This window comes from Curtobacterium sp. SORGH_AS_0776 (assembly GCF_031453355.1).
Classification (GTDB): Bacteria; Actinomycetota; Actinomycetes; order Actinomycetales; family Microbacteriaceae; genus Curtobacterium.
Genome location: NZ_JAVIYU010000001.1, coordinates 2,037,268 through 2,150,762, shown reverse-complemented (window position 1 = coordinate 2,150,762; position 113,495 = coordinate 2,037,268). Strand labels below are relative to the sequence as shown.

Genomic DNA, 113,495 nt, shown 5'->3' with positions numbered 1-113,495 from the left:
CGTCGGCCTCGGGGCCTGCACGCTGACGGCCGTGGTCGACCCGACCCTCGACGCCGACGAGGACGGCGGGGTGCCCGTCGTCCTCGACGTCGCCGCAGCCCGCGCGATCGGCCCGATCGACGTCGTCGTGGTCGCGGCCCCGATCGCCGCGCACCTCCCCCTCGCCCTCGCCGCCCTCGAGAGCGGCGCCGACGTCCTCCTCGAGAAGCCGCCGGTCACGACCCGCGCGGACCTGGCGACCCTGCTCGACGCCGAACGACGCAGCGGGCGCGTGGTCCAGGTGGGGTTCCAGAGCCTCGGGTCGCACGCGCTGCCCGCACTCCGTGACGGGTCGCTCGTCGGGACCGTCCGGTCCGCCGCGGCCGTCGGCACCTGGACGCGCGACCAGGCGTACTGGGACCGCTCCGCCTGGGCCGGCCGCCGCCGGGTGGACGGGGTCGACGTCCTCGACGGCGTCGTCACGAACCCGCTCGCCCACGCCGTGGCGACCGCCCTCGCGCTCGTCGGCTGCCGTCGAGCCGACGAGGTGGCGCGCGTCGAGGTCGAGCTGTACCGGGCGAACGCGATCGAGGGCGACGACACCTCGGCCGTCCGGGTCACGACGACCGCCGGACGCGAGGCGACCGCGGCGCTCACCCTGTGCGGGCCGACCGAGGTCCTCCCGAGCGTGCGGGTCCGCGGCACGACCGGGAGCGCGGTCCTCGGGTACACGACCGACGAGGTCACGATCGACGGGGTGACCCACGGCCTCGGGCGCACCGACCTGCTCGAGAACCTGCTCGCCCACCGGTCCCGCGGCGACGCACTGCTCGTGCCGCTCGTGTCGACCGGCGCGTTCGTCGAGGTGCTCGAAGCCGTGCGGGCGACCGAACCGGTGCAGATCGACCACCCGTGGGTGACGTGGGACGGCGAGGGGCCCACGCGTCGGCCGCTCGTCACGGGCGTCGAGGCGGTCGTCGACCGCGCGGCGGACCAGCGCGCGCTGTTCTCCGAGGTCGGCGCGCCCTGGGCGCACGCGGACCGCGACGAGGCGCTGGACGAGCTCGTCGTCGACGGCGTCCCGGTCGCGTCGGTCCTCGACGGCGCGGGGACGATCCCGACGTCGTCGCCCCGCCCGTACCTGCACCCGGTGCGGACCCTCGGCGGCACGGTCGTGAGCGCCCACCACCCGCCGGACCACGACTGGCACTGCGGCGTCGGGTTCGCGATCCCCGACCTCGACGGCGTGAACTGCTGGGGCGGACGGACGTACGTCCACGGCGAGGGCTACGTCTGGCGCGACGACCACGGCAGCGCCACGGTCGTGCACGCCGAGCACCACGGCCCCTCCCTGCGGCAGGAGGTCGTCTGGCGCGGTCCCGACGGCCACGTCGCCCTGCACGAGGACCGGGCCCTCGCCTGGCGGGCGGTCGACACCGGGTGGGAGCTCACGTGGTCGTCGTCGTTCCGCGTGCCCGGGGACGCGGTCGTCCGGCTCGGCGGCCCGGGCAGCAACGGTCGGGTCGGGGCCGGGTACGGCGGCTTCACCTGGCGCTTCCCGCCGTGCGCCGACATCGCGGTCCGGACGGCGACGGCCAGCGGCGAGGACGCGGTGCACGGATCGGTCGCGCCGTGGGTCGAGTGGTCGGCGACGTTCGAGGGCGTCGGCGCCACGGTCCGGTTCGAGGCCCTCGACCACGACGACCCGTGGTTCGTCCGCGCCGCCGAGTACCCCGCGATCGGCTCGGCGCTCGCCTGGCGCACCCCGACGCTCGTGCACCCGGGGGTGCCTGTCGTCCGGTCGTTCCGGGCGACGGTCTCGGACGGCCCGGTCGAGCACGACCCGGGCGAGCACGGCCCGGGCGAGCACGGCCCGGACCGGTCCGCCAATACGCTGGTGGGATGAGCACCGAGGACTGGGAAGCCCGCGTCGCCGCACTCTGGGCCGACGACACCATCGACGACCAGGAGCGCATCGACCGCATGCGGGTCCTGGCCGACGCCGCACCCCACCCGGCGCTGGGCGCGTTCGAGCTCGGCGGGGCGAACGACTCCGGCGGCCACGAAGCCGAGGCCGACGTCCACTACACGGCCGCGACGGCAGCCGGGCTCGACACCGTGGACCCCACGAGGGCGGCGCGGATGGTCGTCCAGCACGCCTCGACGCTCCGCAACCTCGGCCGGGTCGACGAGGCGATCACGATGCTCCGCGACGCCCCCGAGCACCCGGCGACCGGCGCAGCGCCGAAGGTGTTCCTCGCACTCGCGCTGCACAGTGCCGGTCGCCACGACGAGGCGCTCCGGGTCGCGATCGAGGCGGTGGAGCCGACGCTCCCCCGGTACCACCGGTCGGTCCGGGCCTACGCGGCAGCCCTCACCGAATCCTGACCGCGACCACCCGTCAGGGTGCCAGCGGCAGCGCGTCGCTCGTCGTGCGGAGCGACTCCTGACGGATCTCGAGCTGGGTGACGGCGAGCGCGGCGAGGTCGTGCAGGTTCGCGAGGTCCGCCCCGGTCGTCTGGCGCGGCTTCGTGTCGAGCACCGCGAGCGTGCCGATCGGGGTGCCGTCGTGCTTCACCAGCGGGACGCTGACGTAGAACCGGATGCCCAGCGGGCCGGTGACGAGCGGGCTGTGCTGCATCTCGGGGTGCGTCTGGCCGTCCGGGATCACGACGGGCACCGGCACCGGGGCGAACCCGTTGCGGAAGTTGATGTGGCGCGCCGCGTCGTCGACACCGGGAGCGATGTACGACTGCGACCAGGCACGGTCCTCGTCGAGCACCTCGACCAGGGCGATCGGGGCGTCGAACAGTCGCGCGGCCATCGCCGTCGTCCGCTGCAGCGCCTGTTCGGGCAGGCTGTCGAGCGTCGCCGGGCGGGCCCGGTCGGCGTCGCCGGTCGTCTGGGCCGCGGACGTCGTCTCGACGACGTGGTCGGCGGCGGTGGTCTCCGCGATGACGACGTCGCGGAGCATGGTCACGAGATCGGCACCGGCCGGGCGCGCTGCCGGGTCCTGCGCGGTCATCGCCCGGAGCAGGACCTTCCAGTGCTCGGGCAGCGGCTCGGGCAGCACCGGGTCGCGGGACAACCGCGCGACGGCGGACTCGACGAGCGACCCCGGGAACTCCCGACGGCGGGTGAAGCACTGCAGCAGCACGAGCCCGAGCGAGTAGACGTCGCTCGGCGGACCGACCTCGCCGCCCCGCGCCTGCTCGGGGCTGAGGTAGGCGGCGGTCCCGGTGGTCACGCCGTCGGCCGTCAGCCGCTCGACACCGGCGGCGAGCGCGATGCCGAAGTCGGTCAACCGGGCGCGTGCACGGTCGGAGTCGTTGCCGTAGTCGACGAGCAGGATGTTCGACGGCTTGATGTCGCGGTGCACGACGCCGTGGCTGTGGATGTAGTGCAGCGCCTCGGCCATGTCGTAGCCGATCTCGGCGATGTGGCGGGAGGCGAGCGGGCCGACGGAGAGCCGGTCCTCGAGGTCCTGCCCGGCGACCAGCGCCATCACGAGGTACCGCTGGCGGGTGCCGTCGCGGCCGGTGACGACGCCGGTGTCGAGCAGGCTCACGAGGTTGTGGTGCTCGAGGGACGCCAGGACGCCGAGCTCGGCCTCCTGCCGGGCGACGTCGACGGTGCCGGCGTGGAACACCTTCACGGCGACGGGCCGGTGGAGGCTCTCGTCGACCCCGCGGTACACGACGGACATGCCGCCCTGACCGATGGCGTGTTCGAGCCGGTACCGCCCGTCGAGCAGTGGGGCCGTGGACGCGGTGTCCTCGGTCGGACTCATCTGACCCTCGTTCTCGGTTCCGGCAGGCAACGATGCATCTTCGCATCCCGGCGGGGATCGTGTTCGCTCGGCGCGCTCAGCGGCCCGTCGCCACCGTGCTCACCCGCAGGTCGTCGAAGGTGCTCGTGAAGCCCGCACCGCCGAGCGAGATCAGCCCGATCCGCGGCTCGGCCCCGAGGTCCGCCGTCCACGTCCCGCCGCGCACGAAGTGCCGTCCGTCGACGCTGGTGTACGCGGTGTAGCGGTGCTCCCCGGCCACGAACCGGTGCACGATCCGCAGCGTGGTGGTGTCCCCGACCGGCCCGACGACCATGTTCCCGTAGGTCGGGGCGCCGGCCGGTTGCCCGGAGACCTGCTTGCCGAACTCGGTCTGCCGGGTGTCGAAGATCGAGTTCGAGGTCAGGCGGACGTAGTCGCTGTCGCTCCCGTACACGATGAGCCCGCCCTGCACGTAGTTCACGCCGTCGCCGGTCGCCGGGGTGTCGACCGCGACGGTGGTCTCGGCCACCCAGTCGCCCCGAGGCGCCGGTTCGGACAGGACCGACGCGAGCGGGGTCTGCGGCGGGTGGATGTCGGCGTCCTGCGTCCGCCACCGGAAGGCGCCCCCGGCGACCGTCCACGTGGAGGCATCGGGCTCACGGGTCCAGCGGAGCGCCGGCGGCAGGGTCCTCCCGTCGAAGTCGGTGGACAGCGCACGGATCGTCCGACCGGGCACGTCGACCGGTGCGGCGGTGGCGCGGTACGTCGGCCGTTGACCGGGCTGCGCCACCGGCCCCGGTTGCACGCCGTCCGAGGGGCCGGCTCCGCCGCGGACCACGGGCCAGCCGTGCACCCAGTCGAGCGGGTCGATGAGCACGGGCCGCTTCGTGTAGGTGCCCTGGCCCGCGTAGTACGGGTCGTCCCGGTCGACGGCGTGGTAGACGATCCAGTCCTGTCCGGCGAGGTCGGTGACGACCGTGTTGTGCCCGGTGCCGACCCAGCGGTTGCCGTTCTGGGCGAGCAGGGGCGTGCCACCCACCCGGGTGCTCGTGATCCGCACACCGTCCTGGTCGGTGAACGGGCCGAGCGGGCTGCGCGACCGGGCGACGAACACGCCGTACCCGGTCAGGGCGCCGTTGCAGCAGTTCGTCGCGGCCCCCATGAAGTACCACCAGCCGTCGTGCCGCATCAGGTAGGTGCCCTCGTAGCGGTTGTCGATCGCGATCTGCCGCTCGGTCGAAGGGATCGACTGCAGGCCGTCGGTGCTCAGCCGGCGGACGTTCACCCCGCCGAAGTAGCTGCCGAAGTACAGGTACGTGCTGCCGTGGTCGGTGATGACCTCGGGGTCGAACTCCCACCGCTGCCCGGTGCCGTTCGGTGCCGCCTGCGGTGCCACGACGGGTCCGCCGGAGTCCGTCCACGGTCCGGTCGGGCTCGGGCTCGTCGCGACGCCCACGGCCGACCCGCCGCCGGTCGGTGCCGTGCCGCTGGGGGTGTCCGACGCCGCGTAGTAGAGGTACCAGGTGCCCGGGCGCCCGTGCGTCCCGGCGCGGTACACGACGTCCGGCGCCCAGATGCCGTTCGCGTCGCCCACCCAGGCAGGCTTCGTGGGGAAGGCGTCGTCGACGTACGTCCAGTGCGTCAGGTCGGTGGACCGGTACGTCGGGACGCCGTGCTGCACGAGCGACCCGTCCGGGTTCTGCTCCGTCGCCGTGAGGGCGTCGGTCGTGCAGTAGAGGTACCAGTTCCGGTCGCGTCCCACCCCGCGCACGACGGTCGGGTCGGCGCAGCTCGCCGCGGTCTGGCCGTCCGGCAGTGCGAGTGTCATCGGGTTCTGGTGGGTCGGCGCGGCACCGCCCCGTGCGGACGTGGTCTCCGCGGCGACGGCGGGCGCACTGCCGGCACCGACCTGGAGGAACGTGGTCGCGAGTCCCGCGACCGTCGCGATCGCGAGGACTGCTCTGAGTGACCGGCGCACGGTGGACCTGCTCTCGTCGTCGAGGAGCGTGCGGACGAGCGCGAGCGTACGCTCACGCCCACTGGCCCGTCCGACGAAGGAGTCGCGAGATGCCCGCACGGTTCGTGTACTGGATCAACGCCTCGCTCGACGGCTTCGTCGAGACCGAGGCCGGTGAGCACAGCGGCGTCGAGGGACCGGAGTGGATCCGGATCGACGAGACCGTGCACCGCGAGTTCAACCGCCGAGCCCGGGCGATGACGCTGTCCGTCGAGGGCCGCATCGTCCACGACATGATGGACCCGTTCTGGCCCGACGCCCGCACGGACGAGTCCCTGCCCGCGTACATGCGCGAGTACGGCGAGATCTGGACCGAGCAGCCGAAGGTCCTGGTCTCCCGGTCGCGGACGGCGGCGGACCACAACACGCGGATCATCGGCCGCGACGAGGACGCGATCGACGCACTCGCCCGCATCCGCGCCGAGTCCGAGGGCGACGTCGGTGTCGGCGGTCCGAGCATCGCGACGCAGCTGCTCGACGCCGGACTCCTCGACGAGCTGATGGTCTTCACGCACCCGGCCGTCCTCGGGCGTGGGCGTCCACTGTTCGACCCGCCGCCGTCGGGTGCGCGAGCGCCGTTGGTCCTCGACCTGCTCGAGCAGCAGCGGTGGGACAACGGGGTGACGCTGCACCGGTACGACCTCCGGCGCTGATCAGCCGGCGGACGGTGCCGTCCCGACGATGACCAGCCGCCACGCGCTCGACCGGTCGCTGTCGAAGCCGTTGAACGCGACGGAGTCGACGTCCGTGCTCGCGAGCCGTGTCAGACGGATCGGGTTCGGGCTGTCCCGGCAGGCCACGGGGTCGACGGTGAAGTCGCCGGATCCGCCCCGGGACTCGATGCGGACGATCCCGCGCATGTGCCCGTTGCCGAAGCACGAGAACTCGAGGTGGTCGATCGCCTTCGCGGCCGGGAACCGCAGCGTGACGCCGGTCCCGACCTCGGACGGGTCCTCGTCACCGGGCTGGATGTCCGCGGTCAGCACGCCGAGGACGTCCGGGTCGGTCTCCGTCACCGCCTCCTGCGCGCTCCGCCAGTCGGCGAGCGCCTCCTCGTCGACCGTCGGCGTCGCCGTGCAGCCGGCCAGCAGGAGCAGGACGGCGAGCGGCGGGACGAGGAGGTGGGGGCGGTGCACGGTGCGAGCCTACGGAACTGGAGGCGCGGCGCCAGCTGGCACCGCGCCTCCAGTCCGGGGGATGGTGGCGTCAGACGTCGCGTCGGCGTGCGACCACGAGTGCGAGTGCGCCCACCACGGCCACCTCGGCCGCGAGCACGCCGAAGCCGCCCCAGCCGTTCAGGACGATGCCCTCCTGCGGCGCGGCGTCGCCGGCCGAGTAGGTGAACAGCTGCATCCCGGCCTGGTCGGGCAGGAACTTCGTGACGTCGAGGAGCCACTGCGCCTGCAGCACGCTCGCGATGAGCGACAGCACGATCGGGACGACGAGCAGGAGCCCGAGGGTGATCGCGATCCCGCCGGCGCTCGACCGGACGAGGAGTCCGATGCCGTACGCGAGCAGGGCGAGGAGCGTGACGTACACCGAGGCGCCGAGCAGCGGCATGAACACCGACGGGTCGGCGAGGTCGGCGTGCACGCCCTTGCCCGCCTGCAGAGCGGCCGAGGCGAACACCCCGATCCAGATCGACACCGCGCTGACGACGAAGGTGGTGACTGCGAGGACCGAAGCCTTCGCGAGGATCACACCCGTCCGACGGGGGTCGGCGGTGAAGGTCGAGCGGACCTGACCGGTGCCGTACTCCCCCGTGATGATGAGCACGCCGAGCACCGCGACGACGAGTGCCGTCAGGGAGACGCTCGCGGTGTTGATCGTGACGAGGGTGCCGTTCGCGGAGTCCTGGGCGACGGGCGTGCCGACGTCGAGGGCGTTGCCGATGAGGACTGCCATGGCGATCGTGACCACGACGAGGATCGCCAGGCACCAGATCGTGGAGCGGATGCTGCGGAGCTTGATCCACTCGCTGCGGACGAGCCGGCCGAAGCCGAGCCCGATCGTGGGCGGCAGGTCCGTGGGCGGCAGGGTCGTGGCGGTCATCGGGTGCCCTCCGATCGGTACTCGACGTCGTCGCGTGTGAGCGCCATGTAAGCCTCTTCCAGGCTGGCGCCCACGGGCGTGAGCTCGTGCAGCGGGACGCCGACCTGGGCGGCGATGTTCCCGACCGTGGTGGCGTCCGGGCCGACCACCATGAAGGTGCCGTCCTCGCGCGGGGTCACGGACGCGTTCGGGCCGATCGCCTGGAACAGCTGGTCGGGAGCCGGCGTCCGGACGACGACGCGGCTGCCGCCGGTGCCGCCGCCCGCGGCGACGAACTCCTGGATGGGGGCGTCGGCGAGGACCCGGCCGCGGCCGAGGACGACGACGCGGTCGGCGGTCTGCGCCATTTCGCTCATGAGGTGGCTGGACAGGAACACGGTGCGACCGTCGGCGGCCATGCGGCGGGCGAGTTGCCGCACCCAGAGCACGCCGTCCGGGTCGAGGCCGTTGACCGGCTCGTCGAGGATGAGCGTCTTCGGGTCGCCGAGCAGTGCCGCGGCGATGCCGAGTCGCTGCCCCATGCCGAGCGAGAACCCGCCGACGCGCTTCTTCGCGACGGAGTCGAGGCCGGTCATGTCGATGACCTCGTGCACGCGGGACTTCGGGATCCCGTGGGTCGCCGCGAGCGAGAGGAGGTGGTTGTAGGCGCTGCGGCCCTGGTGGACGGCCTTGGCCTCGAGGAGCGCCCCGACCTGCCGGAGTGGGTCGCGGAAGGACGTGTACGGCTGCCCGTTCACGATCGCCCGCCCGGCCGTGGGGCGGTCGAGCCCCATGATCATGCGCATCGTGGTGGACTTCCCGGCGCCGTTCGGCCCGAGGAAGCCGGTCACGCTGCCCGGCCGCACGACGAACGAGACGTCGTCGACGGCGGTCTTCGGACCGTACTGTTTGGTGAGGTGCTCGACTTCGATCACGGCGGCCACGCTACGGGGACCTGGGAGTCGGCCGCGTCCACCCTGAGGGGGAGATGGGGTGGACCGCTCGGGGGACCCCGTCTCGACCTCGGCTCGGCGCTCGACCCCCAAAGACCCGTTTGACGGTCGCGCCGGGTCCGACAACGATGGCCTCCGTGTCCACCATCGAGAGCCTCCGAGCGACCGCGCACCCCGTCCGCCTGCGACTGCTGTCGCTCGTCACGGGTGCGGCGATGAGCGCTGCCGAGGCCGGGCGCGAGCTCGGCGTCTCCCAGGCCGCGGCGAGCTACCACCTGCGAGTGCTCGAACGCGCTGGACTCGTGCGGGTCGTCGAGACCGTGCGGCTCCGGGGCGGCGACGCGAAGCGGTACCGGCACGAGTCGTCGGCACGGCGGTTCCGCCTCGACGACGGCGACGGGAGTGCCGCTCCGGAGGTCGTCCCCGCGGACGACCAGCGTGTCTACGTCGAGGCCCTGGTCCAGGAGCTCCTCCGGCGCACCGACGACCGTACGACCGGTCCGTCGACCTCGACCGACGCCGAGCTCTGGGTCGGACCGGAGACGTGGCGCCGCGTGGTGCAGCACGTCGGCGACGCGGCGGCGCTCCTGCACGCCGCGGCCCGACCACCGCGGACGCCGGGAACGGTGCCGGTCTCGATGACGGTCTCGATGTTCCCGCTGCGGCGACCGTGAGGACGCCGAGGGGCACCGGGCCGCTCCGCCACGCCCCGTTCCGGTGGCTCGTCACCGCCCGGACGGTGAGCATCGTCGGAAACGCGGTCGCACCCATCGCCCTCGCGTTCGCGGTCCTCGACCTGACCGGCTCCCCCGTCGACCTCGGTCTCGTGGTGGCGGCGCGATCGGTGGCGAACGTCGCCGTCCTGCTCTTCGGCGGCGTGCTGGCCGACCGACTGCCCCGTGACGTGCTGCTCGTCGTCACGTCGCTCGCGGCCGCGGCCACCCAGGCGACGATCGCCGTACTCGTCCTGACCGGGAGCGCCACCGTCCCGCTGCTCGTCCTGTTGAGCATCCTGAACGGCGCGGTCGCCGCGGTGAGCCTGCCGACGACCGCGGCGATGGTGCCCGAGACCGTCCCGGCGACGGAACTCCGTCCCGCCAACGCGGTGATCCGGCTCGCGCTGAACGGCGGCACCATCGTCGGGGCGTCGGCGGGTGCTGCGGTCGTCGCCGTCGTCGGTGCCGGCTGGGGGCTGGCGATCGACGCGGCGGGGTTCGCGCTCGCCGCGCTGCTCTTCACGCGGATCCGGCTGCCGAGACGCGTGCGGGACGTCGACGCCGAGCCGACGTCCGTGCTCGCCGACCTCCGGGACGGCTGGGCGGAGTTCACCCGCCGCCGGTGGGTCTGGACCGTGGTGGCGCAGTTCACCGTCCTGAACGCCGCCTTCGTCGGTGCGACGACCGTGCTCGGCCCGGTGGTGGCCGACGGGTCCTTCGGTCGGGCTGCCTGGGGACTGGTGGTGTCCGCGCAGACCGTCGGGCTCGCGCTCGGCGCGGTCGTGGCACTGCGGTGGCGCCCCCGGCGAGCGCTGGGCATCGGCGTCGCGACGATGGCGGTGACCGCGCTGCCCGCAGCCGCGCTCGGACTCGTGCCGACCCTCCCCGTGCTCCTCGTCGCGTTCCTGCTCGGCGGCGCGGCCCTCGAACTGTTCTCCATCGCCTGGGACCACGCGCTGCAGACGAACGTGCCGCGGGAGCTGCTCTCGCGGGTGTACTCGTACGACATGGTCGGGTCGTTCGTCGCCGTGCCGCTCGGCGAGGCGCTCGTCGGACCCCTCGCGGGGGTGGTCGGCACCCCTGCGACGCTCGTCGGGTGCGCAGTCGTGATCGTGCTCGCCACCGCCGTCGCCGCGTCGACCCGGAGCGTCCGGCGCGTCGAGGTCACCGCTGCCTGACGTGCCGCCGCAGCCGGCGCCGGGGCTACCCTGACGCCGTGAGTGACGCACTGGACGACGGGCCGTTCTTCCACGGGACCAAGGCGGACCTGCACGTCGGCGACCTGCTGACCGCCGGGTTCCGCTCGAACTACCGGCCCGAGGTCGTGATGAACCACGTGTACTTCACCGCACTCCGGGACGGCGCCGGGCTCGCGGCCGAGCTCGCGGCGGGCGACGGACTCCCCCGGGTGTACGAGGTCGAGCCGACCGGAGCGTTCGAGGACGACCCGAACGTGACGGACAAGAAGTTCCCGGGCAACCCGACGCGCTCCTACCGCAGCACGGCGCCGCTCCGGATCACCGGCGAGGTGACGGACTGGCCGCGGTTGACGCCGGAGGCGCTGCAGGCGTGGCGCGATCGGCTGGCGGCGCTGCGCGCGGACGAGCGGGGCGAGATCATCAACTGACCGCCGCGCGCGACGGAGGGCGTCAGCGCGACCGCGCCCGGTACTCCCCCGGCGGCCCACCGCACGCCCGGGCGAAGTGCGCGTAGAAGCTCGACTGCGACCCGAACCCCGCTGCGTGCGCGATCTCCGACGTCGTCATCGAGGTCGTCGCGAGCAACCGCTGCGCCTCGGCCACCCGGCACCGGGTGAGGTACTCGAGGATGGTCGTCCCGGACGTCCTGCCGGAACACCGACATCGCGTAGTGCGGGTGCAGGTGCGCCGCCGCGGCCACGTCGGCCACCTCGATCGGCTCACGGAACCGGTCGACCACGAACCGCACCATGTCGATCACCCGGTGCATGGCGTCCGCGGTGCCGTGCCCGCCGCCCGGGCGGAGGTCGACGGCGTCCCGGTGATGCCGCAGCAGCCGTCGGACGAGCGCCTGGGCCTCGAGGTTCGCGATGGTCTCAGCGCCCTCGTCCGCGAAGTCCCGCTGCCACGAGCCGAGCATCGACTCGACGTCACGGCCGGCGGCCTCGGTCGGCACGACGACCGGCCGGTTGAGCAGCATCGCGCCGAGGTCGTGGTCGGGCAGCCCCCACGCGAGCACCTCCCCGAGCGGGATGTGCACCCACCGGAACTCCCCCGTCCCCGTCCCGTCGCCGACGAGCTGGTGCGGGGTCCAGCCCCAGAAGAGCGCGATCTCGCCGGCGTGCACGCTGACCGGGGCACCGCCGAAGCGGTAGTCGAGGTGCCCGTCGAGCACGAGGTTGATCTCGAGGTCGTCGTGCCGGTGCGACGACGGCATGAGCGGCGCCGGGCCACGGTGGCTCCAGTACGCCGCTTCCATCGTCTCCACGTCGAGCACACCGCGAGCCTACGACAGCGACCCGCCGGCCCGACAGCGATCCGAGCGCGCCCATCCGAGGATCCTGGAACCCCGCCGTCCGAAGCCGGAGGCCCGCACCCGCCCCCGCTTCCTACCGTCGTTGCATGACCAAGATCACCATCATCGGCGCCGGCGGCTTCGTCTTCCCGTTCCGCCTCATCGGCGACCTCGTCTCTTTCCCCGCGCTGCAGGGCGCGACGCTGCACCTCATGGACCTCGACGCGGGCAGGGTCGCCCGCACCGCGAGCGCTGCCCGCGACCTCGTCGCCCACCACGGCCTCGGCACCGAGGTCCTCGAGACCACCGACCGCCGCGAGGCCCTCGCCGGCGCGGACGTCGTCATCATCACGTTCCAGGTCGGCGGCGTGGAGTCGTACAAGTGGGACGTGGAGATCCCCCGGAAGTACGGCATCGACCAGGCCGTCGGCGACACCGTGGGGCCCGGCGGCGTGTTCCGCTTCCTGCGCTCCGTGCGCGCCTACGAGGACATCGCCCGCGACGCGCTCGAGCTCTGCCCGGACGCGCAGTTCATCAACTACGCGAACCCGATGGCGATGGCCACGGCGTTCCTCAACGCGAAGGGCCTGCGCACGGTCGGCCTCTGCCACAGCGTGCAGGGCACCACGCGCATGCTCGCCCGGACCCTGGACGTGCCGTACGACGAGGTCGAGTACGTCAGCGCCGGCATCAACCACCAGGCCTGGATCCTGGAGTTCAAGCGGCGGAACGGCGAGGACCTGTACCCGCGCCTCCGCGAGGTGATGACCGCGAAGCACCGGCGCGGCGTCGCGGCGGCCGACCTGCACGACGACGACGGCGACCACAGCGAGGCGGCTGCGGCGGCGAGCAACTACGAGGGCGGCAACGAGCAGGTCCGCACGCAGCTGATGCGGTCGTTCGGGTACTTCGAGACCGAGTCGAGCCACCACGCGAGCGAGTACGTGCCGTACTTCCGCAAGGACCCGGAGACGGTGCTCGAGTACATCCCGGAGCGCTGGGACTACTACGAGATCTGTCTCGCCCACGACGAGCAGGGCGACGTCGACCAGCAGCTCGAGAAGCTCAAGGCGGACCTGTCCCCGTCGGTCGAGTACGGCGCGAGCATCGTCAACGCGATCGTCACCGGCGTCCCCGCGGTGGTCTACGGCAACGTCCCGAACCGCACCGGCGTGATCGCCAACCTGCCGTCGGACGCCTGCGTCGAGGTCGCCTGCCTGGCCGACGGCAACGGCGTCACCCCGATCTCGTTCGGCGAACTCCCCCCGCAGCTCGCGGCGATCAACCGGACGAACACGAACGTGCAGACGCTGGCCGTCCACGCGGCGCTGACCGGCAGCGTCGAGCACGTCCACCACGCGGTCGCGCTCGACCCCCTCACCGCGGCGCACCTCACGCTCGACCGGATCGCCGAGATGACCGACGAGCTGCTGCACGCGCACGCCGCGCTGCTCCCGGAGTCGCTGCGTCCGGCGACCGCGACACCGGCCGAGCAGGGTGCCGTCCAGGAGGCGCGACCCGCCCTCGTCTGACCGCCCCGTCCGCCGACGGGGCCGGGTCCACCGCGCGACCCGGCCCCGTCACGGACGCACCCGGACCCCGGGACGTGCACCGCGCCTCCTGGACCACCACGGCACCACGACCTCGAAGGAGAGGACCATGCCGACCCGACCACCCACCCAGCTGGCCCGACGCGGGTTCCTCGCGCTGGCCGGCATCTCGATGGCCGGCGCACTCGCCGCCTGCGCCGGCCAGGGCACCGCTGCCCACGGCGGCACGAAGCACATCCGCCTGTCGACCTGGAACATCCCGACCGACATCACGAGCTACCAGCAGATCGCCGACGAGTTCGTCGCGGCGCACCCCGGCACCAGCGTCGCCGTCGAGGTCACCACGGGCCAGTTCCACCAGTGGTTCATCACCCGGCTCGCCGCGGACCTCGCGCCCGACGTCATCCGGATCACCCCGCAGCAGATCGGCCGGTACGCGGCGAACGGCAGCCTCGTCGACATCTCCGGCTCGATCCCGAAGGACTACCAGCAGGACTACAGCACGCCGTTCTGGGCGATCGGTGCCCGGGACGACGGTGTGTACGGCGTCTTCCAGCACACCGACAACTTCATCACCTACTACAACCGCGAGGTCATGGACCGGATCGGGGTCACTCCGCCGGAGAGCCTCGCGGACGCGTGGACGTGGGACGAGTTCCTCGACGTCGCGAAGGAGGTCAAGCAGGTCACCGGCAAGTACGCGTTCGGGTACGGCTGGTCCGCGCCGGAGACCGCCTACCGGTGGCTGCCGTTCGTCTACCAGAACGGGGGCGCGTTCCTCGGCGAGGACGGTGCCACCCCCTCGATGGACACCCCCGAGGCGATCGACGCCCTGGCGTTCGGACGCAAGTGGTACGCCGACGGCCTCGCCACCACCGGCAACCTGTCGAAGAGCGGCGGCGGGGACGTCTCCCGCAACCTGTTCCTGACGGGGCAGATCGGCATGATGCTCAACAACCCGGAGTCCATCGTGCAGCTCGACACCGACATGCGGGACAACTGGGGCACGGCGCCGATGATCCGCAACGTGGGTGAGGCGAGTGACCTCGGCGGCAACGCCCTCGCCGTCACGAAGTCGAGCAAGCACCCCGAGCTCGCGGCCGAACTCGTCGCGATGATCACCTCGCGGCCGAAGATGCAGCAGTTCTGCCACGACGGCAACTGGCTGCCCGCCCGCGAGTCCCTCGACGCGGCGGACATCGGGTACGCCGCGAACTCGGACACCATGCAGCGGTTCATCGACCAGGGGTCGACCATCCCGCTGTCGATGGTGAAGGCCGAGAGCGGGCAGTACTTCTCGTCGCTCAACGCGGTGTTCGCCGACTACCTCGACCTGTGCCTGCTCGGGCAGCTCAGCCCGAAGGAGGCCTCGAGCCAGATGATGGAGGCGATGCGCAGTGTCACTGCGAACTGAGACCGCGCCGGTCCGGACCACGGCGTCGACCGCACCGCCCACCGGTGGGCTCCCCGCCGGCGGTGCCGCACGACGACGCCAGGGCCGGTTCGTCCCCTGGGTGTTCGTCGGCCCCGCGGCGCTGCTGTTCCTCGGCTTCTCGCTCATCCCGATCGTGACCGCGATCGCCCTGAGCTTCCAGGACTCGAGCACCTCGCTCGGCGACGGCACCTGGGTCGGCGGGAAGAACTTCGTCGACATGGGCTCCGACCCGCTGATCGGGACGGCGCTGCGGAACACGCTCGTCTTCACGATCGGGACCGTCCCGACCGCGATGGCGATCGGCCTCGCCCTGGCGGTGGCGCTGAACCGACCGCTGCCCGGGCGTTCGGTGTTCCGTGCGCTCTTCTTCGTGCCGATGGTCGCCGCCGGCGTCGTGGTCGGGGTCATCATGTCGTGGATCTTCAACGGTGACTACGGCGTCGTGAACAACCTGCTCGAGGCGCTCGGTCTCGGCCGCGTGCCCTGGCTGACCGCGCCCGGCTGGGCGATGGCGACCCTGGTGATCGTCGTCGTGTGGACCCGGATCGGGTTCTGCATGGTGATCTACCTCGGCGCGCTGCAGTCCGTGCCCGCCGAGCTCAAGGAGGCAGCCGCGATCGACGGTGCCTCGCGGTGGGTGCGGTTCCGGACGATCACGTGGCCGCTCCTGCGACCGACGACGTCGATCCTGCTCATCCTCAACGTGGTGTTCTCGCTGCAGGCGTTCGACGTCATCTACGTGATGACCGGCGGCGGCCCCGGCTTCTCCACCACGGTGCTCATCCAGTACGTGTTCCGGTCCGCGTTCATCGACGCGCGGATGGGGTACGCCGCGGCGCTCGGGCTGGTGCTCGTCGCGATCCTGCTCGTGTTCACGCTGCTCCGGCAGCGGGCCAACAAGAAGGCTGAGGAGGCCATCTGATGGCACTGTCCGTTGCGGGGTCGACCCGCGCCTCCCGTCCGACCGCCGCGCCGCGGAAGCCGCGCCCGGGCCGCTGGGTGCTCGTCGCCGGACTCACCGCGCTGGCGATCCTGATGGTCTTCCCGCTGTACTGGATGGTCGTCTCCGCGCTCACCCCTGGCGGCCAGTCGCAGAGCGGCACGTTCTCGCTCTTCCCGACCCGGCCCACCTTCGAGAACTACACGCAGGTGTTCAGCACGCAGCCGGTCTGGCGGTGGCTCGGGAACTCCGCGCTCATCACCAGCGTCGGCACCGCGCTGAGCGTCGTCGTCTCGCTGATGGCCGGGTACGCCCTGGCGAAGTTCCGGTTCGTCGGGCGGGGGCTGCTCTACTCGGCGTTCCTCGTCACGATCATGATCCCGATCCAGGTCACCCTCGTGCCGAGCTTCCTCGTCGTCGCGAAGATCGGGCTCGTCGACTCCCCCTGGGCGGTCATCCTGCCGACGGTGTTCGACGTGGTCGGGATCTTCATCGCCCGGCAGTTCATGCTCGGGGTGCCGGACGCCCTGATGGAGGCCGCGCGGCTCGACGGCGCCGGCGAGTTCCAGACCTTCTTCCGGGTCGTGCTGCCGACCTGCGGTCCCCTCGTCGGGGTACTCGTGATCCTCGGGTTCATGACCCGGTGGAACGACTTCCTCTGGCCGCTCGTCGTGCTGCAGGGCAACGAGAACCTCACGGTGCCGGTCGCGCTGTCCACGCTGACGAACAACCCGGCGTTCAGTTCGCCGTGGGGTGCCGTGATGGCGATCGCCACCGTGACGGTGCTGCCGCTGCTCGTGGTCTTCCTGGCGTTCCAGCGGCAGTTCGTGCAGGGCATCGCCTCGACCGGGATCAAGTAGGCCGCGGGCGCGCGAGCGTACCTGGTCGGAACGGGCGTACCTGGTCGATTCTTTCGACCAGGTACGCCCGTTTCGACATGCCAGCGCACCCGCGATGGGAAGGAACGACCGGGCAGCACGGTCAGACCGCGGCGCGGAGCACGGCCCCCACGACGCGCGCCGGCTCGGGCAGCCGCTCGTTCGTGGCCGACGCCCGGAAGGAGTCGAGTGCGAGCGCGGCGAACCGCCGCGCGGCACCGAGTCGCTCGGCCGGGTCGTCCCCGCCCAGCCCCCGCGCCGCGAGCAGCACGAGGAGCAGGTCGTCGACGACGAAGTCCGACCGCAACCGCCCCGCGGCCTTGGCTCGCAACGCCAGGTCCGCCATCGCGTGCAGGAGCTCGGCGCGGTGCCGGGCGAGCCGGTCGGACACCTGACCCGCGGCGACGAGCGCATCGACGAAGCCCTGGTTGCGGGCGTTCAACTCGACGGTCCGCTCGACGACGGAACGCAGGCCCAGCCAGGGGTCCGGGAGCGCTGCACCCTCGAGGACGATGCTCCGGCAGAGTTCGAGCTCGTCCTCGAACGCGGCGTCGACGAGGTCCTGCCGGGTCGGGAACCGCCGGTAGAGCGTCGCCGGCCCCACCCCCGCGTGCCGGGCCACGTCGCGCATCGTCACGTCGAGGCCGCGCGCGCCGAACAGCTCGCGCGCGGCCTGCAGCACGCGGTCGCGGTTCTCGCGTGCGTCGGATCGGAGGTGAGACGTCTCGTCGGTCATCGCTCCCATTTTAGCCAAGTGGACGCGGGCGTCCGTTAGCGTCGCGAGCATGCACGCAGTCACCATCCAGTCCTTCGGCCCGCCGGACGGCCTCGTCCCCACCGACCTCCCGGAACCCGTCGCCGCGCGCGGCCAGGTCCTCGTCGACGTCGAGGCGATCGGCGTCGGCGGCGTGGACGCCGTCATCCGGCGCGGGACCATCGCGCGCGCCGGCCTCGAGCCCGGGTACGTCCCGGGCAGCGAGGTCGCCGGGCGCGTCGTCGCCGTCGGGGACGAGCGGGACGCAGACTGGCTCGGCCGCCGGGTCTGGGCGTTCACGGGCGTCGGTGGCGCGTACGCCGAACGGGTCGTCGCCGGGACCGGGGACCTCACACCGCTCGAGGACGGGTTCGACGCCGTGGACGCCGTCGCCCTGGGCTCGGCCGCCCCGGTCGCCCGGTTCGCGCTGGCGACCGCGCACCTCGCCCCGGGCGAACGGGTGCTGGTACGCGGAGCCGCCGGCAGCATCGGGATCGCCGCCGTCGAGCTCGCCGCACAGGCCGGTGCCGCGGCGGTCGCGGTGACGACGGGTTCGGCCGAGCGAGGCGACCGGCTGCGCGGGTTCGGCGCCACCCACGTGCTCGACCGGCAGGGCGCGGGCGACGGGCCGGAGTCGTACGACGTGGTCATCGACGTCGTGGGCGGCCCTGCGATGCCCGCGTTCATCGACCGCCTGGCGCCGAACGGACGACTCGTCCTCGTCGGCGCCGTGGCCGGCATGCCCCCGGCGGACTTCGGTGCACACCTGCTCCGCGGCTTCCAGCAGTCGCGGTCGGTCGCGACCTTCAGCCTCGACTCCGTTCCGCGGGACGCGCTGGCCTCGGCGCGGGCAGAGCTGTTCCGCGCGGCGGCCGCGGGGACGCTGTCCCCGGTCGTCGACGCGGTGCTGCCGCTCGCAGACGCTGCGGAAGCGCACCGCCGCATGGACGACGGCGAGGTCTTCGGACGGATCGTCCTGACGCCCTGATCCCGGTCATGGACGGACGGGAGGAGCGGTGCCAGCTGGCACCGCGCCTCCCGTCCGTCACCTGGTGACGTCAGCCGCGGATCACGGAGATTTCGTCGGCCTGCGGACCCTTCTTGCCGGGGCCGACCACGTAGCGGACGTGGTCGGTGTCCTCGAGCGAGCGCAGGCCCGTCGACGCGACGATGCTGGAGAAGTGGGCGAACAGGTCGTCCGACCCGTCGTCCGGGGTGATGAAGCCGAACCCCTTGTTGTTGTCGAACCACTTGACGGTTCCGGTGGGCATCAGAGCCACCCCTCTCAGTGGATGCGCAGTTGCGCGACCATCGGGCAGGCGAACGGGTCACGGGCGGCGAGCCCGACCCGGTTGAGGTACCGGACGACGATGCCGTACGAGCGCAGCAGGGTGGTCTCGGTGTAGGGCACGTCGAGCGTGTCGCAGTGGTCGCGGACGAGCAGGCGGGCCTGCTTCAGCGCCGGACGCGGCATCGACGGGAACAGGTGGTGCTCCACCTGGTAGTTCAGGCCGCCCATGAGGAACGAGACCCACCAGCCACCGCGGATGTTGCGGGAGGTGCGGACCTGGCGCGAGAAGAAGTCGACCTTGGCGTCGTGCGCGATGGTCGGCATGCCCTTGTGGTTCGGGGCGAACGAGGCGCCCATCATCACGCCGAAGACGGCGAGCTGGACCCCGAGGAACGCGCAGGCCATGCCGAACGGCAGGAACCAGAACACGATGGTCAGGTAGATGCCGAAGCGGGCGACGAGCAGGCCGGCCTCGAGCCAGCGGTGCTTCACGTCGGCCTTCGTGCCGTTGCCCGTGACGATGCTCATCACGGCGTAGCGGTGCAGGTTCAGGCCCTCGAGCGTGAGGAGGGGGAAGAACAGCCAGCCCTGGAAGCGCATGAACGTCGTCATGAGCGGGCCCTTCACCGACGCGGCGTCCTCCGGCAGGAAGCGGATGCCGTCCGGCGCGATGTCCGGGTCCTTGCCGACGGTGTTCGGGTTGCCGTGGTGGCGGGTGTGCTTGTTCATCCACCACGAGTAGCTGAGGCCGACCATGAACGTGCCGAGCCAGCGGCCGGCGTGGTCGTTCCACTTCTGCGAGGCGAAGACCTGGCGGTGCGCGGCCTCGTGCGAGAGGAACGCGAACTGCGTGAAGAGAACGCCGAGGGCTCCGGCGACGATGAGCTGGAACCACGAGTCGCCGAGGAACGCGAACGCGACCCAGGCGAGGGCGAGGGTGCCGATGAGGGTTCCGAACAGGGACCAGTAGAAACCGGTGCGGCGGCGCAGGAGGCCGTCGTCCTTCACCTGCGCCAGCAGCGCGGAGTAGGTCGAGGTGCCCTTGCGGGGACCTGTTGCGGGACGGGTGCGGGTGTAACCCGGTGCGAGCGGAGTGGTGGTCATGAGGACCGACCTTCCGTTACGGATCGGTCCTTCAACCAATGCGAGTGAGTTCACGCGTTTGCGCTTGGCGCGACACTAGGGGCCGAACATGCGTGTTCGCCTGGGAGTCCGGTTTGCGTCGGATCGTCTGCCACGGCCGTCCGGCGGTTCGTCTGCCACGATCGACGCATGCCTCTCGACGGACGTCCCCTCGAACGCCTCGGCTTCCTCACCATCGGGTCGTTCGACCCCGCACGGCCCCGACTCGGTCACGAGGAGACGCTCCGGGTCATCGAGCGCGCCGAGGCACTGGGCTTCGACAGCGCGTGGTTGCGGCACCGGCACGTGCAGCACGGCATCTCCTCCCCCGTCGCACTGATGGCGGCCGCCTCGCAACGGACCTCCCGGATCGCGCTCGGGACGGCCGTCACACCGATCGGCGCCGAGAACCCGTTCCGGCTCGCCGAGGACCTGGCGACAGTCGACGTGCTCCTCGGCGGCCGTCTCAACCCCGGTTTCTCCTCAGGCACCCCGATGCACTACGACCTCTACCGGGACGCGCTGTACCCGGACACCGCCGAGCAGGAGGACTTCAGCGACGCCCGACTCCTGCGCTTCCGTGACCTCGTCCGGGGCGAGCCGGTCGTCGAAGTCGCCGAGCAGCGCGGCATCGAGGAGTTCGCCACGACCGTCCAGCCGCAGAGCCCCGGCCTCGCCGACCGCCTCTGGTACGGCACGGGCAGCACGCGGTCAGCGGTGTGGGCGGCGCAGAACGGCTTCCACCTGCTCACCTCGAGCGTGACGCGGAGCGAGATCGGCACGGACTTCGCGACGAACCAGCGCGCCCAGGTCGACGCCTACCTCGAGGCGCACCCGTCCCCGGGGACCGCCCGCGTGTCGCAGGGCCTCGTCGTGATCCCCACCGACACGGCGACACCCTCGCAGGCGGCTCGCTACCGCGCCTACGCCGAGGGTCGGTCGGGACGCGTCGGGGTGCCGATGGGGCCGGGGAAGCTGCTCTTCGCCGCCGATCTGGTCGGGACGTCGACCGAGATCGCCGATCGGCTGCGCGCGGACGCCGGGTACCAGGTGGCTACCGAGGTCGCGTTCGCGCTGCCGTTCTCGTTCGAGGCGGAGGACTACGCGCAGATCGTCACGGACATGGCGGAGCGGCTCGGGCCGGCGCTCGGGTGGGCGCCGGGGTCGGCCGGCGGGCGCTGAGGCGGTCGCTGACCGGCGATCGAGCCGGATCCGCATCGGTGCGCGGTTCGACCGATGCCGTTGACGGACGGGAGGCGCGGTGCGGGCCCGCACCGCGCCTCCCGTCCTCGGTGTGCGCGCGTTCGACGGCGGCACGGCCGACGCGGGGGCGTCGGCCCGACGGTGGAGGTCCCACACCCAGCGGGCCCCCACCGGGGTCGCGCTCCTAGGACCCGATGCCGAGGTGCGCACCACCGGCGACGTCCAGGGAGACCCCCGTGACGTACCGGTTCGCCCGGTCGGTGAGGAAGGTGATGGCGCTCGCGACCTCGTCGGGCTCGGCGAACCGCCGCATCGGCAGCTGGGCGGCGCGGGCGTCGCGAGCGGCCTGCGCGGACCCCGACTGGTCGGCGAGCTGCGACCAGAGCGGGGTGTTCACCGGTCCGGGGTTGACGGCGTTGACCGAGATGCCCGCCGGGCCGAGGATCTTCGCCATCGACCACATGATGTGGAGCACCGCGATCTTGCTGGCGTTGTAGGGCAGGTAGTCCACCCGCGCTTCCTTCGCGGCCACCGACGACAGCAGCAGGATGGTGCCGGCGGTCCCGGCGTCGCGCATCGTGTTCGCGACTTCGCGCGTGATGGTGAACGTCCCGGTGGCGTTGATGCGCATGATGCGCTCGAACTCCTCGGTCGTCGTCACGAGTGGGTCCGGGGTCCCGCCGAGCACGCCCGCGGCGTGCACGAGGACGTCGATGCGTCCGTGCTCGGCGACGACCTGTCGGACGACGTCCGCGGTGCGCTGCTCGTCGGTGACATCGAGCTCGAGGAACCCGTCGATCGGCTGGCCGTCGAGCGGGGCGCGGTCTGCTCCGACGACGAGGTCGCCGCGAGCACGGAGTGCGGTGACCACGGCGGCGCCGATCCCGCCGCTCGAGCCGGTGACGAGCGCGATCTGGCGATCCGCCGTCGCTGCTACTGCTTCGCTCTGCTGGACCATGTGCGTCCTTCCTGTTCCTCGGTCGGCAGCCCTGCCGCGGCGAGGATCCGATCGAGGAGTTGTTGGGTCTTCACTGCTTCCCACCCGGAGGTGAGGGGTTGCTGCCGGTCGCGGACGCGGTCGAGGAAGTGGCGGACGGCGTCGGCGAAGCCGAAGCTCTCGGTCGCCGTCGCCCAGCCGAACGCCTCGGGACTCATCGAACGCACCGTGCGGACGCCGTCGACGGTCACCGCGACGGAGTCCGGCGCGATGACCTCGGCGGAGCGCATCTGTCCGTACGCGTCGAGCTTCTCGCCCCAGGCGCCGGCGGCACGAGCCGCCACGAGGACGCCGGTGTTCCCGGTCGAGAACCGGACGAGTGCCGCGGTGCCGTCCTCCTCCCACTGGTCCGTCCCGGCGGCCGCCGCCGTCACGTCGACGACGTCCCCGCCGCAGAACCACCGGAGCAGGTCCACCATGTGGATGGCGTTCTCGAAGGTCGCCCGGTACTCCGAGCCGGCGCGGTTCTTCTGCGCGACGCAGAACGACGCGCCCGACTCCCCGAACGCCTCGCGCGCGGCGACGTAGACCGGGGCGAAGCGTCGGTTGAGCCCGACCATGAGGACCCGACCGTGCTCGTCGGCGAGTTCGGCGAGGCGGACCGAGTCGGCGGCGGAGGTGGCGAGGGGCTTCTCGCAGAACACGTCGACACCGGCACGGAGCGCGCTCTCGACCGCGGCGACGTGCTCGGAGCGCGGGGTGAGGACGAAGACCGCGTCGAGCGTCTCGGCCGCGAGCATCTCGTCGACACTGCGGTACACCGCGCCGAACCCCCACCGCCGCTGCAGGGCGCTCGGGTCGTCGCGCCGCGACACCAGCGCGCGCAGCTCGACGTCGCCACGCTGCACGAGGGTCGGCAGCTGCGCGATGCTGGCGATGTTGCCGGCACCGACCACGCCGATGCGGAGCGCGCTCACGAGCGGACCCCGGCGCCGTGGTCGGCCCCGTGCAGCTCGAGCTGGAGCAGGAGGTTCCGCAGGTGGTCGGCGCCACGCCGGAACCCGGTCTCCGGGTCGTCGAGGTCCTGCGGGTGCCACCGGTACTCGTACTCGAGGGAGAGCACGTCGTCGTAGCCGACCTCGAGCAGGCGTCGGAGGATCCGCGACCAGGCGAGCGAACCGTCGCCGACGACGCGCGACGTGACGGCGCGCTCCTCGGCGTGCACCCGGGCCGTCTCCGAGGCGACGAACGGAGCGTCCGGGTCCTTGAAGACGAGGTCCTTGACGTGCACGTGGCCGATGAGGTCCCCCTGCACGGCGAACGCCGCGTCGACGTCCTCGTCGTGGGTGAAGGTGAGGTTCGCCTGGTCGTAGAGGACCCGGACGGCGGGCGAGCCGACCGCGCGGACGAGGGCGGCCGTGTCCCGGGCGGTCTGGGTCATCGTGCCGAAGTGGTTCTCGGCGCAGAGCACGACACCGGCATCGGCCGCCGGGCCGGCGAGGTCCTCGAAGGAGCGGACGAGCTGCGACCAGTGCGCCGCGTGGTCCTGCTGGTCCGGCTGCCACGCTCCGGAGTACACGCGCACACGGTTCGCACCGATCGCCTGCGCGGTGTCGATCGCCGATCGCAGTTCGTCCACCGCGTCGCTGCGGACGCGCTCGTCGGTGGCGTTGATCGCGGTCGTGTACGGGGTGAGCCCGACGATCGGGATCCCCTCCCCGTCCGCGACCCGGGCCGCCTCGGCCGCGGCAGCCGCGTCACGGACCGGCAGGCCGCTCCGGTAGTCGTCCTGGTAGATGACCTCGGCGGCGTCCAGGCCGGCGCGGCGGAACAGTCGGAGTGCTTCGGGAACGGTCTGGTCGGGCGTGCCGAGCGTGTGGCCGGCGATCTTCATGGGAGGTCCTTCGTGGTCGTGGTGGTCGGCGTCGTCCAGTCGGCGGGTCCGACCAGGCGTGGAGGGTCCTGCACCCGTGAGCGGTCGACGAACTCGAGGATGAGTCCCCAGTCGGTCCGCGCGTACACCCAGCGGTTCCCGGCGACCGCGGGGCTGTCACCCCCGACCTCCTTGCGGTGCCCGAGCACCTCGACGCTCGGGTGCTCCGCGATGGCCTCGACGACGGCGTCGACGTCCTCGACCACGAAGCAGAGGTGGTGACCGCCGGCGTCGCTCGCACGGGGGAACACCGCGGACCGGTCGTCGCTCCACCACTGGAACAACTCGATGTTGAGGTTCGGCGGCAGACGCAGCATGGCCAGCTCGAGACGCGCGTCCGCGGGCACACCGAAGTGCAGCGGCATGAACGACGCGTCCGGTCCCCGGGTGGAACGGTAGAGCTCCTCGGCGCCGAGCACGCCGGTGAAGAAGGCGATCGCTGCCTCGAGGTCGGGGACGGTGAACGCGGTGTGGTCCACCCAGCGCAGGCCCGGCAGCGTCCGGGAGTCGGTCATGATCGGGGTCCTGAGGTCGAGGATCGGATGAGCAGGGACGGTGGGAGCACCTCGTGTCGGACGGGACCGCCGTCGAGGAGGCTCTCGCCGAGATCGACCGCGATGCGCCCGAGGTCCGCGATGGGCTGTCGGACACTGGTGAGCCGGGGCGCCACGTGCGCGCCGAGGTCGAGCCCGTCGAACCCGACGACGGACACCTCGTCCGGCACGCGGTGACCGCGCGCTTCGAGCTCGGCGATCACGGCGAACGCGATGACGTCGTTCGACGCGATGATCGCGGTGGCGCGGACCGGCTCGGCGAGCCAGTGATCGACGATGCCGCGGCCGAGTTCGACGCCGTCCGGTGCACCGAGCACGAGCGGCGCGACGCCGTGTCCTGCCGCGATCTCCTCGTACGCCTCGTGACGGTCCTGCGCCGTGTAGGTGCCGACGATGCCCGGGGCGTACGCGATGGCACGGTGCCCGAGCAGCGCGAGGTGCTCGAACGCGAGCTCGACACCCCGGCGGCTGTCCACCGTCACGGTCGGCACCGTCGGGTCGTCCTCCACCCGGTCGAGCACGACGACGCGGTTCCCCGAACCGTAGGTCCGCAACGCCTCGAGGTCGACGCGGGTGGACGGAGCGACGATGCCGAACGGTGAGTACATCGCCTGCATCGCGGTGACGTACCCGGCCGTGGAGCTGCCGTCGTTCTCGGTGACGCAGAGGACGAGCTGGTAGCCGCGCTGTTCCGCCGCCGCGGCCGTCGCCCGCGCGAGCTCGGCGAAGAAGGGGTTGGTGATGTCCGGGATGACCAGCGGCACGAGTGTGCTGGACCGGCGGCGGAGCGCTTGGGCGAGCGGGTTCGTGGAGTACCCGAGCTCTGCAGCGACCCGGAGCACGTGTTCGCGGGTCTGCGCCCGGACGGCGGTCGGGTTCGAGAACGCGCGGGAGACGGTCGAACGGTGCACACCCGCCGCCGCCGCGACGTCGTCGATGCTCGCGTCGGTCATCGCTGCACCCCCTCGGATCCGCCGCCGTGCCAGATGCGGGCCATCGTGTCCTCCAGGTCGTCGAGCGTGGGCATGCCACGGAACCCGTCGGCGAGCGCATCGGCGACCGCGTCGACGAACCGCGTGTAGAGCGGGTCGCTGTCGACGTCGATCACGGTCTGCTCGGTGACACCGTCGGTCCCGGTGAACCGCGCCGTCCCGTCCGTGTCGATCGAGACGAACCCGTCCGTGCCGGCGGCGGTGAAACTGCAGTAGCGCTTGGCTGGCGCGTCCGGGAAGGCGTAGCCGACCTCGATGACGGCCTCGGCGCCGGCGTCGGTCGTGAGCACCAGTGTGGCGTGGTCCTCGACGGTCTCGCCGTGCAGCGCGTGACTGCGCGATCGGAGGCTGACCGCCGCCGGACCGAGGTGCTGGAGCGCGAGGTCGACGAAGTGCGGCCCGAGGTTGACGAGCGCTCCGCCGCCGGCGCGCGCCGGGTCGAGCATCCAGGGGCTCCCGCCGTGGCGGTACCGGCTCGGCGGACCGGCGATGAACGACGCGCGCTCATAGCTGATCCGACCCGCTTTGCGGAGCCAGGCATCGACCGGCCCGCCGCGCTGCACCAGCGCGACCGTGGCCGGGACGTCGGCGGCGTGTGCGGCGGCGACGACGGAGCGGAGTTCCGCCAGGTCCACGCCGAGCGGCTTCTCCACGGCGAACGGGATCCCGCCGTCGACGAGCGTCCGGCAGACGGCCGCGACCTCGTCGTGCGGGCTGAGGACGTAGGCCAGATCGATGTCCGGGAACGCGAGCGCCTCGTCGACCGAGGCGACGATCGGGGCGTCCCAGGCGGCACCGTCGGCGACGGCGGCGGGCTGGGCGTCCTGGACGGCGAGCACGTCGTGCCGACGCAGCACGGCGTCGCGGTACAGCGGCGTGTGCCAGTGCGAAGCGCCCAGGACGACGACACGGGTGCGGCCGGGTTCGCTGGATGCGGGTTCGCTGGTCACGTGACTTCCTCGTCGTTGCGGAGCATTTCTGAGATCGATTGCTGAGATCGATTGCAGTGATGGTGCCACGCGGGTCGAAACCGTGTCAAGGCTGGGAGTCCGCTGAGTCGACGGCGTCCGAAAAGTGGTGTATCCACTTGACCCATGCCTCAGAAACTCGACGTCCTCAACACCATCCGCGACTCCGGCAACGTGCTCATCGTCCGCCTCGACACCGCCGACAAGGCCTTCGACGCCGCTTCGGCCGCGGTCGAGGGCGGCATCCGCGCCCTCGAGATCACGCTCTCGATCCCCGGAGCACTGCGGGTCATCGAACGGCTCTCCGAACGCTTCGCCGATCGCGACGTCGTGTTCGGCGCCGGCACCGTCCTGGACGAGCACGCGGCGTGGGCGAGTATCCAGGCCGGCGCACGGTTCCTCGTCAGCCCGAACCTCAACCCGGCCATGATCCGGGTCGCGAACCGCTACCAGGTCGCGACGATCAGCGGCGCCTACACGCCCACCGAGGTGCTCGACACGGCCGAAGCCGGTTCGGACATGGTGAAGATCTTCCCGACCGAGGCCGGGGGGATCCCGTACGTCAAGGCCATGCTCGCCCCGCTCGCGCAGATCCCGATGGTGCCGGCCGGCGGCGTGACGACCGCGAACGTCGGCGAGTGGTTCGCCGCCGGGGTCACTGCCGTCGGCGTCGGCAGTGCGATCACGAAGGCCGGCGGCCCCGAAGGCGACACCACGAAGATCACCGCGGCCGCTGCGGAGTTCGTCGAGGCGATCGAGCGGGCACGGAGGTGACGGGGGCGCTGCCCAGCGCGTTCATCACGCTCGGAGGCGCTGGGTCCGGCAAGAGCACCGTGTCGAAACAGCTCAGCCGGATGACCGGAGCCGTGTACCTCGACAAGGACACGATGTCCGGCGCCCTGGTCCAGGCGGCCCTCGAGGCACTCGGACACGACCCCACGGATCGCGAGTCGAACCCGACCTACGTCGAGCGGATCATGCCGCTCGAGTACCGGACGCTGTTCGCCGTGGCCGCGGACAACCTGGCGCTCGGCCACTCGGTGGTGCTCGACGCGCCGTTCGTCGCCTACCTCGACGATCCGGCGTTCCTGTCACGGTCGACGGTCGCTGCCGGCTGGCCCGCCACGAACGTCCACGTCGTCCACGTCCGCGCCTCGGCCGAGATCGTCCGGGCCCGGCTCCAGGAGCGGGGGCTCGATCGGGACCGCGCGAAGCTCGCGGACTGGGACGCGTACTGGGCGCGGTTCGGTGAACGCGCCTGCACCTGGGACGGGGCGCACCACGCCACGATCCGCAACGTCGACGCGGAGCAGGCCGCCGCCGACCTCGAGCGCTTCGTGATCCAGACGAGCGCTTGACAGGCCCCGGGGGCCGTGCGATGGTCTGTAACAGCGTTACCGAGTAACGCTGTTACAGACCCCGATGACGAGGAGAAGCAATGGCGCTCCAGGACGATGTCACCAACGGCATGAAGGTGCTGCACCTGCTCGCACCCGAAGCCGACGGCCTCGGCGTCAGCCAGGTCGCGACCAGCCTCGGTCTCAACAAGGCGATCGCGCACCGTCTGCTCGCCGCCCTCGTCGCGGCCGGCTACGTCGCCCAGAACCCGAAGACCTCGGCCTACTCGGCGACACACCGCCTCGGTGCCCTCGGACTCCTGCAACTCTCGGCGTCCGGCATCGACACGTGGGCACAGCGCGAACTCGACGCGCTCGCCACCACCAGCGAGGAGCTCGTCCGTCTCGCGGTCGCGTCCTCCGACTCGCTGCAGTGGATCGCGAAGGCGCAGGGGTCGAACTCCTCGCTCCGGCTCGACCCGGTCATGGGCCGGGACGCCGTGCCGCACGCGACCGCTTCCGGCAAGGCCTGGCTCGCCACGCTCACCCCGGACGAGGTGCAGCGCGTCATCGACCAGCACCACCTCACCCCGCAGACCCCGCGGACCGTCGTCGACCCCGAGGCACTCGCCGAGGAGCTCGCGTCGGTGCGACACCGCGGGTACGCCACCACCTACGAGGAGATGGACCCGGGCATCAGTGCCGTGGCCGCCCCCATCTTCGGCGCCGGGCGTGACCGTCCCGCCACGGGCACGATCAGCATCGCCGGCCCGTCCGTGCGCATGACCAGGGCCCGTCTGGCCGACCTCGCACCGGCCGTCATCGCGGCGGCCGACGAGATCGCCGCCACCTGGCCGTCCTACGCGTACCTCACCTCGGAATCCGTCAGCGCGTAGACCGAACCCGCACCGCACCTCCCGACCCCCGCGTCCTCCCGCCCGTGGAGGTCCCCTTCTCCGGCGCGCCCTCGCGTCGAACCTCGGCGTGCCCCGAACGCACGACGACCACTCGAACAGGAGAGTTCAATGACGACCTCGCACTCCACGCCGGACCCGTCCGCTCCGGACAGCACCGATCCCCTCGCGCACAAGGGCCGCACGAAGAACCTCGTCGCCGGCACCGTCGGCCACTTCGTCGAGTGGTACGACTGGTACGTCTACGGCCTGCTCGCCGCGATCTTCTCCGCGCAGATCTTCCCGTCGCACTCCGCCTTCGCGTCGCTCATCGCCGCGTTCCTGACCTACGCGATCGGCTTCGTCGTCCGCCCGCTCAGCGGCATCATCATCTCGCCGATCGCCGACCGGTACGGACGACGACGCATCATGGCGCTCGGCATCTCGGGGATGGCACTCGGCGCCCTGATCATCGGGCTGACGCCGCCGTACGCGACCGTGGGCGTCCTCGCCCCGATCATGTTCGTCGTCGCCAGGATCCTCCAGGGCATCTCCGCGGGCAGCGAGGGGCAGAGCGCCATCGCGTACCTCGTCGAGCACGCGCCGGCGAAGCGACGCGGCCTCTTCGGGTCCCTCACGAACCTCGCCAGCGGTCTCGCCACCCTCGCTGCGACCGGCGCCGCTGCGATCGTCACCTCGGCGTTCGCCCCCGACGCGCTCGCGTCGTACGGATGGCGGATTCCGTTCGTCTTCGGCGGGCTCATCGGCGTCATCGGTCTCATCATGCGAGCCCGGTCCGACGAATCCCCGGAGTTCGAGGCCAGTGCCGCGGTCGACCAGAAGTCCGCACCGAAGAAGCTGCTCGAGCTGCTGCGCAACCACCCCAAGGCGATCATCCAGACGGCCGCGCTGTCCGCCCCCGCTGTCGCCTACTACACGTGGGCGACGTTCCTGCCGACCTACGCCAACCTGACCTCCGGTCGGGACCTGTCGCAGACCCTCGCCGGCAGCGTCATCGGCCTGGTCCTGCTCGTGATCACCGTCCCGCTCACCGGCTACCTGTCGGACCGTCTCGGCCGCCGGAAGATCTTCCCCATCATCGGCGCGATCGGCATGGTCGTCCTCTTCTACCCGCTCCTGCTGCTCCTGAACCAGCCCGGCTTCGGCGTCTACATCCTGGTGGCCGCCTCCGGATGGGTGGTCCTCGGCATCTGGCAGGCCGTCTACCCCACCATCCAGGCCGAGCTCTTCCCGGCGGCCGTCCGCGTCTCCGGCATCGGGTTCGCGCACCAGATCGTCATCGCGGTCTTCGGCGGCACCGCACCGCTCATCGCGGCTGCGTTCGTCGGCTCCGGTCACCCGATGCTCGTCGCCGTCTACATGATCGTCATCGTCGCGATCTGCCTCGTCGTGTACTTCACCCTCCCCGAGACCGGCAGCCGGAACCCACAGGCAACCGTCTCCGTGACGGACAGCATCGCCGTCGTCGAGGACAAGTCCGCGAAGACGACCGCCGACACGACGGACGTGCAGAACGAGTCCTCGCAGGTCTAGCCCGACGAGGACCCGGAACGACAGCGGCACAGAACCGAACGGAAGTCCCACATGATCATCAACACCTTCTCCTACCTCTGGTCTGCGACGGCCACCGATGCGATCTCCGAACTGATCGACCACGGCTACACGACGTTCGAGATCCCGATCAGCTCTCCGCACTGCTGGCCGGAGGAGATCGACGCCGCCGAACGGACGTCGACGCGCGCTCGTCTCGACCAGGCGGGGGCGTCCATCCGGTCGCTCAACGCCGGCGGGTACGACCTGAACCTCGCGAGCCCCGCAGCGAGCATGCGGCGCAAGAGCATCGAGCACATCACCTCCGTGATCGATCTGGCCGCGGAGTGGGGTGCCCGGGACGTCGTCATCTCCCCGGGCACACGGCGGCCCATGATCTCGCCGACGGTCGACCAGGTCCACGGCTGGATGTACGAGAGTCTCGACGAACTCCTCCCGATCGCTCGCCGGAGCGGACAGCGGCTCCTCTTCGAGAACACGCCGTACTGCTTCGCCCCGACGATCGGCGACCTCGCCCGGATCGTGAGCACCGTCGACGACGATGCGCTCCGCATCGTGTACGACGCCGCGAACGCCGCGTTCATCGAGGAGGACCCGGTCGCCGGTCTCCTCGCGCACGCCGACTCCATCGCGCTGATGCACGTCTCGGACACCGGCCTGGAGACCTGGGGGCACGACCCCATCGGCACCGGGGTCATCGACTGGCGAGCGCTCGGCGCCGCGGTCGACTCGACGATCGGTACTGAGAACGTCGTGCTCGAGGTCATCCGCGAGGAGAACCCCGTGCTGGAGTTCGACAAGGCGATGACCGAACTGCGCACCACCGGCTGGGACGTCGCGGCCTGAACGCCGCCCACGGTCCCCGACACACACACCACTAAGGAGAACGGCAATGAGAGCACTGGTCACCGGCGGAAGCAGCGGCATCGGCGCAGCGGCGAGCGTGCGACTCGCAGAGGCTGCGTTGGCCCGGGGCGAGCAGGCGATGATCGCCGTCGCCGGGCACGAGGCCAACGATCGTCAGCAGGAGGTCGTCGGGACCATCCGCGGCATGGGCGGCACCGCCATCGCCCTGACCGGGAACCTCGGCGACCCTGCGGTCCCGAGCCGGCTCGTCGGCGACACCGTGGATGCGTTCGGTGGCCTGGACGCCCTCGTCGCGAACGCAGGCGTCGCGAACCCCGCACCCCTGAACGACGTCAGCCTCGAGGACTGGGACGAGATGTTCGCGGTCAACCTCCGCGGCGCGTGGCTCCTGGCGAAGGCGAGCTTCGCGCACCTGCAGGCCAGCGGTGGCTCCGCGTGCTTCACCTCGTCGATGTCCGGACAGCTCCCCCACGCCGGCTCCGGACCGTACAGCCCGACGAAGGCAGCATTGACCCTGATGGCGCAGACGTTCGCCCTCGAGTGGGCGCCCGACGGCGTCCGCGTGAACGTGGTGTCCCCGGGCATGACCCGGACCGCGATGACCGAGAAGATGTACCTGGACCCCGACGTGAAGGCCGCGCGCGAAGCGATCATCCCGCTGCACCGGATCGGTGATCCCCTCGACATCGCCAACGTCATCGAGTTCCTCGTGTCGCCGCTCGCCGGCTACGTCACGGGCCAGGACATCTGCGTCGACGGCGGGTTCTCGAAGTCGATCCTCAGCCACATTCCCGGCCGACCCAGCTCGAAGTGACGCGTCACCGCTCGGCGGCGCGTCCACCCGCGCCGCCGAGCGCGCCCCTGTACGACTGAAGCCCCGACGGAACCAGCGTTCCGTCGGGGCTTCCCGGTCGGGCTGACAGGATTTGAACCTGCGACCCCTTGACCCCCAGTCAAGTGCGCTACCAAGCTGCGCCACAGCCCGCGAGCCCCGAGGGACCCACGTCGCCCGCGTCCGACCGGAGCGCGGAGCAACCCGACCAGCATAGCGGACGCCGGACCCCTCCCGCGCCACGCGGTGTCGTCCCGCGCGAGTCGTCCAGCGCGTCGCGGCTCCACACGACACCCGTCGGATTCCCAGGGTCCCCGCCGCCCGGCTCGTAGGGTGGCCCGATGCGTTCCGGTCCCACCTCCCGTGTCCTCCTCGCACTCGCAGCAGCCGGCCTGCTGCTCGGAGCCGCCGGGTGCACCGGGTCACAGACCGAGACACCCCGGCCGACCCTCGCGAAGGCGACGGCGGGGTCCGTGTCGGTCGCGGCCCAGTCCGACGCCGTCGAGCGGTCCGTCCGCACGAGCCGCGCGCTGTTCGCGTCCGCTCCCGGAGCCGTCGTCGCGCCCGCCGACGACGCCGACGCCGTGCGGTCCGCGGCGAGCGCCGCCGAGGCGGCCCACGTCCCGGTCCTCCTCACCGGGAAGGACGAGTCGATGGCACAGGACGAGGCGCCGGGCAAGAACGAGTCGACGGCGAAGGACGGGTCACCGGCGGCGCACGAACTCGAGCGCCTCGGCGCCCGGTGGTACCAGGCCGAGGGTGACGTCGCGATCGACACCGACGTCCCCGAGCAGGACGCGCCGGACGGCGGGGACGCGCCGGAGCCGAGCCGCGCCTCCAGGCAGGCCACCGTCGTCGTGGCGGACGCGACCGCCGACGCCGCAGCCGTGGCGACCGCGAAAGCCGCGGGTGCCCGCGTCGTGACGATGCCGGACGGCGTGACGGACCCCGCGGCCGCGCCGGACGTCGTGACCGCCCTGCACGAGCGGAGCGACCACCCGACGGTGCTGGTGGGGGCGGCGTTCGCCGATCTGCCGGACCCGAAGTGGACCGTCCGTGCCGCCGAGAACGGGTGGCAGCTGCCGGACGGCGGGCAGCGGCCGTTCGACGGCCACCGCTACGTGGCGCTCTACGGTGCGCCGGGGGCGCCCGCGCTCGGCGTCCTCGGCGAGCAGGACCCGACGGCGACGGTACAGCGCGCGAAGTCCGTCGCGGCGTCGTACAAGGGGCTCGGCGACGTGCCGATCACACCCGCGATGGAGGTCATCGCGACCGTCGCCGCCGGGGACGCCGGCGCGGACGGGGACTACTCGACCGAGCTGCCCGTGTCGACGCTCGAGCCCTACGTCAATGCCGCGCACGACGCCGGGATGCCCGTGATCCTCGACCTCCAGCCGGGGCGCGCGGACTTCCTGTCGCAGGCGAAGCGGTACGAGTCGCTGCTGTCGAAGCCGGGCGTGTGGCTGGCGCTCGACCCCGAGTGGCGGCTCGGGCACGACCAGGTCCCGCTCGAGCAGATCGGGAGTGTGAAGGCCTCCGAGGTGAACGAGGTGTCCTCGTGGCTCGCGGACCTGGTCCGCTCGAAGGGGCTCCCCCCGAAGGCGTTCGTGCTCCACCAGTTCCGGCTGTCGATGATCCAGGACCGCGCGTCGCTCGAGCAGCACCCCGAGCTTGACATGCTCGTGCACGTCGACGGGCAGGGGTCGCAGCCGGACAAGCAGGCGACGTGGAAGGCGCTGCACGTCGGGGCGCCCGAGGGCATCCACTGGGGATGGAAGAACTTCTACGACGAGGACCAGCCGATGCTGACGCCGCAGCAGACCATGGCGGACGTGGCGCCGACACCGTCGCTGATTACGTACCAGTAGCGTTTTCCACAGACTGGAGGCGCGGGTCGGGTTTCGTCGGTCGGTGCTGACAGCATGGGGTCATGTCTGTTGCCCCACCACCTGCTCCGCCGTCCCCCGCGATCGCTGCGGAGGCGCAGGAGGCGCTGCACGCCCTGACCGGGCGGCCCGACGCGGTGTTCCACCCCGGGCAGCTCGAGGCGATCTCGGCGCTGGTCGAGCACCGGCAGCGCGCCCTCGTGGTGCAGCGCACCGGGTGGGGGAAGTCCGCCGTGTACTTCCTCGCGACCCTGCTGCTCCGGCGACGCGGGGGCGGCCCGACCGTGCTCGTGTCGCCGCTGCTCGCACTCATGCGCGACCAGGTCGCCGCGGCTGCCCGGGCCGGGGTGCGTGCGGTGTCGATCAACTCGGCGAACGCGCACGAGTGGGGTGAGACGCAGGCGGCGCTCGCACGCGACGAGGTGGACGTCCTGCTCGTCTCCCCCGAGCGGCTCAACAACCCGAGGTTCCGCGACGAACAGCTGCCGACGCTCATCGCCCGCATGGGCATGCTCGTCGTCGACGAGGCGCACTGCATCTCCGACTGGGGGCACGACTTCCGGCCGGACTACCGCCGGCTGGCCGAGCTCATCCGGTCGCTCCCCCACGGCGTGCCCGTGCTCGCCACCACCGCGACGGCGAACGAGCGCGTGGTCGAGGACGTCGCCGAGCAGCTGACCGCCGGCCCCGACGACCCCGTGTTCACCATCCGCGGGTCCCTCGCGCGGGCCTCGCTGCGGCTCGGCGTGCTGTCGCTCCCCGACGCCCGACAGCGGCTCGGCTGGTTGCTCGCGCACCTCGGCGACCTGCCGGGCAGCGGCATCATCTACACGCTCACCGTCTCGGCGGCCGAGGACATCGCCCGGCTCCTGCGCGACAACGGGTACGCGGTCCGCGCCTACACCGGGCGCACCGACACCGACGAGCGCGAGCAGCTCGAGCAGCAGCTCAAGGGCAACGAGCTGAAGGCCCTCGTCGCGACGAGTGCGCTCGGGATGGGGTTCGACAAGCCGGACCTGGGCTTCGTCGTCCACGTCGGGGCGCCGTCCTCCCCCGTGGCGTACTACCAGCAGATCGGTCGCGCCGGTCGCGCCACCGACAACGCCGACGTGCTCCTGCTGCCCGGGCGCGAAGACCAAGAGATCTGGCAGTACTTCGCGAGCGCCTCGATGCCGACCGAGTCCCGGGCGTCCGCGGTGCTGCACGCGCTGTCCCGTGACTCCGCGATGTCGACCGTCGCCCTCGAGGGACTGGTCGACATCAAGCGCTCCACCCTCGAACTCCTGCTCAAGGTGCTCGACGTCGACGGCGCCGTCCAGCGCGTCGCCGGCGGGTGGGTCGCCACCGGGCAGCCGTGGGAGTACGACGCGCCCCGCTACGAGCGGGTCGCCGCAGCCCGCGCTGCCGAGGCCGCCTCGATGCTCGACTACGAGTCCACGTCGCAGTGCCGCATGCAGCTCCTGCAGCAGGACCTCGACGACCCGTCCGCCGAACCGTGCGGTCGCTGCGACAACTGCACCGACGCTTGGTACCCGACGTCGGTGTCGTCGTCGGACGCCTCGGGTGCCGCCGCGGCGCTCGACAAGGTCGGGGTCGAGATCGCCCCGCGCGCCCAGTGGCCGTCGGGCATGTCGTCGCTCGGCGTCCCCGTGCGCGGCAAGATCAGCGCCGACGAGCTCGTCCAGCCCGGACGCGCCGTCGCCCGGCTCACCGACCTCGGGTGGGGTGGGCCGCTCCGTGCCCTCTTCGCACCGGGGGTCCCCGACGCCCCGATCTCGCGGGAGCTCGTCGACGGGTGCGTCCGTGCGCTCAAGGACTGGCCGTGGGAGACCCGTCCGACCGGGGTCGTCGCGATGTCGTCGCGGTCCCGGCCCGAACTCGTCGGGTCGCTCGCGCAGGCACTGTCCTCGATCGGGCGGTTGCAGTTCCTGGGCACCCTCGGTCGGAACGGTGGGACGCCGCGCGGCGACGGTGCGACGAACAGCGCTTACCGGTTGTCGGGGGTGTGGGACACGTTCGTGGTCGATCCGGCGCTCGGGGCCGCGCTGCAGTCGCACGAGGGGCCGGTGCTGCTCGTGGACGACCTCGTCGACAGTCGGTGGACGATGACCGTGGCGGGGCGCGAACTGCGGCGGGCGGGGGCGTCGGCCGTGCTCCCGTTCGCGTTGGCCACGGTCGCCTGACCCCGGCGTCAGCCGCTCGGGTTGCTCAGGCCGTCGGCAACCCACTGCAGGAAGACGACGACGGCCGCGTCGACCAGGAGCGTCCCGCCGGCCACGAACAACCCGGCCGCTGCGACGACGACCGCCGCCGGACGCGGCCCGGGCACCCGGAACAGGGCCACCACCGTGGCGAGGAGCGCGGCGAGCGAGACGATCCCCGTCACCACCCACCACGGTGGGAACCCCTCGGTGAACACGCGCGCCAGGCCGACCGCGTGTGCGACGCCGGCGATCAGTGCGGCGGCCCCGGGCGCGGCGAGCCACCAGCTGCTCGCGCCGACGGTGGTGCGGTCACCGGACGACCGTGCGGACATGTCGGACTCCCCCCCCGGACGCCGCGTCGGGCGCCGCCCCGGCGGTCATCGTCGCACACCGGAGGCGCGGTGCGGACCCGCACCGCGCCTCCAGTCCGCCCCGGCCCGCGGCTCAGGCGCCGATCGCGTCCAGCTCGGCGAGCGCGTCGGACGGCAGGGCGAAGCCTGCCGAGGCGACGTTGTCGCGCAGGTGCGCGACGGACGAGGTCCCGGGGATGAGGAGCATGTTCGGCGAGCGCTGGAGCAGCCACGACAGCGCCACGGTCAGCCGCGACACTCCGAGCCGCTCCGCGACGGCGTCGAGCGCACCGGACTGCAGCGGCGAGAAGCCGCCGAGCGGGAAGTACGGCACGTAGGCGATGCCCTGCGCGGCCGTGCTGTCGACCATCGCGTCGTCCTCGCGGCGGGCGACGTTGTAGAAGTTCTGCACGCAGACGACGGGGGCGATCGACTGCGCCTCGGCGAGCTGCTCGGCGTTCACGGTCGACAGCCCGAGGTGCTTGATGAGGCCCTGCTGCCGGAGTTCGGCGAGCGCTTCGAACTGCGGCGCGAGACTGCCCGGCTCAGGGGCGTCGAACCCGCCGACGCGGAGGTTCACCACGTCGAGCTGCTCGAGTCCGAGGTTGCGCAGGTTGTCGTGCACCTGCTCGACGAGCTCGTGCGGCTCGCGGGCGTGCGGCCATCCGCCGTCCGCATCGCGCCGGGCGCCGACCTTCGTCACGATGTGCAGGCCGTCGGCGTACGGGTGGAGGGCCTCACGGATGACCTCGTTCGTGACGTGCGGGCCGTAGAAGTCAGCTGTGTCGATGTGGGTGATCCCGAGCTCGACGACGGTGCGGAGGACGCGGATCGCCTCGTCGCGGTCGGTGGGCGGCCCGAAGACGCCGGGGCCCGCGAGCTGCATAGCGCCGTACCCGACGCGGGTGAGGTCGAGGTCGTCGGCGAGGCGGAAGGAACCGCCGGGGAGTGTGGTGTCGGTCATGTCCACCACGATGCTCCCGGTCCGCCGGGACGGACAGGTCCCCGTCGACCCTGGGACCACGGGGACCAGGATCGGACCGCGCCGGGTCCGTAGCATCGAGGTGTGAGCGACAACACCCTCGGAGAGTACCTCCGGGCGAGGCGTGCGCTCGTGCGCCCGGAGGACGCCGGGCTGCGCGTCACCGGTGTCCGACGCACGCCGGGGCTGCGCCGCGAGGAGGTGGCGACGCTCGCCGGGATCAGCGCGGACTACTACCTCCGTCTCGAACAGGGGCGTGACCGGAACCCGTCGGGGCAGGTGCTCGACGCGATCGCACGGGTGTTCGGCCTCGACGCCACGGCGACCGCGTACCTGCGGGGTCTGGCCAGCGCGTCCGGATCGGGTGCCGCTGCGCCCGACCGGGCCAGGGGATCCCGGGGAGGCCGGAGTGACCGGGTCCCGACCGGGACGCTGCAGTTGCTCGATGTCGTCGGGTTGCCCGCCTTCGTCGAGAACCGTGCGTTCGACGTGCTCGCCGCCAACCGGCTCGCGTCCGCATTGGCGCCGGGGATGCGTGCCGGCGAGAACCGACTGCGCACGATGTTCCTCGGCCACACCGAGCAGGGGCGCTACCCGGACTGGGAGCAGCAGATGGGCGGCATGGTGGCAGCGTTCCGGTCCTCCATCGGGACCCGTGTGGACGATCCGGCGATCACCTCGCTCGTCGGCGAGCTGTCGCTCGGCAGCGAGGACTTCCGTCGGCTGTGGGCGCGACACGACGTCCGGCCGCTCGCCGGGGGCACCGTGCGGATGTGGCACCCGGAGGTGGGCGAGCTCGAGCTCCGGCGGGAGAAGCTCGGCATCGGCGGGACGGACGGGCAGCTGCTCGTGCTGCACCACGCCGAACCGGGGTCGCCCTCGGCGGGGGCGTTGGCGCTGCTCGGGAGCCTGGCCGCGGGGGCTGCGGGCGGAGCGGCGGGCGGCGCGGGCGGGGCGGCGGGCTGACTCGGAACGACATCGTCGACGTCGTACGACCTCGACTGAGTCGTTCCCCCGCGCGTGCAACGGTGCGCGTCCGCAACGAGCGACATCACCGGTGTCGAACGACGTCGACGATGTCGCATCGGCTCGGCACCACCCAGCGCCAATACCGCGCGCCGCCACCGCCCCCTCAGCCCGCCGCAGGCCCCGAGCGCCGCGCCGGCTTCGGGAACGCGGCCCGCATGTGGTCGGTCGTCAGCACGTCCCCGATGCCGATCATCAGCAGCGAGAACACGATCTGCTCGATCACCATCCAGAACGGGTAGAGCCCCGGGATCGCCGCGATCACGAGCGTCACGACCGGGAAGATCCGGCTGAACAACCGCAGCCGCTGGTACGCCCAGTAGTACCCGAGCTGCGCCCGCCACGCGAACACGTAGAGCGTCAGCGTGATGAGCAAGACGACGGTCGCACGGAACCACACCGCCCAGGGGACCGTCTGCCCGGCGTTCGTCAGGAGGATCGCCACGACGATCGCCGTCAGGCCGACGACGGTCTCGGCGACGAGCAGCCACCGGATCCACCGGAAGGAGCGGACGGTCTCGGGGTGGTCGAGCATGTCCTCGCGGATGACGTAGTCCGCCTGGCGGCCGCCGGCCAGTCGATCGAGGTGCAGACGGCACCACAGGCGGTCGGCGAGGGCACCGAGCCCGGCGTTCTGCTGCGTCACCCTCCCATGGTGCCGTATCCGGCGGCGCGATCCGGCACCGCACCACCCTGCCGTGTCCCGCGGCACGAACCGGCACCGCGCCACCCTGCCGTGTCCCGCGGCGCGAACCGGCACCGCGCCTCCAGACCGGCGACGCCTCAGTCGGTCGGCAGGAGCGCAGCTCCCCCCAGGACCGCACCGGAGTCGGGGTCCAGCAGGACGAGCGAGCGGACCGGGTCCGGGATGCCGCGGGGTGCCTCGAGGTCGAAGGTGATCGTCCCCACGTCGGACGGGATCGTGCCGAGGTTGTCGTCGTCCTCGTGCCCCGTCCAGAGCCCGGGCCGCGCGCCGACGACCGTGCCCTCGGAGAGCACCACCCGGACCCCTGGCAGCTCCGTGTCCGAGGACGCCACCCGGAGGTCCGTGATCCTGACGAGCAGGTGCTCCCCGGCGCGCGCGATCCGGACGTGTCCCGAGGCGGACCGGTCGTGTCCCGAGGCGATCCCGTCGATCGGAGCGATCGGGACGAGGTCGCCGGCCACCGGCGGGACGCGCCGCCACCACGCGTCGATGGGCGATCCGTCGGCATGATCATCCGTGGCGGGCTCGGGGACCGGGGCGCCGAGCGTGTTCGACGGGGACACGAGCGTGCCGCCCTGCAGACCCTGTTCGGCGAGCGGAGTCGTCGTCGCGACCGGCTCCGCAGCGTCGAGGCCACGCTCGGTCTGGATGGCGCGCCAGGCGACCAGGACCGCGACGAGGGCGAGCAGAGCGACCGCTGCGAACAGCCATCGTCGACTCGCCCTCGTCATGTCGGATCTCCTGGTCGACCTCAGCGCTTGCGGCGCTCGCGCACCCGCATGTTGACGTTGATCGGCGTACCCGAGAAGCCCCAGACCTCGCGCAGTCGACGCGTGATGAAGCGTCGGTACTGCGGGTCGAGGAAGCCCGTCGTGAACAGCACGAACGTCGGCGGCTGGCTCGACGCCTGGGTCCCGAACAGGATGCGCGGCTGCTTGCCACCGCGGACCGGGTGCGGGTGCTCCTGCACGAGCTCGGCGATGAAGGCGTTGACCTTGCCCGTCGGGATGCGGGTGTCCCACGAGTCGAGGGCGGTCTCGAGTGCGGGTACGAGCTTCTCGAGGTGCCGACCGGTGCGTGCGGAGATGTTCACGCGCGGCGCCCACGCCACGTGCGCGAGGTCCTGCTCGATCTCGCGCTCGAGGTAGCGACGGCGGTCGTCGTCGAGCAGGTCCCACTTGTTGTAGGCCAGCACCAGCGCACGACCGGACTCGAGGACGAGGTCGATGATGCGGAGGTCCTGCACGGAGATCGGCTCGGTGACGTCGAGGACGACCACGGCGACCTCGGCCTTCTCGAGCGCCGCGGTCGTGCGGAGCGAGGCGTAGAAGTCGGCCCCCTGCTGCAGGTGCACGCGCTTGCGGATGCCGGCGGTGTCGACGAAGCGCCAGACACGGCCGCCGAGCTCGATCTGCTCGTCCACCGGGTCGCGGGTCGTCCCCGACAGCTCGTTGACGACGACGCGCTCTTCACCGGCGGCCTTGTTCAGGAGCGAGCTCTTGCCGACGTTCGGACGGCCGAGGATCGCGACGCGACGGGGTCCGCCGACCTCCTGCTTGGCGACGGCCGAGGTGTCGGGGAGCGTCTTGATGATGAGGTCGAGGAGATCGGCGACGCCACGGCCGTGCAGCGCCGACACCGGGTACGGCTGCCCCAGACCGAGGTTCCAGAGCTCGTAGGCGTCGAGGTCGCGCCGGTCGTCGTCCGACTTGTTCGCGACGACGATGACCGGACGGTCGGTGCCGCGGAGCATCTTCACGACGTGCTCGTCGGTGGCGGTGATGCCGACCGTGACGTCCACGACGAAGAGCACCGCGTCGGCGAGGTCGATCGCGACCTCGGCCTGGGCGGCGACGGAGGCGTTGATGCCCTTGGCGTCAGGCTCCCACCCGCCGGTGTCGACGAGGGTGAAGCGCTTGTCGTTCCACTCCGCCTTGTAGGCGACGCGGTCACGCGTGACACCGGGGGTGTCCTGCACGACGGCTTCGCGGCGACCGAGGATGCGGTTCACCAGCTGCGACTTGCCGACGTTCGGTCGCCCGACGATCGCGAGCACCGGGTAGGCCGGCAGGTACGTGATGCCGTCCTCGCCGAGCTGCCCGGCTTCGAGCAGGGCGACGTCCTCTTCGTCGAGCTCGTAGTCCTCGAGCCCGGCGCGGAGTGCGTTCGCCCGCTGCTCGGCCTCGGCTTCGTCGAGCCCGGCGATCCGCTCGCCGAGGGCGTCGTCGTACTCGGGGAAGTCGTCGTGTTCTGGGTTGTCCAGCTGCGCCATGTGGGTGTCCTTGCCGGCGACCCTTCGGCCGCGTGTTGTCAGTGCGTGGCCGCGCGTGGCCCTGGTGGTCAGTGCCCGGTCGCGCGGGCCAAGTCGACGACCGCTTGCACGGTCTGGTCGAAGTCGAGGTCGGTGGAGTCGAGCGTCGTGACGCCGTCGGCGGCGTTCATGAAGTCGACGACCTTCGCGTCCGCCGCGTCGCGACGAGCGAGTGCGGCGGAGGTCTCGGCGGCCGACTGGGTGGTGACCTCAGCCGAGCGCCGAGCCATTCTAACGGACTCGGCGGCCGTGAGGAGGATCCGGACTTCGGCGTCGGGCGCGACGACCGTGGTGATGTCACGCCCCTCGGTGATGATGCCCCGGCCCTCGGCCTTGCGCATCACGTTCCGGAAGAGCTGCACGAGCCGCTGGCGGACCTCGGGCAGCTTCGCGATGTGGGCGACCGCGGCGGTGACCTCGGGCGTGCGGATGGCGTCGGTGACGTCGGTGCCGTTCACCTGGACGAAGTAGGCGTCCGGGTCGGTGCCGATCTCGTAGTCGAAGGTGTCCCAGCTCGCCAGGACCGCGGCGGCGTCGTCGAGGTCGACCTGCTGCTGCAGTGCGTGCCAGGCGAGCGCACGGTAGGCAGCACCGGTGTCCTGGTAGCCGAAGCCGAGCACGCGCGCCGCGGCACGGGACACGCTCGACTTGCCGCTGCCCGCGGGACCGTCGACCGCGATCACGAACTTCGCGACGAAGGCGCCGTCCGGCAGTCCGGCCGGCAGGGGGTCGCGCGTCGAACCGGGCTCGCCGCCACCCTGCCCGTCGAGACCGCCACCCGCACCGCCGGCACCGCCGATCGGGCCGGGCTGGTCGCCGGGCGTGGGCAGCCCCGTGTCGGGTCCGTCCGGTCCACCGGTCACGCCGGAGTCATCGTTGTTCAGGCCCATGCTGCTGCGATCCTCCATCCGCGACCCTCGAGTTCGTCGACGAGTCGCTGTTCCTGCTCGGGCACGACCGACACCTCGACGATGCCGATCTGCGCGCCCGGTGAGTGCTCGAGGCGCATGTCCTCGAGGTTGATGCCGATCTCCCCGATGAACGTGAGGAGGGCAGCGATCTGGCCCGGGGTGTCGTCGACGAGGACGACCACCTGGGCGAAGCGCTTCGTGGTGCCGTGCTTGCCCGGCAGCCGTTCGACGCCGCGGTTGCCCGCAGCGATGGTCTCGGCGAGGGCGCGGGGCGAACCGGGGGCGGTCGGGTCGTCGAGTGCGGCGAGCACCCGGTCGAGGTCGTCGCGGAGGTCCGCGAGCACCGGCCGGATGCGCGACGCGTTCGCACCGATGATCTGCACCCACAACCCCGGGTCGCTCGCGGCGATGCGGGTCACGTCGCGGACGCCACCGCCCGCGAGGCCGAGCGAGCCGTCCGGGGCGTCCCGCAGCCGCGAGGCCATCAACGTGGACACCAGCTGCGGCGCGTGCGAGACGTAGGCCACCGCGAGGTCGTGCGACTCCGGTTCCATCGGGACCACGGTCGCGCCGACGTCGAGCGCCAGGTCCTCGACCACGGCGGCACGCTGGTACGTGATGTCGTCGTGCCCGGCGATCACCCACGGCTGCCCGAGGAAGAGGTCGGCGCGCGCGGCGGTCGGCCCGCTGCGTTCGCGGCCCGCCATGGGGTGCGAGCCGATGTAGCGCGAGATGTCGGCGCCGGCTGCCCGGAGCGAGGCGAGCGGCCCCGACTTCACGCTCGCCACGTCGGTGACGACGGCACCGGGGAACGCCGCGAGCTCGCGCTCGACCACCGTCGCGACGACGTCCGGCGGGACGGCCACCACGACGAGTTCCGGACGGTCACCGGGATCCGGTCGACGTCCGGCACCGTAGTCGACGGCGAGCGCCAGGGCTGCGGGCGAGACGTCGTCGAGGACGACCTCGACACCCTTCTCGCGCAGCGCCAGGCCGATCGACGCACCGAGCAGACCCGCGCCGACGATCCGTACGGGTCCGCGGAGCCGCCGGTCGATGGCCGGTTCGGCGAGCGGGGTGGTGGCGTCGGTCACCCCGCAAGCCTACCGATCGTCAGTCCGAGGACTCTTCGCCGTCCGAGGCCTGGGGAGAACCCTTCGCCTCACGGGCGATGCGGAGGAGCGAACCGAGCTCGACCGTCGACAGCTCCCGGGTCTTGCCGATCGGCAGGGACCCGAGGTGCAACGGCCCGAACGACCGCCGGACCAGTTCGAGGACGGGGTGGTCGACCTCGTCGAGCATGCGGCGCACGATCCGGTTGCGACCAGAGTGCAGCGTGATCTCGACGAGCGACTCCCCCCGCGACGACTCGAGCAGGCGGACCTTGTCGGCCGCGATCGGACCGTCCTCGAGCTCCACACCGTCGAGGAGCCGCTGCACCGTCGCGGGGTTCACGTTGCCGCGCACCTTCGCGATGTACGTCTTCGTCACCCCGAACGACGGGTGCGCCAGGACATGCGCGAGGTCCCCGTCGTTCGTCAGCACGAGCAGCCCGGACGTCTCGGTGTCGAGCCGCCCGACGTTGAACAGGCGCTCCTCGTACCGGTCGACGTACTCGGACAGGTCACGACGTCCACGCTCGTCCTGCAGGCTCGAAACCATGCCGGTCGGCTTGTTGAGCAGCACGTAGCGGCGCGAGCTGTCGATCTGCACCGGGACGCCGTCCACCGCGATCTGGTCGGTCTCGGGATCGACACGCCGGCCGAGCGCGTCGACGACCTCGCCGTTGACCGTCACGCGGCCCTCGACGATCAGGTTCTCCGCGACGCGGCGAGATGCCACGCCCGCAGCCGCGATCACCTTCTGCAGGCGCTCCCCCTCTGCCTGGAGGCGCGGCGCGGCCCCGGCGGTCGCCGTCCCGTCCGCCGCGTCCCAGTCCGGGATGATCGGGCGCTCGGGCGTGCCCTCGAGCGGCTGGCCCTGCTGGTCGCGGGCCCCCTCGGGCTGCGGGGTCGTGCGGCGGTCGGTGCCGCGCGGGCCGGTGTTCCGGGGCCGGTCGCCGTTGCGCGCCGTGGTGGTTCCGCCGACGTAGCGTCGGCCGTTGTGCCACACCGTGCTGGGTCGGCCGTCCGGGGCACGGCGGTCCTCGCGGGCCGGGTCGCGGCGGCGGTCGTCGTCGCGACGGGGAGCGTCACGACGGTCGTCACGCCGATCGTCACGGCCGCGGTACCCACCGGACGCGGGGCGCTCGTCACGACCCCGGTACCCGCCGCGGTCGTCGTCACGGCGGTTGAAGCCGCCGCGGTCGCTGCCGCGGCGGTCGTCCTCGCGGCCGACGAACCGACCCCGGTCTCCCCCGCGGTCGTCGCGACCCCGGTACCCGCCGCCGGACGCCGGACGCTCGTCGCGGCCGCGGTACCCACCACCCGAGGACGGACGCTCGTCACGCCCGCGGTAGCCACCGCGGTCATCGTCACGGCGCGGGGCATCACGGCGGTCGTCACGACCCCGGTACCCACCACCGGACGCCGGACGCTCGTCACGCCCGCGGTACCCACCGCCGGAGGCCGGACGCTCGTCACGCCCGCGGTACCCACCACCGGAGGCCGGACGCTCGTCGCGCCCGCGGTACCCGCCGCGGTCATCGTCACGGCGCGGGGCATCACGGCGGTCGTCACGACCCCGGTACCCACCAGCGGACGACGGACGCTCGTCACGGCCGCGGTATCCACCGCCGCTCGACGGACGGTCATCACGGCCGCGGTACCCGCCGCCGCTCGACGGACGCTCGTCACGGCCGCGGTATACACCACCGGACGCCGGACGCTCGTCACGGCCGCGGTACCCGCCGCCGCTCGACGGACGGTCATCACGACCGCGGTAGCCCCCGCGGTCGTCGTCACGCCGGCCGGACCCCGCACGGTCGTCACGACCCCGGTACCCACCGCCAGAGGACGGACGCTCGTCACGGCCCCGGTACCCACCGGAAGCAGGACGCTCGTCACGCCCGCGGTAGCCTCCGCGCTCGTCGCGACCAGCGCCCTCGGACCGGCCACCCGCACGGCCGGAGCCTGCGGTGCGGTCGCGTGACGCGCCTCCAGGACGACCCGCGCCGTCCCGGCCCGCGCCGCCTCGTGGGCCGCCTCGTCGTTCTTCCTCATACGCGGCCATCGGGGATCCCTTCGTTCTGCTCGAAGCCGCCGGCACCGTCGTCCAGGAGGGGCGAGATGAGCGGCAGCTCGTCGAGCGAGTTGATGCCGAGCTGCTGCAGGAGCAGGTCGGACGTGACGTAGTTGATGGCGCCGGTCTCGGCGTCGGTGAACGACTCCTCGATGAGGCCGCGCGCGACGAGCGTGCGGACGACGCCGTCGACGTTGACGGCGCGGATCGAGGCGATCTGCGAACGGGTGATCGGCTGCTTGTACGCGACGACCGCGAGGGTCTCGAGCGCCGCCTGCGACAGGCGGGAGGGGCGTTCGGCCTCGACGAACTGCTCGACCACGTCGTCGAGGTCCTGCCGGACGTAGAAGCGCCAGCCGCCACCGACCTCGCGGAGTTCGAACCCGCGGCGGATCGTGCCGTCGACCCCGTCGAAGTCCGCCACGAGACGCTCGATGGCCTGCCGGACGACGGGGACGGGAGCCCCAACGGCCGCGCCGAGGGACACGAGCGACTGGGGTTCGTCGGCGATCATCAGGATCGCCTCGAGCTGTCGGTCGACGGGGATCTCCGGCCGGGCGGCACGCTCGTGCGCCTCGTGGATCTCGCGCTCGATCGCGCGGGCGTCGGCCATCTCGTCGGCGCCGCCGGGTTCGGCACTGGACGTGTCGTGCACGTCATCCGTCATAGTCGGCTCCCAGGTTGGCGAGGCTCTCGTCGGACCAGTCCTCGGCGGTCCAGCGCAGCGTCAGCTCCCCGAGCGGTTCGAACTGTTCGAACGAGATGGACGCGTTCCGGTACAGCTCCAGGATCGCGAGGAAGCGAGCCACCACGATACCCGTCTCCGAGACGCCGGCGACCAGTTCGCGGAACGAGACGTCCTCGTCGGCACGCGTGCGGAGGATCGAGACGACGATCGCGGCCTGCTCCCGGATGCTGACGAGCGGGGCGTGCAGGTGGTCGAGTCCGACCGTGGGGAGCTCCCGCGGCGCGAACGCCAGGGTCGCCAGCGCGGCGAAGTCCTGCACCGACAGGGTCCAGACGAGCTCGGGGGTCCGGGCGCGGAACCGCTCCTCGAGCCGGACGCTCCGCACGTGGCGTCGGGACTCGGTCAGCCAGCGGGAGCCGAACCAGTCGGCGGCCTGCTTGAACGCCCGGTACTGCAGCAGTCGGGCGAACAGGAGGTCGCGGGCCTCGAGCAGGGCGACGTCCTCGGCGTCGATGAGCTCACCCTGCGGCAGGAGTCCGGCGATCTTGAGGTCGAGCAGCGTGGCGGCGACGACGAGGAACTCGCTGGCCTCGTCGAGTTCGTCCTGGGACTCGGCCTGGCGCACGTACTCGATGAACTCGCCCGTCACGGCGCCGAGGGAGACCTCGGTGATGTCGAGCTCGTGCTTCGTGATGAGCGAGAGGAGCAGGTCGAACGGGCCGTCGAAGTTGCGGAGCCGGACCCGGAAGCCGGCCGCGGTCTGCGTGCCGGCGGGTGCCGGCTGTCCGGCCGGTCCGGTCGCTGGCTGTACGGGTGCCGGCTGCCCGGCAGGTCCGGGTGCCGGCTGTCCGGCAGGTCCGGGGTCAGGCGACGGCGCCACGCTCGACGAGCTCCCTGGCGAGCTGCCGGTACGCGTGTGCGGCCGCGTGGTCCGGCGCGGTCTGCGTGATCGGCCGCGCCGAGACCGTGGCGTCCGGGAACTTCACGGTCCGGCCGATGACGGTGTCGAGCACGCGGTCGTCGAAGGTGTCCACGACACGCTCCATGACCTCGCGCGAGTGCAGCGTGCGCGAGTCGTACATCGTCGCGAGGATCCCGTCGAGCTGCAGCGCCGGGTTGAGGCGGTCGCGCACCTTGTCGATCGTCTCGATGAGCAGCGCCACACCACGCAGGGCGAAGAACTCGCACTCGAGCGGGATGAGGACGCCGTGCGCGGCCGTCAGGGCGTTCACGGTCAGCAGCCCGAGCGACGGCTGGCAGTCGACGAGGATCACGTCGTAGTCGTTGGCGACCTTCCGGAGCACGCTCGCGAGGATCTGCTCGCGCGCGACCTCGTTCACGAGGTGCACCTCGGCCGCGGAGAGGTCGATGTTCGCGGGGATCACATCGAGGTAGGGCGTGTTCGTCGGCTGGATGACCTGGTTCGGGTCCTTGATCGACCCCATCAGCAGGTCGTAGACGGTGGGGATGTCGTGGGTCCGCACGCCGAGGCCGGCCGACAGCGCGCCCTGCGGGTCGAAGTCCACCGCGAGGACCTTGCGCCCGTACTCCGCCAGCGCCGCGCCGAGGTTGATCGACGTCGTGGTCTTGCCGACGCCGCCCTTCTGGTTGCACAGCGCGATGATGCGAGCGGGACCGTGGCCGTCGAGCTCCTCGGGCACCGCGAACTGCCGGACGGGCCGTCCGGTCGGACCGTAGGTGGTCTCGCCGGTTCCGGGGGTGGTCGTCGGGTTCGTGCTCACCCCGTCATCGTACCGGCGACCGGCCGCCGGGCCGGGCCGCACCGCCGGGCCGGGCCGCACCGCCGCAGGTCGGGGCCAGGAGGCGCGACTCACGCTGGGCGCAGCGCCACCCGCATGCTGTCCACGCGTTCCGCGATGACGGCGTCCGCCGTCCAGCGCTGCTGCAGGCGCCCCACGAGCTCCTGCACCTGCGTCTGGTCGAGTCCGGGGTGGAGCGCCAGCCCCACCGTCAGTTCCGCACCGGCGAACCGTCCGAGCGGGTCCCCCGGGGCCAGCTCGACCCGCGCCACCGCACGCTCCCCCACGACGGAGTCGGCGAAGGCCCGCGCCACTTCCGGGTCCTCGAAGCAGGGTGTCCACGGCAGGTCCTGCCCGATCGCCCACACCGCGGGGCGACGGAGCACGAACTCGGTCGGCGCCGTCGGGTCGAGGACCACGAGCTGGGTCTCCTCGCTCGCCGCGGCCATCGCCACACGGCGGGAGTCCGCGGGGACCGGTCGGGCGTCCGCGTCCCAGGAGCGCATCGCCTCGACCGAGGTGAAGGCGGGCATGACGCTGCGACCGTCCGGGCCGGCGACCGTCACGATGGAGAGCTCCTGCGTCTTGTCGACGAGCTTGCCGGCGTCGGTGTGCCCGATGTCTCCGGCCTCGGCGATGAGCGGGATGAGCAGCCGTGCGGTGCGGAGCGCGTCGACGACCGCCCGCTGCGACCCCCCGTCCGGCAGCGCCGTGATCGCGGCGACGACGGCCGGGTCGGCCAGACCGTCGTCGTCGTCGAACGTCGTGTCGTGCTGGTCGAACGTGCGACCGGCCCAAGCGAAGCCCGCGGAGTCCGCCGCCCCACCGGGGGTGTGCGCGTCGTCCGGGTGCCCGTCGCCCGCGGGTCCGTCGGGTCCGGTGCCGCGACCGTTCGAGATGCCCGCCACGCGCCTACTCCGAGGCGATGTCGAGCGCGGCCGGGAGCGTGAACGCCCCCGAGTAGAGCGCCTTGCCGATGATCGCGCCCTCGAGCCCGTGCGGCACGAGCTCGCGCAGTGCCCGGAGGTCGTCGAGCGTCGAGATCCCGCCGGAGGCCACGACGGGCTGGTCGGTGCGGTCGCAGACCTCGCGGAGGAGGTCGACGTTCGGGCCCTGCAGCGTGCCGTCCTTCGTCACGTCGGTCACGACGTAGCGGGCGCAGCCGGCTTCCTCGAGGCGGTCGAGGACCTCCCACAGGTCGCCGGCGTCCTCCGTCCAACCCCGGCTGGCGAGGGTCGTGCCGCGCACGTCGAGCCCGACGGCGATCTGCTCGCCGTACGTCCGGATCACGCGGGCAGCCCACTCCGGGTCCTCGAGCGCGGCGGTGCCGAGGTTCACGCGTGCCGCACCGGTGGCGAGGGCTGCCTCGAGCGAGGCGTCGTCGCGGATGCCGCCGGAGAGCTCGACGGCGACGCCCTCGACCTCGCGGATGGCGTGCGCGATGACCTTGCGGTTGTCACCGCGGCCGAACGCCGCGTCGAGGTCGACGAGGTGGATCCACTCGGCACCCTGGTCACGCCACGTCCGGGCCGCCGTCACCGGGTCGCCGTAGGAGGTCTCGCTGCCGGCCTCGCCCTGGGTGAGGCGCACCGCCTGACCGTCGACGACGTCCACGGCGGGCAGCAGGACGAGGGGCGGGGTGGTGGAGAGCTCGGTCATGGTCCTGTCTTCGTTGCGGGGGTCGTCGGGGCGCGTCGTCGTTCGCGACGTGTCGCCGCGGGTCTCAGAGCGACTGCACCCAGTTGCGGAGCAGTCGGATGCCCGGCTCGCCGGACTTCTCGGGGGGTGGAACTGGGTGGCGGTGAGCGGACCGTTCTCGACCGCGGCGACGAACCGCTGCCCGTGCTCGGCCCAGGTCAGGCGCGGCGCCCGGAACGGCCCGTACGCCTCGAGCGGGAAGTCGGTCACGCCGTACGAGTGCACGAAGTAGAAGCGCTCGTCGTGGAGGCCCTCGAACAACACCGAGTCCGCAGGAGCGTCGACCGTGTTCCACCCCATGTGGGGCAGGACGTCGGCCTGGATCTGCTCGACCGTGCCCGGCCACTGACCGAGCCCCTCGACGTCGGCACCGCGCTCGATGCCGCGCGAGAAGAGCACCTGCATGCCGACGCAGATCCCGAGGACCGGACGTCCGCCGGCGAGACGGTGGTCGACGATCTCGCCGCCCCGGACGCCCTCGAGCTGCTCGACGACGGCTCCGAACGCCCCGACGCCGGGGACCAGCAGCCCGTCGGCCCGGAGCGCCGCCTGCTTGTCCGACGTCAGGGTGACGTCGGCGCCGGCGCGTTCGAGGGCCTTGGCGGCGGAGTGGACGTTGCCCGAACCGTAGTCGAGGACGACGACGTTCGGCTTCGCCCCGGCGGTCACAGCGTGCCCTTGGTGGACGGGATGCCGTCAACGCGGGGGTCGAGTTCGACCGCCGTGCGCATCGCCCGGGCGAATGCCTTGAACTCGGCTTCGGCGATGTGGTGCGGGTCGCGGCCCGCGAGCACGCGGACGTGCACCGTGATGCCGGCGTTGAAGGTGATCGCCTCGAACACATGGCGGACCATCGAGCCGGTGAAGTGGCCGCCGATCCGGTGGAACTCGAAGCCCGCGGGCTCGCCGGAGTGCACGAGGAACGGCCGGCCGGAGACGTCGACCACGGCCTGGGCGAGCGCTTCGTCGAGCGGCACGAGCGCGTCCCCGTACCGACCGATGCCGGCACGGTCACCGAGGGCCTGCTTGAGCGCCTGGCCGAGCACGATGCCGGTGTCCTCGACGGTGTGGTGGACGTCGATGTGGGTGTCGCCGGTCGACCGCACGCGGAGGTCGATGAGCGAGTGCTTGCTGAACGCCGTCAGCATGTGGTCGAAGAACGGCACGCTCGTCGAGATGTCGGACGTGCCGGTGCCGTCGAGGTCGAGTTCGAGTTCGATGCTCGACTCGCTCGTGCTCCGGCTGATCGTGGCAGTGCGCGCGGTCATGCTGCAACCCTAACCGGCGGCTGATCGGCGGCGACGCGGCGCATGGCGTCGAGGAACACGGTGGTCTCCTCTTCCGTGCCGGCGCTCACCCGCAGGTGGTTCGGGATGCCGAGGTCGCGCACGATGACGTCCTGCTCGAGCAGCGCTTCGAACGCGGCGCGCGGGTCGGCGACGCCGCCGAACAGGACGAAGTTCGACCACGTCTCGTACGTGCGGTAGCCCATCGCCCGGAGTTCGGTCACCATGCGGTCGCGCTGCTGCGTGATGTCGTCGACCATCGCGAGCATCGCGGGGGCGTGCCGGAGCGCCGCCACCGCCGCCGCCTGGGTCAGGGCGGAGAGGTGGTACGGCAGCCGGACGAGTCGGATCGCGTCGATGACGGCCGGGTGGGCGGCCATGTAGCCCACGCGGGCACCGGCGAACGCGAACGCCTTGCTCATCGTGCGGGACACGATGAGACGCTCCCGCCCGGGCAGCAGGGTGAGGGCACTCGGGGCGTCGGCGGGCATGAACTCGGCGTAGGCCTCGTCGACCATCACGATGCCGTCGGTCGCGGCGTAGGCGGCCTCGATCGTCTCGATCGGGAGCGGCGTCCCCGTGGGGTTGTTCGGCCCGCAGAGGAACACGATGTCCGGCTGGTGCTCGCGGATGGCGGCCACCACGGTCTCGGGCGCGATGCGGAACTCGTCGTCGCGCTGCGCGGGGATCCAGGTCGTGCCGGTGCCCGACGCGAGGATCGAGTGCATCGAGTAGGTCGGAGGGAACCCGAGCACGGTGCGGCCCGGCCCGCCGAAAGCCTGGAGCAGCTGCTGGAGCACCTCGTTCGAGCCGTTGGCCGCCCAGATCTGCTCCGGCCCGAGTGCCTGCCCCGGGGCGAGGTCGCGCTGGAGGTAGTCCGCGAGGGACTGCCGCAGCTCGGTGAACTCACGGTCGGGGTAGCGGTTCACGGTCGTCAGCGCCTGGCGGATCGACGACACGATGTCCTCGGCGACGTCGGCCGGCACCGGATGCGTGTTCTCGTTGACGTTGAGCTGCACGCGCACGTGCTTCTGCGGAGCGCCGTACGGGCTCTGCCCGCGCAGGTCGTCTCGGATCGGGAGGTCTTCGAGCGTGAATGCCACCGATCCATCGTAGGCCGCTCGAACGGCATGGTGACCGGCCGTCCGGACGGTGCTAGTGCGCGGCGGTGTACTGCGCCGGGATCGAGATCTCCTGCCCGGCCTGCAGCCCGGAGCCGTCGAGCGCGTTCAGGCTGACGACGTCCTGCACGAAGTCGCGCGGGTCGGCGTTCGGGGCGGTCTCTTCCGCCAGCTGCCAGAGCGTCTCGCCCGGCTGGATGGTCACGGTCTCGAAGTGGGCGTGCGACTCGGTGTTGCCGGCCGATGCCTGTCCGCCGTTCAGCACGGCGAGTGCCACACCGATCAGCAGTGGGATCGCAGCGAGCGTCGTCAGGACGACCCGGCCGCGACGCGTGAGGCGCAGGCGCGTACGCACGGCGGGCGCGGTGCGCTGGATGTCAGCGATGGCGATGGTGCTCATGTCGTTCTTGCCTTCCCGTTCGGGTGAACCGAAGTCCTGTACCGAACATAGTTTCGAATGACGAGCCGCACAAGTCCTGCGCGGAGATTTCTGGGGGGTTTTCTGCCGACACGCTCGAACAGGTGTTTGTCCGGCGATGACCGGTCGGATACTGTTTCGATCGACTGGGACGAGTCAAGCGGGCACCACCGACATTCCCGCGGGCACGGTCCCGGCACCGACGAAGGGCGAGACGACGTGGTGGACGAACTGCGGGGCCAGAAGCCGCTGACGGCGAAGCAGCAGGCGATCCTCGACGCGATCCGTGCGTCGATCGCCAGCCGGGGCTACCCGCCGAGCATGCGCGAGATCGGTGACGCCGCGGGCTTGTCCTCGCTGTCGAGCGTCTCGCACCAGCTCGGCCAGCTCGAGCTCGGCGGGTGGATCCGCCGCGACCCGAACCGCCCCCGCGCGCTCGAGGTCCTCGTCGACGAGCCGACCCCCGACGTCGAGGGCCCGGACGTCGACGCGACGACGCTCGTCCCGCTCGTCGGTCGGATCGCCGCCGGTGTGCCGATCACGGCCGAGCAGCACGTCGACGAGATCGTGCCGCTCCCCCGGCAGCTCGTCGGCACGGGTGACCTCTTCATGCTCAAGGTCGTGGGCGAGTCGATGATCGACGCCGCGATCTGCGACGGGGACTGGGTGGTCGTCCGGTCGCAGCAGACGGCCGAGAACGGTGACATCGTCGCCGCCATGCTCGACGAGGAAGCGACCGTGAAGGTCTTCCGCCAGCGGGACGGTCACACGTGGCTGCTCCCCCGCAACACCGCGTTCGAGCCGATCCTCGGCGACGCGGCCACCGTGCTCGGCAAGGTCGTGGCGGTCCTCCGCTCGATCTGACGGCGCAGGCACCGCGTGCCTCTGCGCCGGGCACGACCAAAGCCGGTTCGAACCACACGATCACGTGGTTCGAACCGGCTTTCGTTGTGCGGCGCCGAACGGAACCGCGCAGCCGCGGTGGGTGCGGGGCGGGCGTGCGCCGCGCCTCCTGGACCGCACCGCGCGCGACCGCACCGCGCGTGACCGCGCGACCGCACTCCTCACGCCGCGCGTCAGCGCAGGGCGCGCCTCAGGACGCGACGGGCGCGACCACGAACGGGTCGAGCTCGGCGACCTGCCGCTGGAACACGCGCACCCGCAGGCGCGTGCCGTCCTCGACGTAGTCGACGCTCTCGACCGCGCCCGCGTCGTGCAGCGACGACACCAGGTCACCGCGGTCGTACGGGACCACCACGGTGAGCTCGACGTCGGGTTCGGGGAGGCGGGCCTCGATCACGTCGAGGAGGTCCTGGATGCCCTCGCCCGTGCGCGCCGAGACGAACACCGCGTCCGGCACGAGGCCGACCAGGACGAGCCGCTGCGACTCGTCGATGAGGTCGGCCTTGTTGAAGGCGACGATCTCGGGGATCTCGCGGGCGCCGACGTCGCCGATGACCTCGCGCACGGTCGCCAGCTGGGCGGCCGGGTCGGGGTGCGAGCCGTCGACCACGTGCACGATGACGTCGGCCTCGCCGACCTCTTCGAGGGTAGAGCGGAACGCCTCGACGAGCTGGTGCGGCAGGTTGCGCACGAAGCCGACGGTGTCGACGAAGGTGAACTCGCGGCCCTTCGCGCTCTCGGTCCGGCGGACCGTGGCGTCCAGCGTCGCGAAGAGCTGGTTCTGGACGAGCACGCCCGCGCTCGTCAGCCGGTTCAGCAGCGAGGACTTGCCCGCGTTGGTGTACCCGGCGATCGCGACGCTCGGGACGTCGTTGCGGTGTCGGTCGGCCCGCTTCGCCTCGCGCGCGGGGCGGAACCCGGCGATCTGGCGACGGAGCTTCGACATCCGGGTGTGGATGCGACGACGGTCGAGCTCGATCTTCGTCTCACCGGGACCACGCGAACCCATGCCCGCACCGCCGGAGACCTGGCCACCGGCCTGGCGGGACATCGACTCACCCCAACCGCGGAGTCGCGGCAGGAGGTACTCGAGCTGGGCGAGTTCGACCTGCGCCTTGCCCTCGCGGCTCTTGGCGTGCTGGCTGAAGATGTCGAGGATCACGGCTGTCCGGTCGATCACCTTGACCTTCACCACGTCCTCGAGCGCGCGGCGCTGGGACGGGGCGAGTTCGGTGTCGGCGATGACCGTGTCGGCGCCGGTGGCCTTGACGACCATCGCGAGCTCTTCGGCCTTGCCCTTGCCGAGGTACGTGGAGGGGTCGGGGTTCGGCCGGCGCTGGAGGAGCCCGTCGAGCACCACGGCACCCGCGGTCTCGGCGAGCGCGGCGAGCTCACGCAGGGAGTTCTCGGCGTCCGAGGCGTCGCCGTGCGGGTACACACCGATCAGGACGACCTGCTCGAGCCGGAGCTGCCGGTACTCGACCTCGGTGACGTCCTCGAGCTCGGTGGAGAGGCCGCCGACGCGGCGGAGGGCAGCCCGGTCTTCGCGGTCGTACTGGTCGCCGTCGCCCGTCCAGGCGTGGTCGTCGACCGATCGGGTCTGGATCGCCTGCGCGGGGGCGAAGATCGAGGAGCTCGCGCGGGAGTCGGCGTTGCGCAGGACCCGCTCGACGACACCAGCAGCGCTGTCGTCGGTGGTCTCTGCGTCTCGGTTCGTGGTGTCCGTCATCTTCTCCACAGAGTACCGCTCGGGGCCTCGGGACACACGGGGTTGCCGGTACGGTTCATCCATGGCGAACGACCACTACTTCTCCGCGAACCCGTCGTCGGACACCCGCGAACGCCAGATCCACGTCACCCTCGCCGGTCGCCCGCTCACGCTGACCACCGCCGCGGGGGTCTTCAGCCCGGACGGGCTCGACCGTGGCACGCGGGTGCTGCTCGGCTCGGTGCCGCCGCCCGCGCACGAGGGAGCACTGCTCGACGTCGGCTGCGGCTGGGGTCCGATCGCCATCACCATGGCCCTCGACTCCCCGGCCGCCCAGGTGTGGGGCGTCGACGTGAACGAGCGGGTGCTCGGTCTCGCCCGTGCGAACGCTGCTGCTGCGGGGGTCGACAACGTCACCGTCGCACTGCCGGACGAGGTACCGGCCGATCTACGGTTCCGGACGATCTGGTCGAACCCGCCGATCCGGGTGGGGAAGGACGAGCTGCACCAGATCCTGCTGACGTGGCTGCCCCGGCTCGAGGTCGGTGGGGACGCGTGGTTGGTCGTGTCGAAGGACCTCGGGGGCGATTCGCTGCAGCGGTGGTTGCGGGAGTCGCTCGACGCGGGGTTCCACGTGTCGCGGGCGTCGACGGACAAGGGGTTCCGGGTGCTGCGGGTGCACCGCGCGGCCGAGTAGGCGCCGCGGGCGCGCGTGCCGCGTGCCGCCGGCGCGCGGGGCGTGCCACCGTCGCGCGTGCCGGTGGCGCGCGGGGCGCGCGGGGTGCGCGGGGCGCGCGGCCCGAGTCGAACCACGACATCGAACCAGCGCACGCGGGCAGTTCGATGTCGGGAACGTGGTTCGACACGTCACGCGACCGGGCAGCGCGGCCAGCGCCGCGACCGGCAGCGCGGCCAGCGCGCCGCGACCGGCTAGCGCGCCGACTGCAGCGCACAGCGCACAGCGCGCAGCAGTCGGCCAGCGCGACCAGCCGGCCCGTCCGCACCGCGGCAGTGGCCAGGAGGCGCGACCCGCGTGACGAGCGTCAGCCAGCCGAACCGCGCCTCCTGGCCGGAGCACCGCCCGGGTCAGACCGTCAGGTCACCCGAGAAGACGAGTTCCGCCGGCCCGGACAACGCGACGTGCTCGCCGTCCTCCGCCGCGAAGATGCGCACCGTGACGACCCCACCCGGCACGCGCACGCGCCACGTGTCCGGCGCCCCGTTGCCTGCCCAGTACCGCGTCGCGAGGGCCGCGGCGACGGCCCCGGTGCCGCACGACAGGGTCTCGCCGCTGCCGCGCTCGTGGACGCGCATCGTGATCTGACCAACGCCGTCCTGCACGAGCGGGTCGCCCGGCAGCACGAACTCGACGTTCGCGCCGGCCGCGGGTACCGGATCGAGCACCGGCACGTACGTGAGGTCGACCTCGGCGAGCTCGTCCTCGGTCGCGACGGCGACCACCACGTGGGGGTTGCCGACATCGATGCCGAGCCCGGGGCGTGCTCCGTCGAGGTTCTTCGCCCGCACGAGCACGTCGTCCGCGCCGCCGCCCTCGATGCCGAGTCCCCAGCGCCCGAGGTCGGCGGAGAAGCCGTTGGTCGTCCGCTGGATGTCGACGAGTCCCTTGCGGCTGCCGACCGTCAGGGTCTCGCCGGGCGTCAGGTCGACGAGCCCGGACTCCGTGAGGTAGCGCGCGAAGACGCGGATGCCGTTCCCGCACATCTCGGCGACCGTGCCGTCGGCGTTGTGGTAGTCCATGAACCAGGTCGCCGCGGGGTCCTCGGCGACGAGCGCCCGCCCTTCCGGCAGCGCATCGGACCGGACCGCCCGGATGACGCCGTCGCCGCCGACACCGAACCGGCGGTCGGCGATGGCGCGGATCCGCTCGGGGGTCAGGTCGACCGACGCGTCGGGGTCGGCGAACAGGACGAAGTCGTTGCCGGTCCCCTGGCCCTTGGTGAAGTGCAGCTCGGTCACGACACGATCCTACGGGCAGCCGCTGTCAGCGCAGCCCGGTCCGCGCCGGTGACGTCGAGGAGCTCCGCGTCGGCGTACCGCCGGAACCACGACACCTGCCGGCGGGCGTACTTGCGCGTCGCGATGCCCGTCGCCTCGACCGCCTCTTCGACGGTCGCGTCCCCGCGGAGCACCTCGAGCGCCTGCGAGTACCCGATCGCCGCCCGCGCGGTCCGCCCCGACTCGAGGCCTTGCTCGCGCAACCCACGGACCTCGTCCACGAGGCCGGCGTCGAACATGCGCGCCGCGCGCTCCTGCAGCGCGGCGACGAGCTGCGCTCGGTCGCGGTGCAGGTGCAGGATCCGAGCGGGTCGCCAGGCGCGGGGCGCGGACGGGAGGCTCGGCGTGACCACCTCGGATCGGCTCGCGATCTCGAGTGCACGGATCAACCTCCGCGGGTTGCGGGCGTCGATGGTCGCCGCGGCCGCCGGGTCCAGACCGCGGAGTCGTTCCAGCAGGACGCCCGGCCCGAGTTCCTCGTGCTCGCGCTCGAGGTGGGCGCGGAGTTCGGGGTCGGTCCCGGGGAACGCGAGGTCGAAGAGCACGGCCGAGACGTACAGCCCGCTGCCGCCGACGAGCAGGGCGACGTTCCCGCGGCCGTGGATGGCCTCGATCTCCGCCCGCGCATCACGCTGGTAGGCGGCGACACTGGCCTCGTCAGTGACGTCGAGCACGTCGAGCTGGTGGTGCGGGATGCCCCGGCGCTCCTCGACGCTGAGCTTCGCGGTGCCGATGTCCATGCCGCGGTAGAGCTGCATGGCGTCGGCGTTGACGATCTCGGCGGGGCGACCTGCGGCGCTGAGGCGTTCGGCGATCGCGATCCCGAGGTCGGACTTGCCGGTGCCGGTCGCCCCGACGACCGCGATCAGGTCGCCGTCGCCGGCGCGCTCCTCGTCAGCGGCCGACACGGATGCTGGGCAGACCGAGCGACACCGGCCGCGGGCCATCGGCGGCCCCGGCGGAGGCCGGCGTCGGGACGCCACAGCTCTCCGCCTGGGCACGGTCCCACGCGTCGCCGGCACGGGTGCGCCGGATCCGCAACGGTGCGTCCCCGTCGGCGATCAGGAAGTGCGGTGCCGAGCGGGTGACCTCGACGGTGACGACGTCCCCGGGGCGCGGCACGTCCGATCCGCCCGGCACCGAGAAGTGCACGAGCCGGGAGTCCTCGGCGCGGCCCGACAGCCGGTGCGTGGCGTCGTCCTTCTTGCCCTCGCCGGTGGCGACGAGGACCTGGACCGTACGCCCGACCTGCTTCGCGTTCTCCTCTGCCGTGATGTGCTCCTGCAGGGCGACGAGGCGCTCGTACCGTTCCTGCACGACGTGCTTCGGCAGCTGCTCGTCCATCGTCGCCGCGGGCGTCCCCGGCCGGATCGAGTACTGGAACGTGAACGCCGAGGCGAACCGCGACTGCTCCACGACGCGCAGGGTGTCCTCGAAGTCCGCGTCGGTCTCGCCGGGGAAGCCGACGATGATGTCCGTCGAGATCGCCGCGTGCGGGATCTTCGCCCGGACGCGGTCGAGGATGCCGAGGAACCGTTCGCTCCGGTAGCTACGGCGCATCGCCTTGAGGACGCGGTCCGACCCGGACTGGAGCGGCATGTGCAGCTGGGGCATCACGTTCGGCGTCTCGGCCATCGCGTCGATGACGTCGTCCGTGAAGGCGGCGGGGTGCGGGCTGGTGAACCGGACCCGCTCGAGGCCCTCGATCTGACCGGCGGCACGGAGCAGCTTGCCGAACGCCTGGCGATCCCCGAACTCGACGCCGTACGAGTTGACGTTCTGCCCGAGCAGGGTGACCTCGATCGCGCCGTCGTCGACGAGTGCCTGGATCTCGGCGAGCACGTCACCCGGGCGGCGGTCCTTCTCCTTGCCGCGCAGCGACGGCACGATGCAGAACGTGCAGGTGTTGTTGCAGCCGACCGAGATCGACACCCAGCCACTGTGCGTCGAGTCGCGCTTGGTCGGGAGGGTCGACGGGAAGACGTCGAGCGACTCGAGGATCTCGATCTGCGCTTCGTCGTTGTGCCGGGCACGCTCGAGCAGCGTCGGCAGCGACCCCATGTTGTGCGTCCCGAACACGACGTCCACCCATGGCGCCTTCTCGAGGATGACGTTCTTGTCCTTCTGCGCCAGGCACCCGCCGACCGCGATCTGCATGCCGGGGTGCTCGCGCTTGATGCCCGCGAGCTGCCCGAGGTTGCCGTACAGACGGTTGTCGGCGTTCTCGCGCACGGCGCACGTGTTGATGACGACCACGTCCGCCTGCTCGCCGTCGGCGGCGACGTACCCGGCGGCCTGGAGCGACCCGCTCAGTCGCTCGGAGTCATGCACGTTCATCTGGCACCCGTAGGTGCGGACTTGGTAGGTGCGGGGGCGCGCTGCGACGGTGGCCATGGTCGTCCCAGTGTAAAACCGTCGCGACGCTACTCGAAGCGGACGGAGCCGCGAGGTCCCGCCGGCGGACGCCCGCCGCCGTCGAGCGCACGCTCGACCGCGATCCGCACGATGCCGCCGTTGTAGCCCTTGCGCATCAGGAAGCCCGAGAGCCGTCGTTCCGCCGTCGCTCGGTCGAGCCCGCGGAGCTGCCCGGCACGCTTCTGCGCGAGGTCGATCGCACGGACGAACTCGTCGTCCTCCGTCGTCGGCGGCTGCCTCGAGCGCCGCGTCGATCGCGACCTGGTCGATGCCGCGGCGCCGCAGTTCGGCGACGACGCCCTGGCGCCCCAGACCCTTGCGGTCGTGGAGGCGGTCGACGAGGTCGGTCGCGAGCGCCACGTCGTCCACGAGTCCGACGCGGGTGAGCCGCTCGATCTCGTACTCGACGACGTCCGGGTCGAGGTCGTTCTTGGTCAGCATCGTGCGCAGCTCGGACTCGCTGACGCCCTTGCGACCCAGCGCACGCATGCTGAGCCGCTCGGCGTCGGCCCGCTGCTCGTCGATCGGCCGTGGGGCGTCCGCGGGGTCGAGTTCGGCACCGCCGTCGATCGCGAACACGGACGCCGTCGTGGCGTCTGCCGTCCGGTCGTCGTCGTAGCCGTCCTGCTCGGCACGGGCACTGCGGCCGCTGCCGTCACCGACGACGGGCGAGAGCCACTCCGCCTGTGCCCGAGCGCCCTGGATCGGCAGCGGGACCGGCGCGTCGGCGTCGGCTCCGCCGTGGTCCGTCACGGCATCCGTGTCGTCCGCCGTCGCCGGCCCAGCCGCGGATCGGCGACGGGACCGCGCACCGCGCGCACCGAACAGGTCGGTGACCGGTGCGAGGTCCTCGTCGCCGTCGTGGTCGGTCGTCACGCGCCCTTGCGCTCCGCGATCTTCGGCGCGATCGACTCGACGGGAGCCTCGACCGCCTCGGCCGACGCACCGCCGACACCGAGCTTGGCGAGGATCTTGCCCTCGATCTCAGCAGCGATCTCGGGGTTCTGGATCAGGAACGACCGCGAGTTCTCCTTGCCCTGCCCGAGCTGGTCGCCGTCGTACGTGTACCAGGCACCGGACTTCTTGACGATGCCGTGGTCGACGCCGAAGTCGAGCAACGAGCCCTCGCGCGAGATGCCCGTGCCGTACAGGATGTCGAACTCGGCCTGCTTGAAGGGCGGGGCCATCTTGTTCTTGACGACCTTGACGCGGGTGCGGTTGCCGACCGCGTCGGTGCCGCTCTTGAGCGTCTCGATGCGACGGATGTCGAGGCGGACCGACGCGTAGAACTTGAGCGCCTTACCGCCGGCGGTGGTCTCGGGGCTGCCGAAGAACACACCGATCTTCTCGCGCAGCTGGTTGATGAAGATCATCGTGGTCTGCGTCTGGTTCAGGCCACCGGCGAGCTTGCGGAGTGCCTGCGACATGAGGCGCGCCTGCAGACCGACGTGCGAGTCACCCATCTCGCCCTCGATCTCGGCGCGGGGCACGAGCGCGGCGACGGAGTCGATGACGACGAGGTCGATGGAGCCGGAACGGACGAGCATGTCGGCGATCTCGAGCGCCTGCTCACCGGTGTCCGGCTGGGAGACGAGCAGCGCGTCGATGTCGACGCCGAGCTTCTTCGCGTACTCGGGGTCGAGCGCGTGTTCCGCGTCGATGAAGGCCGCGATGCCGCCGGCGCGCTGGGCGTTGGCGATGGCGTGCAGCGTCAGGGTCGTCTTACCCGACGACTCCGGGCCGTAGATCTCGATGATGCGGCCACGCGGGAGCCCACCGATGCCGAGCGCGACGTCGAGGGCGACCGAACCGGTCGGGATGGTGGCGACGGGGGCGCGCTCGTCCGAGCCGAGGCGCATGACCGTGCCCTTGCCGAACTGACGGTCGATCTGGGCGAGAGCGGTCTCGAGGGCCTTCTCGCGGTCCTGGGGTGAGGGCATGGTGTGCTTCCTTCGTGCTCGGTGTCGGCCGCCTGTAGGCTGTCGCGTCCACCCGGCCGGTGGTGCAGGGCCGGTGCTTCAGCGACAAGGCTTCGGGCTGTTCCCGTTGACTCGAACCTAGGGCGGGCCACCGACATCACTGCCGACGACCGCGCGATCTGTGGACGAACTCTCCGGACAGCGCCGCTGTGGAGGAAGCTACCATCGATCGAACACCCGTTCGAGCAACACGCCGAACAGAGTTTCGGACGGAGACCGCGCGTCAGTCCCGCGGTTCCGCCAGCCCCTTGCCGTGCCGCTTCTCGAGCGGGACGTCCTGCGACTCGCACAGCGCCTCCCACACGCGGCGCGCATCGATGCCCGCGTCGAGCGCCTCGGCCGCGGAGCGTCCGCCGAGTTCCTCGAGCACCACGTCTCGACTGACGACGGCACCGTAGGCATCGCCGAACACCTGGTCGACGGCCCGCCAGAACTCACTCACACGCATCATCCCAGCGTAACCGCGCCGCCCCGCCGCCAGAGCACGGCCCCGGAACGCCGAACGCCCCCGCTGGCGGACCAGCGGGGGCGTTCGGGAAGCGGTGGCGTCAGCGCACCGCGAGGTCGTTGTCGAACTCGGCGACGAGGTCGTCCGGGAGCGTGTCGGGCACCGGGGTGAGCCCCTCCACCACCGCGAGACGGTCGCCGACCTCACGCATGATGGTCGAGATGGGGGTGTCCAGCGCGTCCGCGACGGACGCGAGGATCTCCGAGCTGGCTTCCTTCTGCCCACGCTCGACCTCGCTGAGGTACCCGAGAGCCACGCTGGCCTTGGACGCGACCTGACGGAGGGTCCGGCCCTTCTGCAAGCGGAAGTCCCGCAGAACGTCGCCGATTTCCTGACGAACGAGAACCATGAGAACTCCTCCTCTCTGTCGTCTCCGCGCCCGCTCGGTCCTGATGGCCGAGTTCGGGTTCAGCAACAGTAGCGTTGCCGGTTGCAGCATGCTAACCACGCCGGCTGCTCTACTGCTGGAGATTGCGTGAGATGTAACCCAGTGGAAACGGGACCTATTCCCGGGCCCGGATCGTGGACGACATCCGTGCCAGGAGTTCGGAGACGGTCGCCCAGCGGATTGCATCGCGGTCGCCGTCGAGGTGCAACTCGTACGCCTGGGCACCGTCGGCGTCCGCGATGCCGACGAAGACCGTCCCCACCGGCTGGCCGTCCTGCGGGTCGGGTCCGGCGACACCGGTCGTGCTGATGCCCCAGGTCGCGGGTGCTCCGTCAACCGCGAGTGCTGCTCGCACGCCCGAGGCCATCTGCCGAGCCACCTCGGGGTCGACCGCACCGTTGGACGCGAGCAGCGCCGACGAGACGCCGAGCACGGTGTGTTTCACGGGCGTCGCGTAGGCCACGACTCCCCCGCGCACCACGGCGCTGGCGCCCGGCACGCCGACGAGGGTCGCGACGACGAGTCCGCCGGTGAGCGACTCCGCCACGGCGACGGTGTCGCCCCGTTCGGTCAGGCGCGCGACGAGGTCGCGAGCGGCCGTCCGGACGTCGGGTCCGGTGTCGGGTCCTGGAGGCGCGGTGCCGGTGGCGTCGTCGGCCGGCGTCACGCGGTGGTCCGGTTGTGCTTCCACGCCTGGTACAGGTAGTCGATGCCGCTCAGGATGGTCGCCAGGAAGGCCGCGGCCATCAGGATGCCGTTCACCCAGTGCGCCCAGTCCCCCACGAGGTTCCACCACGGGAAGAGCGCGGCGGTCAACGCGACGGCCTGCAGCACGGTCTTGATCTTGCCGCCCCGGCTCGCCGGGATCACCCGGTCCGAGAGCACCGCGAACCGGAAGACCGTGATGCCGATCTCACGCACCATGATCAGCACGGTCACGTACCAGGGGAGCTCGCCGAGGATCGACAGCGCGACGAGGGCGCCGCCGATGAGGACCTTGTCGGCGATCGGGTCGACGAGCTTCCCGAAGTCCGTGACGAGGTTCTGCCGGCGGGCGATGATGCCGTCGGCGCTGTCCGTGACGATGGCGACCACGAACACGACGGCCGCCCAGATGCGCAGCGGCCCGTCGGTGCCGGCGTCCGTCAGGAGCAGCACGAAGAACAGCGGCGCCATGAGGATGCGCACGACCGTGATGATGTTCGCGACGTTCCCCGTCGACGCCGGGCCGGGGCCCTTGCGCAGGAGTCGTCCGCGCCACGGGAAGCGTGCGCCGTGCGTGGTCTCCGTGCTGTCCGAGGCGGTCATCGCACTCACTCCCTGCCCGTCAGTCCCCACGCGTCCTCATCGGGCTCGTCGTCTGCTTCATCGTACCCGCGCGTCATGTCCGCCACCGGGTCGGCACCGTAGCGGTCGCCGTCGTCGGTCGGGGCCGGCGCCGGCGCCGACGCCACGGGAGTGGGACCGGCGGCGGGGGCGGCCGGGGCAGCACCCGCTGGTGGCTCCTCGCCCCGGAGCTTCGCGAGCACGGCCGGCAGCTGGTCGGTCGTCACGAGGACGTCGCGCGCCTTCGAGCCCTCGGACGGCCCGACGATGTCGCGGGACTCCATGAGGTCCATCAGACGGCCGGCCTTGGCGAACCCGACACGGAGCTTGCGCTGGAGCATCGAGGTCGACCCGAACTGCGTCGACACGACCTGCTCGACCGCCGCGAGGAGCAGCTCGAGGTCGTCGCCGATGTCCGCGTCGATCTCCTTGCGCTCGACCACGGCCTGGACGTCCTGGCGGTACTCCGGACGGGCCTGGCGGGTGACGTGCTGGACGACCTCGGCGACCTCGCTCTCCTGCACCCAGGCACCCTGGACGCGGAGCGACTTCGACGACCCCATCGGCAGGAAGAGCGCGTCGCCCTGCCCGATGAGCTTGTCGGCGCCCGGCTGGTCGAGGATGACCCGGGAGTCGGTGACGCTGGTCACCGCGAAGGCGATCCGCGACGGCACGTTCGCCTTGATGAGCCCGGTGATGACGTCGACCGACGGACGCTGCGTCGCGAGCACCAGGTGGATGCCGGCGGCACGGGCGAGCTGGGTGATGCGGACGATCGACTCCTCGACGTCACGCGGTGCGACGAGCATGAGGTCGGCGAGCTCGTCGACGACGACGAGCAGGTACGGGTACGGCTTGAGCTTCCGCTCGCTGCCGGCCGGCAGGACGATCTCGTTGTTCGCGATCGCCTTGTTGAAGTCGTCGACGTGACGGAACCCGAACGACGCGAGGTCGTCGTACCGCATGTCCATCTCCTTCACGACCCACTGCAGCGCCTCGGCCGCCTTCTTCGGGTTCGTGATGATGGGCGTGATGAGGTGCGGGACGCCGGCGTAGATCGAGAGCTCGACGCGCTTCGGGTCGACGAGGACCATGCGGACCTCGGACGGCTTCGCGCGCATGAGCAGCGACGTGATCATCGAGTTGATGAACACCGACTTGCCGGACCCGGTGGAGCCGGCGACGAGCAGGTGCGGCATCTTCGCGAGGTTGGCCACGACGAAGCCGCCCTCGACGTCCTTGCCGACGCCGATCGTCATCGGGTGCTTGGACTTGCGAGCGGCGTTCGAGCGCAGGACGTCACCGAGGGAGACGGTCTCGCGGTCGGTGTTCGGGATCTCGACGCCGATCGCGCTCTTGCCCGGGATCGGCGACAAGATGCGGACCTCGTTCGAGGCGACCGCGTACGACAGGTTCTTCGACAGGGCGGTGACGCGCTCGACCTTCACGCCGGGGCCGAGCTCGATCTCGTACCGGGTCACCGTCGGCCCACGGGAGAACCCGGTGACCTTCGCGTCCACCTTGAACTCGGTGAGGACGCTCGTGATGGCGGCGACGATGTCGTCGTTCGCCTGGCTCCGGGCGACCGAGGGCGTGCCGGAGCTCAGCGTCGTGGCCGCGGGCAGCCGGTACGGCGCGGCCGGGTCCTCGTCGCCGGCGGTGACCGGGGGCAGCCCGTCCACGTCGTCGGCGGGGTCGACCATGACGTCGTCGGCCGGGAGCGACGGCGAGACCACCGGCGGCACCGAGGCGTCCGGACGGACGACCTCGGCCGGCGCGGGGCGTTCCGGCACCGGGGTCCCGAAGTCGCGCAGGGCCTGTTCGGCGATCTGCAGGTCCTGCTCGACCGAGTCGTTGAGGTTGACCGAACCGGGCTCGGCCGGCGTGTGGTCGACCAGACCGGCGGCGGCACCGGCGTTCGGGCCGGGTGCCGGCGCGGCTGCGGCGGCCGGGGGCACGGCCGACGTCGCACCGCTGATCACGGGGCTGTCGTACGCGGGGTCCTCTTCGCGACCGGACTTGTTCCGGCGCCACCAGGGGATGGTCCCGCCCTCGGCGTCGGACTCGGCGGCCTTGTCGTCCTCGAAGCCGAGGTCGTCGAACAGCTGGAAGTCGGTGTCGCCCTTCGCGCCGCGCTTCTTCGTCGGCTTGGTCCGTGCGGCGGGCGCCTCGGCGACGGGCTCGTCCGTCTCCGTCGCGGGGGCCGGCGCGCCGAACAGGTATGCGTAGAGCTCGTGCAGGCGCCGACCGATCTTGTTCGGCGGCGTCTTGGTGATGATGAAGAGCGAGAGCACGAGCAGCAGCACCGCGACCGGCACCGCGACCCACTCGGTGGCGACCGCGACGAGCCAGGCGATCACGACCCAGCCGATGACACCGCCGGCGGTCGCCAGCGCGGGCATGCCGTCCGAGGCGCTCGGCTGCCCGCCGAACACGTGGCAGAGCGCCGCGATGGACACGAGCAGCAGGCCGAGGCCGATCCCGATCCGGGTGTTGTCGTGCACGGACGCCGGGTGCCGGAAGAGCCATCCGGCGAAGACGACCATGATGACGGGCAACGCGAAGGCCAGTCGGCCGAACAGCCCGCCGAACGTGTACGCGTCGAGCGCCACCGAGACGGCGTTCGACGGGTTGAGCCACTCGACCACCGCGCCGGCGACGGCCAGCACGAAGAGCAGGAACGGGAACCCGTCGCGCCGCTGGTCCTTCTCGAGCGTCTCCGTGCCGAGCAGGCGGAAGACCGCGCCGACGCCGTGCGCCATCGCGAGCCAGAACGTCACGAGGGGGTTCTGTTCGCGGAAGACCGGGGTCGGTGCGGCCTGCGGCAGCTTCTTCGTCGTGGCCTGGGTGCGCGACGAGCCACGCGTCCCGCTTCCACGGGACGACGAGGACGCGCGCGAGCGCGTGGTCGACTTGGTGCCTCCGGCCATGGGCAGAACCCTAATCCCCCCTCAGGACAAACCGAGCGCGGCCCGCCGGTCAGCCGACAGGCCGGAACGTGCCAGGAGGCGCGGTGCACGTCCGTCAGGAACGTGCACCGCGCCTCCTGGACACGGCCACCGCGACCACCGCGACGTGCGCGGTGGTCGCGACGAGCGCTACGCCTCGATGACCACCGGCACGATCATCGGCCGACGACGGTGCTTCGTGTTCACCCATCGACCCACGGTCCGGCGGACGACCTGCCCGAAGGCGTGCCCGTCGCGCGTGCCGTTCGCGGCCGCCTCGGCGAGCGCCTTCGCGATCTGCGGACGGACGTCGTCGAAGACCGAGTCGTCCTCGGCGAAGCCGCGCGACTGGATCTCCGGGCCGACGACGCACTGGCCGGTGGTGAAGTCCACCGCGGCGAAGATCGAGATGAAGCCCTCTTCCGCGAGGACCCGGCGGTCCTTGAGGTCGGCGTCGGTGATCTCGCCCACGGTCGACCCGTCGACGTAGACGTACCCGATGTCGAGCTGGCCGGCGACCCGGACCTCGCCGTCCTTCAGGTCGACGACGATGCCGTCCTGGCCGAGGATGACGTTCCGCGGCGGCACACCGGTCTGGATCGCGAGGTCCGCGCTGGCGTACAGGTGGCGGTGCTCGCCGTGCACGGGCAGCACGTTCTTCGGCCGGAGGATGTTGTAGCAGTAGAGCAGTTCGCCGGCCGACGCGTGTCCGGAGACGTGCACCTTGGCGTTGCCCTTGTGCACGACCTTCGCACCGAGCTTGGTGAGCCCGTCGATGACGCGGTACACGGCGTTCTCGTTGCCCGGGATCAGCGACGAGGCGAGGATGACGGTGTCGCCCTCGCCGATCTCGATCTGGTGCTCGAGGTTGGCCATGCGCGCGAGCACGGCCATCGGCTCGCCCTGCGACCCGGTCGACATGTAGACGATCTGGTCGTCGGGGACGTTCTTCGCCTTCTTCGTGTCGATGAGCACGTTCTCGGGCACCCGGAGGTAGCCGAGGTCGGCGGCGATCGTCATGTTGCGGATCATCGAGCGGCCCATGAACGCGACCTTGCGGTTCGCGGCGGCAGCGGCGTCGAGGACCTGCTGCACGCGGTGCACCTGCGACGAGAAGCTCGCCACGACGACCTTCTTGCGGGCGCGCGTGATGATGTTCTCGAGCACGGGTCCGATGTCGCGCTCGGGTGCGGTGAAGCCCGGCACGTCGGCGTTGGTCGAGTCCGGCAGGAACAGGTCGACGCCCTGCTCCCCCAGGCGTGCGAAGGCACGGAGGTCGGTGATGCGGTCGTCCAGCGGGAGCTGGTCCATCTTGAAGTCGCCCGTGTGCAGGACACGACCGGCGGGGGTCGTGATCGCGACGGCGAGGGCGTCCGGGATGGAGTGGTTGACGGCCACGAACTCGAGGTGGAACGGGCCGAGCTGCTCGGTCTGGTCCTCGGCCACGACGAGCGTGTACGGCTTGATCCGGTGTTCCTTGAGCTTCGCCTCGACGAGGGCCAGTGTCAGCGTGGAGCCGATCAGCGGGATGTCGTCGCGGAGCTTCAGCAGGTACGGGACGGCACCGATGTGGTCCTCGTGGCCGTGCGTGAGCACGACGCCGAGGACGTCGTCGAGGCGGTCCCGGATCGGCGCGAAGTCCGGCAGGATCAGGTCGACCCCGGGCTGGTGCTCCTCGGGGAAGAGCACGCCGGCGTCGACGATGAGCAGCTTGCCCTCGTACTCGTACACGGTCATGTTGCGACCGATCTCGCCGAGTCCCCCGACGGGGATGACGCGGAGGGTGCCGGCTTCGAGCGGCTGCGGTTCGGAGATCTGTGTGGGCATTCGGTCCTACGGATTCGGGCGACGCGCGTCCTGCGCGCCGCGTGTTCGCTAGCGGGTGGTGCCTGGCACCTTCGGAAGAGCACCGCCGGCCGCTGCGTTGCGGTCGGGGCGGAAGTTGGAGAAGTCGGCGCCCGGGATGTCCCGGACGGCTTCGAGCGAGGTCTCGATGGCGTACGCCTCGGAGTCCTCGGGGCCGACGAGCGGCAGCCGGACGCGCGGGCTGCCGATGCGGCCGAGCCCGTGCAGGATGTACTTCGCCGCCACGGTACCCGGCACGTGCGTCATCACGGCGCGGACGAGGGGTTCGACGCGCTTGTGCTCGGCGGTCGCGGTGGCCAGGTCGCCCCGGTTCACGGCGTCGACGATGGTGCGGTACGGCGTCGACGTGATGTTCGCCGTGACGCCGATGAGCCCCGTCGCGCCGATCGACAGGTGCGGGAGCACGTTCGTGTCGTCGCCCGAGAAGTACATGAGGTCGGTGTTGTTGAGCACCCGGGACACCTCGGCGAAGTCGCCCTTGGCGTCCTTCACCGCGAGGATGTTCGGGTGGTGCGAGGCCCGCACGATCGTCTCGTACGTGATCGGGATGCCCGTGCGACCGGGGATGTCGTACAGGATCACCGGCAGGTCGGTCGCGTCGGCGATCATCCGGAAGTGGGTGAGCACACCGGACTGGGTCGGCTTGTTGTAGTACGGCGTGACGATCATCACACCGTCGGCGCCGGCCTTCTCGCTCTGCTTGTAGAGGTGGATCGCGTGTGCGGTCTCGTTCGACCCGCCACCCGTGATGATCTTCGCGCGGCCCGCGGCGACGGACTTGCCGACCTCGACCAGCCGGAGCTTCTCGGGGTCGGTCAGCGTGCTCGTCTCACCGGTCGTGCCGGTGACCACGATGCCGTCGGCGCCGGCGGTGATGCAGTCATCGATGTGCTGCTCGACGCCGGGCCAGTCGACCTCGCCGTCGGCCGTGAACGGGGTCACGAGGGCGACGAGGACCTGACCGAAGGGATTCTCACGCGGGGACACGGGCACCAGCGTACCGGGGATGCGCGCGAGGGCTGCCGTCCGCGTGGACGGTGCGGCCCAGGAGGCGCGGCTCGACCCCGCCCCGCGCGCTGCGGCCGCGCGGTGCGTGGCCGTCCGGCGCTGGCGCGGCGCGGCCGCTGCGTCCGCCGCGTTCGCACAACGGAAGTCACGGGGAACCGCGGAAAGGCGCGACGTGTCTTTGGTTGTGCGCCGCCCGCCGCGGCGGCGCACGCCGCGGCGGCGGCGCCCGCGGCTACGCGCGCCGGCGCCACTCGAGGAAGCGGTAGCGCGTCCCGTCGACGCGCGACTCCTGCCACGGCCCCTCGTCGACGAGCGACCATCCGGCCACCCCGGCGAGCGTCGGCGCCACGGTGTCCCCCGGCACCTCGGCGTCGATCACCGTCTCGGAGACCCGGTCGGCGAAGGGCACCCCCGCCGCGTACACCTGCCCGCCGCCCATGATCCACACGGGCTCGTCGGTGTCCAGCGCGGTCGCCAGGTCGTGCACGACCTCGGCCCCGTCGGCCGTCCACGAGGCGTCACGCGTCAGCACGACGTTCCGCCGCCCGGGCAGCGGCCGGAAGCGCTCCGGCAACGACTCCCACGTGCGGCGCCCCATCACGACGGTCGCGTCGCCGGTGACCTGCCGGAAGTGCGCGAGGTCCTCCGGCACGTGCCACGGCATCCCGCCGTCGGCCCCGATCACGCCGTTCGTCGACCGCGCCCAGACCATCCCGACGCCACGGACGGGTTCGGTCCACGATGACGACATCAGACGGCGACCGCGGCCGGGATCGCCGGGTGGTGGTGGTAGCCGACGACCGTGAAGTCCTCGTACTCGTAGTCGTCGATCGAGTCGCGCGGCGCGAGCTCGAGTGTGGGGAGCGCGTACGCGGTCCGGGACAGCTGCTCCTCCACCTGCTCGACGTGGTTGTCGTAGACGTGGCAGTCGCCGCCGGTCCACACGAACTCGCCGACCTCGAGCCCGGTCTGCGCCGCGATCATGTGGGTGAGCAGCGCGTACGAGGCGATGTTGAACGGGACGCCGAGGAACATGTCCGCGCTCCGCTGGTAGAGCTGGCACGAGAGCTTGCCGTCGTTCACGTAGAACTGGAAGAACGCGTGGCACGGGGCGAGCGCCATCTCGGGGATGTCGGCGACGTTCCACGCCGAGACGATCAGGCGGCGGCTGTCCGGGTTCGTCGTGATCTGCTCGATGACCTGGGCGATCTGGTCGACGTGCTCCCCCGACGGCGTCGGCCACGAGCGCCACTGCACGCCGTACACCGGGCCGAGGTCGCCGTTCTCGTCCGCCCACTCGTTCCAGATCCGGACGCCGTGCTCCTGCAGCCAGCGGGCGTTGCCGTCGCCGCGCAGGAACCAGAGCAGCTCGTAGGCGACGGACTTGAAGTGCACCCGCTTCGTCGTGACGAGCGGGAAGCCCTTCGACAGGTCGTACCGGAGCTGTGCGCCGAACAGGCTGCGGGTCCCCGTCCCGGTGCGGTCGCCCTTCGGAGTCCCTTCGGTGAGGACACGCCGCAGCAGGTCCTCGTAGGGGGTCGCGACGGTGGGGTCGGGCTGCACGGTCTCGCTGTCGGTCACGACCACGAGCCTACGACGAGCCGGAGACATCCACGGGCAGTTGAGTAGCGTGAGCGACATGACGACAGCGCCGCTCTCGATCCTGCTCGCCGGTGCGTCCGGCTTCATCGGTACGCCCCTCGTCCACGCCCTGCGCGAGGCCGGGCACCACGTCACCACCCTCGTCCGACGCGAGCCGCGCACGGCGAGCGAGTTCCGCTGGTCCCCGGGCACCCGGAAGCTCGACCCGGCGATCCTCGACGGCGCCGACGTCGTGATCAACCTCGCCGGCGCGAACATCGGCAAGCTCCCCTGGACCGAGACCTACAAGCGGGAGATCCTGCAGTCGCGGGTGTCCGCCACCGAGACCCTCGTCGAGGCCATGCGCCACGCGACGAACCCGCCGCCGCTGTTCCTCTCGGGCTCGGCCTCGGGGGTCTACGGCGACCGCCCCGCCGACGTCCTGCAGGACGACGCGGCCGCCGGCACCGGCTTCCTCGCCGAGGTCTGCACCGCGTGGGAGGCCGCCGCGAACGCCGCTCCCGAGGGCGTCCGCGTCGTGACGCTCCGCACCGGCATCGTCGTCGGGAAGGGCGGCGGCGCGCTCGCACCGCTCGTCCCGCTCACGAAGACCGGGCTCGGCGGCCGTCTCGGCACCGGTGGGCAGCACTGGCCGTGGATCGCCCTCGAGGACGAGGTGGGCGCGATCGTGCACCTCGCGACGAGCCCCGAGGCCTCGGACGTCGTCGGGCCGGTGAACCTCGCCGGCCCCGAGGCCGCCGTCGCCGACCGCATCACCAAGCGCGTCGCCGAGGACCTGCACCGGCCCTATCTCTTCCGGATCCCGGAGTTCGCGCTCCGGCTGCTCCTGCAGCAGGCGGCCGACGAGATGCTCCTGTCGAGCCAGCAGATGGTGCCGACGAAGCTGCTCGAGTCCGGCTACGCGTTCCGGTACCAGCGCGCCGAGGACGCGGTCGACGCCGCGTTCTGACGCGACCGGCTGTGGGCCCGGAGGCGCGGTGCGGGCCCGCACCGCGCCTCCTGTCAGGACGTGCGTGCCCTGGTGAGCGCTTCGCGCATCGCGGCCCGCGCCCGCTTGCGATCACCCGCGGCGTCGTAGACGACGCCGAGCCGGTACCACCCGCGCCAGTCGGCCGGGTCGGACTCGACGGCGGCCTTGTACTCGGGGAAGAGCTCGTCGGCGGCCTCGCGCGTGGGACGCCCCGAGGGACGGACCGGGACGACGTCCGCGGGAGCGCCGCCCTCCTGCTCGAGCCGGGCGCCGAGCCGCGTGATGCGCAGCCCGAAGCGGAACTCGAGCACGAGCAGCAGCGCACCGATCGCCGCGACGACGAAGAGCGCGACGCCGATGCCGATGCCGATCGGGATGCCCGTCGCGATGAACGCCACGGCACGCTGCCCGACGAGCACGATGTACAGCGCCAGCAGCACCGCCATGAGCGCCGCGCCCCAGAAGGGCGAACGGAGGGACCGGGTCAGGCGCACGACGGTCAGCCGATGCCGAGGACGCTGCCGAAACCGACCGTGAGGCCGCGCATCGACCCCACGGCGGACAGGGCCGCACGGATGCCGGCCACGTAGGCGACGTCGTCGTTCGTGTCGTGCCGGATGGTCAGGGTCTCGCCGGGGCCACTCAGCACCACGTCCTGCACGGCCTTGACGCCCGGCAGACGGAGCGAGTGGATCGGGACGCTCGCGACCTGCTGCCCCCGCGCGCGCTGGTCGACGTGGGGGGCGTCGACCGGACCGACCTCACGCCGGGCGTCGGCGATGAGCTCGGCCGTGCGGACCGCGGTGCCCGACGGGGAGTCGATCTTGCCGGCGTGGTGCGTCTCGACGATCTCGACCGAGGGGAACCACGGAGCGGCGATCGTCGCCAGGTGGGTGCCGAGCACGGACCCGATCGAGAAGTTCGGGACCACGAAGACGCCCTGCTCCGGACGCGACTCGAGCCCGGCGCGGAGCGTCGCGAGTCGGTCGCCGGACCACCCGGACGTGCCGACGAGCACGTTCGCGCCGCTCACGAGGGCGTTGTCGACGATCGCGGGGCTGAGCGCCGGGACGGTCACGTCCACCACGATCGCCGCGCCGCCGAACACGTCGGGACCGGCCTCGTGCGCGCCGTCCTTCGAGGACAGGCTCGCGACGAGCTCGAAGTCGGGCAGTTCCTCGACCACGGCGGCCACGAGGCCCCCGAGACGACCGGTGGCGCCGACGACGGCGACGGGAGTGACCATGTCCACCATCCTAGGATCGACGCATGACGCTCGAGGTCAGGACCGTGCCGGCAGACATCCCCGAGGTCGACGCCCTGCTCGACGCGTACCTCGACGAGCGCGAGGCCACGTTCCCGAGCGCGCAGGGGTCGTACTCGCGGAAGCGCACCCCGGCGGCCGAGTTCACGCCGCCGGTCGGCACCTTCGTCGTCGCGTACGACGGAGGTCGCGCGGTCGGGTGCGGCGGCCTCCGCCGGATCCCCGACGACGGCGACGACGTCCGGTTCGAGGTGAAGCACGTCTTCGTGACCCCGGAGGGACGAGGACGCGGTGTGGCGACGGCGGTCATGGACGCGCTCGAGGCACGCGGTGTCGAGCTCGGCGCGACGGCGATCGTGCTGGACACGAACGACTCCCTCGTCGCCGCCGGTGCGATGTACCGCGGTCGGGGCTACGAGCGGGTACCCGCGTTCAACGAGAACCCGAACGCGACCGCCTGGTACCGCAAGCCGGTGCGCTGAGGCGATCCGCGCCTCCGCTCCGAACGGCAGGGCATGGTCCTGCTCCTCCGTGCCCTCGACTCCCGACCCGCCTGCCGTTCCTCTCGATCTCGCTCGTCCGCGTCGCGCTCGGGCTCTTCTTCGCCGCGTCCGGGTGGAACAAGACCGTGACCGCTCCGGGTCGCGCGGCGATGGCGGAGACGATCCGCTCGATCGGCGCGCCGGTGCCCGACGTCACGGCCGCCGTGGTCGCGGGCTGCGAGCTCGTCTTCGGCCTGCTGCTCGCCGTCGGCCTCGTGACGCGGGCGGCTGCGGCCGTCCTCGGCGTGATCAGCATGGTCGCGCTCACGACCGTGGCGGTCCACCAGCTCGAGCCGGCGGACGCGGTGACCTGGTTCAGCGACCTGCTCTACCTGCCCGAGGTGCTGTACCTGCTCCTCGCGGTGGTGCTGGTCGCGCTCGGCGGTGGGCCGTTCGGACTGGACCGGGTGTTCCGAGCGCGGGTCGCCGCACTCCGGGCGCGCGGGGCCCGTCAGACGGGCTGACCGACCGGCAGGCCCGTCCTGAGTTCGACGGGCAGGTGCGCCAGGTCGTTGAGCGCGACGACCTCGGCCGGCTTGGCCGAGCGGATCCGGATGATCGTCAACGCCGTGTGCGCCACGTTCGTCCCCATCCAGCGCCACTCCGGCGCCTGGAACGCCTCGCGCACGAACCAGCCGATGACGGCGTTGTGCGTGATGAGGAGGTCGTGCCGGTCCTCGCGGGCAGGGGTGAACCACTCCGCCACCGCATCGCCCATCTGGGCCTGCCCGGCGACGATCTCTTCTTCCGTGATGCCGCCGTACCACCCCTGGTAGGCGTGCGGCATGTCCGGCGTCGGACCCGACGGGATGCAGTCGAAGAGCAGGGTCGACGGCTCGGGCTCGATCGCCGGGAGCCGCTGCGACAGGAACGACGCGGTCTCGCTCGGCGCTTCGAGCGGCGAGTGGTAGACGCCGTCGAACGGCACGCCGCCGAGACGGTCCGCGACGAGCATCGCCTGCCGCTTGCCGCGCTCGGACAGCTTGCCGTCCCGCAGCCCGTGTTCGGCGTCCTGGTGTTCTCCGTGCCGGACGAGGTAGAGGTAGTGCGACATGTCGGTGCTCAACCGCCGATCCCGATCGCGGCCGCGAGCTCGTCCTGCTGCACCGCCCCGACCACCGAGGTGATCGTGGGCCGGGTCAGGAGGTCGCGGGCCAGCTCGAGGACGTCGTCGGTGGTGACCCGGTCCACGCGCTCGAGCGCGGTGGCCAGGTCGGTGAACTCCCCCGTGCCGAGCTCGGACCGGCCGAGTCGGGTCATCCGGGCGTCGGAGTCCTCGAGCGAGAGCGTCAGCGCCCCCTCGATCTGCCCCTTCGCGCGACGGAGCTCGTCGCTGGTGATGCCGTCGTCGACCATCCGGCGGAACTCCGCGTCGACGATCTCGACGACCCCGGCGACGTTGTCGGGGGCACACCCGGCGTAGACGCCGAACGCACCGTTGTCGAGGTAGGCGGGCGCGAAGGAACTCACCGCGTAGGCGAGTCCGCGGCGCTCGCGCACCTCTTGGAAGAGTCGGGAACTCATGCCACCGCCGAGCACGGCGTTGAGCACGCTGAGGACCGGGCGCCGTTCGTCGCGGAGGTCGAGGCCCTGCGACCCGCGGAGCATCGAGACCTGTTCGGTCGGACGGTGCACGACCGAGAGCTTGGGGATCGCCGGGTCCGCCACCGGCTGCGGGGTCCGCCGTGCCAGCGGAGCAGCGTTCGGGGCGCCCTGGAACACGGTCTCGACGAGCTCGCAGAAGCGGTCGTGGTCGATCGCCCCGGCTGCGGTGACGACGATGCCGTTCGGCGCGTAGTGCTCGCGGTAGTGGGCGAGGACCTCGTCCCGCTGCACGGCGCGGATGCTCTCCGGCGTGCCGCCGATCGGCCGGCCGAGGGCGTGCCCGTCGAAGGCCGCGGCGAAGAACGCCTCGCCGGCGACGTCGGCCGGGTCGTCCGCCGCCATCGCCAGCTCTTCGAGGATGACCCCGCGCTCGATGTCGAACGCCGCGTCGTCGAGGACGGAGCCGGTGACCATGTCCCCGATGACCGAGACGGCCATCGGGACGTCGGCGTCCCGCACCCGTGCGTAGTAGCAGGTGTACTCCTTGGCGGTCGCGGCGTTGTGCTCGCCACCGACGGAGTCGAACGAGATCGCGATGTCGAGGGCCGACCGGGTCCGGGTCCCCTTGAACAACAGGTGTTCGAGGAAGTGCGTCGAGCCGTACTGGCCGTCGCGTTCGTCGCGGGAGCCGACCCCGACCCAGAAGCCGAGGCTCGTCGAACTCGCTCCGGGCATGGCCTCGGTCAGGACCCGCACGCCGGACGGGAGGACGGTTCGGCGGACGAAGGCGCCCCCGGACGTCAGGAACGACGTGTCCGGGGCCTCGAGCGGCAACGGCACTGGGTGGTTCATCGCAGACGAGCCTACTGACCCCGGAGCGCGCTCCATCCAGTTTCCACAGCCGCGCACCGTGTCACTCGAAGTGGGGTACAGAGAAGGAGGATAGAAAGACTCGTCTGTCTGTCCTCCTTGTGATACTGTTCTTCTACCGGATCGGAAGCCCCCCCTATATTCCGATCCGGTGGCTCGGGACATCAGTCCTCACGCGGCACGAGTCCCCCCGCTCCGCCGCGGAGCCGATGAGCCCAAGGAGAGCCACGCTGTGACGGTCGATTCCCCCCAACCGACCGTCCAGCGTCTCCCTGGCCCGAGCACGAACCTCGCGTCGCCGGACGGGTCGAGCGTCCCCCCGGCTCCCCGTTCCGGCGGCGCGAAGGTCCGGATCCTCGAGACCGCCACGCGGCTCTTCTACGAAGAGGGCATCCACGGCGTCGGCGTCGACCGTCTCATCTCCGAGGCGAGCGTCACGAAGGCGACGTTCTACAAGCACTACGGGTCGAAGGACAACCTGATCCTGGCCTACATCCGGACGCAGCACGAGCGCGTGCAGCAGCGGATGGAACAGCTCATCGCCGAAGCCGGCTCGCCCGAGGCGGCCGTCCGGGCCTGGGTCACGGCCCTCGCCGACGAAGTCAACGACCCCGAGTTCCGCGGCTGCGCGTTCCTCAACGCCGCCGCCGAGTACCACGACCCGCGCGACCCCGTGCGCGAGGTCGTCGCGATGCACCGCGACTGGTACACCGAGCGACTGGCCGACCTGCTGCAGGAGTCCGGCCACACCCTGCCGGGCGACGGTGCGGACGAGCTCATGCTCGCGCGCGACGGCGCCATGTCCGGCGCGTACGCCGGTGACGCGATCGCGGCGACGGCGGCGCTCGGCCGCGTCGTCGAGCGCGTGCTCGCCGCCTGACGACGTACGTCGCGTCGACGAACTCGACCGCCTGTCGGCCTGGAGGCACGGGTCGGCCCCGCACCGCGCCTCCCGTCCGCCGGTGGGCACCGAGCGACATCCGAGCACGCGGGTGTTGTCTGGGGGCATGGCCAACGACCCCAACTGGAACCTCCCCGAGGTCCCGTCCTTCACCCTGACCAGCCCCGACTTCACCGACGGCGGCGTGCTCCCGACGTCCGCCCGCGGCACCGACGCCGGCGGCGAGGACCGCTCCCCCGCGCTCGAGTGGTCGGGCGCTCCGGAGGGCACGCAGAGCTTCGTGCTCACGGTGTACGACCCCGATGCCCCGACGGGGTCCGGGTTCTGGCACTGGAGCCTCACGGACATCCCGGCGTCGGCGACCTCGTTGCCGGCCGGTGCCGGGACCGACGACGCGCTGCTCCCCGCCGAGGCGCTGCGCCGCCGCAACGAGTTCGGGACGGACACGTTCCTCGGCGCGGCACCGCCCGCCGGGCACGGGCCGCACCGGTACTTCTTCACGCTGAGCGCGCTCGACGTGCCCGTCCTCGAGGCGCCCGCGGACGCGACGCCCGCGGTGGTCGGCTTCGTGCTCCGCGAGCACCTGCTCGGCCGCGCGCAGCTCGTCGGCACGCAGGAGACCCCCGCGGCGTAGTCCCGCAACGGCGAACGGCCGCCGCCCCGGAAGGGACGGCGGCCGTTCGTGCGTCAGGACGCGGGAGGGATCAGCCCTCGGCCGGGGCCTCGGCGTGGGACTCGTGTCCCTTGCCGCCCTCGGTGTCCACCTCGTCGGCGACGACCGGCGCGAGCGACAGCTTGCCGCGGTCGTCCACCTTGGTGACCTCGACCAGGATCTTCTGGCCGACGCCGAGGACGTCCTCGACGTTCTCCACACGCTTGCCACCGGCGAGCTTGCGCACCTCGGAGACGTGGAGCAGACCGTCGCGGCCCGGGAGCAGCGACACGAACGCACCGAACGTGGCGATCTTGACGACCGTGCCGAGGAACTGGTCCCCGATCTCCGGGTTCGTCGGGTTCGCGATCGCGTTGACCTGGGCGCGAGCGGCCTCGGCCGACGGACCGTCGACGGCGCCGATGTACACGGTGCCGTCGTCCTCGATCGAGATGTCGGCGCCGGTCTCGTCCTGGATGCCGTTGATCGTCTTGCCCTTCGGGCCGATCAGCTCGCCGATCTTGTCGACGGGGATCTGCACCGAGATGACACGAGGAGCGGTGTCCGCCATCTCGTCGGGGGCGTCGATGGCCTCGTTCAGCACACCGAGGATGGCCGAGCGGGCCTCCTTGGCCTGCTTGAGCGCGGCGTCGAGGACGGACGAGGGGATGCCGTCGAGCTTCGTGTCCAGCTGGATGGCCGTGACGAAGTCCGAGGTGCCGGCGACCTTGAAGTCCATGTCGCCGAGCGCGTCCTCGGCACCGAGGATGTCGGTCAGCGCCGCGTAGCGGGTCTGACCGTCGACGGTGTCGGAGACGAGGCCCATCGCGATGCCCGCGACCGGGGCCTTGAGGGGCACACCGGCGTTGAGCAGCGACAGGGTCGAGGCGCAGACGGAACCCATCGACGTCGAACCGTTGGAGCCGAGGGCCTCGGACACCTGACGGATGGCGTAGGGGAACTCCTCGCGCGACGGCAGCACCGGCACGAGGGCGCGCTCGGCGAGGAAGCCGTGCCCGATCTCGCGACGCTTCGGCGAACCGACACGACCGGTCTCACCCGTCGAGTACGGCGGGAAGTTGTAGTGGTGCAGGTAGCGCTTCTTCGTGACGGGCGACAGCGAGTCGATCTGCTGCTCCATCTTGAGCATGTTCAGCGTGGTGACGCCCAGGATCTGGGTCTCGCCGCGCTGGAAGATGGCCGAACCGTGGACGCGCGGGATCACGGCGACCTCGGCGTCGAGCGGACGGATGTCGGCGAGGCCGCGACCGTCCATGCGGACCTGCTCGGTCAGGATCCGGCCGCGGACGACCTTCTTCGTGACCGACTTGTAGGCACCGCTGACCTGGCCGTTGGCGCTCTCGGGGAGCTCGCCGGCGGTCACCTTGGCGGCGATGGCCTCCTTGACGCGGGCCTTCAGGGCGTCGTCGGCGTCCTGACGCTCGAGCTTGCCGGCGATCTTGTAGACGTCGCCGAGCTCGGACAGCGCGATGGCCTCGACCGCGTCGTAGACCTCGGGGGCGTACGGCGGGAAGACCGGGTAGTCCTGGATCTCCTTGGCCGACTGGGCGGCCATCTTAGCCTGCGCCTCGACGAGCTGCTTGAGGAACGGCTTCGCCGCCTCGAGCCCCTGCGCGACGACGGCCTCGTCGGGCTTGGTCGCGCCGCCCTGGATGAGGTCCCAGCTGTGCTCGGTGGCCTCGGCCTCGACCATCATGATGGCGACGTCCTCGTTGCCGGCCTCGTCCGTGACGACACGTCCAGCGACGGTGAGGTCGAAGACGGCCTCGGCGAGCTGCGACGCCTTCGGGAACGCGACCCACTGGTCACCGATGAGCGCGAGGCGCACACCGGCGATCGGGCCGGAGAACGGCAGACCGGAGATCTGCGTCGACGCGGACGCGGCGTTGATCGCGAGCGCGTCGTAGAACTCGTCCGGAGCGATGCTCAGGACGGTGATGACGATCTGGACCTCGTTGCGGAGGCCGTCGACGAACGACGGGCGCAGCGGCCGGTCGATGAGGCGGCAGACGAGGATCGCCTCGGTGCTGGGACGGCCTTCACGACGGAAGAACGAACCGGGGATCTTGCCGGCGGCGTACGAGCGCTCCTCGACGTCGACGGTCAGCGGGAAGAAGTCGAACCCTTCACGCGGGTGCTTGCCGGCGCTGGTGGCCGAGAGGAGCATGGTGTCCTCGTCGAGGTACGCGGCGACCGCGCCCTGCGCCTGCTGTGCGAGCCGACCGGTCTCGAACCGGACGGTGCGCTTGCCGTACTTGCCGTTGTCGAGAACGGCCTCGGCGAACTTGATCTCGGGACCCTCCAAAAGGGTGCCTCCTTGATGTGTTCGGCAGGCTGGGGCCACGGCACCCGATGGTGCGTGCGCGCCGAAGGGATCGGGACGCATGTCTGGCCAGCAGTAGAAGCACTCGGGAAACCGTCCGGCCCGCGAGCCACCACCGATGACCAGCTCCGTGCCCGGCCTGCGCAGTGTTTGTCGTAACGCCCGGGGAAACGGTCCCTGGACGTGATGGACTTTACCAGTCCTCAGGGATTCGGCGGCGAGGCTCACGGCGAACCGGAGTGTCCTCGCTAGCCTGCTGCCATGCGCCTCACCCCCTCCCGGGGCTGGTTCGTCGCGGCCGCAGTGGTCGTCGGCGCGCTCGTCGCCCCCGTCGTCACCGCTGTCCCGGCGAACGCGACGGAGTACCCGAGCTGGCAGGACGTCGAGCACGCGAAGGGCAACGAGCAGACCAAGAAGGCCGAGGTCGCCAAGGTCCAGGCGGCGCTGGAGTCCGCCCAGCAGGCCGCAGCCGTGAAGTCGCAGGCCGCGCTCGTGGCGTCCCAGCGTGCGGACGCGGCCGAGTCGGCACTGGCGTCGGCCACCCAGGCCGCGACGAGCCTCCAGACCCAGGCGGACCAGGCGGCGCGGACCGCGGACCGCGCCCAGCAGCGCGCCGGCCAGCTCGCCGCGAACCTGTACCGCGACGGCAGCTCGAGCCAGATGACGACGCGCATCGCGACGGCGAAGGACCCCTCCCAGCTGCTGTACCAGCTCGGCGCGCTCGACCAGCTGTCGTCGACGTGGGCCGGCGTGATGGACGACGCCTCGGTCGCCGCCAAGACCGCGTCCTCGCTGCACGACCAGGCCACCCGTGCCGAGGACGAACGCGCCGACCTGGCCGACGCCGCCGAGACGAAGGCGAGCGCGGCGAAGGACGCCGAGGCCGCCGCCGACGCCGCGGTCGACGACACGCAGCAGCACAGCGACGAGCTGTACGCCCAGCTGGCGTCGCTCAAGGACACCACCGCGAAGACCGAGCAGCGCTACCAGCTCGGCGTGCAGGTCGCGGCGCAGAAGGCCGAACAGCAGCGGAAGCGCGAGGAGGCGGCCGCGGCAGCAGCAGCCGACGCGGCACCGAGCACGGCCGTCCCGTCGACGAGCGGCGGCGGTTCGTCCTACCCGAGCACGGGCGGCGTCGTGGTCGACCCGGCGGGTGCCCAGGCCTACGCCCGCAGCGCCATCGGGTCGTACGGGTGGGGGTCGGACCAGTTCTCGTGCCTGGTGTCCCTGTGGACGCAGGAGTCCGGCTGGCGCGCGAACGCCCTGAACGTCTCGAGCGGTGCGTACGGCATCCCCCAGTCGCTGCCGGCGGAGAAGATGTCCGTCGCCGGCGCGGACTGGCGGACGAACGCGGCGACCCAGATCAACTGGGGCCTCGCCTACATCCACGACGCCTACGGCTCGCCGTGCGGGGCGTGGAACCACGAGATGAGCGTCAACCCGCACTGGTACTGATCAGCCGTCGTCGGCGGGCCAGCCCCCGATCCGGACGACGGTGCCGTCCGCAGCGACCAGCCGTGCCGCGCGACCGCTCCGCCGGAGCATCTCGGTGGCACCCTGTCCGCGGACGACCGCGGCGGTCGTCATCGTGTTCGCCGTGACGCACGACGGCGCGACGACGGTCACCGTGCGCCAGACCGGTTCGGCCGGCAGCCCCCACCGCGGGTCGAGGATGTGGTGCCGGGCGTGGCCGTCCTGCTCCCACCGGCGCTTCTGGGTGCTCGAGGTCGCGACGGACCAGCCGGACGTGATCCGCACGTGGTCGGCGGGGTCGTCGTCGAGGTCCTGCACCCGGACCTGCCAGCCGCCGGACGGGTCGGGCCCGGCGGTCGCGACGTCCCCGCCGAGCGAGACGAGCGCGCCGATGCCGAGGCGGGCGGTGATGCTCGCCGCGGCCATGTCGGCAGCGGCGGCCTTCGCGGTGGCACCGAGGTCGAGCGTGACGCCCTCGGGCACGCGCAGGAAGGTGCCGGACAGCAGGACCCGCTGCCACGCCGGGCGGCCGTCGAGCGCTCGGGCCACGGCCTCCGGTGTCGGCACGGGTGGGGCGTCGGCGAACGCGGCGTCGTAGCCCAGCGACGCCATGCGGGCGCCCAGGGTCGGGTCGACGTCGCCGTCGGAGGCACGTGCGGCGTCGAGCGCCTGGTGCACGAGTGCGGCGAGGAGCGGGGAGACCTCGGCGCCGCGCACCAGGTCGGCGGCGCGGGCGACGAGCTCGGAGTCGCTGCGGAAGCGGCTGCACGCCGCGTCGACGGCGGCGGTGACCTCGACGACGCACGCCCGTGCGGCGGCGAGGTGGCGGCGGTCACTGTGGTCGAGGACGACACGGGCCGTGGTGGTCCAGAGGTCCCACTCGGCTGCGGCACGCACGGTCACGATCCCGCCGTGGTCGCGTCGGTGGCGCCGGAGCCGCCGGTCGTGCCCTGGCTCACGCCCTGGTCGGTCGAGGTCCCGGCGTCGGACGAGGTCCCGGCGTCCGTCGAGGTCCCGGAACCGGACGAGGTCCCGGCGTCACTCGTCGACGATTCGGCCGAGCCCGTCGTGGCCTGCTCGTGCCCGAACCACACCCCGGCCCCGGTCAGCGCCGCGACCACGAGCCCGCCCACGCTGACGAGCGCACTCGTCGTCCAGCCGGGTCGCCGGCCGTTGCCCCTGGTGTCCATCGGTCCTCCTCGTCGTCACGATCCGTCGTCACGACGAGGTTCCCGAGCCCACCGGTGAGCGGGCCGGGCAGGGGCTGCACCCCCGCCCGACAACCCCTGTGGCCGGCCTAAGAGCGCACGGCCGAGTGGCCGAGCCCACCGAGCAGGGACGCGAAGTCCGCCGTCGCGGGGAGCGCGTCGGCTTCCTGCGGGGCCCGACGGGAGGCGCGGATCGCCCAGGCCAGGTCCTCCCCGGCCAGGCGGATGCGACCGTCCAGTGCGGCCGAGTCGCCCTCGCTCCCCCAGTCGTCGGTGGCGGCGAACACACCGGTGGGGACGACCGCGGCGCGGAGGTACGCGAACACCGGACGCAGCGCGTGCTCGATCGCGAGCGAGTGTCGTGCGGTGCCGCCGGTGGCTCCGAGCAGGACCGGCATGTCGGCGAGCGAGTCCTTGTCGAGCACGTCGAGGAACGACTTCGCCAGACCGCTCACGCCGGCGGTGAAGATCGGCGAGACGAACACCACGGCGTCGGCCTCGACGACCGTCGCCATCGCGGCGGACAGCGCCGGTGCGGCGAACCCGGTGAGCATCGCGTCGGTGATCTCGTGCGCCAGCGGACGCAGGTCGACGTGCAGGACGTGCGCCGCGCCTCCTGGCAGGCCGGACGGGCTCGGTGCGGCGAGCGCCGCGATCGTGGCCTCGCCCAGGCGGTCGGCGAGCAGGCGGGTGGAGCTGGGCTCGGAGAGCCCGGCGGAGACGACGGCGATGGTGGTCATGGTGAGTCCCGACTTTCGATGCGTTTGCATGAACATCGTACCCAACCGCACGTCCCCCGCAACCATTCCCGGGGGAACGGAGAACGCCCCGGTCCTCGTGTGAGGGCCGGGGCGTCCGGTCAAGCCGTGGGTCGGTCGACTAGCGACGCAGGCCGAGACGCTCGATGAGCGCACGGTAGCGGGCGATGTCGACGTCGGAGAGGTAACCGAGGAGACGGCGACGCTGACCGACCATGAGCAGCAGACCACGACGCGAGTGGTGGTCGTGCTTGTGCTCCTTGAGGTGCTCGTTCAGGTCGTTGATACGACGCGTCAGAACGGCGACCTGGACCTCGGGGGAACCGGTGTCGCCCGGGTGGGTCGCGTACTCTTCGATGATCTCCTGCTTGACCTTCGCGTCAAGTGCCATGCGTAGATCCCCTTTCAGTCCGTTGCGCGGTGCCCGTGCCTGATGCACGAGCGCTCTTTGTCCGCGGCCGTTCGACGGCAACCGCGCAAGACTACCAGATCGCTAGACGGTCCTGGCGCGCAGGCGACGCCGACGCGGTGCCGGCAGGAGGCTCCGGACGAGGCCGACGAGCGTCGCGCCGAGCAGACCGCCGAGGCCGTTCGACAGGACGTCGCGCGGATCGGCCACGCGGTACGGCAGGTAGGTCGCCTGCGCGAACTCGATGCCGGTGGAGAGCACGACCGCGACGACCGCACCGAGGATCCACCACCGGCGCGGGAGCCACAGCGCGGCGAGCATCCCCACGGGCACGAACATCGCGATGTTGGCGAGGAACTCCACGCGGTCGTAGCTGAACCACATGCCGTGCGGGATCTGCTGCACCCAGGCGATCGCGTGCAGGACGAGGGAGTTCTGCGCCGACGAGAAGACCTGTGGGGTCAGCGTCATCCGCCAGATCACCCAGGCGTACGCCGCGGTCAGGGCGAGGAGGAGGAGCTTCCGGAACATCCGGCCAGTCTGGGACACGGTCCTGGCAAGAACCGGCGGCGACGCTGGGTGAACGCCCGGCGGGACGGGCCGGGCCTGGGCACGCCGGGGTCGCACCTGCGAGCATGGGCGCATGCCGAGTCTCGAGGGAACCCGTGCACGCCGCAGCCCCGGCCGTCGTCAGTGGACGTGGATCGGGCTCGCCGCGGTCGTCGTCGCCGCGCTCGTCGTGACGCTCGTACTGGTGCTCCCCCACGGCACCGAGCCCACCGGCAGGCAGGTCGCCGAGCGGAAGACGGCGTCCGAGGCGTTCCCGGGCGGCCTCGCGGAGCAGCCCGAGGCCGAGAACCAGCCCGGCAAGCGGGAGTCCGAGGCCCGTGCCGACGGCGACGACACCACGGCCCGGAAGATCGCCGTCATCGCGGACGAGCCGATCGCCACCTGGCTGACGAACACCTCGGTGTCCGAGACGCGCCAGACCATCCGGGACGTCGTCCGCAGCGCCGAGCGGCAGCGGAAGACACCGGTGTTCGTCCTCTACAACGTCCCGGACCGCGACTGCGGCAGCTACTCCAAGGGCGGGACCGCCGCGGACGAGTACCTGCCGTGGGTCCGGTCGGCGGTGCGCGCCATGGCGGGTTCCCGGGCCGTCGTGCTCGTCGAGCCGGACGCCATCGCCCAGATCCAGGTGTGCAAGCGCCTCGAGCAGGACCGCCTGCCCCTGATCCGCAAGGCCGTCGACGAGCTCAGCGGCCACGGCCTCACCGTGTACCTCGACGGCGGGAACGAGAACCGCGTGCCGACGGCGACGATGGCGAAGTGGCTGCGCGAGGCCGGGGTCGACCGGGTGCAGGGCTTCTTCACGAACGTCTCGAACTTCTACCGGGTCGACCAGGAACGCGCCTACGCCGACCGGCTCGCGGACGCGATCGGCGGCGACCCGCACTTCGTCATCGACGTCTCGCGCAACGGTCAGGGCTGGCGCGGGACCTGGTGCAACCCGGACGGCGCCGGCCTCGGCCAGGCCCCGCACGTCACCCGCGGCTCCACCCGGCTCGACGCGCTGCTGTGGGTGAAGACGCCGGGGCTGAGCGACGGCACCTGCAACGGCGGGCCGGCCGCCGGACAGTGGTGGGAGTCGTACGCCCTCGGGCTCGTGGAGAACCGCAAGCAGGACTGACCGCGGTGTCGGTGCCCGGTGGTTGCATGACGCCATGACCCCGACCGACCGCATCCGATCCGTCGTCCCGCCCTACCTGCTCCGCGCCGTCGCCGACGCCCGGGGCTTCCCACGCGCGGCCTCGGCGGCACGGACGGCGCTGGCGTCGCTCGACACCGTCCAGCGTCCGAAGCACGAGCACCGGGTCCGTCCGCAGGGCGTGAGCGGCGCGGTCGACCGGTCGCCGCAGCGGACCATCTCCGACGCGCACGGCAGCACCACGCTCCCGGGCACCCCGGTCCGGCGCGAGGGCGACCCGGACTCCGGCGACCCCGCGGTGGACGAGGCGTACACGGGCCTCGGCGACACCCACGCCTTCTGGCTCGAGGTGTTCGGCCGGGTGTCGATCGACGGCGCAGGCCTCCCCCTCGACGCCACGGTGCACTACGGGCAGGACTACGACAACGCCTACTGGGACGGCAGCCGGATGGTGTTCGGCGACGGCGACGGCGAGGTCTTCAACCGCTTCACGATCGCGGTCGACGTCATCGGCCACGAACTCGCGCACGGCGTGACCCAGTACACCGCCGACCTCACGTACGAGGGGCAGTCCGGGGCGCTGAACGAGTCGATCAGCGACGTCTTCGGCTCGCTCGTCGCCCAGTACGCCCGCCGCCAGAGCGCCGACCAGGCGTCGTGGCTCATCGGCGAGGGGCTCTTCACCCCGGCCGTGCACGGCGTCGCACTGCGGTCGATGAAGGCCCCCGGCACCGCCTACGACGACCCGGTGCTCGGGAAGGACCCGCAGCCCGCGACGATGGCCGGGTACGTCGACACCACCGAGGACTCCGGCGGCGTGCACACGAACTCCGGCATCCCGAACCACGCCTTCTACCTGGCGGCCACGGCGATCGGCGGCAACGCGTGGGAAGGCGCCGGAGCCGTCTGGTGGGACGCCCTCACGTCCGACGCCGTCACCGCCTCGATCGACTTCGCCGGGTTCGCCACCGTCACCGTCGACGCCGCCCGCACGCGCTTCGGGGACGGGTCGGCGCAGCACACCGCGGTGCAGGACGCCTGGCGCACGGTCGGCGTGCTCGACTGAGCCGGGCTGCCGGCGTACCGTCGGGGGCATGCACATCGACGTCCGCCGCAGTGGGGGCATCGCCGGCACCACCAGGGGTTGGCGCGTCGACACCGATGCCTGCGACGACCCGGGCGGGTGGTCAGCGCTCGTCGGTGCCCTGCCCCGCGACGCCCCGAGTGCCCCTGCGCCGGGTGTCCGCGACGACTTCACGTGGACGATCACCGTCGAACGGACGACGGTCACGATCCCCGGCACCCGCCTCGACGGCCCGTGGGCGGCGCTGGTGACGCGTGTGCGGGCCGAGGGCACCCCGACCTGACGGACGCGCCCCGCGCCTCCCGTGCCCTCAGTCCACGTCGATGACGGTCAGGCGGCGCGTCGGGCGCGTCATGGCGACGTACACGGCGGCAGCCGCACGTGCCGCGTCCGCACCGACCCGCTCCGGGTCGACCAGCAGCACGCCGTCGAACTCGAGGCCCTTCGCATCGGCGCCCGTGAGCACCGTGACGGACCCCGGTCGGGGTGACCCGAGCGACCGGACGTCCACCTCGGTCCGGGCCAACCGCTCGCGGACCGCGTCCACGTCCGCCTCGGGCACGATGACGCCGATCGTGCCGGCCCCGATGTGCTCCCGCTCGCTGCCGACGATCGCGGCGACCGTGTCGAGCACCTCGGCCCGGCTGGACGTGACGCGCACCACGGGGTCGCCGTCGCGCACGGCCTCGGTCCGGGTGACCGCGAGGCCGGCGGCGTCCGCGAAGGCCCCGGCGGCCTCGACGATCGAGCGCGGCGTGCGGTAGTTCACCGTGAGCTCCTCGACGCGGTGCTCGATCGGCACCTGCGGCGCGCGGCCCCGACGACGGCGGGCGAGGGCGCCGACGACGTCGTCCCACGTGCGGGCGGCCCCGGGCGAGGACCCCTGCGCCATGTCGCCCACGATCGTGAACGAGCGGAGTGGGTTCCGGCGGGCGAGCACCCGCCACTGCATCGGGGAGAGCTCCTGCGCCTCGTCGACGACGATGTGGCCGTAGGTCCACTCGCGGTCCTCGGCGGCGCGCTCGGCGGTGGAGCGGGGGTCGCCGCCCTCGGCAAAGGAGCCGGCGACCTGCTCGGCGGTGACGATGCCCTCGACGCCCATGTTCTCGATGGCCTGGCGGGCGTTCTCGATGTCGCGGTTGCGGCTGGCCTTCGCCGCGCGCTTGGCCGCCCCGCCGGTGGGGTCGAACGGGCCGAGGAGCTCGGCGGCCTCGTCGAGGAGCGGGACGTCCTCGACCGTGAACGCGGCTCCCCGCGCACGCAGCAGCAGGGCCCGGCGCTCCGGGGTCCAGTGGGGGGTGAGCGAGGCGAGCCAGTTCGGCCGGGCGTACAGGTCCTCGAGGAGCTTCTCCGGCGGCAGCGGCAGCCACGCGGTGTTGAGGAGCACGCGGGCGTCGTACGACGACCGGATGTCCTCGCGCAGGACCTTCTCGTCCGCCTCGTCGACGATGGTCCCGCGCTGGCGGAGCTGCTCGGCGAGCAACCGCGTCATGGCGTCGAGCGCGGTCTTGTTGAACGTGACGCGGGCGGCGTTGTGGGGCTTCCCACGGTCCTGCGCACGCTTCATGGCGTCGGCGACGAGCTCGGGCGGCACGACGAGCCGCTCCCCCTCGACGTCGAGCGTGACCGACTCGGTCGGGACGACCTGGCGGGACCGCACCGCGCGACGGAGCAGCTGCGCCATCTCGGCCGAGCCCTTCACCGCGGCGACGTCGCGCTGGTCGTGCTTCGTCGCGTGCACGCCCGGGTAGAGCGAGCCGAGCGAGGCCATCACCACGCCGGTCTCGCCGAGCGACGGGAGCACCTGCTCGATGTAGGTCAGGAACGCCGGCGACGGGCCGACCATGAGCACGCCGGAGCCCCGGAGCCGCTCGCGGTACGAGTACAGCAGGTACGCCGCACGGTGCAGGGCCACGGCGGTCTTGCCCGTGCCGGGGCCGCCCTGGACGATGAGCACGCCCTCGAGCGGGGAGCGGATGATCCGGTCCTGCTCGCCCTGGATCGTCGCGACGATGTCCGTCATCCGGCCGGTGCGCTCGGCGGTGACCGCGGCGAGGAGCGCGCCCTCGCCCTGCAGGTGCGTGCGCTCGTCGTCGTAGAGCGCGGCATCGAAGACCTCGTCCTCGATGCCGACGACGCTGCGGCCGTCGAGGGTCAGGTGCCGGCGGGCGCGCATGCCCATCGGGTGCGCAGCGGTCGCCTGGTAGAAGGCGCTGGCACCGGGGACGCGCCAGTCGAGCAGGAGCGGTCGGTGGTCGCGGTCCCGCAGGCCCACGCGACCGATGTAGCGGAACGAGTCCTCGTCGCTGTCCGGCTCGGACACCTCGAGCCGCCCGAAGACCAGGCGGTCGCCGACGCGCTCGAGCGTCGCGATGGTGTCCTCGTAGAGCCGGGCGTACGCATCGCGCTCACTGCGGCTCTGGTGGTTCCCGCCGACCGCTTGACGGCGGGTCTCGGCGAGACGCTGCTCGGCCTCGGCGGTCAGCTCGTCGAGACGGCCGAACAGGCCGTCCACGTAGCCGCGCTCGCGGTCGATCTCGGTCGGTTCTGACACACACAACCCTTCGGGACAGGGGAACCCAGTGTAGTCCCCCCATCCCGAAGTGAGGCTTCCTACATCTCTTCGTGCGTGTCCGGGTCGCCGTCCCAGAGGCGTCCGCGCTCGAGGCCGGAGATCGCCGCGACCTCGGCGTCGGTCAGCTCGAAGCCGAAGACGTCGAGGTTCTCGCGCTGCCGGGCCGCGTCGCCGGACTTCGGCACCGGGACGGCACCGATCTGGACGTGCCAGCGGAGCACGACCTGCCCGGGGGTGACCCCGTGCGCGGCAGCGGCGTCGACGATCGGCTGCTCCGTGAGGAGTTCCGACCGCTTCGCGAGGGGGCTCCAGCTCTCGGTGACGATGCCGAGCTCCTGGTGCACCTTCCGCAGTTCGCCCTGCGGGAAGTACGGGTGCAGCTCGACCTGGTTCACGGCCGGGGCGACACCCGTGGCGTCCACGATGCGACGCAGGTGCTCCGGGGTGAAGTTCGAGACGCCGATCGAGCGGACCTTGCCGCTGTCGCGGAGGTCGACGAACGCCTTCCAGGTGTCGACGAACTTGTCCACGGACGGGTTCGGCCAGTGGATCAGGTAGAGGTCGACCGAGTCGAGGCCCAGGTTGCCGAGGGTCTCGTCGATCGAGCGGTGCGCCTCGTCGTAGCCGTGGTGGCGGCCGGGGAGCTTCGACGTGACGACGAGGTCCTCGCGCGCCACCTCCGACTCGCGCACGGCCCTGCCGACGGCGTCCTCGTTGCCGTAGTTGAGCGCGGTGTCGAGCAGCCGGTAGCCGCCCGCGATCGCCGTCCCGACGGCCGCCGCGCCCTCGTCGCCGTTCAGCCCGTAGGTGCCGAGGCCGAGCTCCGGGAACCGGTGTCCGTCGTTCAGCTCGATGGTCGGTGCGCCGACCTGCATCAGCGGACCCCGAGCAGGTCGATGACGAAGATCAGGGTCTTGCCGGACAGGAAGTGGCCACCGCCGGCGGGGCCGTAGGCGAGCTCCGGCGGGACGACGAGCTTGCGGCGCCCGCCGACCTTCATGCCGGGGATGCCCTCCTGCCAGCCGCGCACCAGGGCGGCGAGCGGGAAGTCGATCGGCTCGCCGCGGTTCCACGAGCTGTCGAACTCCTCGCCGGTCTCGTACTCGACGCCGGCGTAGTGCACCTTGACGGTCGATCCGGCGGAGGCCACGTCGCCGGAGCCCTCGACGATGTCGGTGATGACGAGCTCGGTGGGGGCGGGGCCCTCGGGGGCGTCGAACTCGGGCTTGCTGTTCAGGTCAGTCATGCCCGCCAGTCAACCAGAGAGCGCGGACACGGCCCCGCACGTCCACGGACGGCGCCGCAGCCCCCAGAATGGTTCCACCGTGACATCATCCACACCGACCGGCGAGCGCCGACGCCGTCTCCTCGCCGACCTCACCCCGCTCCGCCGCTCCCCCGCGTTCGCCCGGCTCTGGCTCGGCACCGCCATCGCGGGCATCGGCACGCAGATGACCACCGTCGCCGTCGGCCTCGAGGTCTACGACATCACCGGTTCGACCTTCGCGGTCGCCCTCGTCGGCGTGATCGCGCTCCTGCCGATGATCGTCGCCGGCCTCTACGGCGGCATGCTCGCCGACGCGTTCGACCGGCGCACCGTCGCACTCGTGTCCGCCGTGATCGCCTGGGCCGCCGTGGCCCTGATCGCCACGCACGCCTGGCTCGGACTGCACAGCGTCGCCCTGCTCTACGTCCTCGCCACGGTCAACGCCGTCGCCGCGACCGTGAGCAACGCGTCCCGCTCCGCGATCGTGCCCCGGCTCGTGGGCACGGACCTGCTGCCGGCGGCGAGCGCCCTCGGCGGCATCGCCTCGGGGTTCCAGGTCACGGTGGGTCCCGCGGTCGCGGGCGTGCTCATCGCGGCCGTCGGCTTCGCCCCGACGTACACGATCGACGTGGTCCTGTTCACGTTCGCGTTCCTCGGGGTGTTCACCCTGCCGCGGATGGCCGCCGACCGGGACGCGCTCCGTCCGGGGCTCAGCTCGCTCGTCGAAGGGGCGCGGTTCCTCCGACGGTCGCGGAACATCACCATGACGTTCGTGCTCGACATCGTCGCGATGACGTTCGGGCAGCCCCGCGTGCTCTTCCCCGCGATCGGTGCGCTCGTGATCGGCGGCGGGTCGATCACCGTCGGCACCCTCACCGCGGCGTACGCGATCGGAGCCCTGCTCTCGAGCGTGTTCTCCGGTCCGCTCGGACACGTCCGCCGCCAGGGCGAGGCGGTCGGCTGGGCGATCACCGCCTACGGTGGCGCGATCGCGGCGTTCGGCGTCGTCATCGCCTGCGCCCACGCACTCGGTGGCCGCGAGGGCGACGCGTTCGGCACCGGCATCCTGCCCGCGCTCGGCCTCGCGGCACTCTTCCTCGCGGCGGCCGGCGGCGCGGACAACGTCAGCTCGGTGTTCCGGAACACGATCCTGCAGGCCGCCTCCCCGGACGGCATGCGCGGACGCCTGCAGGGCATCTTCATCGTCGTCGTCACCGGTGGCCCGCGGCTGGGCGACCTCTACGCGGGGCTCGTGGTCGCCGCCGGCATCGCGTACCCGCCGATCATCGGCGGTGTGCTGATCATCGGCCTGGTCGCGCTGCTCCTCCGCGCGGTGCCGTCCTTCCGCCGGTACGACGCACGGCACCCGCACGCGAACTGACGAGCGGAGCGGCCGCCGGACGCGACCGTCGACCGGACGGGAGGCGCGGTGCGGGCTGCCACCGCGCCTCCTGGCCCGCAGGTGTCGGGTACCGTACAACGCATGCCGGACAGCGCATCGCGCGACCTCCAGCGGACGGGAGTCCGCGCCGTGGTCCGGCGTACCTACCACTCGGTCATCCGGCACCGCGTCGTCGACGCGGCGGCGTCGCTGACGTTCTTCGCGCTGCTCACGGTGTTCCCGACGACGCTGACCGTGGTCTCTGCGCTGTCGATCGTGGACCGGCAGGGCGACAGCCTCGAGGACATCATCGGGATCCTCGGGTTCATCGTCCGCCCCGAGACGGCCTCGCACCTCGAGGGTCCGCTCCGGCAGCTCCTCACCCTGGACAACCCGTGGCTCGGCTTCGCGATCGGCGTCGTGCTGACGCTGTGGTCGCTCTCCGGGTACGCGACGGCGTTCGGCCGGGCGATGAACACCGCCTACGAGGTCGAGGAGGGGCGTCGCATCTGGAAGTTCCGCAGCATGATGCTCCTCGTCACGCTGCTCGTGATGGCCGGCGGTGCGATCGCGATCGTGATCCTGCTCGGCACCCCGACGATCTCCGCCGCGGTCATCCGTTCCTTCGGGTGGGCGCCCTGGATCGACGATTTCTGGAACGTGGTGAAGTGGCCGGTCCTCGCCGCCGACCTCGTCGTGATGGTCGCGGTGCTGTACTACGCGACGCCGAACGTGAAGACGCCGCAGCTGCGGTGGGTGTCCGCCGGTGCCGGGTTCGCCATCGTGACGTGGGCGCTGGCGACACTCGGGTTCTCGCTCTACGTCGAGACGATCGGGGGCGGCAACAAGGCCTACGGGTGGCTCGGTGGCGCGATCCTGCTGCTCGTGTACCTGTACATCTCGAACTTCGTCCTCGTGGTGGGCGGTGAGCTCGACTCCGAGGTGATCCGGATGCGCCAGCTCCTCGCCGGGATCGAGGCCGACGAGTCCATCCGGCTGCCGCTGCGGGACGTCACGCGGAACTTCACGCTCGCCCGGTGGCGGGACGCCGACATCGCCGCCGCACACCACGTCCGGACGATCGCGGCGCAGCGGGCGGCCGAGGACGACGCCGATCCTGCCCAGGCCGAGGCTGCGGAACACCTGCGGGACCTGTCCCGGCAGGTGCGGGTCGGCGAGCCGCCGATGCCGTAGGCGCCGCGCGTCAGCGCTCGCGCGCCGCCCGGTCGAGCATCTCCTCGGTGACGACCGGGATCGCCCCCGTCGCCAGCTCGATGCCCGACAGCCGCGCCGGGCTCAGGACGCGCTGGACCTGGTCCTCCTCCATGAGCCCCGCCGCGGTCACGAGCGTCGAGATGGGCGTCGAGGTCGTCAACGCCGTGTGCGCGATCGACGCCGCGGCCGCGTACCCGATGTACGGCGTGAGCGCGGTGACGACGCCGACGTTCGTGTCGACCTGTGCTGCGAGCTTCGCCTCGTTCGCCTCGATCCCGGCCACGCAGTTCACCCGGAGCGTCGCGCACCCGCTCGCCATCCACTGCAGCGACTGCAGGATCGAGTGGGCGATGATCGGTTCGAACGCGTTGAGCTGCAGCTGCCCGCCCTCGGCCGCCATCGTGACCGTGGTGTCCGCCCCCACGACCGCGAACGCGATCTGGTTCACGACCTCGGGGATGACCGGGTTCACCTTGCCCGGCATGATCGAGGACCCCGCCTGCCGTGCCGGGAGCGTGATCTCTCCCAGGCCGGCCTGCGGACCCGAGGCCAGCAGCCGCAGGTCGTTGCAGATCTTGGAGAGCTTCGCCGCGCTCCGCTTCACGGTGCCGGAGAGGGTCATGAACGCGCCGGCGTCGCTCGTCGCCTCGATGAGGTCCGGGGCCGTCACGATGTCGAGCCCGGACGCGACCTGCAGCTGGCGGCGGACCTCGTCGCGGTACTGGGGGTCGGCCGTGATGCCGGTGCCGATCGCCGTCGCGCCGAGGTTCGTCTCGGCGAGCAGCGGCATGACCGTCTTGAGCAGGAGGACGTCCTCCTGGATGGTGTGCGAGAAGCCGGTGAACTCCTGCCCGAGGGTCATCGGCACCGCGTCCTGCAGCTGGGTGCGTCCGATCTTCAGCACGTCCTGAAAGGCGTGCCCGCGCTCCGCGAAGGCGTCGGACAGCGCCTCGAGCTGCGACACGAGCCGCCGCACGCCGAGGATCATCGCGAGCTTGATGCTCGTCGGGTACGTGTCGTTCGTCGACTGGCTGCGGTTGACGTGGTCGATCGGGTGCAGGTACCCGTAGTCGCCCTTCTCGCGGCCGAGGAGCTCGAGGGCACGGTTCGCGAGCACCTCGTTCGTGTTCATGTTCGTCGAGGTACCGGCACCGCCCTGCACGATGTCGACGACGAACTGGTCCCGGAGCGAGCCGTCGCGGACCTCCTGCGCGGCACGGTCGATGGCGTCGGCACGCTCGGCGTCGAGCACCCCGATCGCCTTGTTCGCCCGGGCGGCCGCCTGCTTGACGGTCGCGAGGGCCTCGATGAGGTCCGGGTAGACCGCGATCGGCACCGACGTGATGGGGAAGTTCTCGAGGGCGCGGAGGGTGTTGATGCCCCAGTACGCGTCCGCTGGGACGTCACGCGACCCCAGGGAGTCGGTCTCGGTACGGGTCTGTGCTGCTTCGTTGCCGGTCACGCCCACGAGGGTAGCCCGTCCGGCCGGTCGGGGCCGGGCCCCGGCCCGGGCGGGCGCGTCGCGACGTGCGAGGACGTCACGGGTGGCGCCGTGGACGCGCGCGGTGACGGCCTGGAGGCGCGGTGCGGGCCGGCGCCGTGCCTCCAGGCCGTCAGCGGGTCGCGCCCACGGCACGCACGCCGGTCAGCGCGGGATGCGTCAGTGGAACTGCGGGACGATGAGGTAGATGCCGTAGAGGACGGCCGCGCCGGAGACGACGAAGCAGGCGACGGACAGCGTCCGGAACCAGCGCACCGCGGTCGTGACGTTCGACGGGTGCGGGAACCCAACCGTCGCCGGACCGATCGTGCCGTCGTCCTTCACGGTGAACTTGCCGGCGCGGGTGTCGGCGGCGCTCCAGAAGCGGAGGCCGATCGAGTACACGGTGACCACGAAGCACGCGCCGACGAGCGACACGATCGCGACCGTCAGGAAGGCGAACCAGTCGATCCCCATCAGCGTCGTCCTCCCTTGCGGCCGGCCATGCGGCGCAGGGTGCGCTCGCGGCTCAGCTCGGCTCGACGCGCGGCGACGGTCTCGGCGCGCTTCTTCCGCTGCAGGTCACGCAGCTCCTTGCGGGTGAACACCGCGTTGGCGGCGACGTCCACCTCGATCGCGGCGGCCTGCTCGTGCGGCTTGCGGAGCGACCACAGGTAGAGCCCGAGGATCACCGCGGCGCCGACGACCGCGTCGACGACGAGGCCCGTGACGCCGAGGCGGGCGATGCCGGACGCGACCGCGCCGACGGCAGCGGCTGCCGGGAGGGTGATGAACCAGGCGATCACGATCTTGCCGGCGGTGGACCACTGGATCTTCGACCCGCGGCGGCCCAGACCGGCGCCGATGATCGATCCGGAGGACACCTGCGTGGTGGACAGCGCGAAGCCGAGGTGGCTCGAGGCGAGGATCGTCGCCGCGGTCGAGGCCTCGGCCGCGAAGCCCTGCGTCGCGCGGATCTCGGTGATGCCGGACCCGAGCGTGCGGATGATGCGCCACCCGCCGGTGTACGTGCCGAGGGCGATCGCCAGGGCGCAGGCGATGACGACCCAGAACTGCACGCCCTGCTCGGACGACTGCGCACCCGAGGCGATGAGGGTCAGCGTGATGACGCCCATCGTCTTCTGGGCGTCGTTCGTGCCGTGCGCGAGCGAAACCATCGAGCTCGTGAAGACCTGGCCGATGCGGAAGCCGCCGCGCTCGTTCGGGAAGACCGGGCGCCGGGTGATCCGGTACGCGATCCGCGTGGACAGGAACGAGACCAGCGCGGCGATCACCGGCGAGAGGAACGCGGGGATGATCACCACCGTCAGCAGGGCCGCGTAGTTGACGGCGTTGAACCCCGCACCGACGATCGCGGCACCGATGAGCCCGCCGAAGAGCGCGTGCGAGGACGACGACGGCAGGCCGCGCAGCCACGTGATCATGTTCCAGACGACCGCCCCGATGAGCCCGGCGAAGATCATCTCCGGGCTGATCGCCACGCCTCCGGGCCCCTCGTTGATGAGGCCGTGCGAGATCGACGTCGCCACCGCGGTGCTGAGGAACGCACCGACGAGGTTGAGCACCGCGGCGACCGTGACGGCCACCTTGGGCTTCATCGCACCGGTGGCGATCGGGGTCGCCATCGCGTTGGCGGTGTCGTGAAAACCGTTTGTGAAGTCGAAGAAGAGGGCCAACGCGATGACCAGGACGACTATGAGTGTGATGTCCACCGCGGGCAAGTGTCCCAGGCTGGACGCCGCCTGGCAAACCCTGTCGGACGCCTGCTGTTCATGTCGCCTTCGGACTCCTTCAGATCCGGAACCATTCCGATGGGAGAATGGACGGCATGGACACCGTCGAGCTCCTCATCCTGTTGGTCGGATCGCTCGCGGTGACGGGGTTCGCTCGGGCCAAGGGACTGCCGGCGCCACTGCTCGTGACGGCCGTCGCCCTGGCCGCGTCGTTCCTGCCCGGCCTCCCGCCGATCGAGATCGACTCCGAGGTCATCCTGACGATCATCCTGCCGCCGCTGCTCTACTCGGCAGCGCTCGACGTGTCGTGGCAGAGCTTCCGGCAGTCGATCAAGCAGATCCGTCGACTCGGCATCTTCCTCGTGATCATCACGGCACTGGCCGTCGGCCTCGCGGCGTACATCATCATCCCCGACATGGACTGGCCCGCGGCGATCCTGCTCGGCGCGATCGTCGCCCCGCCGGACGCGGTGTCGGCCGCCGCGATCGGCCGGAAGCTCGGGCTCCCCCGCCGCGTGATGACGGTGCTGTCCGGCGAGAGCCTCATCAACGACGCCGCGTCCCTGACGCTCGTGCGCGTCTTCACCCTGATCGCGGCGGGCACCTCGCTGACGATCTGGCAGGACCTCGGGATCTTCGGCCTCGCGATCGGCGTCGGGCTGGCGGTCGGCATCGTCCTCGGCGTCGCGGTGCACTGGATCCGGATGCGGATCAACGACCCGGTGGTCGAGACGATCATGAGCATCCTGCTGCCGTTCGTCGCGTACATCCTCGCCGAGGACCTCTCCGGCTCCGGGGTGATCGCGGTGGTGACCGCCGGCCTCTACATCGGCTACAACTCGCCGAAGGAGGGCTACGCGACCCGCCTGCAGGAGCGCCCGCTCTGGACGAGCATCGACGTCATCCTCGAGGGGTTCGTCTTCGCCCTGATCGGGCTCCAGCTCAACACCGTCGTGCAGGACCTCGTCGAGAGCGAGCGCAGCCTCGGGCAGACCCTGACCGCCGCGGCCGTGGTGCTCGTGGTGGTGATCCTCGTCCGGCCGCTCTTCGTGTTCGAGTCGTACGTGCGCAACCGCTTCAACGGCAGGTGGTTCCGACCCCTGCGCATCCGGCTGTCCCGCGGCCACCCGTCCCTGCGGTGGATGCGCGGCTCGGCGGAACCGAAGCTCAACTGGCGCGAGCTCACCGTCATCTCGTGGACGGGCATGCGTGGCGTGGTGACCCTCGCCGCGGCCGTGTCGGTCGTGGCGAACCCGGTCGACATCAAGGCCCAGGACACCATCTTCATCATCGCGTTCATCGTGACGGTGGGGACCCTCCTGCTCCAGGGACTCACCCTGCCGTTCGTGATCCGGTCGCTCAAGGTGCAGGACCCGGCCGAGGGCGAGGAGGACGTCCGCAGCGAGATGCGCCTCAACCAGCGCACGACCGAGGCCGCGATCGAGCTGCTCGAGAAGCGACGTCCGGACTGGTCGAAGCAGTACGGCGACGAGGCCGTCGACGCCGTCGTGAACCGGCTCAAGGCCCGGCTCGAGCGCCAGGCGGAGACGTTCCGCCGCGACGCCGAGGAAGAGGAGGACGAGGAGCGCAACGCCCCGGTCCGCCTGCGGGGTGCGCAGATCCAGGACATCCGGCGGGAACTGCTCGACCGTCGCCGCGAGATCGTGCTCGAGGAACGCGAGAAGGGCAACCTCGACGAGGAGGTCATGCGCCGCGTGCTCGTGACCCTCGACGCCGAGGAACTCGCGATGGACTCGGCGCAGGCGTCGCGCAGCCGGTCCTGACCGCGACCAGGATCCCGGGCGTATCCTGGCGGCCCGACCCAGAACAGGAGCGCATCGCCGAGTGAGCACGCCGCGGAACGACGTCCCCAGGAACAACGACCTCCCGGATCGTGACGGGGGGCCGCGGCAGTCATCCGCTCCCAAGCAGCGCACGACACGTCCGTCCACCCGCGGTGGTTCGAAGCCCCGACGCGGTGCCCCGGTCGCCGGCACCCGGCCGACCCGCACCGGCTCCGGTGGTTCCGGTCGCGTCCGGCAGGCACCAGTCCCGGAGCCGCAGCGCATCAGCGGCTACCGGCGTTGGTTCGGGACGCTGCACCCGTCGCTCCAGTTGATCGGCCTGCAGCTCTGGATGCCGCTGTTCTTCATCGTCGGCTTCTGCCTCTGCTACGTCTTCGCGTTCCACGCCCCGCACCCGCACGACGTCCCCGTGGCCCTCGTCGGCAGCGACCCCACACTCGTGGCCGCGATGCAGAAGGCACTCCCGGGCGAGTACCTCTTCCACACCTACGACTCCCTCGCGCAGGCGAAGCGCGACGTGCTCGCCGGCACCATGGCCGTGGCGTACGACCCCTCGACGAACGAGGTCTTCAAGGCCACCGCACACCAGTTCCAGGTCGCCTCGCTCGTCCCCGTGACGCTGAGCACCGTCCTGACCGGCATCGGAGTGGCAGCCCCCACCGTGACCGAGCTGGCTCCGCTGCCCGCCTGGGACGAGTACGGCACCGTCGCCATGTACGTCATGCTCGCCTGGTGCATCGGCGGCTACATGGTCGCGATGTTCATCGGCATCATGGGCGGCCCGCTCCGGCACCGCACCCGCATGGCCGTCATCGTCGTCGGTGGCCTGGTCATCTCGCTCATCACGAACACCCTCGCCGGGCCCGTGGTCGGCGCCATCCACGGGCACTGGATCGAACTCGTCCTCATCGCCTGGGGCTGGATCGTCGCGATCGGCCTCGCCGTCAACGGGCTGAGCTACTTCGTCGGCCGGTTCATCGCCGCGCCGGCCATGATCTGCTTCGTCTTCCTGTCGATGCCGTCGTCCGGCGGCGCCTACCCGAAGTGGTTCATGCCGGAGCCGTTCGCGTGGCTCAACAACGTCGTCGTCGGCTCGAGCATGGTCGACATGATAAAGCACCAGATCTACGGCGTCGGCCCGTCGTACTCGCGCGGCCTCATCACGATGGCCTGCTACGCCGGCGCCGGACTCGTCCTCATGTACTTCGGCAAGCAGTGGTGGGAGCGCCGACGCATCCGTGCCATCGTCACCGGCCGCACGACGATGTTCCAGGACGCCCAGACCGCGAACCGCGAGTTCCTCGGCAAGCAGCGCGACGCCGAGCTCGAGCGCCACGGGCTCACCTCGACCGAGACCGGCACGCTGAGCGTCCTCCACGACGACGACTGGGAGGACGAACGCGTCGGCGGCGACGTCTTCATGGGCGGTCGCGACGGCCTCGAGACCGAGACCACGCCCACGGGTCGCATCCCCGTCGTCCGTGGGGACCGCACCGGTCCGGTGCAGCGTCCAGGAGGCGCGGCGACCGGCCCCCGCACTCGTCCCGTCCCGCGGGCGGACGGGTCCAGGGCACCGGGTCGCGCCGACGCCACGGGTCGCGCCGCCGACGGCGCCGGTGAGCGTCCGCACGGTCGGCACGCGGACCGCTGAGCCCCGGGCGCCGCGCCGCGCGCGCCTGCGGCGCCCGTGCGTGTGCGGCGCCCGTGCGTGTGCATTTTCCGACATCGCACTCGTCGATCGACGGGCACGATGTCGAACGGTGCACACGCATCCGATGCACGTGCACACTTCGACACTGTGCCAGTCGATCGACGCGCGCAGTGTCGCACGGTGCACGCGCATCGACACGACCGACGCCCGGACCGCGTCCGCACGGCGCGTATCCTGGGGGCATGAACCCGCGCATCGCCTGGCACCGCGTCCTCGTCACCGTCGTCGTCGTGTTCCTCGTGCTGACGGTCGGGTTCTACGCGGCGAGTGTGCTGCTCGCCCCCGCCGACGGCCGCAACGTCGCCGGGCTGTTCGTCGGCTGGGCGATGTTCGCGATGATCGGCGCGATCGTGTTCGGCATCATCGACTTCTTCGTGCGCCCGCTCGGCGGACGGAGCGGTGACGCCGAGGTCATCGCCGCGGCCGAGGAAGCCCGCACCGGCAGCACCCGCACGCAGACCCCCACCCGGTAGGACGACCCGCTGGGACGGCGACGGATCAGGGTCCCGACGGCGCGGCCACCCCGGTGCCGGTGTAGCCCGACACCGTGGCATCGTCCTCGGCGAACGTGAACCGCGCCCGCACCGATCCCCCGCCGAGCACGCCCGGCAACCAGTACTTCGCGTCGTCCCACATCGCGTCGAACGGCACGGCGTCGACCGGGATCCAGCGGGGTTCGAGTTCGTCGCTGCCCGACGGGTTGCCCTGCCAGCGGCGGCAGACGAAGACGTCCGAGACCTGGGACCAGGACGGGCGGTACGGGAACCGGTAGTCCAACGTGCCCCGTGCCTCCAGGTCCGCCGCGTCGATCCGCAGGCCGACCTCTTCCGCGACCTCGCGCACCGCCGTCTCGACGGCGGACTCCCCCGGTTCCCGCTTGCCGCCGGGTCCGACGAGCCGGCCGGTCCCGAGGCCGCGTCGCTTCTCGCCGAGGAGCACCTCGGGGCCCTGCTCGCCGTCGCGCACGAGGTAGACGACGACCACGGCGGGGTGCTGGGACTTGCTCGGGTCGCGTGGGGTCACGCGTCCAGTCTGGCCGAAGTTCTGGCGTAGGCTTTTTCCATGGCGGGCACGCTGCGGGGGCACCATGGCTGAGCCGGGCAGGACCGGGCGCAGCCTCGAAGTGCTGCGTGCCGAGGCGGCCGAGGAGATCTCGATGATCGTCGAGCACCGCAGCCGCCAGGGTGAGGACCCGTGGGAGTTCATGCCGACGCTCCCCACCGTGGACGAGCAGGTCGTGCTCATCCTCCGCGCCGACGCCGTCGAGCTGGACGCCGCGATCGGGCAGCGGAGCGCGCAGTGGTCGATGCACCCCGCCTCCGGGCAGGGCACCCGCCTCGGCGAGGAGTACCACCGGCTCCGCCGCATCGCGCTGCAGCACCCCGAGCTGACGCCGGCGGTGTGGAAGCTCATGGGCGCGCTCCCCGAAGCCGGCTAGGTCATTCCCGGCCGGGCTGCGGTTGGATGGCCCCATGACCGAAACCGTGCTCGCCGTCCTCAACCAGCCCTCCCGCGACCGCGCGCCGCACGACCCCGCGGCGGACGCGTTCACGTGGGCGAAGCCCCTCGAGGAGCACGTCCAGGTGCAGGACCTCGGCATCATCCGCGGCGACGGGGTCTTCGAGACCGTGACCGTGATCGACGGGCACCCGCAGGCACTCGAGGCACACCTGGCCCGCTTCGGCCGCTCGGCCGCGATGCTCGACCTGCCCGCACCGGACACCGACGCCTGGCGCCGGGCGATCGAGGCGGTGTGCGCCCGGCTCGACCCGGTCCGCGAGGCCTTCGTCAAGACCGTCCTCACGCGCGGCGTCGAGGGAACGGACCGCCCGACGGGGTGGGTCTACGCGGCACCGTCCGGTGACTCGACCGCCGCACGCACCGAGGGCATCTCGGTCGTCACGCTCGACCGCGGCTACCGGCACGACGTCGAGCGGACGTCTCCGTGGCTGCTGCAGGGCGCGAAGACGCTGTCGTACGCGGTGAACATGGCGGCGCTCCGCGAGGCCGGCCGACGCGGAGCGGACGACGCCGTGTTCGTGTCGACGGACGGCTACGTGCTCGAGGGCACGCGCGCGAACCTGATCCTCTCCGTCGGTGGGCGGCTCGTGACGCCGCGCACCGACATCGGGATCCTCGCCGGGACGACGCAGGCCGACGTGTTCCGCTTCGCCGAGGAAGCGGGCATCGAGACCGCCTACGAGCTCCTCACGCTGGACGACTTCCACACGGCGGACGCGGCCTGGCTCGTCTCGAGCGTGCGCCAGGCGGCGCCGATCCGGTCGGTGAACGGTGTCGCGCGGGCGATCGACGCGGAACTCACGACGCGGATCAACGACTTCCTGCTGGCGCGCGAGGTCTGAGACCCGCCTGCGGGCGGCGGACGGGAGGCGCGGTGCGGGCCCGCACCGTGCCTCCCGTCCGGACCCTGGTCGCTACCAGCGCGGCGTCGTGACGCCCGTGCCGTCGGCCCACTCGAAGACGGACTCGCCCTCGATCCAGACGCGCGTCGCGCGGCTGGTCGCGTCGAGCGGGTCGCCGTCCCACAGGACGAGGTCGGCGTCGTAGCCCTCGGCGAGGCGGCCGACGCGGTTCCCGAACCCGAGGAAGTCGGCGGGGTTCGTCGTGAGCGCCTCGAGCGCGGTCTGGCGGGGCAGCCCCTCCTTCACCGCCGCGGTGGCCTGGTCCACGAGCATGCCGATCGGGACGACCGGGGCGTCGGTCGTGATCGCTACACGGACCCCGGCCGCCGCGATCGCCGCGAGGTTCGGGATCCCGCGGTCACGGAGCTCGACCTTCGAACGGCTCGTGAAGAGCGGGCCGTAGATGACGGGGATGTCCTTCTCGGCGAGGACGTGCGCGATCTTGTGCGCCTCGGTGCCGTGGTTCACCACCAGGCGGTACCCGAACTCCTCGGCCAGCCGGATCGCGGTGGCGATGTCGTCGTGGCGGTGCGTGTGCTGGTCCCACGCGAGCTCGCCGTCGAGGACGCGGACGAGTGCCTCCTTCGTGAGGTCGCGGGCGAACGGGTCGCCCTTCGCGGCGGCGGCGTCGCGGGCGGCGCGGTAGTTCTGGGCCTCGACGAAGGCGTCGCGGATGATCTTCGCGACGCCGAGACGGGTGGACGGGGTCTGCCCCTTGCCGCCGTACACGCGCTTCGGGTTCTCGCCCAGCGCGCTCTTGATGCTCACCGCGTCGGAGATGAGCTGCTCGTCGATCGTGCGGCCGCCCCAGGTCTTGATCGCGACGGTCTGGCCGCCGATCGGGTTGCCGGACCCGGGCTTGACGACGATCGAGGTGATGCCGCCGGCGAGGGCGTCGCGGAAGCCCTCGTCGTCGATGTCGATCGCGTCGATCGCGCGCACCCCGGCCATGTTCGGGCCGGTCATCTCGTTCGTGTCGTTGCCCGCCTCGCCGTTCGCCTCCTCGTGGATGCCGACGTGCCCGTGCGACTCGACGAAGCCCGGGACGAGCCACGCACCCGCGGCGTCGACGACCGGCAGCCCGGCCGGGGGCGAGACGTCCGGGCCGATCGCGGTGATGCGACCGTCCTCGACCACGACGGCGCCGCCGTCGAACTCGGGGGCGGTGACGGGGACCACGTGTGCGTTCGTCACGACGAAGGAGTTGCTCATGCCACCACGGTACCGACGGGGGCGGACACCGCGGCCGTGCACACGACATGCAGATTCCTCGCGGCGGTGGCCGACGCCGCTCTAGCGTCGAGGCGTCGTCCCGTCGTCCGTCGTCCCTCGTCCCGTCGTCCCGTCTCGTCCACCGTGGAGGAACCGATGCCCCGCACCGAGCACCCCTGGCCGTCCCACACCACCGTCACGCTGCCCTGGCGCAGCAGCGTGCGCGGCCCGCGGCACGACCGCGAGACGACGTCGGTGGTGGCGTCGGTCCCGCCGCGCATCGCCCGCCTCCCCTGGTCCCCGGACACCGACACCGCAGCGCTGCTCGACCGCGCCGCCGCCGCGCTCGTGCACCTCGACGAGCACCACGGCGACCGGCTCGCCGTGCTCGGTCGCGTGCTCGACCGGACCGAGGCCGTCGCGACCTCCCGCATCGAGGACGAGCACGCCACGCTCGACGACCTCGCGCGGGCCGTCGTCGGCGTCCGGGCGAACCGCAGCGCGACGGCGATGGTCCGGGCCGGCGGGGCGATCGAGACGCTCGTGTCGTCCGCGGCGTCCGGCACGATCACGGAACGGGCGCTGCTCGCGGCCCACCACCGGCTCCTGCGCGACGACCCGGCCGACGGCCGGTACGCCGGACGCTGGCGGGACGTGCAGAACTGGATCGGCGGCGGCGCCACGCCCCGGCTCGCGCGCCACGTCCCGCCGCCGGCCGCGCTCGTGCCCGAGCTGATGGACGACCTGTTCGCGTTCCTCCACCGCGACGACCTGCACCCGATCGCGCAGGCGGCCATCGCGCACGCGCAGTTCGAGTCGATCCACCCGTTCACCGACGGCAACGGGCGGATCGGCCGCGCGCTCGTCGCCGCCGTGCTCCGCCGTCGAGGCCTCGCTCGGATCGTCACGGTGCCGGTCGCGACTGCCCTGGTCGCCGAGCGGGACCGGTACTTCTGGCACCTCGACCGGTACCGGCGCGGTGTCGTCGATGAGTGGGTCCGTGACCTCGCGATCGCGATCGGCACGGTGTGCGACGAAGCCACGGTCACGGCGCTGCTCCTCGACGAGGCCGCCGTCCCGACACGGGCGCACGACGCGGTCACCCGGACCCTCGTCGACGATCCCGTCGTCACCGAGGACCACCTCGAGCAGCTGCTCGGCGACGACGCCCGCTCGATCGACACCGTGACCGACGACCTCTGCCGGACCGGGGTCTTGCGGCCGGTGACCGAGCGGCGCCGTCGCCGAGCGTGGCTCGCGGTGGCCGTCGCCGACGAGGTGACGGCCTTCACCGACCGCGTCCACGACGCCGTCACACACCGGGCGAATAGGGTGGGGTGGTGAGCACCGAGCACGCCCAGGCCACCCCGCCCACCGCCGCCAAGCGGCCCGTGACGCGGACCCACCACGGCATCGACTTCGTCGACGACTACGAGTGGCTGCGCGACAAGGAGTCGCCGGACACCCTGGCCTACCTCGAAGCCGAGAACCGCCACACCGAGCAGGCGACGGCGCACCTCGACGGACTGCGCGACCGGATCTTCGCCGAGGTGAAGAACCGCGTGCAGGAGACCGACCTCTCGGTGCCCGTCCGCATGGGCGACTGGTGGTACTTCACGCGCACGGCCGAGGGCAGCCAGTACGGCGTGCACTGCCGTGCGCCGATCAGCGGGACGGACGACTGGACCCCGCCGGCGGTGACCGAGGGCGAAGCGACGCTCCCCGGCGAGCAGGTCGTCCTCGACGGCAACGCGCTCGCGGACGGCCACGACTTCTTCTCGCTGGGTTCCTACGACATCAGCGACGACGGCACACGGCTCGTCTACGGCATCGACGTCGAGGGCGACGAGCGGTACACCCTGCACGTGCGGGACCTCACGACCGGCACCGACCTCGGCGACGAGATCCCGAACACCGGCTCCGGGGCCACGTTCGACCCGTCCGGGCGCTTCGTGTTCTACCCGACCGTCGACGACTCCTGGCGGCCCGACCGCATCTGGCGGCACACCGTGGGCAGCCCGGCGGCCGACGACGTCGTCGTGTTCGAGGAGCCGGACGACCGCTACTGGGTCGGCGTCGGGGTCACCCGGTCGTCGCAGTACATCGTGATCGAGCTCGGGTCGAAGATCACCTCCGAGGCGCTCGTCCTCGACGCGGCCGACCCCACCGGCGAGTTCCAGGTCGTGTGGCCCCGGCGCGAGGGCGTCGAGTACGAGATCGAGCACGCGATCGTGGGCGGCAGCGACCGGTTCCTCGTCCTGCACAACGACGGTGCCGAGAACTTCGAGCTCGTCGACGTCCCCGCGGACGACCCCACATCGGAGCGTGACCGGCGGGTCGTCGTCGCGCACCACGCCGAGCGTCGGATCGAGGCGGTGGACGCCTTCGCCGGACACCTCGCGCTCGAGTACCGGTCCGAGGCGCTCCCCCGCGTCGCGATCATCCCGATCGAGGGCGACGGCTACGGCGACGCGCACGAGGTCCCCTTCGACGAGGCACTGTTCTCGGCCGGGCTCGGTGGCAACCCGGAGTGGGACCAGCCGGACGCTCCGGATCGGGTTCACGTCGTTCGTCACCCCGTCCGAGGTGAGCGACCTCGACCTCGCGACGGGCGAGGTCACGGTCCTGAAGCGTCAGCCCGTGCTCGGCGGCTACGACCCGGCCGACTACGTCCAGGAGCGCGACTGGGCCACCGCCGACGACGGCACCCGCGTGCCGATTTCCCTCGTGTGGCGCCGTGACGCGGTCGACACCGACCGTCCGGCACCGCTGCACCTCTACGGCTACGGCTCGTACGAGCACTCGATCGACCCCGGGTTCAGCGTCATGCGCCTGTCGATGCTCGACCGCGGCGTCGTGTTCGCCGTCGCCCACGTGCGCGGTGGCGGCGAGATGGGTCGGCACTGGTACGAGAACGGCAAGACCCTCACGAAGAAGAACACCTTCTCCGACTTCGTCGCGGTCGCCACGCACCTGATCGACACCGGACGCACCACCGCCGACCGGCTCGTCGCCGAGGGCGGCAGCGCGGGCGGGCTCCTGATGGGCGCTGTGGCGAACCTCGCCCCGGAACGGTTCGCCGGGATCCTCGCGGCGGTGCCCTTCGTCGACGCGTTGACGAGCATCCTCGACCCCGACCTGCCGCTGACGGTCATCGAGTGGGACGAGTGGGGCGACCCGCTGCACGACCCCGAGGTCTACCGGTACATGAGCGAGTACTCGCCCTACGAGAACGTCCGCGACGACGTGCAGTACCCGAAGATCCTCGCCGTGACGTCCATCAACGACACCCGCGTGCTGTACGTCGAGCCCGCGAAGTGGACCGCGAAGCTGCGTGACGTCGGCGCCCCGGTGCTGCTCAAGACCGAGATGGCTGCGGGGCACGGCGGCGTCAGCGGCCGGTACGCCTCGTGGAAGGAGCGGGCGTTCGAGCTCGCCTGGCTCCTCGACGTCCTGGGGCTGGCGGACGAGGCGCCCGCCGCGTGACGACTTGGTGAGCAGGAATGGTCGGGTTGCCCATCGGCACCCGACCATTCCTGCTCACGAAGCGAGCGCGCGAGCGCCCGCCGCGCGGCGCGTCACACGCGGTTGAGCGCGTGCACCGCCTCGTCGTAGGACTCCTCGGCGAGGCGCACCCGGTCGCCCGCGAGCACCCCGTACCCGAACGTGCCCTCGCCGCCGCGCTCGGCGATCGCCGCGTTCGTGCGCAGCGTGTCGAGCGCGTGCAGGGAGCGCACCCGCTCGGTGAGGACGTCGGCCGCCGTCCCGATCCGCTTCCACAGTGCGTGCGGGAACGCGTCGTCGCCGAGCACGTCCATCGTCAGGCGCGCGCGCATCGTCGCCTGCCAGGCGGCCTCGGTCGTGGCACGGTCGGCGGCCTCACGCGCAGCGGCGGTGTCCGAGGTGTCGTCGGCGACGGCGGCGCGCACGAGTTCGCGGACCTCCGGCTTCACCTGGGCGACGACGTCCTGCGCGACCTTCTTCGGCGACCGGAGGGCCCACGCGGTCGGTGCGGGGCGCTCGACCGCGTCATCGAGGGCGTCGAGGAGCTCGAGGAACGGCTCGCCGTGCAGGAACGCCACGACGTCCCGGACCGACTGGTCGCGACGTTCGCGGGTGGCCGCCAGGATCCGCTCGCGCGTCATCGCGTCGACGAGCTCGTCCTGCGCCGGGGTCGACGCGCGCGGCAGCCGGTCGATGAGGTACTCCGCCAACGCAGCGCGCGCGGTGACGGCGGCGAGTCCGTCCGCCCCCGCGGCAGCGCGGTCGACGGCGTCGCCGGCGGCGAACGCCGGCCGGTACGCGCCGAGGATCGCGGCGATCTCGAGGGCGGTCTCGGCCGCCTGCCGGAGGTCGGTGGCGTCGCCGGAGCGGAGCCGCGCCTCCTGGGCGAGGAGCACGGCGCGGAGCTTCCGCAGCCGCTTCACCAGCACGCGTGCGGTCGTTCCCTTCTCCGGCTTGTCCTCGGCCTGGAGGCGCGGTGCCGGTGCTCCTGCCAGCCCACGTGCCAGCTTGGACGAGACGGCGGCGGGGCCGGCGCCGACGGCGGCGAAGCGCCCGTCGAGCGACGCGAAGAGCTCGTGGGCGACCTGCGGGTCGACGCCGCCGACGATCTCGACCTCGACCTCGCGCCAGGTGCGCGGGGTCTCGGGGGCGTCGTCGTCGAGCCGCGTCGCGCGGACCTGGTCGTCGGCGACCTCGGCGATCTGGTCGCCGTCCTCGTCGAGCAGCCGCGTCACCGTGCGGGTCGTCGTGATCCGGACCACCGGGTGGAGGCCCCGGCCACGGCGCTCGGTGAAGAGTGCGGCGAGGACCTCGTCGGGGACGGTGTCGGCGTCGTCGGTGAGCGGGAAGTGCTGCTCGTGCCGGACGGTGTCGGACGAGGCGCGCTTGATGTGCCAGCCGGCGTCGGGGCCACCGGTCCGGCGGCGCACCGTCACGCGGGCGGCCACGAGGTCGTACCGCTCGGTGTCCCAGTACGTCGCGTCGAGGTCGAACGGCTCCTGGTGCTCGGTGCGGATGATGCCGCCGATGCCGACGAGGTCCGGCAGGGCACCGCCCTCGGGCAGGTCATAGGTTCGCTCGATCTCGAGGTGCGTGTCGCTCACGCGGTCCTGTCTACCAGGGCTTCCCCGTGTTCCCCGAACCGGCGGGGTTAGCCTGAGCACATGAGCGAGACGATCACCCGCGACGCGTTCGTGCCGGAGGCCGGCGCCGTCACGATGTTCACGACCAGCTGGTGCGGCTACTGCGCGCGCCTGAAGAACCAGATGTCCAAGGCCGGGGTCCCCTACCGCGAGGTCGACATCGAGCAGACGCCCGGCACGGCCGAACTCGTCGCCGAGGTCAACGGCGGCAACCAGACCGTGCCGACGCTGGTGTTCCCCGACGGCAGCACGGCGACGAACCCCTCGCTCGCCGAGGTCCAGTCGCGCATCTGACGCCGCGGGCGCCCACGTCGAACCACGAGACCGACACCGAACCAGGCCGAAGCCCCGGTTCGATGTCGGTTTCGTGGTTCGTAGCCGCGCGCCGGACGGCGCCGGCCCTAGCCGCGCTCCAGCGCCTCGGTCAGCAGCGCCGCCATCGCGTCGAGCTGGATGTCGCCGGAGTCGACGATCTCCTCGTCGGAGCCGTCGAGCGCGCGGGCGGCCAGGGACGCCTTCGAGTCGATGAGCTCGGCGATCTTGGTGTCGATCGTCTGGGCGGCGATGATGCGCCACGCCGTGACGGGCTCCTCCTGCCCGATGCGGTGCACGCGGTCGATCGCCTGGGTCTGCTCGGCGCTCGTCCACGACAGCTCGGCGAGCACGACGTTCGACGACACCTGCAGGTTCAGGCCGACGCCCGCCGCGGTGAGCGAGCAGACGATCACGGCGACGTCGGGGTCGTTCACGAACGAGTCGATCTCGGCCGTGCGCTGCGCCGGCGTCTGGTCTCCCCGGACCGTCGCGGTGCGGAGGTGTCGACGTGCGAACACCTCTTCCGCCTGGTCCATGACGTCGAGGTGCTTCGCGAAGAACACGACCTTGCCGACGTTCGAGGCGAGCTGCGCCGCGTAGTCCGCCGCGAGCTGTGCCTTGGCCCGACCGATGCGCCGCACCATCGAGAACACGTTCTCCCCGGTCGGCGAGGCGTCCTGGTCCTCGAGCTCCCAGCGCGCGACCTGGCGGACGAGCTTGTGGTCGATGCCGACGACCGGGTCCTGCCCGGTGCGGGCGTCGAGCGCCTGGTGGTACCGCTTGACGAGCTTCGCGGTGAGCTCGCGCTCGGCGTCGCGGATCGAGCGGCCGACCTCGTCGTCGAGTTCGACGGGGATGTCGGCGATCCGACGTGCCGGGATGTCCGCGGCGACGTCGACCTTGCGGCGGCGGACGATGCCCTGGTCGATGACGGCCTTGCGGGCCTCGACGAAGAACCCGGGGTCGGCCGGCGTCAGGCCGATCTCCTCGAGCTCGTTCATGAGCTTGGCGCGCGGCTTCTTGTCGTCGATCCAGCCGAGGTACTCCCAGATGGTGCGGAAGTCCTCGACCGAGTTGATCAGCGGCGTGCCGGTGAGGGCCATCAGCAGCGGCGACGCGGTGCGCGACCGGATCGCCTCGGCGAGCTGCAGCACGAACTTCGAGCGCTGCGAGTCCTTGTTCTTGATGAAGTGCGCCTCGTCGACGACCATGCCCTTGAACCCGAAGTTCCCGAGCCAGCCGGCGTGCCGGTCGAGGATCTCGTAGTTCACGATGACGATGTCGGCGAACCCGTCGAGGTCGTCCCCGTCGCCGTGGATGACCGTGGCGGTGCGGTTCGGGACCCAGCGGGCGGCCTCGCGCTTCCAGTTCGTCTTGACGACGTTCGGCACGACGACCAGCAGCGGGAAGGCGTTCGCGGCCTCGGCGGCGAGGAGCGACTGCGCGGTCTTGCCGAGGCCGGGCTCGTCGGCGAGCAGGAACGTGCGGTGGCCCTGCGCCGCGGCGGCGATGAGCTCCGCCTGGTGCTTCATGAGCGTGGTGCCCGACCGCGAGTGCAGCGTCGTGGGCTCGGGCAGCGGCATCGTCGCCGCTCCCCCGCCCGCGCCGTACTCGAACGACTTGAAGAGCGGGCCGAACAGCTCCCAGTTCGCCAGGCGACGCGGGTGTGCGACGGGCTGGTCGGCGAGCGCGAAGTCCGGCGGCAGGAACGGGTTCGCGAGCTGTCGCTGCACGACCGCCTGCGGCACGACGGCACGCACCGGACTCTCCACCGTCGGCGAGGGCTCCGCCGCGATGACGAGTTCCTCGGGCTGCAGCTCCATGCCACCCGCGATCATCATGTCGCGCTTCACGGTGCGGGTCGTCTCGCTGACCGACGCCTCTTCCGTGAGGAGCTGGATCACGCTGGTGTCCCGCGCCGCGGTCTTCGCGAGGATCGTCGCCACGCCGTCGAGCCGCTTGAGCTGCTCGGCGCGCTGCGAGTCGGTGAGTTCGGTGTCCGCCTTGACCCGTGCGCGTTCCTCGCGCATGAGCAGGGCGACCGCCTGGAACTTCGAACGGTTCGACGCCTTGAGCGGTCCACGCTGCGCCGCCGCCTCGACCTCGCGCACGGCGCGGGCGAGCACGGGGATGACGCCGTCGTTGTCGAGCGGCCTGGTGCGACGCGACGCGGTCCGCGTCCCGCCGGCTGCTCGCCGGGTGCCTGATCGAGCCAACGCTCCTCCTGTTCCGCCCGTTCGTGCGGGCGAGCCGCCCCGCGGGGCGGAAGTCCTGAACCGGCGCCTGGCACGGCTCCGGTGTTCCGGGGGCCACCGTGGCCCACCGCTTCGCCGGTCCCCGTCCGGGGGACGTGGAGTCCTGCGGACCGTTCCCATCGCGGCCACCGGGTGGAGCCGGATGCGACGGTCCGCGCCGGGATCCGGCGCCGTCACACGCACGTGATGCCCCCTCGGAGCGATCACGGACCCGGTTCCCACGTCGGTCAAGTGACCGACTGCTGCGTCCGGAATCGACGCGGCACGCGGGAACGCGGTGCGTGCGCGCTCAGTTTACTCCCCGACCACCGACGGAGGCGACTCGACGACGCCCGCGCGAGTCGCGCCTCCTGGATCCGCCTGCTGTCGGGTCCAGGAGGCGCGGTGCGGACCCGTCCCGCGACCGGCGTCGCGCAGGTGGTCGCGTCAGGCCTGTGGTGCGGAGCGCGGGCGGAGGAGCCCGTCGGAGGGGACGATCGGCGTCGCCTCCGCGAGGGCCGCCTGCGTCGCCGCCAGCAGCTGCTCCGCCGTGTGGATGCCGTTCGCGGAACCGGTCGTGGCCTGGCCGCCGGCGTGCGCGAGCAGTTGCGCGCCGATCGCCGGGCCGATCCGGTCCGACTGGTCGGGGTTGCGCGCGATCCAGTCGCGCGCGACGGCGTCGGCGAGGCGTTCGGCGGCCGCCCCGCGCTCCGCGTCGCCGCGCGACCGGTGCCACAGCCCCGTGACGACGAGGTGCGCCACCACGGCACCGATGTCGCGCACCGGGTAGCCCCAGCCCGCCGTGTCGATGTCGAGCAGGCCGGAGATGCGCCACGGCTCGTCCTCGTCGACGAAGACCTGCTCGAGGTGCAGGTCGCCGTGCACGACCTGCTTCGTGGCCGTCGCCCAGCCGATCGAGCGTCGACCGATGGCGTCGTAGAGCGCGTCGATCTCCTCGGCGTCCTGCGGCAGCGCGGCGACGAGGGTGCGGCGGTGCCAGTCGGCGTGGTCCATCGCGTCGGCGCGGGCCTGCTGCGTCATCGGGACCGTCGCGATCCGCCCGGTGAGCGCCGCGAGGGAGGCCACGAAGCGCGGGTCGTCCGCGATCTCGAGGATGCGGCTGCCGGCGGGGACCCCGCGGATGCGTTCGAGGACGAGCAGACCGTCCCCACGGCTCGACAGCACCCGCGGCACCGGCAGTCCGGCGGCGACGAACTGCTCGTGCGACTTCTCGATCGGGGCCACCCGGTGCGGACGCACGACCTTGAGGAAGAGGGTCCCCTCGGCGGCGTCGACCCGCACCACGGCACGCTTGCCCGGTCGGTACGCCGCGACCGTGAGGGTCGGGTCGGTGACCGGCATGCCGAGCGTCGTGAGGAGCTCGGCGACGGCGTCGCGGTAGGTCACCTGGGGCAGCACCGGTAGCCCGGGGTCGTTCGGGTACGCCCACACCGAGACCGGCTCGCCCGTTGCGGGGTCGGTGACGATCGCGCTGTTCTGATCGTGGGTCCCGCCGGTGTCGACGTAGGTCAGGACCGTGGCGCGCTGACCGTTGCGGTCCACGGTGTCGACCTCGTAGCCGTACAGGTAGCCGTTGCCCGAGGGTTCGACCGAGTGCGCGCGTGCGGCCACAACGGAGGTCCCGGAGCCGGCGAAGGCCTGCGGGATGACGCGCTCATGGTTGGGCCACACGAGACCAGTCAACCGGACGGGGCGGGATTCGTCGCGTTCGTGCACGGCTCGGCGCGCGCACCGTGGCTACCGTGGTCGTCGTGAACCCGGTCGCGCGTCTCCGCAGCTCCAGTCGCACGCCGTTCCTGCAGGTCGTCAAGACCGCGGTCGCGGTGGTCGCCGCCGTGCTGCTGTGCCGGGTGCTCATCGACGGCCCGTTCCCGACCTTCGCCGCGATCGCCGCACTGCTCGTGGTGCAGCCGAGCATCAACCAGTCGTTCGTGAAGGGACTCGAGCGCAGCGCCGGGGTCGTCCTCGGGGTCGTGCTCGCCACCGGGTTCCACCTGCTGCTCGGCGACACCGTGTG

The 113,495-nt window shown here is 71.8% G+C and carries 110 protein-coding genes, 1 tRNA gene and 4 pseudogenes (2 of these 115 only partly in view); 44 read left to right on the top strand and 71 right to left on the bottom strand.

The features are described from left to right. Together QE359_RS10730 and QE359_RS10725 are read left to right on the top strand one after the other, a co-directional pair. Positions 1–1,885, top strand: the 3' portion of a protein-coding gene (locus QE359_RS10730) for a DUF6807 family protein (protein WP_309779134.1). The gene continues 113 nt to the left of window position 1, outside the view; 1,885 of the gene's 1,998 nt are visible here — the last part of the coding sequence; the start codon falls outside the window, past its left edge; its stop codon occupies positions 1,883–1,885. Further along, complete coding sequence (locus QE359_RS10725; RefSeq protein ID WP_309779133.1) at positions 1,882–2,367, top strand: tetratricopeptide repeat protein; 486 nt, start codon at positions 1,882–1,884, stop codon at positions 2,365–2,367. Before QE359_RS10730 ends, QE359_RS10725 begins: the two co-directional genes overlap by 4 nt. A gap of 13 nt (positions 2,368–2,380) precedes the next feature. On the opposite strand, the gene QE359_RS10720 is transcribed toward QE359_RS10725, so the two are convergent. Together QE359_RS10720 and QE359_RS10715 are read right to left on the bottom strand one after the other, a co-directional pair. Continuing rightward, complete coding sequence (locus QE359_RS10720) at positions 2,381–3,769, bottom strand: GAF domain-containing serine/threonine-protein kinase (protein ID WP_309779132.1); 1,389 nt, start codon at positions 3,767–3,769, stop codon at positions 2,381–2,383. Positions 3,770–3,845: 76 nt separating this feature from the next. Further along, positions 3,846–5,726 carry a family 43 glycosylhydrolase gene (locus QE359_RS10715; protein ID WP_309779131.1) on the bottom strand — a complete coding sequence of 627 codons (1,881 nt, stop codon included), beginning with the start codon at positions 5,724–5,726 and terminating at the stop codon, positions 3,846–3,848. Between the two features lie 89 nt (positions 5,727–5,815). On the opposite strand from QE359_RS10715, the gene QE359_RS10710 reads away from it, so the two are divergent. Further along, positions 5,816–6,418, top strand: a complete 603-nt coding sequence (locus QE359_RS10710) for a dihydrofolate reductase family protein (RefSeq protein ID WP_309779130.1) — start codon at positions 5,816–5,818, stop codon at positions 6,416–6,418. Here QE359_RS10710 and QE359_RS10705 read toward each other — a convergent pair whose 3' ends face one another. From QE359_RS10705 to QE359_RS10695, 3 genes are all read right to left on the bottom strand, one after another. Then, on the bottom strand, positions 6,419–6,901 hold the full coding sequence (locus QE359_RS10705; RefSeq protein WP_309779129.1) for a hypothetical protein: 483 nt from the start codon (positions 6,899–6,901) through the stop codon (positions 6,419–6,421). It lies immediately after the preceding gene. Between the two features lie 70 nt (positions 6,902–6,971). Continuing rightward, complete coding sequence (locus tag QE359_RS10700; RefSeq protein WP_309779128.1) at positions 6,972–7,817, bottom strand: ABC transporter permease; 846 nt, start codon at positions 7,815–7,817, stop codon at positions 6,972–6,974. Then, entirely contained in the window at positions 7,814–8,731 is a 918-nt protein-coding gene (locus tag QE359_RS10695) for an ABC transporter ATP-binding protein (protein WP_071295508.1), read from the bottom strand. Before QE359_RS10695 ends, QE359_RS10700 begins: the two co-directional genes overlap by 4 nt. A 155-nt stretch (positions 8,732–8,886) precedes the next feature. Here QE359_RS10695 and QE359_RS10690 point away from each other — a divergent pair, with 155 nt between their 5' ends. From QE359_RS10690 to arr, 3 genes are read left to right on the top strand one after another with little or no spacing between them, the layout of a single operon-like run. Next, positions 8,887–9,423 (top strand): helix-turn-helix domain-containing protein, encoded by a 537-nt coding sequence (locus QE359_RS10690; protein WP_309779127.1) that lies wholly within the window; start codon positions 8,887–8,889, stop codon positions 9,421–9,423. Then, the gene (locus QE359_RS10685; RefSeq protein WP_309779126.1) at positions 9,420–10,643 is read left to right on the top strand and encodes an MFS transporter; all 1,224 of its coding nucleotides are present in this window, start codon (positions 9,420–9,422) and stop codon (positions 10,641–10,643) included. Before QE359_RS10690 ends, QE359_RS10685 begins: the two co-directional genes overlap by 4 nt. A gap of 38 nt (positions 10,644–10,681) precedes the next feature. After that, on the top strand, positions 10,682–11,092 hold the full coding sequence (gene arr, locus QE359_RS10680; RefSeq protein ID WP_309779125.1) for an NAD(+)--rifampin ADP-ribosyltransferase: 411 nt from the start codon (positions 10,682–10,684) through the stop codon (positions 11,090–11,092). A gap of 22 nt (positions 11,093–11,114) precedes the next feature. Here arr and QE359_RS19100 read toward each other — a convergent pair whose 3' ends face one another. Together QE359_RS19100 and QE359_RS10675 are read right to left on the bottom strand one after the other, a co-directional pair. After that, a complete protein-coding gene (locus QE359_RS19100) occupies positions 11,115–11,387 on the bottom strand; it encodes a helix-turn-helix domain-containing protein (RefSeq protein WP_396127762.1) in 273 nt (90 codons plus the stop codon). Positions 11,388–11,682: 295 nt separating this feature from the next. Next, positions 11,683–11,880: pseudogene (locus QE359_RS10675) on the bottom strand (cupin domain-containing protein); the annotation flags it as partial. Between the two features lie 185 nt (positions 11,881–12,065). On the opposite strand from QE359_RS10675, the gene melA reads away from it, so the two are divergent. The 4 genes from melA to QE359_RS10655 all read left to right on the top strand — a co-directional run bounded on the left by melA (position 12,066) and on the right by QE359_RS10655 (position 16,743). Further along, complete coding sequence (melA, locus tag QE359_RS10670) at positions 12,066–13,490, top strand: alpha-galactosidase (RefSeq protein WP_309779124.1); 1,425 nt, start codon at positions 12,066–12,068, stop codon at positions 13,488–13,490. Between the two features lie 127 nt (positions 13,491–13,617). Then, positions 13,618–14,922, top strand: a complete 1,305-nt coding sequence (locus tag QE359_RS10665; RefSeq protein ID WP_071295460.1) for a sugar ABC transporter substrate-binding protein — start codon at positions 13,618–13,620, stop codon at positions 14,920–14,922. Then, positions 14,906–15,865 carry a sugar ABC transporter permease gene (locus tag QE359_RS10660; protein ID WP_309779123.1) on the top strand — a complete coding sequence of 320 codons (960 nt, stop codon included), beginning with the start codon at positions 14,906–14,908 and terminating at the stop codon, positions 15,863–15,865. Before QE359_RS10665 ends, QE359_RS10660 begins: the two co-directional genes overlap by 17 nt. Continuing rightward, positions 15,865–16,743 (top strand): carbohydrate ABC transporter permease, encoded by an 879-nt coding sequence (locus QE359_RS10655; RefSeq protein ID WP_309779122.1) that lies wholly within the window; start codon positions 15,865–15,867, stop codon positions 16,741–16,743. The genes QE359_RS10660 and QE359_RS10655 overlap by 1 nt, the downstream gene beginning before the upstream one ends. A gap of 121 nt (positions 16,744–16,864) precedes the next feature. Here QE359_RS10655 and QE359_RS10650 read toward each other — a convergent pair whose 3' ends face one another. Then, positions 16,865–17,497, bottom strand: coding sequence for a helix-turn-helix domain-containing protein (locus QE359_RS10650; protein WP_309779121.1), 633 nt, complete (start codon positions 17,495–17,497; stop codon positions 16,865–16,867). Positions 17,498–17,546: 49 nt separating this feature from the next. Between QE359_RS10650 and QE359_RS10645 the strand changes: the two genes are divergently transcribed. Then, positions 17,547–18,503 carry a zinc-binding dehydrogenase gene (locus tag QE359_RS10645; protein WP_309779120.1) on the top strand — a complete coding sequence of 319 codons (957 nt, stop codon included), beginning with the start codon at positions 17,547–17,549 and terminating at the stop codon, positions 18,501–18,503. A 70-nt stretch (positions 18,504–18,573) separates the two neighbouring features. Here the strand turns inward: QE359_RS10645 and QE359_RS10640 are convergent, their stop codons facing one another. Together QE359_RS10640 and QE359_RS10635 are read right to left on the bottom strand one after the other, a co-directional pair. Further along, positions 18,574–18,786 (bottom strand): cold-shock protein, encoded by a 213-nt coding sequence (locus tag QE359_RS10640; RefSeq protein ID WP_070419121.1) that lies wholly within the window; start codon positions 18,784–18,786, stop codon positions 18,574–18,576. 14 nt (positions 18,787–18,800) lie between these two features. After that, complete coding sequence (locus QE359_RS10635) at positions 18,801–19,910, bottom strand: acyl-CoA desaturase (RefSeq protein ID WP_309779119.1); 1,110 nt, start codon at positions 19,908–19,910, stop codon at positions 18,801–18,803. Positions 19,911–20,078: 168 nt separating this feature from the next. Between QE359_RS10635 and QE359_RS10630 the strand changes: the two genes are divergently transcribed. Then, positions 20,079–21,110, top strand: coding sequence for an LLM class flavin-dependent oxidoreductase (locus QE359_RS10630; protein WP_309779118.1), 1,032 nt, complete (start codon positions 20,079–20,081; stop codon positions 21,108–21,110). Positions 21,111–21,315: 205 nt separating this feature from the next. Here the strand turns inward: QE359_RS10630 and QE359_RS10625 are convergent, their stop codons facing one another. Genes QE359_RS10625 through QE359_RS10600 form a run of 6 tightly spaced genes read right to left on the bottom strand, consistent with a single transcriptional unit; the run spans position 21,316 to position 26,497 of the window. Next, a complete protein-coding gene (locus QE359_RS10625) occupies positions 21,316–22,089 on the bottom strand; it encodes an SDR family oxidoreductase (RefSeq protein WP_309779117.1) in 774 nt (257 codons plus the stop codon). After that, complete coding sequence (locus QE359_RS10620; RefSeq protein WP_309779116.1) at positions 22,065–23,045, bottom strand: Gfo/Idh/MocA family oxidoreductase; 981 nt, start codon at positions 23,043–23,045, stop codon at positions 22,065–22,067. Before QE359_RS10620 ends, QE359_RS10625 begins: the two co-directional genes overlap by 25 nt. Beyond that, positions 23,042–23,962 (bottom strand): sugar phosphate isomerase/epimerase, encoded by a 921-nt coding sequence (locus QE359_RS10615; protein ID WP_309779115.1) that lies wholly within the window; start codon positions 23,960–23,962, stop codon positions 23,042–23,044. Before QE359_RS10615 ends, QE359_RS10620 begins: the two co-directional genes overlap by 4 nt. Continuing rightward, the gene (locus QE359_RS10610) at positions 23,959–24,516 is read right to left on the bottom strand and encodes a VOC family protein (RefSeq protein ID WP_309779114.1); all 558 of its coding nucleotides are present in this window, start codon (positions 24,514–24,516) and stop codon (positions 23,959–23,961) included. The genes QE359_RS10615 and QE359_RS10610 overlap by 4 nt, the downstream gene beginning before the upstream one ends. Next, positions 24,513–25,508 (bottom strand): LacI family DNA-binding transcriptional regulator, encoded by a 996-nt coding sequence (locus tag QE359_RS10605; RefSeq protein WP_309779113.1) that lies wholly within the window; start codon positions 25,506–25,508, stop codon positions 24,513–24,515. The genes QE359_RS10610 and QE359_RS10605 overlap by 4 nt, the downstream gene beginning before the upstream one ends. Next, positions 25,505–26,497 carry a Gfo/Idh/MocA family oxidoreductase gene (locus QE359_RS10600; RefSeq protein WP_309779112.1) on the bottom strand — a complete coding sequence of 331 codons (993 nt, stop codon included), beginning with the start codon at positions 26,495–26,497 and terminating at the stop codon, positions 25,505–25,507. Before QE359_RS10600 ends, QE359_RS10605 begins: the two co-directional genes overlap by 4 nt. 144 nt (positions 26,498–26,641) lie before the next feature. Between QE359_RS10600 and QE359_RS10595 the strand changes: the two genes are divergently transcribed. The 6 genes from QE359_RS10595 (at position 26,642) to QE359_RS10570 (ending at position 31,998) form a co-directional block, all read left to right on the top strand. After that, positions 26,642–27,289 (top strand): bifunctional 4-hydroxy-2-oxoglutarate aldolase/2-dehydro-3-deoxy-phosphogluconate aldolase, encoded by a 648-nt coding sequence (locus QE359_RS10595; RefSeq protein ID WP_309779111.1) that lies wholly within the window; start codon positions 26,642–26,644, stop codon positions 27,287–27,289. Next, positions 27,286–27,873: an AAA family ATPase gene (locus tag QE359_RS10590; protein WP_309779110.1), complete on the top strand. Its 588-nt coding sequence runs from the start codon at positions 27,286–27,288 to the stop codon at positions 27,871–27,873. Before QE359_RS10595 ends, QE359_RS10590 begins: the two co-directional genes overlap by 4 nt. Before the next feature lie 80 nt (positions 27,874–27,953). Next, entirely contained in the window at positions 27,954–28,748 is a 795-nt protein-coding gene (locus tag QE359_RS10585) for an IclR family transcriptional regulator (protein ID WP_309779109.1), read from the top strand. A 129-nt stretch (positions 28,749–28,877) separates the two neighbouring features. Then, positions 28,878–30,299, top strand: coding sequence for an MFS transporter (locus tag QE359_RS10580; protein ID WP_309779108.1), 1,422 nt, complete (start codon positions 28,878–28,880; stop codon positions 30,297–30,299). 51 nt (positions 30,300–30,350) lie between these two features. Next, positions 30,351–31,163 (top strand): sugar phosphate isomerase/epimerase family protein, encoded by an 813-nt coding sequence (locus tag QE359_RS10575; RefSeq protein WP_309779107.1) that lies wholly within the window; start codon positions 30,351–30,353, stop codon positions 31,161–31,163. A 46-nt stretch (positions 31,164–31,209) separates the two neighbouring features. Next, the gene (locus QE359_RS10570; RefSeq protein WP_309779106.1) at positions 31,210–31,998 is read left to right on the top strand and encodes an SDR family oxidoreductase; all 789 of its coding nucleotides are present in this window, start codon (positions 31,210–31,212) and stop codon (positions 31,996–31,998) included. 97 nt (positions 31,999–32,095) lie between these two features. On the opposite strand, the gene QE359_RS10565 is transcribed toward QE359_RS10570, so the two are convergent. Next, positions 32,096–32,169, bottom strand: a tRNA-Pro gene (locus QE359_RS10565). A 188-nt stretch (positions 32,170–32,357) separates the two neighbouring features. Between QE359_RS10565 and QE359_RS10560 the strand changes: the two genes are divergently transcribed. Then, positions 32,358–33,884, top strand: coding sequence for a hypothetical protein (locus QE359_RS10560; RefSeq protein ID WP_309779105.1), 1,527 nt, complete (start codon positions 32,358–32,360; stop codon positions 33,882–33,884). 62 nt (positions 33,885–33,946) lie between these two features. Continuing rightward, entirely contained in the window at positions 33,947–36,085 is a 2,139-nt protein-coding gene (locus QE359_RS10555; RefSeq protein WP_309779104.1) for a RecQ family ATP-dependent DNA helicase, read from the top strand. Positions 36,086–36,093: 8 nt separating this feature from the next. Here QE359_RS10555 and QE359_RS10550 read toward each other — a convergent pair whose 3' ends face one another. Continuing rightward, positions 36,094–36,438, bottom strand: coding sequence for a hypothetical protein (locus QE359_RS10550; protein ID WP_309779103.1), 345 nt, complete (start codon positions 36,436–36,438; stop codon positions 36,094–36,096). Positions 36,439–36,550: 112 nt separating this feature from the next. After that, the gene (locus tag QE359_RS10545; RefSeq protein WP_309779102.1) at positions 36,551–37,420 is read right to left on the bottom strand and encodes an oxidoreductase; all 870 of its coding nucleotides are present in this window, start codon (positions 37,418–37,420) and stop codon (positions 36,551–36,553) included. A 102-nt stretch (positions 37,421–37,522) separates the two neighbouring features. Here QE359_RS10545 and QE359_RS10540 point away from each other — a divergent pair, with 102 nt between their 5' ends. Continuing rightward, complete coding sequence (locus QE359_RS10540; RefSeq protein ID WP_309779101.1) at positions 37,523–38,404, top strand: helix-turn-helix domain-containing protein; 882 nt, start codon at positions 37,523–37,525, stop codon at positions 38,402–38,404. Positions 38,405–38,570: 166 nt separating this feature from the next. Here QE359_RS10540 and QE359_RS10535 read toward each other — a convergent pair whose 3' ends face one another. The 6 genes from QE359_RS10535 to QE359_RS10510 form a co-directional block, all read right to left on the bottom strand. Beyond that, positions 38,571–39,110 carry a hypothetical protein gene (locus QE359_RS10535; RefSeq protein WP_309779100.1) on the bottom strand — a complete coding sequence of 180 codons (540 nt, stop codon included), beginning with the start codon at positions 39,108–39,110 and terminating at the stop codon, positions 38,571–38,573. A gap of 137 nt (positions 39,111–39,247) precedes the next feature. Next, positions 39,248–39,901 (bottom strand): hypothetical protein, encoded by a 654-nt coding sequence (locus QE359_RS10530; protein ID WP_309779099.1) that lies wholly within the window; start codon positions 39,899–39,901, stop codon positions 39,248–39,250. 20 nt (positions 39,902–39,921) lie between these two features. Continuing rightward, positions 39,922–41,442, bottom strand: coding sequence for a ribosome biogenesis GTPase Der (der, locus tag QE359_RS10525; protein ID WP_071295441.1), 1,521 nt, complete (start codon positions 41,440–41,442; stop codon positions 39,922–39,924). A 68-nt stretch (positions 41,443–41,510) separates the two neighbouring features. Next, complete coding sequence (gene cmk, locus QE359_RS10520; RefSeq protein ID WP_396127761.1) at positions 41,511–42,194, bottom strand: (d)CMP kinase; 684 nt, start codon at positions 42,192–42,194, stop codon at positions 41,511–41,513. Between the two features lie 167 nt (positions 42,195–42,361). Next, on the bottom strand, positions 42,362–43,486 hold the full coding sequence (locus QE359_RS10515) for a prephenate dehydrogenase (RefSeq protein ID WP_309779097.1): 1,125 nt from the start codon (positions 43,484–43,486) through the stop codon (positions 42,362–42,364). A gap of 19 nt (positions 43,487–43,505) precedes the next feature. Continuing rightward, positions 43,506–44,261, bottom strand: a complete 756-nt coding sequence (locus QE359_RS10510; RefSeq protein ID WP_070419123.1) for a pseudouridine synthase — start codon at positions 44,259–44,261, stop codon at positions 43,506–43,508. Between the two features lie 234 nt (positions 44,262–44,495). Here QE359_RS10510 and QE359_RS10505 point away from each other — a divergent pair, with 234 nt between their 5' ends. Further along, positions 44,496–45,482, top strand: coding sequence for a hypothetical protein (locus QE359_RS10505; RefSeq protein ID WP_309779096.1), 987 nt, complete (start codon positions 44,496–44,498; stop codon positions 45,480–45,482). Between the two features lie 67 nt (positions 45,483–45,549). Here the strand turns inward: QE359_RS10505 and scpB are convergent, their stop codons facing one another. From scpB to QE359_RS10460, 9 genes and pseudogenes are all read right to left on the bottom strand, one after another. Next, positions 45,550–46,185 carry an SMC-Scp complex subunit ScpB gene (gene scpB, locus QE359_RS10500; RefSeq protein WP_396127760.1) on the bottom strand — a complete coding sequence of 212 codons (636 nt, stop codon included), beginning with the start codon at positions 46,183–46,185 and terminating at the stop codon, positions 45,550–45,552. Between the two features lie 43 nt (positions 46,186–46,228). Continuing rightward, the gene (locus QE359_RS10495; RefSeq protein WP_309779095.1) at positions 46,229–47,140 is read right to left on the bottom strand and encodes a segregation/condensation protein A; all 912 of its coding nucleotides are present in this window, start codon (positions 47,138–47,140) and stop codon (positions 46,229–46,231) included. Continuing rightward, on the bottom strand, positions 47,124–48,002 hold the full coding sequence (locus tag QE359_RS10490) for a ParA family protein (protein ID WP_070416496.1): 879 nt from the start codon (positions 48,000–48,002) through the stop codon (positions 47,124–47,126). The genes QE359_RS10495 and QE359_RS10490 overlap by 17 nt, the downstream gene beginning before the upstream one ends. Positions 48,003–48,091: 89 nt before the next feature. Further along, positions 48,092–48,928, bottom strand: coding sequence for an SseB family protein (locus tag QE359_RS10485; RefSeq protein ID WP_229086687.1), 837 nt, complete (start codon positions 48,926–48,928; stop codon positions 48,092–48,094). A gap of 4 nt (positions 48,929–48,932) precedes the next feature. Continuing rightward, a complete protein-coding gene (gene priA, locus QE359_RS10480; RefSeq protein ID WP_309780421.1) occupies positions 48,933–49,679 on the bottom strand; it encodes a bifunctional 1-(5-phosphoribosyl)-5-((5-phosphoribosylamino)methylideneamino)imidazole-4-carboxamide isomerase/phosphoribosylanthranilate isomerase PriA in 747 nt (248 codons plus the stop codon). A 171-nt stretch (positions 49,680–49,850) separates the two neighbouring features. Then, a pseudogene (gene hisH, locus QE359_RS10475) lies at positions 49,851–50,387 on the bottom strand (imidazole glycerol phosphate synthase subunit HisH); the annotation flags it as partial. Next, positions 50,384–50,986 carry an imidazoleglycerol-phosphate dehydratase HisB gene (gene hisB, locus QE359_RS10470; RefSeq protein ID WP_309779094.1) on the bottom strand — a complete coding sequence of 201 codons (603 nt, stop codon included), beginning with the start codon at positions 50,984–50,986 and terminating at the stop codon, positions 50,384–50,386. The gene hisB and the pseudogene hisH, both read right to left, overlap by 4 nt. Further along, on the bottom strand, positions 50,983–52,107 hold the full coding sequence (locus QE359_RS10465) for a histidinol-phosphate transaminase (RefSeq protein ID WP_309779093.1): 1,125 nt from the start codon (positions 52,105–52,107) through the stop codon (positions 50,983–50,985). The genes hisB and QE359_RS10465 overlap by 4 nt, the downstream gene beginning before the upstream one ends. A gap of 52 nt (positions 52,108–52,159) precedes the next feature. Further along, positions 52,160–52,525, bottom strand: a complete 366-nt coding sequence (locus QE359_RS10460) for a LysM peptidoglycan-binding domain-containing protein (protein ID WP_070416501.1) — start codon at positions 52,523–52,525, stop codon at positions 52,160–52,162. Between the two features lie 237 nt (positions 52,526–52,762). Between QE359_RS10460 and lexA the strand changes: the two genes are divergently transcribed. Continuing rightward, positions 52,763–53,407 (top strand): transcriptional repressor LexA, encoded by a 645-nt coding sequence (gene lexA / locus QE359_RS10455; protein WP_309779092.1) that lies wholly within the window; start codon positions 52,763–52,765, stop codon positions 53,405–53,407. Between the two features lie 229 nt (positions 53,408–53,636). On the opposite strand, the gene hflX is transcribed toward lexA, so the two are convergent. Continuing rightward, entirely contained in the window at positions 53,637–55,175 is a 1,539-nt protein-coding gene (gene hflX / locus QE359_RS10450; protein ID WP_309779091.1) for a GTPase HflX, read from the bottom strand. Positions 55,176–55,236: 61 nt separating this feature from the next. Here hflX and QE359_RS10445 point away from each other — a divergent pair, with 61 nt between their 5' ends. Then, positions 55,237–55,851 carry a methyltransferase gene (locus tag QE359_RS10445; RefSeq protein WP_309779090.1) on the top strand — a complete coding sequence of 205 codons (615 nt, stop codon included), beginning with the start codon at positions 55,237–55,239 and terminating at the stop codon, positions 55,849–55,851. 389 nt (positions 55,852–56,240) lie between these two features. On the opposite strand, the gene dapF is transcribed toward QE359_RS10445, so the two are convergent. From dapF to QE359_RS10380, 15 genes and pseudogenes are all read right to left on the bottom strand, one after another. Continuing rightward, a complete protein-coding gene (gene dapF / locus QE359_RS10440; protein WP_309779089.1) occupies positions 56,241–57,131 on the bottom strand; it encodes a diaminopimelate epimerase in 891 nt (296 codons plus the stop codon). Next, complete coding sequence (gene miaA, locus QE359_RS10435; RefSeq protein WP_309779088.1) at positions 57,128–58,078, bottom strand: tRNA (adenosine(37)-N6)-dimethylallyltransferase MiaA; 951 nt, start codon at positions 58,076–58,078, stop codon at positions 57,128–57,130. Before miaA ends, dapF begins: the two co-directional genes overlap by 4 nt. Further along, positions 58,065–59,564 (bottom strand): tRNA (N6-isopentenyl adenosine(37)-C2)-methylthiotransferase MiaB, encoded by a 1,500-nt coding sequence (gene miaB, locus QE359_RS19095; RefSeq protein WP_396127759.1) that lies wholly within the window; start codon positions 59,562–59,564, stop codon positions 58,065–58,067. Before miaB ends, miaA begins: the two co-directional genes overlap by 14 nt. 29 nt (positions 59,565–59,593) lie before the next feature. Then, positions 59,594–59,782, bottom strand: a complete 189-nt coding sequence (locus tag QE359_RS19090; RefSeq protein WP_396127758.1) for a hypothetical protein — start codon at positions 59,780–59,782, stop codon at positions 59,594–59,596. Between the two features lie 55 nt (positions 59,783–59,837). Beyond that, positions 59,838–60,026: pseudogene (locus QE359_RS19085) on the bottom strand (RecX family transcriptional regulator); the annotation flags it as partial. A gap of 431 nt (positions 60,027–60,457) precedes the next feature. Further along, the gene (gene recA, locus QE359_RS10425) at positions 60,458–61,525 is read right to left on the bottom strand and encodes a recombinase RecA (RefSeq protein WP_070416506.1); all 1,068 of its coding nucleotides are present in this window, start codon (positions 61,523–61,525) and stop codon (positions 60,458–60,460) included. Positions 61,526–61,787: 262 nt separating this feature from the next. Continuing rightward, the gene (locus tag QE359_RS10420) at positions 61,788–62,012 is read right to left on the bottom strand and encodes a DUF3046 domain-containing protein (protein WP_022907383.1); all 225 of its coding nucleotides are present in this window, start codon (positions 62,010–62,012) and stop codon (positions 61,788–61,790) included. A gap of 100 nt (positions 62,013–62,112) precedes the next feature. Then, positions 62,113–62,421 (bottom strand): helix-turn-helix domain-containing protein, encoded by a 309-nt coding sequence (locus QE359_RS10415; protein WP_058742950.1) that lies wholly within the window; start codon positions 62,419–62,421, stop codon positions 62,113–62,115. 154 nt (positions 62,422–62,575) lie between these two features. Continuing rightward, complete coding sequence (locus QE359_RS10410; protein ID WP_309779086.1) at positions 62,576–63,151, bottom strand: CinA family protein; 576 nt, start codon at positions 63,149–63,151, stop codon at positions 62,576–62,578. Beyond that, complete coding sequence (gene pgsA, locus QE359_RS10405) at positions 63,124–63,777, bottom strand: CDP-diacylglycerol--glycerol-3-phosphate 3-phosphatidyltransferase (RefSeq protein ID WP_309779085.1); 654 nt, start codon at positions 63,775–63,777, stop codon at positions 63,124–63,126. Before pgsA ends, QE359_RS10410 begins: the two co-directional genes overlap by 28 nt. Beyond that, positions 63,774–66,716 (bottom strand): DNA translocase FtsK, encoded by a 2,943-nt coding sequence (locus QE359_RS10400; RefSeq protein WP_309779084.1) that lies wholly within the window; start codon positions 66,714–66,716, stop codon positions 63,774–63,776. The genes pgsA and QE359_RS10400 overlap by 4 nt, the downstream gene beginning before the upstream one ends. A 168-nt stretch (positions 66,717–66,884) precedes the next feature. Next, positions 66,885–68,561: a ribonuclease J gene (locus QE359_RS10395; RefSeq protein ID WP_309779083.1), complete on the bottom strand. Its 1,677-nt coding sequence runs from the start codon at positions 68,559–68,561 to the stop codon at positions 66,885–66,887. Positions 68,562–68,609: 48 nt separating this feature from the next. Beyond that, positions 68,610–69,587: a 4-hydroxy-tetrahydrodipicolinate synthase gene (gene dapA, locus QE359_RS10390; RefSeq protein WP_071295500.1), complete on the bottom strand. Its 978-nt coding sequence runs from the start codon at positions 69,585–69,587 to the stop codon at positions 68,610–68,612. Positions 69,588–69,840: 253 nt separating this feature from the next. Then, complete coding sequence (locus tag QE359_RS10385; protein WP_309779082.1) at positions 69,841–70,359, bottom strand: dihydrofolate reductase; 519 nt, start codon at positions 70,357–70,359, stop codon at positions 69,841–69,843. Then, positions 70,359–71,189: a thymidylate synthase gene (locus QE359_RS10380; protein ID WP_309779081.1), complete on the bottom strand. Its 831-nt coding sequence runs from the start codon at positions 71,187–71,189 to the stop codon at positions 70,359–70,361. Before QE359_RS10380 ends, QE359_RS10385 begins: the two co-directional genes overlap by 1 nt. A 58-nt stretch (positions 71,190–71,247) precedes the next feature. Here QE359_RS10380 and QE359_RS10375 point away from each other — a divergent pair, with 58 nt between their 5' ends. Next, positions 71,248–72,159 carry a TIGR01777 family oxidoreductase gene (locus tag QE359_RS10375; RefSeq protein ID WP_309779080.1) on the top strand — a complete coding sequence of 304 codons (912 nt, stop codon included), beginning with the start codon at positions 71,248–71,250 and terminating at the stop codon, positions 72,157–72,159. Positions 72,160–72,212: 53 nt separating this feature from the next. Here QE359_RS10375 and QE359_RS10370 read toward each other — a convergent pair whose 3' ends face one another. Beyond that, positions 72,213–72,674, bottom strand: a complete 462-nt coding sequence (locus QE359_RS10370) for a tetratricopeptide repeat protein (RefSeq protein WP_396127728.1) — start codon at positions 72,672–72,674, stop codon at positions 72,213–72,215. A gap of 5 nt (positions 72,675–72,679) precedes the next feature. After that, on the bottom strand, positions 72,680–73,426 hold the full coding sequence (locus QE359_RS10365; RefSeq protein ID WP_309779079.1) for a dihydrodipicolinate reductase C-terminal domain-containing protein: 747 nt from the start codon (positions 73,424–73,426) through the stop codon (positions 72,680–72,682). A 23-nt stretch (positions 73,427–73,449) separates the two neighbouring features. Between QE359_RS10365 and QE359_RS10360 the strand changes: the two genes are divergently transcribed. Beyond that, the gene (locus tag QE359_RS10360) at positions 73,450–73,926 is read left to right on the top strand and encodes a GNAT family N-acetyltransferase (RefSeq protein ID WP_309779078.1); all 477 of its coding nucleotides are present in this window, start codon (positions 73,450–73,452) and stop codon (positions 73,924–73,926) included. Beyond that, positions 73,902–74,450, top strand: coding sequence for a DoxX family protein (locus QE359_RS10355; RefSeq protein ID WP_309780419.1), 549 nt, complete (start codon positions 73,902–73,904; stop codon positions 74,448–74,450). The genes QE359_RS10360 and QE359_RS10355 overlap by 25 nt, the downstream gene beginning before the upstream one ends. On the opposite strand, the gene QE359_RS10350 is transcribed toward QE359_RS10355, so the two are convergent. Together QE359_RS10350 and QE359_RS10345 are read right to left on the bottom strand one after the other, a co-directional pair. Next, positions 74,438–75,040, bottom strand: a complete 603-nt coding sequence (locus QE359_RS10350; RefSeq protein ID WP_070419134.1) for a histidine phosphatase family protein — start codon at positions 75,038–75,040, stop codon at positions 74,438–74,440. The two genes, QE359_RS10355 and QE359_RS10350, sit on opposite strands and share 13 nt — an antisense overlap. Positions 75,041–75,048: 8 nt before the next feature. Then, positions 75,049–76,383 carry a pitrilysin family protein gene (locus QE359_RS10345; RefSeq protein ID WP_309779077.1) on the bottom strand — a complete coding sequence of 445 codons (1,335 nt, stop codon included), beginning with the start codon at positions 76,381–76,383 and terminating at the stop codon, positions 75,049–75,051. A 250-nt stretch (positions 76,384–76,633) separates the two neighbouring features. Here QE359_RS10345 and QE359_RS10340 point away from each other — a divergent pair, with 250 nt between their 5' ends. Next, positions 76,634–77,281 (top strand): TetR/AcrR family transcriptional regulator, encoded by a 648-nt coding sequence (locus QE359_RS10340; protein ID WP_309779076.1) that lies wholly within the window; start codon positions 76,634–76,636, stop codon positions 77,279–77,281. Positions 77,282–77,408: 127 nt separating this feature from the next. Further along, positions 77,409–77,936 carry a YbhB/YbcL family Raf kinase inhibitor-like protein gene (locus QE359_RS10335; protein WP_309779075.1) on the top strand — a complete coding sequence of 176 codons (528 nt, stop codon included), beginning with the start codon at positions 77,409–77,411 and terminating at the stop codon, positions 77,934–77,936. 70 nt (positions 77,937–78,006) lie between these two features. On the opposite strand, the gene QE359_RS10330 is transcribed toward QE359_RS10335, so the two are convergent. Continuing rightward, complete coding sequence (locus QE359_RS10330) at positions 78,007–80,280, bottom strand: polyribonucleotide nucleotidyltransferase (protein WP_071295422.1); 2,274 nt, start codon at positions 80,278–80,280, stop codon at positions 78,007–78,009. Positions 80,281–80,559: 279 nt separating this feature from the next. Here QE359_RS10330 and QE359_RS10325 point away from each other — a divergent pair, with 279 nt between their 5' ends. After that, entirely contained in the window at positions 80,560–81,753 is a 1,194-nt protein-coding gene (locus QE359_RS10325; protein WP_309779074.1) for a hypothetical protein, read from the top strand. Here QE359_RS10325 and QE359_RS10320 read toward each other — a convergent pair whose 3' ends face one another. The 5 genes from QE359_RS10320 to QE359_RS10300 form a co-directional block, all read right to left on the bottom strand. Beyond that, complete coding sequence (locus QE359_RS10320) at positions 81,754–82,668, bottom strand: FAD:protein FMN transferase (protein WP_309779073.1); 915 nt, start codon at positions 82,666–82,668, stop codon at positions 81,754–81,756. Between the two features lie 2 nt (positions 82,669–82,670). Continuing rightward, a complete protein-coding gene (locus tag QE359_RS10315) occupies positions 82,671–82,961 on the bottom strand; it encodes a hypothetical protein (protein ID WP_309779072.1) in 291 nt (96 codons plus the stop codon). 107 nt (positions 82,962–83,068) lie between these two features. Continuing rightward, a complete protein-coding gene (locus QE359_RS10310) occupies positions 83,069–83,719 on the bottom strand; it encodes a CE1759 family FMN reductase (RefSeq protein ID WP_309779071.1) in 651 nt (216 codons plus the stop codon). Positions 83,720–83,858: 139 nt separating this feature from the next. Then, positions 83,859–84,128: a 30S ribosomal protein S15 gene (gene rpsO / locus QE359_RS10305; protein WP_070416523.1), complete on the bottom strand. Its 270-nt coding sequence runs from the start codon at positions 84,126–84,128 to the stop codon at positions 83,859–83,861. Positions 84,129–84,230: 102 nt separating this feature from the next. Continuing rightward, a complete protein-coding gene (locus QE359_RS10300) occupies positions 84,231–84,677 on the bottom strand; it encodes a VanZ family protein (RefSeq protein WP_309779070.1) in 447 nt (148 codons plus the stop codon). A gap of 112 nt (positions 84,678–84,789) precedes the next feature. Between QE359_RS10300 and QE359_RS10295 the strand changes: the two genes are divergently transcribed. The 3 genes from QE359_RS10295 to QE359_RS10285 are packed head-to-tail and all read left to right on the top strand — an operon-like array spanning position 84,790 to position 87,221. Next, positions 84,790–85,836, top strand: a complete 1,047-nt coding sequence (locus QE359_RS10295) for a glycoside hydrolase family 6 protein (protein ID WP_309779069.1) — start codon at positions 84,790–84,792, stop codon at positions 85,834–85,836. 34 nt (positions 85,837–85,870) lie between these two features. Next, positions 85,871–86,920 (top strand): M4 family metallopeptidase, encoded by a 1,050-nt coding sequence (locus QE359_RS10290; RefSeq protein ID WP_309779068.1) that lies wholly within the window; start codon positions 85,871–85,873, stop codon positions 86,918–86,920. 28 nt (positions 86,921–86,948) lie between these two features. Continuing rightward, the gene (locus tag QE359_RS10285; RefSeq protein WP_092383984.1) at positions 86,949–87,221 is read left to right on the top strand and encodes a protealysin inhibitor emfourin; all 273 of its coding nucleotides are present in this window, start codon (positions 86,949–86,951) and stop codon (positions 87,219–87,221) included. Between the two features lie 27 nt (positions 87,222–87,248). Here the strand turns inward: QE359_RS10285 and QE359_RS10280 are convergent, their stop codons facing one another. The 3 genes from QE359_RS10280 to QE359_RS10270 are packed head-to-tail and all read right to left on the bottom strand — an operon-like array spanning position 87,249 to position 90,759. Next, complete coding sequence (locus tag QE359_RS10280) at positions 87,249–89,492, bottom strand: AAA family ATPase (RefSeq protein WP_309779067.1); 2,244 nt, start codon at positions 89,490–89,492, stop codon at positions 87,249–87,251. A gap of 59 nt (positions 89,493–89,551) precedes the next feature. Next, entirely contained in the window at positions 89,552–90,388 is an 837-nt protein-coding gene (locus QE359_RS10275; RefSeq protein WP_309779066.1) for an aldo/keto reductase, read from the bottom strand. Next, positions 90,388–90,759 carry an FKBP-type peptidyl-prolyl cis-trans isomerase gene (locus tag QE359_RS10270; RefSeq protein ID WP_092094011.1) on the bottom strand — a complete coding sequence of 124 codons (372 nt, stop codon included), beginning with the start codon at positions 90,757–90,759 and terminating at the stop codon, positions 90,388–90,390. Before QE359_RS10270 ends, QE359_RS10275 begins: the two co-directional genes overlap by 1 nt. Before the next feature lie 79 nt (positions 90,760–90,838). Here QE359_RS10270 and QE359_RS10265 point away from each other — a divergent pair, with 79 nt between their 5' ends. Continuing rightward, complete coding sequence (locus QE359_RS10265) at positions 90,839–92,161, top strand: MFS transporter (RefSeq protein WP_309779065.1); 1,323 nt, start codon at positions 90,839–90,841, stop codon at positions 92,159–92,161. 102 nt (positions 92,162–92,263) lie between these two features. Next, on the top strand, positions 92,264–93,355 hold the full coding sequence (locus tag QE359_RS10260; protein WP_309779064.1) for a YihY/virulence factor BrkB family protein: 1,092 nt from the start codon (positions 92,264–92,266) through the stop codon (positions 93,353–93,355). 10 nt (positions 93,356–93,365) lie between these two features. Here the strand turns inward: QE359_RS10260 and QE359_RS10255 are convergent, their stop codons facing one another. The 3 genes from QE359_RS10255 to QE359_RS10245 form a co-directional block, all read right to left on the bottom strand. Beyond that, positions 93,366–94,838: an aspartate ammonia-lyase gene (locus tag QE359_RS10255; RefSeq protein WP_070419138.1), complete on the bottom strand. Its 1,473-nt coding sequence runs from the start codon at positions 94,836–94,838 to the stop codon at positions 93,366–93,368. Positions 94,839–95,036: 198 nt separating this feature from the next. Next, positions 95,037–95,333, bottom strand: a complete 297-nt coding sequence (locus QE359_RS10250; RefSeq protein WP_309779063.1) for a hypothetical protein — start codon at positions 95,331–95,333, stop codon at positions 95,037–95,039. Then, positions 95,333–96,589, bottom strand: a complete 1,257-nt coding sequence (locus QE359_RS10245; protein ID WP_309779062.1) for an inorganic phosphate transporter — start codon at positions 96,587–96,589, stop codon at positions 95,333–95,335. The genes QE359_RS10250 and QE359_RS10245 overlap by 1 nt, the downstream gene beginning before the upstream one ends. Positions 96,590–96,705: 116 nt before the next feature. Between QE359_RS10245 and QE359_RS10240 the strand changes: the two genes are divergently transcribed. The 3 genes from QE359_RS10240 (at position 96,706) to QE359_RS10230 (ending at position 100,599) form a co-directional block, all read left to right on the top strand. Further along, on the top strand, positions 96,706–98,394 hold the full coding sequence (locus QE359_RS10240) for a sodium:proton antiporter (RefSeq protein ID WP_071295413.1): 1,689 nt from the start codon (positions 96,706–96,708) through the stop codon (positions 98,392–98,394). Positions 98,395–98,455: 61 nt separating this feature from the next. Next, entirely contained in the window at positions 98,456–100,066 is a 1,611-nt protein-coding gene (locus tag QE359_RS10235) for an ABC transporter permease (protein WP_309779061.1), read from the top strand. A 242-nt stretch (positions 100,067–100,308) separates the two neighbouring features. Continuing rightward, a complete protein-coding gene (locus QE359_RS10230; RefSeq protein WP_071295411.1) occupies positions 100,309–100,599 on the top strand; it encodes a hypothetical protein in 291 nt (96 codons plus the stop codon). Between the two features lie 25 nt (positions 100,600–100,624). On the opposite strand, the gene QE359_RS10225 is transcribed toward QE359_RS10230, so the two are convergent. Further along, positions 100,625–101,149 carry an 8-oxo-dGTP diphosphatase gene (locus tag QE359_RS10225; RefSeq protein WP_309779060.1) on the bottom strand — a complete coding sequence of 175 codons (525 nt, stop codon included), beginning with the start codon at positions 101,147–101,149 and terminating at the stop codon, positions 100,625–100,627. Positions 101,150–101,213: 64 nt separating this feature from the next. Between QE359_RS10225 and QE359_RS10220 the strand changes: the two genes are divergently transcribed. Together QE359_RS10220 and QE359_RS10215 are read left to right on the top strand one after the other, a co-directional pair. Next, the gene (locus QE359_RS10220; RefSeq protein ID WP_070416534.1) at positions 101,214–101,564 is read left to right on the top strand and encodes a tryptophan synthase subunit alpha; all 351 of its coding nucleotides are present in this window, start codon (positions 101,214–101,216) and stop codon (positions 101,562–101,564) included. Between the two features lie 34 nt (positions 101,565–101,598). Further along, a complete protein-coding gene (locus QE359_RS10215) occupies positions 101,599–102,489 on the top strand; it encodes an aminodeoxychorismate lyase (RefSeq protein ID WP_309779059.1) in 891 nt (296 codons plus the stop codon). Between the two features lie 72 nt (positions 102,490–102,561). Here QE359_RS10215 and QE359_RS10210 read toward each other — a convergent pair whose 3' ends face one another. Beyond that, the gene (locus QE359_RS10210) at positions 102,562–103,761 is read right to left on the bottom strand and encodes an amidohydrolase (RefSeq protein WP_309779058.1); all 1,200 of its coding nucleotides are present in this window, start codon (positions 103,759–103,761) and stop codon (positions 102,562–102,564) included. A 156-nt stretch (positions 103,762–103,917) separates the two neighbouring features. Here QE359_RS10210 and QE359_RS10205 point away from each other — a divergent pair, with 156 nt between their 5' ends. Both QE359_RS10205 and QE359_RS10200 read left to right on the top strand, forming a co-directional pair. After that, positions 103,918–105,105, top strand: a complete 1,188-nt coding sequence (locus QE359_RS10205; RefSeq protein ID WP_309779057.1) for a Fic family protein — start codon at positions 103,918–103,920, stop codon at positions 105,103–105,105. Further along, positions 105,102–107,247 (top strand): annotated as a pseudogene (locus QE359_RS10200) (S9 family peptidase). Before QE359_RS10205 ends, QE359_RS10200 begins: the two are co-directional and overlap by 4 nt. A gap of 92 nt (positions 107,248–107,339) precedes the next feature. On the opposite strand, the gene QE359_RS10195 reads toward QE359_RS10200, so the two are convergent. Next, the gene (locus QE359_RS10195) at positions 107,340–108,869 is read right to left on the bottom strand and encodes a CYTH domain-containing protein (protein WP_309779056.1); all 1,530 of its coding nucleotides are present in this window, start codon (positions 108,867–108,869) and stop codon (positions 107,340–107,342) included. A 60-nt stretch (positions 108,870–108,929) separates the two neighbouring features. On the opposite strand from QE359_RS10195, the gene QE359_RS10190 reads away from it, so the two are divergent. Beyond that, on the top strand, positions 108,930–109,202 hold the full coding sequence (locus QE359_RS10190; protein ID WP_070416538.1) for a mycoredoxin: 273 nt from the start codon (positions 108,930–108,932) through the stop codon (positions 109,200–109,202). A 107-nt stretch (positions 109,203–109,309) separates the two neighbouring features. Here the strand turns inward: QE359_RS10190 and QE359_RS10185 are convergent, their stop codons facing one another. Then, positions 109,310–111,439, bottom strand: coding sequence for a DEAD/DEAH box helicase (locus tag QE359_RS10185; RefSeq protein ID WP_070416539.1), 2,130 nt, complete (start codon positions 111,437–111,439; stop codon positions 109,310–109,312). Between the two features lie 465 nt (positions 111,440–111,904). After that, the gene (locus tag QE359_RS10180) at positions 111,905–113,149 is read right to left on the bottom strand and encodes an aminoglycoside phosphotransferase family protein (protein WP_071295406.1); all 1,245 of its coding nucleotides are present in this window, start codon (positions 113,147–113,149) and stop codon (positions 111,905–111,907) included. 80 nt (positions 113,150–113,229) lie between these two features. On the opposite strand from QE359_RS10180, the gene QE359_RS10175 reads away from it, so the two are divergent. Then, a protein-coding gene (locus QE359_RS10175; RefSeq protein WP_092384860.1) for an aromatic acid exporter family protein crosses the window boundary here: on the top strand, positions 113,230–113,495 show its start. 829 nt of this gene lie beyond the right edge of the window; only the first 266 of its 1,095 coding nucleotides appear in the window; the start codon lies at positions 113,230–113,232; its stop codon lies off the right edge, out of view.

Coding starts and splice junctions, on each gene's coding strand:
- QE359_RS10360 (WP_309779078.1), top strand. CDS start 73,450: ATGACGCTCGAGGTCAGGACCGTGCCGGCAGACATCCCCGAGGTCGAC.
- rpsO (WP_070416523.1), bottom strand. CDS start 84,128: ATGGCACTTGACGCGAAGGTCAAGCAGGAGATCATCGAAGAGTACGCG.
- QE359_RS10345 (WP_309779077.1), bottom strand. CDS start 76,383: ATGAACCACCCAGTGCCGTTGCCGCTCGAGGCCCCGGACACGTCGTTC.
- QE359_RS10585 (WP_309779109.1), top strand. CDS start 27,954: ATGGCGCTCCAGGACGATGTCACCAACGGCATGAAGGTGCTGCACCTG.
- QE359_RS10665 (WP_071295460.1), top strand. CDS start 13,618: ATGCCGACCCGACCACCCACCCAGCTGGCCCGACGCGGGTTCCTCGCG.
- QE359_RS10325 (WP_309779074.1), top strand. CDS start 80,560: ATGCGCCTCACCCCCTCCCGGGGCTGGTTCGTCGCGGCCGCAGTGGTC.
- QE359_RS10335 (WP_309779075.1), top strand. CDS start 77,409: ATGGCCAACGACCCCAACTGGAACCTCCCCGAGGTCCCGTCCTTCACC.
- QE359_RS10710 (WP_309779130.1), top strand. CDS start 5,816: ATGCCCGCACGGTTCGTGTACTGGATCAACGCCTCGCTCGACGGCTTC.
- QE359_RS10595 (WP_309779111.1), top strand. CDS start 26,642: ATGCCTCAGAAACTCGACGTCCTCAACACCATCCGCGACTCCGGCAAC.
- QE359_RS10420 (WP_022907383.1), bottom strand. CDS start 62,012: ATGCGTGTGAGTGAGTTCTGGCGGGCCGTCGACCAGGTGTTCGGCGAT.
- QE359_RS10415 (WP_058742950.1), bottom strand. CDS start 62,421: ATGGTTCTCGTTCGTCAGGAAATCGGCGACGTTCTGCGGGACTTCCGC.
- QE359_RS10580 (WP_309779108.1), top strand. CDS start 28,878: ATGACGACCTCGCACTCCACGCCGGACCCGTCCGCTCCGGACAGCACC.
- QE359_RS10220 (WP_070416534.1), top strand. CDS start 101,214: ATGGCTGAGCCGGGCAGGACCGGGCGCAGCCTCGAAGTGCTGCGTGCC.
- QE359_RS10625 (WP_309779117.1), bottom strand. CDS start 22,089: ATGGTCCAGCAGAGCGAAGCAGTAGCAGCGACGGCGGATCGCCAGATC.
- QE359_RS10575 (WP_309779107.1), top strand. CDS start 30,351: ATGATCATCAACACCTTCTCCTACCTCTGGTCTGCGACGGCCACCGAT.
- QE359_RS10445 (WP_309779090.1), top strand. CDS start 55,237: ATGGCGAACGACCACTACTTCTCCGCGAACCCGTCGTCGGACACCCGC.
- QE359_RS10550 (WP_309779103.1), bottom strand. CDS start 36,438: ATGTCCGCACGGTCGTCCGGTGACCGCACCACCGTCGGCGCGAGCAGC.
- QE359_RS10645 (WP_309779120.1), top strand. CDS start 17,547: ATGCACGCAGTCACCATCCAGTCCTTCGGCCCGCCGGACGGCCTCGTC.
- QE359_RS10215 (WP_309779059.1), top strand. CDS start 101,599: ATGACCGAAACCGTGCTCGCCGTCCTCAACCAGCCCTCCCGCGACCGC.
- QE359_RS10310 (WP_309779071.1), bottom strand. CDS start 83,719: ATGACCACCATCGCCGTCGTCTCCGCCGGGCTCTCCGAGCCCAGCTCC.
- priA (WP_309780421.1), bottom strand. CDS start 49,679: ATGACCGAGCTCTCCACCACCCCGCCCCTCGTCCTGCTGCCCGCCGTG.
- QE359_RS10630 (WP_309779118.1), top strand. CDS start 20,079: ATGCCTCTCGACGGACGTCCCCTCGAACGCCTCGGCTTCCTCACCATC.
- QE359_RS10285 (WP_092383984.1), top strand. CDS start 86,949: ATGCACATCGACGTCCGCCGCAGTGGGGGCATCGCCGGCACCACCAGG.
- QE359_RS10275 (WP_309779066.1), bottom strand. CDS start 90,388: ATGCAGGTCGGCGCACCGACCATCGAGCTGAACGACGGACACCGGTTC.
- QE359_RS10650 (WP_309779121.1), bottom strand. CDS start 17,497: ATGACCGACGAGACGTCTCACCTCCGATCCGACGCACGCGAGAACCGC.
- QE359_RS10400 (WP_309779084.1), bottom strand. CDS start 66,716: ATGGCCGGAGGCACCAAGTCGACCACGCGCTCGCGCGCGTCCTCGTCG.
- recA (WP_070416506.1), bottom strand. CDS start 61,525: ATGCCCTCACCCCAGGACCGCGAGAAGGCCCTCGAGACCGCTCTCGCC.
- QE359_RS10295 (WP_309779069.1), top strand. CDS start 84,790: ATGCCGAGTCTCGAGGGAACCCGTGCACGCCGCAGCCCCGGCCGTCGT.
- QE359_RS10635 (WP_309779119.1), bottom strand. CDS start 19,910: ATGACCACCACTCCGCTCGCACCGGGTTACACCCGCACCCGTCCCGCA.
- scpB (WP_396127760.1), bottom strand. CDS start 46,185: ATGGCCGACGCCCGCGCGATCGAGCGCGAGATCCACGAGGCGCACGAG.
- QE359_RS10260 (WP_309779064.1), top strand. CDS start 92,264: ATGCCGGACAGCGCATCGCGCGACCTCCAGCGGACGGGAGTCCGCGCC.
- QE359_RS10605 (WP_309779113.1), bottom strand. CDS start 25,508: ATGACCGACGCGAGCATCGACGACGTCGCGGCGGCGGCGGGTGTGCAC.
- hflX (WP_309779091.1), bottom strand. CDS start 55,175: ATGACGGACACCACGAACCGAGACGCAGAGACCACCGACGACAGCGCT.
- QE359_RS10640 (WP_070419121.1), bottom strand. CDS start 18,786: ATGCCCACCGGAACCGTCAAGTGGTTCGACAACAACAAGGGGTTCGGC.
- QE359_RS10725 (WP_309779133.1), top strand. CDS start 1,882: ATGAGCACCGAGGACTGGGAAGCCCGCGTCGCCGCACTCTGGGCCGAC.
- hisB (WP_309779094.1), bottom strand. CDS start 50,986: ATGACCGCGCGCACTGCCACGATCAGCCGGAGCACGAGCGAGTCGAGC.
- QE359_RS10395 (WP_309779083.1), bottom strand. CDS start 68,561: ATGCCCACACAGATCTCCGAACCGCAGCCGCTCGAAGCCGGCACCCTC.
- QE359_RS10250 (WP_309779063.1), bottom strand. CDS start 95,333: ATGGGGATCGACTGGTTCGCCTTCCTGACGGTCGCGATCGTGTCGCTC.
- QE359_RS10615 (WP_309779115.1), bottom strand. CDS start 23,962: ATGAAGATCGCCGGCCACACGCTCGGCACGCCCGACCAGACCGTTCCC.
- der (WP_071295441.1), bottom strand. CDS start 41,442: ATGGCGCAGCTGGACAACCCAGAACACGACGACTTCCCCGAGTACGAC.
- miaB (WP_396127759.1), bottom strand. CDS start 59,564: ATGGCCACCGTCGCAGCGCGCCCCCGCACCTACCAAGTCCGCACCTAC.
- melA (WP_309779124.1), top strand. CDS start 12,066: ATGACCAAGATCACCATCATCGGCGCCGGCGGCTTCGTCTTCCCGTTC.
- QE359_RS10655 (WP_309779122.1), top strand. CDS start 15,865: ATGGCACTGTCCGTTGCGGGGTCGACCCGCGCCTCCCGTCCGACCGCC.
- QE359_RS10365 (WP_309779079.1), bottom strand. CDS start 73,426: ATGGTCACTCCCGTCGCCGTCGTCGGCGCCACCGGTCGTCTCGGGGGC.
- QE359_RS10720 (WP_309779132.1), bottom strand. CDS start 3,769: ATGAGTCCGACCGAGGACACCGCGTCCACGGCCCCACTGCTCGACGGG.
- QE359_RS10315 (WP_309779072.1), bottom strand. CDS start 82,961: ATGGACACCAGGGGCAACGGCCGGCGACCCGGCTGGACGACGAGTGCG.
- QE359_RS10385 (WP_309779082.1), bottom strand. CDS start 70,359: ATGTCGTCATCGTGGACCGAACCCGTCCGTGGCGTCGGGATGGTCTGG.
- QE359_RS10610 (WP_309779114.1), bottom strand. CDS start 24,516: ATGACCGACTCCCGGACGCTGCCGGGCCTGCGCTGGGTGGACCACACC.
- QE359_RS10230 (WP_071295411.1), top strand. CDS start 100,309: ATGAACCCGCGCATCGCCTGGCACCGCGTCCTCGTCACCGTCGTCGTC.
- QE359_RS10240 (WP_071295413.1), top strand. CDS start 96,706: ATGGACACCGTCGAGCTCCTCATCCTGTTGGTCGGATCGCTCGCGGTG.
- QE359_RS10555 (WP_309779104.1), top strand. CDS start 33,947: ATGTCTGTTGCCCCACCACCTGCTCCGCCGTCCCCCGCGATCGCTGCG.
- QE359_RS10700 (WP_309779128.1), bottom strand. CDS start 7,817: ATGACCGCCACGACCCTGCCGCCCACGGACCTGCCGCCCACGATCGGG.
- QE359_RS10205 (WP_309779057.1), top strand. CDS start 103,918: ATGCCCCGCACCGAGCACCCCTGGCCGTCCCACACCACCGTCACGCTG.
- QE359_RS10460 (WP_070416501.1), bottom strand. CDS start 52,525: ATGAGCACCATCGCCATCGCTGACATCCAGCGCACCGCGCCCGCCGTG.
- QE359_RS10545 (WP_309779102.1), bottom strand. CDS start 37,420: ATGACCGACACCACACTCCCCGGCGGTTCCTTCCGCCTCGCCGACGAC.
- QE359_RS10290 (WP_309779068.1), top strand. CDS start 85,871: ATGACCCCGACCGACCGCATCCGATCCGTCGTCCCGCCCTACCTGCTC.
- QE359_RS10530 (WP_309779099.1), bottom strand. CDS start 39,901: ATGACGAGGGCGAGTCGACGATGGCTGTTCGCAGCGGTCGCTCTGCTC.
- QE359_RS10300 (WP_309779070.1), bottom strand. CDS start 84,677: ATGTTCCGGAAGCTCCTCCTCCTCGCCCTGACCGCGGCGTACGCCTGG.
- QE359_RS10190 (WP_070416538.1), top strand. CDS start 108,930: ATGAGCGAGACGATCACCCGCGACGCGTTCGTGCCGGAGGCCGGCGCC.
- QE359_RS10570 (WP_309779106.1), top strand. CDS start 31,210: ATGAGAGCACTGGTCACCGGCGGAAGCAGCGGCATCGGCGCAGCGGCG.
- QE359_RS10350 (WP_070419134.1), bottom strand. CDS start 75,040: ATGTCGCACTACCTCTACCTCGTCCGGCACGGAGAACACCAGGACGCC.
- QE359_RS10375 (WP_309779080.1), top strand. CDS start 71,248: ATGACGACAGCGCCGCTCTCGATCCTGCTCGCCGGTGCGTCCGGCTTC.
- QE359_RS10270 (WP_092094011.1), bottom strand. CDS start 90,759: ATGACTGACCTGAACAGCAAGCCCGAGTTCGACGCCCCCGAGGGCCCC.
- QE359_RS10210 (WP_309779058.1), bottom strand. CDS start 103,761: ATGAGCAACTCCTTCGTCGTGACGAACGCACACGTGGTCCCCGTCACC.
- QE359_RS10560 (WP_309779105.1), top strand. CDS start 32,358: ATGCGTTCCGGTCCCACCTCCCGTGTCCTCCTCGCACTCGCAGCAGCC.